Source organism: Bradyrhizobium sp. Pa8 (assembly GCF_052588265.1).
Map to the genome: position 1 here is coordinate 622,347 of NZ_CP176767.1, position 111,546 is coordinate 733,892.

108 protein-coding genes, 1 tRNA gene and 2 pseudogenes (1 of these 111 cut by a window edge) are annotated in these 111,546 nt (G+C 64.3%); 54 read left to right on the forward strand and 57 right to left on the reverse strand.

The window, feature by feature from the left end; genetic code table 11:
- On the reverse strand, positions 1–78 hold the 5' end (the start) of the coding sequence (locus tag ACKWRH_RS02900; protein WP_445219246.1) for a cupin domain-containing protein. The gene continues 345 nt to the left of window position 1, outside the view; 78 of the gene's 423 nt are visible here — the first part of the coding sequence; its start codon is at positions 76–78; the stop codon falls past the left edge of the window.
- Positions 79–115: 37 nt separating this feature from the next.
- Complete coding sequence (gene gloB, locus ACKWRH_RS02905) at positions 116–883, reverse strand: hydroxyacylglutathione hydrolase (protein WP_445219247.1); 768 nt, start codon at positions 881–883, stop codon at positions 116–118.
- Between the two features lie 107 nt (positions 884–990).
- Here gloB and ACKWRH_RS02910 point away from each other — a divergent pair, with 107 nt between their 5' ends.
- Positions 991–1,731, forward strand: coding sequence for a class I SAM-dependent methyltransferase (locus ACKWRH_RS02910; RefSeq protein ID WP_014490441.1), 741 nt, complete (start codon positions 991–993; stop codon positions 1,729–1,731).
- A 56-nt stretch (positions 1,732–1,787) separates the two neighbouring features.
- On the opposite strand, the gene ACKWRH_RS02915 is transcribed toward ACKWRH_RS02910, so the two are convergent.
- Together ACKWRH_RS02915 and prmC are read right to left on the reverse strand one after the other, a co-directional pair.
- Positions 1,788–2,573, reverse strand: coding sequence for a DUF4167 domain-containing protein (locus ACKWRH_RS02915; RefSeq protein ID WP_445219248.1), 786 nt, complete (start codon positions 2,571–2,573; stop codon positions 1,788–1,790).
- 463 nt (positions 2,574–3,036) lie between these two features.
- The gene (gene prmC, locus ACKWRH_RS02920) at positions 3,037–3,933 is read right to left on the reverse strand and encodes a peptide chain release factor N(5)-glutamine methyltransferase (protein ID WP_445219249.1); all 897 of its coding nucleotides are present in this window, start codon (positions 3,931–3,933) and stop codon (positions 3,037–3,039) included.
- Positions 3,934–4,023: 90 nt separating this feature from the next.
- Here prmC and ACKWRH_RS02925 point away from each other — a divergent pair, with 90 nt between their 5' ends.
- Positions 4,024–4,449 (forward strand): HIT family protein, encoded by a 426-nt coding sequence (locus tag ACKWRH_RS02925; protein ID WP_166346284.1) that lies wholly within the window; start codon positions 4,024–4,026, stop codon positions 4,447–4,449.
- A gap of 135 nt (positions 4,450–4,584) precedes the next feature.
- Here ACKWRH_RS02925 and ACKWRH_RS02930 read toward each other — a convergent pair whose 3' ends face one another.
- From ACKWRH_RS02930 to ACKWRH_RS02950, 5 genes are all read right to left on the reverse strand, one after another.
- Positions 4,585–5,526, reverse strand: coding sequence for a DUF5996 family protein (locus ACKWRH_RS02930; RefSeq protein ID WP_445219250.1), 942 nt, complete (start codon positions 5,524–5,526; stop codon positions 4,585–4,587).
- A gap of 156 nt (positions 5,527–5,682) precedes the next feature.
- Positions 5,683–6,381, reverse strand: a complete 699-nt coding sequence (locus ACKWRH_RS02935) for an ABC transporter ATP-binding protein (protein ID WP_445219251.1) — start codon at positions 6,379–6,381, stop codon at positions 5,683–5,685.
- Entirely contained in the window at positions 6,378–8,222 is a 1,845-nt protein-coding gene (locus tag ACKWRH_RS02940; RefSeq protein ID WP_445219252.1) for a branched-chain amino acid ABC transporter ATP-binding protein/permease, read from the reverse strand. Before ACKWRH_RS02940 ends, ACKWRH_RS02935 begins: the two co-directional genes overlap by 4 nt.
- 11 nt (positions 8,223–8,233) lie before the next feature.
- Entirely contained in the window at positions 8,234–9,109 is an 876-nt protein-coding gene (locus tag ACKWRH_RS02945; RefSeq protein ID WP_014490434.1) for a branched-chain amino acid ABC transporter permease, read from the reverse strand.
- A 99-nt stretch (positions 9,110–9,208) separates the two neighbouring features.
- Positions 9,209–10,543, reverse strand: a complete 1,335-nt coding sequence (locus ACKWRH_RS02950; protein ID WP_445219253.1) for a substrate-binding protein — start codon at positions 10,541–10,543, stop codon at positions 9,209–9,211.
- A gap of 251 nt (positions 10,544–10,794) precedes the next feature.
- On the opposite strand from ACKWRH_RS02950, the gene ACKWRH_RS02955 reads away from it, so the two are divergent.
- Complete coding sequence (locus ACKWRH_RS02955; RefSeq protein WP_445219254.1) at positions 10,795–11,424, forward strand: hypothetical protein; 630 nt, start codon at positions 10,795–10,797, stop codon at positions 11,422–11,424.
- A 112-nt stretch (positions 11,425–11,536) separates the two neighbouring features.
- Positions 11,537–12,007 carry a MarR family winged helix-turn-helix transcriptional regulator gene (locus ACKWRH_RS02960; protein WP_445219255.1) on the forward strand — a complete coding sequence of 157 codons (471 nt, stop codon included), beginning with the start codon at positions 11,537–11,539 and terminating at the stop codon, positions 12,005–12,007.
- A 10-nt stretch (positions 12,008–12,017) separates the two neighbouring features.
- On the opposite strand, the gene prfA is transcribed toward ACKWRH_RS02960, so the two are convergent.
- The 3 genes from prfA to ACKWRH_RS02975 all read right to left on the reverse strand — a co-directional run bounded on the left by prfA (position 12,018) and on the right by ACKWRH_RS02975 (position 16,973).
- Entirely contained in the window at positions 12,018–13,103 is a 1,086-nt protein-coding gene (gene prfA / locus ACKWRH_RS02965; protein WP_445219256.1) for a peptide chain release factor 1, read from the reverse strand.
- 57 nt (positions 13,104–13,160) lie between these two features.
- Positions 13,161–15,428: a phosphoenolpyruvate--protein phosphotransferase gene (gene ptsP, locus ACKWRH_RS02970; RefSeq protein ID WP_445219257.1), complete on the reverse strand. Its 2,268-nt coding sequence runs from the start codon at positions 15,426–15,428 to the stop codon at positions 13,161–13,163.
- 288 nt (positions 15,429–15,716) lie between these two features.
- Positions 15,717–16,973, reverse strand: a complete 1,257-nt coding sequence (locus ACKWRH_RS02975; RefSeq protein WP_014490428.1) for an aspartate kinase — start codon at positions 16,971–16,973, stop codon at positions 15,717–15,719.
- 149 nt (positions 16,974–17,122) lie between these two features.
- Here ACKWRH_RS02975 and ACKWRH_RS02980 point away from each other — a divergent pair, with 149 nt between their 5' ends.
- The 3 genes from ACKWRH_RS02980 (at position 17,123) to ACKWRH_RS02990 (ending at position 19,386) form a co-directional block, all read left to right on the forward strand.
- The gene (locus ACKWRH_RS02980; RefSeq protein ID WP_445219258.1) at positions 17,123–17,590 is read left to right on the forward strand and encodes a PH domain-containing protein; all 468 of its coding nucleotides are present in this window, start codon (positions 17,123–17,125) and stop codon (positions 17,588–17,590) included.
- Between the two features lie 14 nt (positions 17,591–17,604).
- On the forward strand, positions 17,605–18,378 hold the full coding sequence (gene ubiG / locus ACKWRH_RS02985) for a bifunctional 2-polyprenyl-6-hydroxyphenol methylase/3-demethylubiquinol 3-O-methyltransferase UbiG (protein WP_038959775.1): 774 nt from the start codon (positions 17,605–17,607) through the stop codon (positions 18,376–18,378).
- A 108-nt stretch (positions 18,379–18,486) separates the two neighbouring features.
- Complete coding sequence (locus tag ACKWRH_RS02990; protein ID WP_445219259.1) at positions 18,487–19,386, forward strand: EamA family transporter; 900 nt, start codon at positions 18,487–18,489, stop codon at positions 19,384–19,386.
- Positions 19,387–19,399: 13 nt separating this feature from the next.
- Here ACKWRH_RS02990 and ACKWRH_RS02995 read toward each other — a convergent pair whose 3' ends face one another.
- Genes ACKWRH_RS02995 through ACKWRH_RS03010 form a run of 4 tightly spaced genes read right to left on the reverse strand, consistent with a single transcriptional unit; the run spans position 19,400 to position 21,874 of the window.
- Complete coding sequence (locus tag ACKWRH_RS02995; RefSeq protein WP_445219260.1) at positions 19,400–19,882, reverse strand: DUF1178 family protein; 483 nt, start codon at positions 19,880–19,882, stop codon at positions 19,400–19,402.
- Entirely contained in the window at positions 19,879–20,757 is an 879-nt protein-coding gene (locus ACKWRH_RS03000) for a carbon-nitrogen hydrolase family protein (RefSeq protein WP_445219261.1), read from the reverse strand. The genes ACKWRH_RS02995 and ACKWRH_RS03000 overlap by 4 nt, the downstream gene beginning before the upstream one ends.
- Positions 20,754–21,029, reverse strand: coding sequence for a glutaredoxin 3 (grxC, locus tag ACKWRH_RS03005; protein ID WP_014490422.1), 276 nt, complete (start codon positions 21,027–21,029; stop codon positions 20,754–20,756). The genes ACKWRH_RS03000 and grxC overlap by 4 nt, the downstream gene beginning before the upstream one ends.
- Positions 21,030–21,064: 35 nt before the next feature.
- A complete protein-coding gene (locus ACKWRH_RS03010) occupies positions 21,065–21,874 on the reverse strand; it encodes a ComF family protein (protein WP_445219262.1) in 810 nt (269 codons plus the stop codon).
- A 251-nt stretch (positions 21,875–22,125) separates the two neighbouring features.
- On the opposite strand from ACKWRH_RS03010, the gene ACKWRH_RS03015 reads away from it, so the two are divergent.
- Positions 22,126–22,962 carry a methyltransferase domain-containing protein gene (locus ACKWRH_RS03015; protein WP_445222613.1) on the forward strand — a complete coding sequence of 279 codons (837 nt, stop codon included), beginning with the start codon at positions 22,126–22,128 and terminating at the stop codon, positions 22,960–22,962.
- 122 nt (positions 22,963–23,084) lie between these two features.
- Here the strand turns inward: ACKWRH_RS03015 and ACKWRH_RS03020 are convergent, their stop codons facing one another.
- The 3 genes from ACKWRH_RS03020 to ACKWRH_RS03030 all read right to left on the reverse strand — a co-directional run bounded on the left by ACKWRH_RS03020 (position 23,085) and on the right by ACKWRH_RS03030 (position 25,769).
- Positions 23,085–23,495, reverse strand: coding sequence for a (deoxy)nucleoside triphosphate pyrophosphohydrolase (locus ACKWRH_RS03020; RefSeq protein WP_038959663.1), 411 nt, complete (start codon positions 23,493–23,495; stop codon positions 23,085–23,087).
- Between the two features lie 11 nt (positions 23,496–23,506).
- Positions 23,507–24,748: a bifunctional glutamate N-acetyltransferase/amino-acid acetyltransferase ArgJ gene (argJ, locus tag ACKWRH_RS03025; protein ID WP_445219263.1), complete on the reverse strand. Its 1,242-nt coding sequence runs from the start codon at positions 24,746–24,748 to the stop codon at positions 23,507–23,509.
- A gap of 100 nt (positions 24,749–24,848) precedes the next feature.
- Positions 24,849–25,769 carry a peptidylprolyl isomerase gene (locus ACKWRH_RS03030; RefSeq protein WP_445219264.1) on the reverse strand — a complete coding sequence of 307 codons (921 nt, stop codon included), beginning with the start codon at positions 25,767–25,769 and terminating at the stop codon, positions 24,849–24,851.
- 354 nt (positions 25,770–26,123) lie between these two features.
- Here ACKWRH_RS03030 and secA point away from each other — a divergent pair, with 354 nt between their 5' ends.
- On the forward strand, positions 26,124–28,964 hold the full coding sequence (gene secA, locus ACKWRH_RS03035; RefSeq protein WP_445219265.1) for a preprotein translocase subunit SecA: 2,841 nt from the start codon (positions 26,124–26,126) through the stop codon (positions 28,962–28,964).
- 200 nt (positions 28,965–29,164) lie between these two features.
- On the opposite strand, the gene ACKWRH_RS03040 is transcribed toward secA, so the two are convergent.
- The gene (locus ACKWRH_RS03040; protein WP_129274011.1) at positions 29,165–29,599 is read right to left on the reverse strand and encodes a MarR family winged helix-turn-helix transcriptional regulator; all 435 of its coding nucleotides are present in this window, start codon (positions 29,597–29,599) and stop codon (positions 29,165–29,167) included.
- A 178-nt stretch (positions 29,600–29,777) separates the two neighbouring features.
- Here ACKWRH_RS03040 and ACKWRH_RS03045 point away from each other — a divergent pair, with 178 nt between their 5' ends.
- The 7 genes from ACKWRH_RS03045 (at position 29,778) to ACKWRH_RS03075 (ending at position 37,348) form a co-directional block, all read left to right on the forward strand.
- Positions 29,778–30,968, forward strand: coding sequence for a substrate-binding domain-containing protein (locus tag ACKWRH_RS03045; protein WP_445219266.1), 1,191 nt, complete (start codon positions 29,778–29,780; stop codon positions 30,966–30,968).
- A 151-nt stretch (positions 30,969–31,119) separates the two neighbouring features.
- Positions 31,120–32,634, forward strand: a complete 1,515-nt coding sequence (locus ACKWRH_RS03050; protein ID WP_445219267.1) for an amidase — start codon at positions 31,120–31,122, stop codon at positions 32,632–32,634.
- Positions 32,635–32,733: 99 nt separating this feature from the next.
- On the forward strand, positions 32,734–33,591 hold the full coding sequence (locus ACKWRH_RS03055) for a branched-chain amino acid ABC transporter permease (protein WP_445219268.1): 858 nt from the start codon (positions 32,734–32,736) through the stop codon (positions 33,589–33,591).
- A 2-nt stretch (positions 33,592–33,593) separates the two neighbouring features.
- The gene (locus ACKWRH_RS03060; protein WP_038959665.1) at positions 33,594–34,811 is read left to right on the forward strand and encodes a substrate-binding protein; all 1,218 of its coding nucleotides are present in this window, start codon (positions 33,594–33,596) and stop codon (positions 34,809–34,811) included.
- 6 nt (positions 34,812–34,817) lie between these two features.
- The gene (locus tag ACKWRH_RS03065) at positions 34,818–35,939 is read left to right on the forward strand and encodes a branched-chain amino acid ABC transporter permease (RefSeq protein ID WP_445219269.1); all 1,122 of its coding nucleotides are present in this window, start codon (positions 34,818–34,820) and stop codon (positions 35,937–35,939) included.
- Positions 35,926–36,660 carry an ABC transporter ATP-binding protein gene (locus ACKWRH_RS03070; protein ID WP_445219270.1) on the forward strand — a complete coding sequence of 245 codons (735 nt, stop codon included), beginning with the start codon at positions 35,926–35,928 and terminating at the stop codon, positions 36,658–36,660. Before ACKWRH_RS03065 ends, ACKWRH_RS03070 begins: the two co-directional genes overlap by 14 nt.
- Positions 36,653–37,348: a branched-chain amino acid ABC transporter ATP-binding protein gene (locus ACKWRH_RS03075; RefSeq protein WP_445219271.1), complete on the forward strand. Its 696-nt coding sequence runs from the start codon at positions 36,653–36,655 to the stop codon at positions 37,346–37,348. Before ACKWRH_RS03070 ends, ACKWRH_RS03075 begins: the two co-directional genes overlap by 8 nt.
- Positions 37,349–37,383: 35 nt before the next feature.
- Here ACKWRH_RS03075 and ACKWRH_RS03080 read toward each other — a convergent pair whose 3' ends face one another.
- The 7 genes from ACKWRH_RS03080 to ACKWRH_RS03110 form a co-directional block, all read right to left on the reverse strand.
- Positions 37,384–37,788 (reverse strand): PIN domain-containing protein, encoded by a 405-nt coding sequence (locus tag ACKWRH_RS03080; RefSeq protein ID WP_445219272.1) that lies wholly within the window; start codon positions 37,786–37,788, stop codon positions 37,384–37,386.
- Entirely contained in the window at positions 37,785–38,021 is a 237-nt protein-coding gene (locus ACKWRH_RS03085; RefSeq protein ID WP_445219273.1) for an AbrB/MazE/SpoVT family DNA-binding domain-containing protein, read from the reverse strand. The genes ACKWRH_RS03080 and ACKWRH_RS03085 overlap by 4 nt, the downstream gene beginning before the upstream one ends.
- A 128-nt stretch (positions 38,022–38,149) precedes the next feature.
- Positions 38,150–38,404, reverse strand: coding sequence for a DUF3883 domain-containing protein (locus ACKWRH_RS03090; protein ID WP_445222614.1), 255 nt, complete (start codon positions 38,402–38,404; stop codon positions 38,150–38,152).
- An 11-nt stretch (positions 38,405–38,415) separates the two neighbouring features.
- Positions 38,416–39,975, reverse strand: coding sequence for a L,D-transpeptidase family protein (locus tag ACKWRH_RS03095; RefSeq protein WP_445219274.1), 1,560 nt, complete (start codon positions 39,973–39,975; stop codon positions 38,416–38,418).
- A 428-nt stretch (positions 39,976–40,403) separates the two neighbouring features.
- Positions 40,404–41,366 carry an acetyl-CoA carboxylase carboxyltransferase subunit alpha gene (locus ACKWRH_RS03100; RefSeq protein WP_445219275.1) on the reverse strand — a complete coding sequence of 321 codons (963 nt, stop codon included), beginning with the start codon at positions 41,364–41,366 and terminating at the stop codon, positions 40,404–40,406.
- A 215-nt stretch (positions 41,367–41,581) separates the two neighbouring features.
- Positions 41,582–42,538: a site-specific tyrosine recombinase XerD gene (gene xerD / locus ACKWRH_RS03105; protein WP_445219276.1), complete on the reverse strand. Its 957-nt coding sequence runs from the start codon at positions 42,536–42,538 to the stop codon at positions 41,582–41,584.
- Between the two features lie 17 nt (positions 42,539–42,555).
- Positions 42,556–42,702 carry a hypothetical protein gene (locus ACKWRH_RS03110; RefSeq protein ID WP_035730492.1) on the reverse strand — a complete coding sequence of 49 codons (147 nt, stop codon included), beginning with the start codon at positions 42,700–42,702 and terminating at the stop codon, positions 42,556–42,558.
- A gap of 158 nt (positions 42,703–42,860) precedes the next feature.
- On the opposite strand from ACKWRH_RS03110, the gene ACKWRH_RS03115 reads away from it, so the two are divergent.
- From ACKWRH_RS03115 to ACKWRH_RS03125, 3 genes are all read left to right on the forward strand, one after another.
- Entirely contained in the window at positions 42,861–43,487 is a 627-nt protein-coding gene (locus ACKWRH_RS03115) for a shikimate kinase (RefSeq protein WP_445219277.1), read from the forward strand.
- On the forward strand, positions 43,484–44,632 hold the full coding sequence (gene aroB, locus ACKWRH_RS03120; protein WP_445219278.1) for a 3-dehydroquinate synthase: 1,149 nt from the start codon (positions 43,484–43,486) through the stop codon (positions 44,630–44,632). The genes ACKWRH_RS03115 and aroB overlap by 4 nt, the downstream gene beginning before the upstream one ends.
- A gap of 92 nt (positions 44,633–44,724) precedes the next feature.
- Positions 44,725–46,029, forward strand: coding sequence for an HlyC/CorC family transporter (locus ACKWRH_RS03125; RefSeq protein WP_264621769.1), 1,305 nt, complete (start codon positions 44,725–44,727; stop codon positions 46,027–46,029).
- A 174-nt stretch (positions 46,030–46,203) separates the two neighbouring features.
- Here ACKWRH_RS03125 and ACKWRH_RS03130 read toward each other — a convergent pair whose 3' ends face one another.
- Positions 46,204–46,473, reverse strand: coding sequence for a BolA family protein (locus ACKWRH_RS03130; RefSeq protein ID WP_445219279.1), 270 nt, complete (start codon positions 46,471–46,473; stop codon positions 46,204–46,206).
- 158 nt (positions 46,474–46,631) lie between these two features.
- Between ACKWRH_RS03130 and ACKWRH_RS03135 the strand changes: the two genes are divergently transcribed.
- Positions 46,632–47,264, forward strand: a complete 633-nt coding sequence (locus ACKWRH_RS03135; RefSeq protein ID WP_014490400.1) for a J domain-containing protein — start codon at positions 46,632–46,634, stop codon at positions 47,262–47,264.
- Here ACKWRH_RS03135 and ACKWRH_RS03140 read toward each other — a convergent pair.
- Together ACKWRH_RS03140 and ACKWRH_RS03145 are read right to left on the reverse strand one after the other, a co-directional pair.
- The gene (locus ACKWRH_RS03140) at positions 47,261–48,307 is read right to left on the reverse strand and encodes a sensor histidine kinase (protein WP_445219280.1); all 1,047 of its coding nucleotides are present in this window, start codon (positions 48,305–48,307) and stop codon (positions 47,261–47,263) included. The genes ACKWRH_RS03135 and ACKWRH_RS03140 overlap by 4 nt on opposite strands.
- Before the next feature lie 184 nt (positions 48,308–48,491).
- Complete coding sequence (locus ACKWRH_RS03145) at positions 48,492–49,595, reverse strand: citrate synthase/methylcitrate synthase (RefSeq protein WP_445219281.1); 1,104 nt, start codon at positions 49,593–49,595, stop codon at positions 48,492–48,494.
- Between the two features lie 79 nt (positions 49,596–49,674).
- Here ACKWRH_RS03145 and ACKWRH_RS03150 point away from each other — a divergent pair, with 79 nt between their 5' ends.
- Positions 49,675–50,904, forward strand: coding sequence for a citrate/2-methylcitrate synthase (locus tag ACKWRH_RS03150; RefSeq protein ID WP_445219282.1), 1,230 nt, complete (start codon positions 49,675–49,677; stop codon positions 50,902–50,904).
- A 55-nt stretch (positions 50,905–50,959) separates the two neighbouring features.
- Here ACKWRH_RS03150 and ACKWRH_RS03155 read toward each other — a convergent pair whose 3' ends face one another.
- Positions 50,960–51,616 carry a DedA family protein gene (locus ACKWRH_RS03155; protein ID WP_445219283.1) on the reverse strand — a complete coding sequence of 219 codons (657 nt, stop codon included), beginning with the start codon at positions 51,614–51,616 and terminating at the stop codon, positions 50,960–50,962.
- 293 nt (positions 51,617–51,909) lie between these two features.
- On the opposite strand from ACKWRH_RS03155, the gene cobS reads away from it, so the two are divergent.
- The 7 genes from cobS to ACKWRH_RS03190 all read left to right on the forward strand — a co-directional run bounded on the left by cobS (position 51,910) and on the right by ACKWRH_RS03190 (position 59,133).
- On the forward strand, positions 51,910–52,908 hold the full coding sequence (gene cobS / locus ACKWRH_RS03160) for a cobaltochelatase subunit CobS (RefSeq protein ID WP_282520251.1): 999 nt from the start codon (positions 51,910–51,912) through the stop codon (positions 52,906–52,908).
- Between the two features lie 3 nt (positions 52,909–52,911).
- Positions 52,912–53,322 (forward strand): GNAT family N-acetyltransferase, encoded by a 411-nt coding sequence (locus ACKWRH_RS03165; protein ID WP_028149462.1) that lies wholly within the window; start codon positions 52,912–52,914, stop codon positions 53,320–53,322.
- Positions 53,319–55,226, forward strand: coding sequence for a cobaltochelatase subunit CobT (cobT, locus tag ACKWRH_RS03170; protein ID WP_014490393.1), 1,908 nt, complete (start codon positions 53,319–53,321; stop codon positions 55,224–55,226). Before ACKWRH_RS03165 ends, cobT begins: the two co-directional genes overlap by 4 nt.
- A complete protein-coding gene (locus ACKWRH_RS03175) occupies positions 55,223–56,293 on the forward strand; it encodes an esterase-like activity of phytase family protein (protein ID WP_445219284.1) in 1,071 nt (356 codons plus the stop codon). Before cobT ends, ACKWRH_RS03175 begins: the two co-directional genes overlap by 4 nt.
- Positions 56,294–56,324: 31 nt before the next feature.
- Positions 56,325–57,020 (forward strand): hypothetical protein, encoded by a 696-nt coding sequence (locus ACKWRH_RS03180; protein WP_445219285.1) that lies wholly within the window; start codon positions 56,325–56,327, stop codon positions 57,018–57,020.
- Between the two features lie 331 nt (positions 57,021–57,351).
- The gene (locus ACKWRH_RS03185; RefSeq protein WP_445219286.1) at positions 57,352–58,464 is read left to right on the forward strand and encodes an NADH:flavin oxidoreductase/NADH oxidase; all 1,113 of its coding nucleotides are present in this window, start codon (positions 57,352–57,354) and stop codon (positions 58,462–58,464) included.
- Between the two features lie 261 nt (positions 58,465–58,725).
- The gene (locus ACKWRH_RS03190) at positions 58,726–59,133 is read left to right on the forward strand and encodes a hypothetical protein (protein ID WP_445219287.1); all 408 of its coding nucleotides are present in this window, start codon (positions 58,726–58,728) and stop codon (positions 59,131–59,133) included.
- A 49-nt stretch (positions 59,134–59,182) separates the two neighbouring features.
- On the opposite strand, the gene ACKWRH_RS03195 is transcribed toward ACKWRH_RS03190, so the two are convergent.
- Entirely contained in the window at positions 59,183–59,428 is a 246-nt protein-coding gene (locus ACKWRH_RS03195) for a PilZ domain-containing protein (RefSeq protein WP_028149457.1), read from the reverse strand.
- A 275-nt stretch (positions 59,429–59,703) separates the two neighbouring features.
- Complete coding sequence (locus tag ACKWRH_RS03200) at positions 59,704–61,080, reverse strand: DUF2235 domain-containing protein (protein WP_445219288.1); 1,377 nt, start codon at positions 61,078–61,080, stop codon at positions 59,704–59,706.
- Between the two features lie 278 nt (positions 61,081–61,358).
- Here ACKWRH_RS03200 and ACKWRH_RS03205 point away from each other — a divergent pair, with 278 nt between their 5' ends.
- Positions 61,359–61,916, forward strand: coding sequence for a hypothetical protein (locus tag ACKWRH_RS03205; RefSeq protein WP_445219289.1), 558 nt, complete (start codon positions 61,359–61,361; stop codon positions 61,914–61,916).
- Between the two features lie 409 nt (positions 61,917–62,325).
- Here the strand turns inward: ACKWRH_RS03205 and ftsZ are convergent, their stop codons facing one another.
- From ftsZ to ACKWRH_RS03220, 3 genes and pseudogenes are all read right to left on the reverse strand, one after another.
- Positions 62,326–63,585: a cell division protein FtsZ gene (gene ftsZ / locus ACKWRH_RS03210; RefSeq protein WP_445219290.1), complete on the reverse strand. Its 1,260-nt coding sequence runs from the start codon at positions 63,583–63,585 to the stop codon at positions 62,326–62,328.
- Positions 63,586–63,635: 50 nt separating this feature from the next.
- Entirely contained in the window at positions 63,636–64,178 is a 543-nt protein-coding gene (locus ACKWRH_RS03215) for a hypothetical protein (RefSeq protein WP_445219291.1), read from the reverse strand.
- Between the two features lie 171 nt (positions 64,179–64,349).
- Positions 64,350–64,489, reverse strand: a pseudogene (locus ACKWRH_RS03220) (DUF2235 domain-containing protein); the annotation flags it as partial.
- Positions 64,490–64,650: 161 nt separating this feature from the next.
- On the opposite strand from ACKWRH_RS03220, the gene ACKWRH_RS03225 reads away from it, so the two are divergent.
- From ACKWRH_RS03225 to ACKWRH_RS03235, 3 genes are read left to right on the forward strand one after another with little or no spacing between them, the layout of a single operon-like run.
- Positions 64,651–65,700, forward strand: coding sequence for a GNAT family N-acetyltransferase (locus ACKWRH_RS03225; protein ID WP_445219292.1), 1,050 nt, complete (start codon positions 64,651–64,653; stop codon positions 65,698–65,700).
- On the forward strand, positions 65,678–66,091 hold the full coding sequence (locus tag ACKWRH_RS03230; RefSeq protein ID WP_445219293.1) for a hypothetical protein: 414 nt from the start codon (positions 65,678–65,680) through the stop codon (positions 66,089–66,091). The genes ACKWRH_RS03225 and ACKWRH_RS03230 overlap by 23 nt, the downstream gene beginning before the upstream one ends.
- A complete protein-coding gene (locus ACKWRH_RS03235) occupies positions 66,069–66,659 on the forward strand; it encodes an AAA family ATPase (protein WP_445219294.1) in 591 nt (196 codons plus the stop codon). The genes ACKWRH_RS03230 and ACKWRH_RS03235 overlap by 23 nt, the downstream gene beginning before the upstream one ends.
- On the opposite strand, the gene ACKWRH_RS03240 is transcribed toward ACKWRH_RS03235, so the two are convergent.
- The 3 genes from ACKWRH_RS03240 to rpmB form a co-directional block, all read right to left on the reverse strand.
- A complete protein-coding gene (locus ACKWRH_RS03240) occupies positions 66,590–67,129 on the reverse strand; it encodes a GNAT family N-acetyltransferase (RefSeq protein WP_445219295.1) in 540 nt (179 codons plus the stop codon). The two genes, ACKWRH_RS03235 and ACKWRH_RS03240, sit on opposite strands and share 70 nt — an antisense overlap.
- Positions 67,126–68,157 carry a hypothetical protein gene (locus tag ACKWRH_RS03245; protein WP_445219296.1) on the reverse strand — a complete coding sequence of 344 codons (1,032 nt, stop codon included), beginning with the start codon at positions 68,155–68,157 and terminating at the stop codon, positions 67,126–67,128. Before ACKWRH_RS03245 ends, ACKWRH_RS03240 begins: the two co-directional genes overlap by 4 nt.
- A 237-nt stretch (positions 68,158–68,394) precedes the next feature.
- Positions 68,395–68,703: a 50S ribosomal protein L28 gene (gene rpmB, locus ACKWRH_RS03250; protein WP_028151385.1), complete on the reverse strand. Its 309-nt coding sequence runs from the start codon at positions 68,701–68,703 to the stop codon at positions 68,395–68,397.
- A 600-nt stretch (positions 68,704–69,303) separates the two neighbouring features.
- Between rpmB and ACKWRH_RS03255 the strand changes: the two genes are divergently transcribed.
- The 6 genes and pseudogenes from ACKWRH_RS03255 to ACKWRH_RS03280 all read left to right on the forward strand — a co-directional run bounded on the left by ACKWRH_RS03255 (position 69,304) and on the right by ACKWRH_RS03280 (position 77,320).
- Positions 69,304–70,119 (forward strand): DUF3108 domain-containing protein, encoded by an 816-nt coding sequence (locus tag ACKWRH_RS03255; RefSeq protein WP_445222615.1) that lies wholly within the window; start codon positions 69,304–69,306, stop codon positions 70,117–70,119.
- Between the two features lie 753 nt (positions 70,120–70,872).
- Positions 70,873–74,253: a helicase-related protein gene (locus ACKWRH_RS03260; protein ID WP_445219297.1), complete on the forward strand. Its 3,381-nt coding sequence runs from the start codon at positions 70,873–70,875 to the stop codon at positions 74,251–74,253.
- Positions 74,254–74,263: 10 nt separating this feature from the next.
- A pseudogene (locus ACKWRH_RS03265) lies at positions 74,264–74,545 on the forward strand (RNA-binding S4 domain-containing protein); the annotation flags it as partial.
- A gap of 132 nt (positions 74,546–74,677) precedes the next feature.
- Positions 74,678–75,016, forward strand: coding sequence for a ferredoxin FdxA (fdxA, locus tag ACKWRH_RS03270; protein ID WP_014490375.1), 339 nt, complete (start codon positions 74,678–74,680; stop codon positions 75,014–75,016).
- A 345-nt stretch (positions 75,017–75,361) separates the two neighbouring features.
- Complete coding sequence (locus ACKWRH_RS03275; protein ID WP_080669646.1) at positions 75,362–76,153, forward strand: CarD family transcriptional regulator; 792 nt, start codon at positions 75,362–75,364, stop codon at positions 76,151–76,153.
- 218 nt (positions 76,154–76,371) lie between these two features.
- Positions 76,372–77,320, forward strand: a protein-coding gene (locus tag ACKWRH_RS03280) for an IS630 family transposase (protein WP_445215585.1) whose coding sequence is annotated in 2 segments (ribosomal slippage) — positions 76,372–76,707 and positions 76,709–77,320 — 948 coding nt in all. Because the reading frame shifts where the segments join, the coding sequence is not laid out codon by codon here.
- A gap of 26 nt (positions 77,321–77,346) precedes the next feature.
- On the opposite strand, the gene ACKWRH_RS03285 is transcribed toward ACKWRH_RS03280, so the two are convergent.
- From ACKWRH_RS03285 to cyoA, 7 genes are read right to left on the reverse strand one after another with little or no spacing between them, the layout of a single operon-like run.
- Positions 77,347–77,880, reverse strand: coding sequence for a response regulator transcription factor (locus ACKWRH_RS03285; protein WP_445219298.1), 534 nt, complete (start codon positions 77,878–77,880; stop codon positions 77,347–77,349).
- Complete coding sequence (locus ACKWRH_RS03290) at positions 77,870–79,249, reverse strand: ATP-binding protein (RefSeq protein WP_445219299.1); 1,380 nt, start codon at positions 79,247–79,249, stop codon at positions 77,870–77,872. The genes ACKWRH_RS03285 and ACKWRH_RS03290 overlap by 11 nt, the downstream gene beginning before the upstream one ends.
- Positions 79,221–80,069 (reverse strand): SURF1 family protein, encoded by an 849-nt coding sequence (locus tag ACKWRH_RS03295; protein ID WP_445219300.1) that lies wholly within the window; start codon positions 80,067–80,069, stop codon positions 79,221–79,223. Before ACKWRH_RS03295 ends, ACKWRH_RS03290 begins: the two co-directional genes overlap by 29 nt.
- Positions 80,066–80,446, reverse strand: a complete 381-nt coding sequence (gene cyoD, locus ACKWRH_RS03300; RefSeq protein WP_445219301.1) for a cytochrome o ubiquinol oxidase subunit IV — start codon at positions 80,444–80,446, stop codon at positions 80,066–80,068. Before cyoD ends, ACKWRH_RS03295 begins: the two co-directional genes overlap by 4 nt.
- Entirely contained in the window at positions 80,443–81,072 is a 630-nt protein-coding gene (cyoC, locus tag ACKWRH_RS03305) for a cytochrome o ubiquinol oxidase subunit III (protein ID WP_028159912.1), read from the reverse strand. Before cyoC ends, cyoD begins: the two co-directional genes overlap by 4 nt.
- The gene (gene cyoB, locus ACKWRH_RS03310; RefSeq protein ID WP_445219302.1) at positions 81,073–83,070 is read right to left on the reverse strand and encodes a cytochrome o ubiquinol oxidase subunit I; all 1,998 of its coding nucleotides are present in this window, start codon (positions 83,068–83,070) and stop codon (positions 81,073–81,075) included.
- An 11-nt stretch (positions 83,071–83,081) separates the two neighbouring features.
- A complete protein-coding gene (cyoA, locus tag ACKWRH_RS03315; protein ID WP_445219303.1) occupies positions 83,082–84,242 on the reverse strand; it encodes a ubiquinol oxidase subunit II in 1,161 nt (386 codons plus the stop codon).
- A 182-nt stretch (positions 84,243–84,424) separates the two neighbouring features.
- Between cyoA and ACKWRH_RS03320 the strand changes: the two genes are divergently transcribed.
- Together ACKWRH_RS03320 and ACKWRH_RS03325 are read left to right on the forward strand one after the other, a co-directional pair.
- Positions 84,425–85,753, forward strand: coding sequence for an MFS transporter (locus ACKWRH_RS03320; RefSeq protein ID WP_445219304.1), 1,329 nt, complete (start codon positions 84,425–84,427; stop codon positions 85,751–85,753).
- Positions 85,754–85,823: 70 nt separating this feature from the next.
- Positions 85,824–86,219 (forward strand): c-type cytochrome, encoded by a 396-nt coding sequence (locus tag ACKWRH_RS03325; protein ID WP_445219305.1) that lies wholly within the window; start codon positions 85,824–85,826, stop codon positions 86,217–86,219.
- 180 nt (positions 86,220–86,399) lie between these two features.
- Here ACKWRH_RS03325 and ACKWRH_RS03330 read toward each other — a convergent pair whose 3' ends face one another.
- Both ACKWRH_RS03330 and ACKWRH_RS03335 read right to left on the reverse strand, forming a co-directional pair.
- The gene (locus ACKWRH_RS03330) at positions 86,400–87,791 is read right to left on the reverse strand and encodes a M48 family metalloprotease (RefSeq protein ID WP_028151370.1); all 1,392 of its coding nucleotides are present in this window, start codon (positions 87,789–87,791) and stop codon (positions 86,400–86,402) included.
- A gap of 134 nt (positions 87,792–87,925) precedes the next feature.
- Complete coding sequence (locus ACKWRH_RS03335; RefSeq protein ID WP_445219306.1) at positions 87,926–88,777, reverse strand: thermonuclease family protein; 852 nt, start codon at positions 88,775–88,777, stop codon at positions 87,926–87,928.
- A 274-nt stretch (positions 88,778–89,051) separates the two neighbouring features.
- On the opposite strand from ACKWRH_RS03335, the gene ACKWRH_RS03340 reads away from it, so the two are divergent.
- The 3 genes from ACKWRH_RS03340 (at position 89,052) to ACKWRH_RS03350 (ending at position 91,988) form a co-directional block, all read left to right on the forward strand.
- Positions 89,052–90,260, forward strand: a complete 1,209-nt coding sequence (locus ACKWRH_RS03340) for an ABC transporter substrate-binding protein (protein WP_028151369.1) — start codon at positions 89,052–89,054, stop codon at positions 90,258–90,260.
- 184 nt (positions 90,261–90,444) lie between these two features.
- Positions 90,445–91,233 carry an enoyl-CoA hydratase gene (locus ACKWRH_RS03345; RefSeq protein ID WP_282520274.1) on the forward strand — a complete coding sequence of 263 codons (789 nt, stop codon included), beginning with the start codon at positions 90,445–90,447 and terminating at the stop codon, positions 91,231–91,233.
- A 2-nt stretch (positions 91,234–91,235) separates the two neighbouring features.
- Positions 91,236–91,988: a hypothetical protein gene (locus ACKWRH_RS03350; protein ID WP_445219307.1), complete on the forward strand. Its 753-nt coding sequence runs from the start codon at positions 91,236–91,238 to the stop codon at positions 91,986–91,988.
- Positions 91,989–92,191: 203 nt separating this feature from the next.
- Here the strand turns inward: ACKWRH_RS03350 and ACKWRH_RS03355 are convergent, their stop codons facing one another.
- Genes ACKWRH_RS03355 through ACKWRH_RS03365 form a run of 3 tightly spaced genes read right to left on the reverse strand, consistent with a single transcriptional unit; the run spans position 92,192 to position 95,262 of the window.
- Positions 92,192–93,004, reverse strand: a complete 813-nt coding sequence (locus tag ACKWRH_RS03355) for an enoyl-CoA hydratase/isomerase family protein (protein ID WP_445219308.1) — start codon at positions 93,002–93,004, stop codon at positions 92,192–92,194.
- Positions 93,005–93,021: 17 nt separating this feature from the next.
- Positions 93,022–94,182 (reverse strand): acyl-CoA dehydrogenase family protein, encoded by a 1,161-nt coding sequence (locus ACKWRH_RS03360; RefSeq protein WP_445219309.1) that lies wholly within the window; start codon positions 94,180–94,182, stop codon positions 93,022–93,024.
- A gap of 18 nt (positions 94,183–94,200) precedes the next feature.
- Positions 94,201–95,262, reverse strand: coding sequence for an acyl-CoA dehydrogenase family protein (locus ACKWRH_RS03365; RefSeq protein ID WP_445219310.1), 1,062 nt, complete (start codon positions 95,260–95,262; stop codon positions 94,201–94,203).
- Positions 95,263–95,522: 260 nt separating this feature from the next.
- Here ACKWRH_RS03365 and ACKWRH_RS03370 point away from each other — a divergent pair, with 260 nt between their 5' ends.
- A complete protein-coding gene (locus ACKWRH_RS03370; protein ID WP_445219311.1) occupies positions 95,523–96,308 on the forward strand; it encodes an SDR family NAD(P)-dependent oxidoreductase in 786 nt (261 codons plus the stop codon).
- A gap of 127 nt (positions 96,309–96,435) precedes the next feature.
- On the opposite strand, the gene ACKWRH_RS03375 is transcribed toward ACKWRH_RS03370, so the two are convergent.
- The gene (locus ACKWRH_RS03375; RefSeq protein ID WP_196236584.1) at positions 96,436–96,708 is read right to left on the reverse strand and encodes a GlsB/YeaQ/YmgE family stress response membrane protein; all 273 of its coding nucleotides are present in this window, start codon (positions 96,706–96,708) and stop codon (positions 96,436–96,438) included.
- A gap of 42 nt (positions 96,709–96,750) precedes the next feature.
- Positions 96,751–97,350, reverse strand: a complete 600-nt coding sequence (locus ACKWRH_RS03380) for a YidB family protein (protein ID WP_445219312.1) — start codon at positions 97,348–97,350, stop codon at positions 96,751–96,753.
- A 167-nt stretch (positions 97,351–97,517) separates the two neighbouring features.
- On the opposite strand from ACKWRH_RS03380, the gene ACKWRH_RS03385 reads away from it, so the two are divergent.
- Together ACKWRH_RS03385 and ACKWRH_RS03390 are read left to right on the forward strand one after the other, a co-directional pair.
- Positions 97,518–98,525, forward strand: coding sequence for a 2-dehydropantoate 2-reductase (locus ACKWRH_RS03385; RefSeq protein WP_445219313.1), 1,008 nt, complete (start codon positions 97,518–97,520; stop codon positions 98,523–98,525).
- A 29-nt stretch (positions 98,526–98,554) separates the two neighbouring features.
- Positions 98,555–98,752, forward strand: coding sequence for a hypothetical protein (locus ACKWRH_RS03390; RefSeq protein ID WP_445219314.1), 198 nt, complete (start codon positions 98,555–98,557; stop codon positions 98,750–98,752).
- A 122-nt stretch (positions 98,753–98,874) separates the two neighbouring features.
- On the opposite strand, the gene ACKWRH_RS03395 is transcribed toward ACKWRH_RS03390, so the two are convergent.
- On the reverse strand, positions 98,875–99,513 hold the full coding sequence (locus ACKWRH_RS03395) for a hypothetical protein (protein ID WP_445219315.1): 639 nt from the start codon (positions 99,511–99,513) through the stop codon (positions 98,875–98,877).
- A 208-nt stretch (positions 99,514–99,721) separates the two neighbouring features.
- Between ACKWRH_RS03395 and ACKWRH_RS03400 the strand changes: the two genes are divergently transcribed.
- The 7 genes from ACKWRH_RS03400 (at position 99,722) to ACKWRH_RS03430 (ending at position 107,495) form a co-directional block, all read left to right on the forward strand.
- A complete protein-coding gene (locus ACKWRH_RS03400; RefSeq protein ID WP_445219316.1) occupies positions 99,722–100,750 on the forward strand; it encodes an alpha/beta hydrolase in 1,029 nt (342 codons plus the stop codon).
- Between the two features lie 125 nt (positions 100,751–100,875).
- Positions 100,876–102,393 carry an AMP-binding protein gene (locus tag ACKWRH_RS03405; RefSeq protein ID WP_445219317.1) on the forward strand — a complete coding sequence of 506 codons (1,518 nt, stop codon included), beginning with the start codon at positions 100,876–100,878 and terminating at the stop codon, positions 102,391–102,393.
- A gap of 23 nt (positions 102,394–102,416) precedes the next feature.
- Positions 102,417–103,055, forward strand: coding sequence for an RraA family protein (locus ACKWRH_RS03410; RefSeq protein WP_445219318.1), 639 nt, complete (start codon positions 102,417–102,419; stop codon positions 103,053–103,055).
- 27 nt (positions 103,056–103,082) lie between these two features.
- Positions 103,083–103,454 (forward strand): dimethylsulfonioproprionate lyase family protein, encoded by a 372-nt coding sequence (locus ACKWRH_RS03415; protein WP_445219319.1) that lies wholly within the window; start codon positions 103,083–103,085, stop codon positions 103,452–103,454.
- Between the two features lie 46 nt (positions 103,455–103,500).
- Positions 103,501–104,457, forward strand: coding sequence for a tripartite tricarboxylate transporter substrate-binding protein (locus ACKWRH_RS03420; protein ID WP_445219320.1), 957 nt, complete (start codon positions 103,501–103,503; stop codon positions 104,455–104,457).
- Between the two features lie 361 nt (positions 104,458–104,818).
- Positions 104,819–106,498, forward strand: a complete 1,680-nt coding sequence (locus tag ACKWRH_RS03425; RefSeq protein WP_445219321.1) for an adenylate/guanylate cyclase domain-containing protein — start codon at positions 104,819–104,821, stop codon at positions 106,496–106,498.
- A gap of 79 nt (positions 106,499–106,577) precedes the next feature.
- Complete coding sequence (locus ACKWRH_RS03430; RefSeq protein WP_445219322.1) at positions 106,578–107,495, forward strand: phosphatase PAP2 family protein; 918 nt, start codon at positions 106,578–106,580, stop codon at positions 107,493–107,495.
- 64 nt (positions 107,496–107,559) lie between these two features.
- Here the strand turns inward: ACKWRH_RS03430 and ACKWRH_RS03435 are convergent, their stop codons facing one another.
- From ACKWRH_RS03435 to ACKWRH_RS03445, 3 genes are all read right to left on the reverse strand, one after another.
- On the reverse strand, positions 107,560–110,019 hold the full coding sequence (locus tag ACKWRH_RS03435; RefSeq protein WP_445219323.1) for a hypothetical protein: 2,460 nt from the start codon (positions 110,017–110,019) through the stop codon (positions 107,560–107,562).
- Positions 110,020–110,375: 356 nt separating this feature from the next.
- Positions 110,376–110,669: a GYD domain-containing protein gene (locus ACKWRH_RS03440; RefSeq protein WP_445219324.1), complete on the reverse strand. Its 294-nt coding sequence runs from the start codon at positions 110,667–110,669 to the stop codon at positions 110,376–110,378.
- A 124-nt stretch (positions 110,670–110,793) separates the two neighbouring features.
- The gene (locus ACKWRH_RS03445; RefSeq protein ID WP_445219325.1) at positions 110,794–111,147 is read right to left on the reverse strand and encodes a VOC family protein; all 354 of its coding nucleotides are present in this window, start codon (positions 111,145–111,147) and stop codon (positions 110,794–110,796) included.
- Between the two features lie 142 nt (positions 111,148–111,289).
- Here ACKWRH_RS03445 and ACKWRH_RS03450 point away from each other — a divergent pair.
- A tRNA-Arg gene (locus tag ACKWRH_RS03450) sits at positions 111,290–111,366 on the forward strand.
- Positions 111,367–111,546: the final 180 nt, after the last annotated feature.

The following is a 111,546-nucleotide window of genomic DNA, read 5'->3' on the forward strand; positions in this document are numbered from 1 at the left end:
AAACGTCTCGCGGTAGTGGCCGCCTTCTGGATGCGGGCGAAGTTCGAGGCGTGCGATGATCTCGGCTGCGGTCGGCATCGATCCCCGTCAGGATTTTTTCTTCAGGATCTGTTCTTCAAGATTTGTTTTTGCGCTCGCGCAGTTCGCCGAACACCGCGGCGGCGTCCGCGCCCTTCATGTGTAGCCTGGTTGCGACCGACAGTTCATCAGCACGCAGGAACACGTTTGCTCGCTTCTCGTCACCAAGCAGTGAAGGAATGGTCGGCTTGTTCTCGGCCCGCAGCTTCGCCACCTCCGCCGCGCGTGCCTGGAGCGCCGCATTGTCGGGGTCGATGGTGAGCGCGAACTTGACGTTGGACGCGGTGTATTCGTGCCCGCAATAGAGCTTGAAGTCATCAGGCAGCGCCCGCAGCTTCAGAAGCGAGTCCCACATCATCGGGTAGTCGCCTTCGAACACGCGGCCGCAGCCGATCGAGAACAACGTGTCGGCCGCGAACAGCGTCTTCTCGTTGTCGAACACGTAGGAGATGTGGTCGAGCGTGTGGCCGGGCGTCTCCAGTACGCGCCCCAGCAAGCTGCCGACCTTGACGATGTCGGCATTGGCGACGCGCAGGTCGACGTTGGCGATCTTCGTCGTCTTGTCATGCGGCGCGACGACGCGGCAATTGCATTTCTGCTTGAGTTCGGCGACCCCGCCGACATGATCGCCATGATGATGGGTGATCAGGATGTCGGTGAGCTGCCAGCCCTCGCGCTCAAGCGCCTTCAGGATGGGGCCGGCCTCCGGCGCGTCGATCGACGCCGTCGCCTTAGTTTCCACATCGTGGATCAGATAACCGAAATTGTCGTTTAAACAGGTGAAAGTACGAATTTCGGCGGCCATGTCATCTCCATCGCGCTCAGCCCCGCAGACAAATATGGCGTTAACGTTGCGCAGGCAATGCAATATTCCGCGCGCGGGAGCCGCCTCGTGCATGTTACATTGCCGTCATGACCATTGATGTCGTCGACCTCCGCGAGTTCTACTCCCGTCGCCTCGGGATTGTGGCGCGGCAAATGATCAATCGCGGCATCAGGGAGCGCTGGCCGACCGCCGCGGGCCAGCGTGTGCTTGGCATCGGCTATCCCACGCCCTATCTCGGCCTGTTCCGCGAGGACGCGGAGCGCTGCATCGCCTTCATGCCGTCGGCGCAGGGCGTCTTGAAATGGCCGACGGGCCGGCCGGCGCTGGCCTCGCTGGTCGATGAATTCTCGCTGCCGCTTCCTGACGCGGCGGTCGACCGGATCCTGCTGATTCATGCGCTGGAGATGTCGGACGATCCGGCCGCGCTCTTGCGCGAGGTGTGGCGGGTGCTGTCACCCTCCGGCCGCGTGATCGCGGTGATCCCGAACCGGCGCGGGGTATGGACCCGCACCGACAGCACGCCGTTCGGTCACGGCCGGCCCTATTCGCGCTCGCAGATCACCGACCTGCTGCGCCAGACCTGGTTCACGCCGACCGCCTGGGGCGAGGCGCTGTTCATGCCGCCCTACGCCGGCGGCTGGGTGCTGAAATCGGCGCAGGTGTGGGAGCGCGCGGGCGCGGCGCTGTCGTTGCCATTTGCCGGCGTGCACATTGTCGAGGCGACCAAGCAGGTCTATCGCGCGATCCCCGCCAAGCGCGAGCGCGCGCGGCTGATTCCCTCGTTGAAGCCGGTGCTGGTGCCGTCCTCGACGGTGACGCGCACTTGAAACAAATCGTCCCGGCGCGAGGCCGGGACGATGCAGATCAGAATATCGGAAGAAGCTTACTCGCCGGAGGCGACTTCGTCGCTGGAGCCCGCCGGAGCAGCCTCGCGCTCGGGGCGCGGGCCATGCGGCCGGCGGCGCCGCCGCGGAAAGCGTTCGCCGCCACCGCCGCCTTCCAGGCTGCCCTGACCGCCATTCGCGCCACTATTCACTTGCGGCTGTGCGCCGGTGATGAAGGAGGGCAGGCGATCGACGCTGCCGGTGTCGGCAACGACCGGCTGCGGCTGGTTCAGCGGTTGCGGCTGCGGCTGATATTGCGGCTGCGCACGATGGTCGCGTTCGCGATGCTCGCGCGGCTGCTGCTGGTCGCGCTGATAGGGCTGCTGGCCGTCGCGCGGCTGATGATCACGCTGGTGATCGCGCTGGCCGTCGCGGTCGCGCATGAAAGGCTGCTGCTGCTGCGGCTGCGGGACGAAGCCCGGCTCCTGACCGAAATTCGAGAAATTCTCGCCGTCGTCCTCGCTGTCGTCGCCGCTGTTGCTGACGGGCTCGTCGCCGCGCGGCTGCTGGTTCTGGCGGAACTGTTCCTGGGCCGCCGCGATCAGGCGGAAATAATGCTCGGCGTGCTGGTAGTAGTTCTCAGCGGCCACCGGGTCGCCGGAAGAGCGCGCATCGCGCGCGAGCTGAAGATATTTTTCGGCGATGTGCGAAGCCGTGCCGCGGATCTTGATGTCGGGTCCGTTCGATTCGTAAACCCGGGTCATCGGGTTCTGGCCGCGCCGGTTGTTGTTGTTGTTATTGTTATTGCGGTTGCGCATCCGCTGCTTGTTCTGACCGTTTCTCATGTCCTGCCTTTAATTCCAGCCCTAAAGGTTGCACGCATTACTGATTGCTCGGAGTGACCTGATGACAGCGGTTCACATCTCTCGCGCGCACCGCGCGCAAGAGCGGATTGAACCCTGCCGATGTTCGTCGACCGTCGCGTTCAACAAAGACGCGTTCCCCACCCGCCAGCATCCATTGCCAGCGAACCCATTCATATCGCCTGCCGAAACAAGCCCAGCTTTGTTGCGTAAGTCTTCAAGCGCAATATCAGGCTTTCGTTCACTTTGCGGTCGGAGAGCAGCGCAGCTCCAATGGCCATCGCGCTCAACAGGACCTGCGGCTTGGAACCTATAATCAGTAAAGCTCTCGCCCGAGAGCCCGGCTTTCACCCGTAGGTCTACGGGGCCGGCACCGATGTGTTGACCGGAACGTAGTCGTTCCCAAGGGATATTCCAAGAGGTTTTTTGCTGCCCAATCCGGCTTTTATGGGGGCATTTTTCGGGCCGAAACCGCCCGCGGGATGCCCGCCAAATCGGCCTTGGGCGGCCTGTCCACAGACAACGCGGCGGCCGTCATCAAGGTTTCAATATCCCGGGCCTGACCTTGCCCGGCCTCGACGATCAACGCCCCGCCGGGGGCGAGCCGCTCGGCCGCCTGCGGGATCAGGGCGCGGTAGGCGTCATAGCCGTCATTGCCGCCGTCGAGCGCCAGATGCGGATCGTGTTCGCGCACATCGAGGCTCAGTTTCGGAATTTCCCCTGAGGGAATATAGGGGGGATTCGACACGATGAGATCGAACGGGCCGCGCAGCGCCGCCGCATAGGAGCAGGCGACGAAGCCGGAGCGGCCGGCGAGGCCCAGAGCTGCGGCATTGCTCCGCGCAGTGTCGAGCGCGGAGAGGCTGAGATCGGTTCCGACACCGAAGGCATCGGGAATTTCGTGCAGCAGCGCGAGCAGGATCGCGCCGGAGCCGGTGCCGATATCCGCGATTCGCGGATGCTGCCCCGATATCGTGGCCCCCCGAAAGATCTCCAGTGCCAGTTCGACCACGGTCTCGGTGTCAGGCCGCGGCACCAGCGTCGCCTCGGACAGTTGGAACGGCAGGCCCCAGAATTCGCGCGCGCCGAGAATGCGGGCGACCGGCTCATGCGCGAGACGGCGCTGCGCATATGCTTCGAGCCGCGCGGCCTCTTCGGGCGTGAGTTGCCGCGCCGCCTGCGTGACCATGCCGGTCAAATCAAGCCTCAGCGCGGCTCCGACAAGCAGGCGCGCGTCGAGTGCGGGCTCCTCGATGCCGGCCGATTGCAGCCGCGCCGCAAGCGAGCGCCGCGCACTCTCGATACTTTGTCCGGAATCGAAACCTGTCGCCAATGGAGCCATCCTGCCTGGTATCGTGGATAGATCGGCGGCATTGCTTGCGTCAACGGAAAGGAGCGCGTCTGATCGCACCTCGCAGCGAGGGTGGGATCCATGACGGCTTACGACGATCAGAACGTCTTCGCAAAGATCCTGCGCGGCGAGATTCCCTGCTTCGAGGTTTTCAGGGACGACCGCAGCCTCGCCTTCCTCGACATCATGCCGCGCTCGCCCGGACACACGCTGGTCATTCCGCGGGCGCCGGCGCGTGGCATCCTCGACATCGCGGATGACGATCTCGCCGCGGTCGCCCGAACCGGCAAGCGGATCGCAATTGCGGCGATGAAGGCGTTCGACGCCGAGGGTATCATCCTGCAGCAGTTCAGCGAACCGGCGAGCGGGCAGGTGGTCTTCCACCTGCACATGCACGTCATGCCGGTCAGGGCCGGAATCGAGCTGCTGCCGGCGCAGACGCGCAAGGAAGACATGGCCGTGCTCGCCGATCACGCCAAGCGGATGATTGCGGCACTTGGCAGTTGATCGCGATAGCGCTGCAGCCAGACCGTAGGACGGGTAGAGCTGTTGTGAAACCCATCATCGAGACAAACTCGAAATTGACCGGCGCAGCTTCGCTCCACCGAATCTGCGAGCCAGCGATCTTTCATCGAACCTTCATCAGTTCCTGTTCAGTGGGCGGGGTCGAAGGGGGGAGCCAATCGGACATTCGAGCGCAGCACGATCCCAGCGTCCGATATCAGCTGCCGCCTGATAGGTGCTTTGCAGAAACGCCATGAGCGTGGCCTCTGGCTCGCTGGATTTTCGCACAAGGTCGTAGGGCAGGAGATACTCGCCGAGCTTCCGATCGAAGTATGCGCCCGCCGGCATGACCTGTCCGTCAGCAAAGCCATTCGGGGTGGGGTAGGCATAGGAGTAGAACGCCGCAAAGTCCGTACCACCTCCGCCCGGCCAAAAGCCGGCGGACGAGACCTCATCGCTATAGGCCTCGCGTGTCACGACGTCCGGCAAACCCGGGACGCCACCTGGATGAAGCGGAGCGGAACGCCCAGAGAAGCGCGTCACCGCGAGATCGAAGCTGCCCCAGAAGAGATGGACCGGACTGACTTTCCCGGTGAACCCCGTCCGAAACCGATAAAACACTCCGCTGATCGCGACGAGGGCACGGAAGAACCGCGTCACGGCGTCTGCGTCATAGGGCCTGATTTGGCGGTCCTCCGTGAACGGGATCGGATCTGGGACCTCACTGGGCCGACCGTCAAATTCTGGTGTTCCGCCGAGATGTCTTACCAAATCACAGAACCGGGCGTGAAATTCGGCGACGGACATTCGCCCGAGCGGCATTTCCGCCCTGCACCCATCAGCTGCCTCTCCGATCAGGACATGACGGGAGAGATCGAAGACGATCTCGATGCCTGATGCGTCTGGAATCAGTGAAGTCGTGAGCCCGCGTGCATTCACGTAGAGGGTCGCGTGCCAGGAATGGTTGACCCATGGCGTTCTCGCGAGCCGATACTTGCCGACAATCTGGCAATACAGATGAAGCGCGGAACAGCTTTCGCGCCATGCCTCGAAGGGGATATCCGGCCAGATCGCGCTCATAGCGTCTCCTCCCTCAGGTTCGGTTCGGCTTGGCAAGACACTCACCTCGGCAAAAAGGCGACCCTGTGTCCGCTTTGGGCACAAGGCGACATTCCGGGGGCGAGACCGCATGCTAACCCCTCGAAAGCAGATATCCCGGATTTAGGAGTGCTCGACCTAGACGCCAAGGTATCGCTGCAGCAGCTCCGGCTGGGCCTTGAGCTCCTGCGCCGGCCCCTCGTGCACGATGTGGCCGTTGTTGATGATGTAGATCCGCGTCGCCAGCGCCAGCGTCGCTGCCAGATTCTGCTCGACCAGCACGATGGTCTGGCCGGCGGCTGCGAGCTCGCGGCAGGCTTTGACGAGGTCGTGGACGATGACGGGCGCGAGCCCCTCGAACGGCTCGTCCAGCAGCACGATCTTGGGATCGCGCACCAGCGCCCGGGCGATCGCGAGCATCTGCTGTTCGCCGCCGGAGAGCTCGGTGCCGCGGTTGTTGCGCCGCTCCTTCAGCCGCGGAAACATCTCGTAGATGCGCTCAAGCGGCCAGCGCTTCGGTGCGGTGATCCCGGCGAGGACGATGTTCTCCTCCACGGACAGGCTGCCGAAGATCCGGCGCTCCTCGTGCACGAGCTGCATGCCGGCCTGCGCGATCCTGTGGCTCTTGTGTCCGGCGATATCGATCCCGTCGAACTTCACGCTGCCGCTGCGGGGCGTCACGACGCCCATCAGGCTCTTGAGCGTCGTGCTCTTGCCGGCGCCGTTCCGGCCGAGCAGCGCCACCACCTCGTGCCGCTCGACGCGCATGGCGACGTCGAACAGGATGTGGGAGTCCCCGTAATAGCTGTTCAGGCCGTTGACCTCGATCAGGCTCATGCGGCGATCTCTCCGTGAACGCCGCCGAGATAGGCTTCCTGCACTGCGGCGTTGGTCCTGATTTCCTCCGGTGTGCCGTCCAGCAGCACCTTGCCCTCCTGGAGCACCGTCACGCGCTCGACCAGCTCGAACAGCGAATCCATGTCGTGGTCGATGATGATCATGGTGCGGCCGCGCGCGATCGATTTGAGCAGCTTGACGGTCTCGACCCGCTCGCGCGGGCTCATGCCCGCCAGCGGCTCGTCGAGCAGCAGCAGGCGCGGCGAGGTGGCGAGTGCAAGCCCGATCTCCAGCCGGCGCTTCTCGCCATAGGCGAGCTCGGATACCGGCGTGTCGGCGCGGCGGGTCAAATTGACCAGGGCAAGCGTGTGCGCCACCTGCTCCGTCAGGCCTTTCACGCCCGAGAGCTTGCGGAACAGGTCGAGCCGGAATTTGCCGCGCAGCTCGGCGAGTGCTGCGATCGTCAGGTTCTGCCGCACCGTCAGGCCAGTGAAGAGCTGGTTGACCTGGTAGCTCTTGGTGAGGCCGAGCTGGCAGACCTCGGTGACCTTCAGTCCCGTGATGTCGCGGCCCTCGAACACGATCTGGCCGGAGGTCGGCGCGATCTCGCAGGTCAGCATCTTGAAGAAGGTCGACTTGCCGGCGCCGTTGGGGCCGATGATGCCGCGCAGCTCGCCCTGATTGACGCTGAAATCGATGTCGCTGTTGGCGACGAGACCGCCATAGCGCTTGGTCAGGCCGGTCGCTTTCAGGATCGGCCCGGAATAGGCGGGATGCGCGACCTCCTTGGCCTGCATCGGTGCAGGAGGAGCTTGCTGCGGTGTCTCGATCTCAGCCTCCTCCTCCGTCTCCGCAGCCCTCCGCGCTCGCTTGCCGGACACGAGGCCGTAGAGATCGACGAGGCCACCCACAATGCCGCCGCGCAGGAAGCAGACCAGCACCACGAACACGACGCCCAGCACGAGCTTCCAGGCCGCTCCGAGGCCCAGTGCGGACTGGAGGAAATCCTGAAGGAAGAGCCAAACTGTTGCGCCGACCAGCGGTCCGAACAGCGTGCCGCGGCCGCCAATGGCGGTCTGCATCACGAGCTGGCCTGAGGTGTCGAAAGTGAAAGCGTCGGGCGGCATGAAGGCCTGCAATACGCCGAGCAGGCCGCCGGCGAAGCCCGCATAGGCCGCAGCGATCACGAAGGCGGTCAGCTTGTAGCCGTGGATGTTGTGGCCGACGGCGGTCGCGCGCAACGGATTGTCCCGGATCGCGCTGAAGATGGCGCCGACAGGCGAGCGCACGATCCTGAGCGCGATGACGACGCCGACGAAGTAGCACAGTGCGATGAATTGATAGAGCGACCAGCCATTGGTGAAGTGGATGGTGGTGAAGCCGAGATTGAAGCTCGGCGTCGGCACGCCGGGCAGGCCGTTCTCGCCGCCGGTGAAATCCGAGAGCGGATTGAACTCGACGAAGAAGAACACCTCCGCGATCGCCACGGTGATCATGGCGAAATAGATGCCGGTGCGGCGCAGCGCGATCAGGCCGATCAGGTAGCCGGTCGCGGCCGCCGCGATCATGCCGATGATCAGTGCGCCCAGCACGTTGCCGAAACCCGCGCGGGTCAGGAGGTAGGCCGCGACAAAGCCGCCGGTACCGTAGAAGGCGGACTGGCCGAACGACAGCAGGCCGGTGAAACCGAACAGGATGTCGAAGCCGAGCCCGAACAGGCCCCAGACCAGGATCCGGTTCACGGTGTTCGGGGCGAAGCCGAGATGTGGCAGCACGAACGGGGCTGCGATCAAACCGATCGCGGTCAGGGTCTCGATCAGGAACGGGCGTTGCTTGAGCATCAGGAAATCGCTTACTCGCGGCCCTGGACGCCGAGCAGGCCATGCGGTCGCACCACGAGCACGAGCGTCATCGCCGCAAACAGCATCACATAGGCATAGCCGGGGTTGAACATGGAGGTGACGCTGATGATCTCGCCGGCGATCAGGCCGCCGAGGATCGCGCCCGGGAACGAGCCGACGCCGCCGATCACCACCACTACGAAGGTCTGGACCAGGATGTCGTCGCCGATGCCCGGTGTCAGCGACACCACCGGCGCGTTGACGATGCCGGCAAATCCGGCGGCCATCGCGCCGATGCCGAACACGACCATGAAGACGCGGTAGACGTTGATGCCGAGCGAATCGACCATCACCGAATCCTCGATGCCGGCGCGCACGATCATGCCGAGCCGGGTCCGGTAGAGGACGATGAAAAGTGCCCCGAGGGCGACCGCGACGATGCCGACGACGGCGAGGCGGTAGGTCGGATAGAACATGAAGCCGAGATTGGTGATGCCCTGGAACAGGGCCGGCGGCGGCACCAGCTGCGACTGGCTCGAGAAGATCAGGCGCACGAGCTCGACGAAACAGATGCCGAGTCCGAAGGTCACGAGCAGCTGATCCTCGTGCGGGCGATGATAGAAATGGCGGATGATGACGCGTTCCATCGCGACGCCGAGCAGCATCACGAACAGCGAACCCGCGATGACGGCGATGATGAAGGACTCCGTGTACTGGTAGGCGACGAAGCCGGCATAGCCGCCGATCATGAACATCGCGCCATGCGCGAGGTTGAGCACGCCGAGCGTGCCGTAGATGATGGTCAGGCCGGAGCTGATCAGCGCGAGCAGGGCGCCGAGCGCGAGCCCGTTGAAAAGCTGCGAAACGAGGTTGGGCCAACTGATCATGCGACAATCGCCGTTGTGACGCGCCATGGTGCGCGTCAGAAAAAGGTGACGCCGCAGGACCAGAGTGCAGCCCGCGGCGTCACAGGGGTTAGTGCGGGCTCAGCTGTAATCGCCGGGATGGCAGCCGAACGCGTCGGGCTTCTGCATCAGGCCTTCACCTGGGACGATCTCGACGACGTCGTACCAGTCTTCCTTGTTCTTCATGTCCTTCTGCTGCTTGCCCTTCACGATGATCACCGGGCGGACGCACTGATGGTCCTCGGGGCGGTAATGCACGTCGCCGACGAGAGAGGGGATCGTCTCGCCCTTCTCATAGGCCTTGATCACGTCGGGCGGATTGAAGCTGCCGGCCTGCTCGCACATGTGCGCCCAGTGCGCGAAGCTGACATAGGCGTTCTCGGCGCCCCATTCGGGCTTGTAGCCGTACCTCTTCTCGAAGGCCTCGTTGAACATCTTGGCGAGCGGGAACTTGTCCTCGATCGTCCACCAATAGTCGGTGGCGGCGTAGACGCCCTGCATCAGGCCGCCGGTCTCGCGCGCGATGAACGGCACCTGGTAGGGAACGACCAGCTTCATCTTGTCGAGCACGCCGAACTGCTTGGCCTGCTGGGTCGACAGCACCGCGTCGTGGCCCCAGTTGACGTTGATGAGCACGTCGGCGCCGGAATTCGCGACGTTCAGCAGATACGAGGAGTAGTCGGGCGCGCCGAGCGGTGCGACCTGGTTGGTCACCGTCGTCCAGCCCGCAGTCGCGAGGAAGTCCTGCATCGACTTGGTGACGGTGTGGCCGTAGGTGTAATCAGGCGTCAGGTACGCGGCCTTCTTGTTCTTGCCGAACTCCCTCACCATCACAGGGCCGATCGCCGCGGCGGCGGTCTGGCCGAAGAAGTTCTGGCGGAAGCCGTAGCGAACGCAGTCCTTGCCGGTGGTGTCGTTCGAGCCGGAAATGCCGCACACAAACAGCACGTGTTCGCGCTGCGCGAGCTTGTTGAGCGCGACCGCAACGGCGCTCGACGTGCCGCCGGTGATCATGATCGCCTTGTTCTCGCTGATGAAGCGCTGCTGCGCCTGCACCGCCTCGTTCGGCTTGGCCGCGGAATCCGCGACGCCGAACTTCAGCTCCTTGCCGAGCACGCCCTTGCTGGTCTTCGGCGAGATCTTCTTGATCAGGTCATGGCCGCTGTTGATGTGCTCGATCGCGAGCTGGTAGCCCTTGAGCTCGTCCTCGCCCTGCACGGCATAGGTGCCGGTGCGCGGGACCGAGATTCCGATGAAGGCGGTGGAACCCGAAACGCCGGCGGGATACGAGCCGATCGCCGGCTTGTCCTCGGCAAAGGCCGGCATCGCCGGCAGCATCGAGCCGCCGATGAGGCTAGCTGTGGTCTGGAGCAGGCCACGGCGCGAGAGGCTGCGGCGGATGAGATCGTCAGTCATGGTCGTTTCCTCCGAACATCGTTCTTGTTTGCAGGCGCAAGCACGACCTGTCCGGCGCCAGCCGACCTCGCTGGCCTGCTGCGCCGGGCACGTCACATCCGCGTGTAGCTCTTGGCCCTAAGCATTGCTTGTGAAGTCCTGCTGTCAATTTCGTCTTTGGTCGAACGACGGAAATTATCACGTGAAAACATATCGGATCACGATATATATTAGTCTTTGTGAGTACGAGGCTGGCGGGTTCGGCGAGAGAAATGGCGCGGCAGACGACAGTGGCGGGTGCCCGGAAGCGACGATCCTGGCCGCAGGAGGCGGAGCGGCCGGACACCGCGTGGCCCGCGGGCGAGGGCAGCGACCAGCGTGCGGCGCCGCAGTCGGGCGATGCCTCCCGCGTGTCCGAGCCGCGCAGCCGGTCAGCCGGCCGGCGCGGACCCGTCGTCGGCTCCGTCCAGGCCAAGGTCCAGGCCAAGCGCGCCCCCGGCCCGATGCAGAAGCTGAGCGTGCGCGCACAGAATGTTCTGAAGGAGCTTGCGGTGGAGCTCACCGGCGAACAGCCGCCGAAGGGGAATTGGCTGCCGTCGCGCGAGTTGCTGCTCGCGCTGACGGCCGAGCGCCTTGCGACCGCGCGCAACTGCGGACCTCACACGATGCGGGAGATCGTGGATTGGGCACAGGGCTGCGGCGTGACCATCAAGCCGGTGATCCTGCCCGGCGGCTCGCTGTCGCAGATGTGGGCGGATTTGATTGCCAATGCGTCGGCAGGCAGCTTGACCAGCGCCGAGATCGCCAGCGCGCTCCAGCGCTCGATCAGGCGGAAGAGCGTTCGCATCCCGATCGCGTTTCAGGTCATCCTGGTGAAGATCCTGCTCTCCAGTTTCGAGTAGGCCCCGATATTTGTGCATCCGCGACGCCGCTCGGTTGGTTCCGCCTGTCCTTCCTTGCTAGTCTCGGCAGCGCCCGCCCGCTTCACCGGCGGGCTCGACGTCGCAGGCAGGAATGGCTCAATCGAAGCGGAAGACGGCACGCCCCGGGTCCGCGTCGCCCTCAAAGGGCGGCGCGATGCGCGAGGCCGACTATGCGGCGCTTGCACAGTTCCGCTATCAGCTCCGGACCTTCCTCGCGTTCAGCGAAGCCGCGGCCCAGAGTGCCGGGTTGACGCCGCAGCAGCATCAGGCGCTGCTGGCGATCAAGGGGCTGGCCGCCCCTGACGGCGCAAGCGTCGGCGACATCGCGCGCTTCCTCCTGATCCGGCACCATACCGCGGTGGAGCTGGTGGATCGCATGGCGAAGCTGAAGCTGATCGGACGGGAAGCCGATCCGCAGGACGCAAGACGCGTCCTGGTCAGGCTGACGGCCAAGGGCGAGCAGAAGCTGCGATCGCTCTCGCGCATTCACCTGGACGAACTGGGTGCCGCGGCACCCGCCCTGGCCAGGATCCTGCGATCGTTCCGGGCCAAAGCGCGTTAATGTGCAGTGTTTAAGCCGCCGCGCCTTGCGCGGCGAGCTGTGCAGCCTGATGCTCGGTGGTCAGTGCGTCGGTCAATTCGCCGAGCGCTTCGCCGGCGATCACCTGCGGGAGCTTGTAGAGCGTCAGGTTGATGCGGTGGTCGGTGACGCGGCCTTGCGGGAAATTATAGGTGCGGATGCGTTCGCTGCGGTCGCCGGAGCCGACCTTCTCCTTGCGCTGGGCCGAGCGGGCGGCATCGACGCGCTGGCGTTCGGCATCGTAGATGCGTGAGCGCAGGATGTTCATGGCGGAGGCGCGGTTCTTATGCTGCGAGCGGCTGTCCTGCATCATCACCACGATACCGGTCGGGATGTGGGTGATGCGGATCGCCGATTCGGTCTTGTTGACGTGCTGGCCGCCGGCGCCTTGCGCGCGCATGGTCTCGATCCGCAGATCGTCGTTCTTGATATCGACGTCGACCTCCTCGACCTCCGGGAGCACGGCGACCGTCGCCGCGGAGGTGTGGATGCGTCCCTGCGTCTCGGTGTCGGGCACGCGCTGCACGCGATGCACGCCGGATTCGAACTTCAGTTTCGAGAACGCGCCGCGGCCCTGGACCTCCGCGATGATTTCCTTGTAGCCGCCGACCGTGCCTTCGCTGGCCGAGATCACCTCGACCTTCCAGCCCTGCAAGCTGGCGAAGCGCTCGTACATCCGGAACAGATCGCCGGCGAACAGCGAGGCCTCGTCGCCGCCGGTGCCGGCGCGGATTTCCAGCACCACGTTGCGGTCGTCCATGGCGTCCTTGGGCAGCAGCGCGACGCGAATCTTCTGGACCAGCTCTTCGATCTTAGGCGTCAGCTCGTCGCGCTCGGCTTCCGCCATGCCGCGCATCTCGGCATCCGTCGCGGGATCGGCGATCAGCGCCTCGGTGTCGGCGAGCTCTCTCACGGCGGAGCGATAAGTCTTCACCGCCTCGATCAGCGGGGTGAGCTCGGCGAGCTCGCGGGTGATCTGCACGTAGCGCTCGGAGGCGAGCTGGCCGAGCGATTCGGCCTCGAGCGAGGCGTGATGCGCGAGCAGGACGTCCAGTTTGGCTTCGGGGAGTGACGACATCGGTTCAGTCTCAAATGGCGGAAGAGGGCGAGGTGGCGGGAGGGGGCGGCAGGCCCGCTACAACGCCAGGCCTTCGGCCTCGGCAAATTCCGTCAGCTTCTGCCGGATCGAAACGCTGCCGGAGGGCGCGTCCAGCAGCGGGCCGAGCATCGCTTCCGCCTTCTTCGCGTCGAGATCGATGACCATCGCCTTGACCGGACCGAGTGCCGTCGCCGAGAGCGACAGCGAGCGATAGCCCATCGCGATCAGCGCCAGCGCGCCGATCGGCTTGGAGGCCATCTCGCCGCAGAGCGAGAGCGACTTCTGCGCCACGTTGGATTTTCGCGCGATCTCGCGCAGCACGCGCAGGATCGGTGCCGACATGGTGTCGAAGCGTTCGGACACCTTGGCGTTGCCGCGGTCGACCGCGAACAGGAACTGGAACAGATCGTTGGAGCCGACCGAGATGAAGTCGACCTTCTTCAGCAGCTCGTCGAGCTGGTAGAGCAGCGCTGGCACCTCGACCATGGTGCCGATGTCGATGCGCTCCGGCAGCGTATGGCCGTGCTGGCGCAGATAGGTCAGCTCGCGCTCGACCAGCGCTTTCGCCGAATCGAACTCCGCGACCTCCGAGATCATCGGGAACATGATGCGCAGCGCGCGGCCGCCGCCGGCGCGCAGCAGCGCGCGGATCTGGCCGCGCAGCAGGCCGGGGCGATCGAGCCCGAGCCGGATCGCGCGCCAGCCGAGTGCGGGATTCTCCTCGATCACCGCTTCCATATAGGGCAGTGCCTTGTCGCCACCGATGTCAAGGGTGCGGAAGGTGACGGGCTTGGTACCCGCGGCATCCAGCACCGTGCGATAGAGCGCGAGCTGGTCGCTGGTGCGCGGCAGGCTCTGTCCCACCATGAACTGCAGCTCGGTGCGGAACAGGCCGATGCCGGCGCTGCCGGTGTCCTCGATATGCGGCAGGTCGATCGCAAGACCTGCGTTGATCATCAGCTCGACCTTCTGGCCGTCCTTGGTGACGCAGGGCAGGTCGCGCAGCGCCAGGTATTGCGCCTGGCGGCGGGCGCGGAAGCGCACGCGTTCGGCGAAAGCGGCCTCGACCTCCTGCGACGGGCGCACGTAGATCGAGCCCGAGGTGCCGTCGACGATGATGGCGTCGCCGGGATCGGCGATGCCGGGCGCGTTCGGCACTTCGCCGACCGCGGGGATTCCGAGCGCGCGGGCCACGATCGAGACGTGGGAGTTGGCGGTGCCTTCCTCCAGCACGATGCCGCGCAGGCGCTTGCGGTCGTAGTCGAGCAGCGCCGCGGGGCCCATCGCGCGCGCGATGACGATGGCATTGTCGGGCAATTGCTCGCGCGAGGGCGCGTGGTCCTGGCCGACCAGCTGCCGCATCAGGCGGTAGCCGAGATCCTCGAGATCGTGCAGCCGGTCGCGCAGATAGGGATCGGTGGAGCGCAGCATCCGCGCGCGGGTGTCGGACTGCACGCGCTCGACGGCGGCTTCCGCCGTGAGGCCGGTGGCGACCGCCTCATGCAGCTTGTGCGACCAGCCCTGGTCGTTGGCGAACATGCGATAGGCTTCCAGCACCTCGCGGTGCTCGCCGCCCTCGGCAACGTCGCCACGCTCCAGCATGCGGTCGAGATCGGCGCGCAGCTTGGCGAGCGCGGTGTCGAGCCGCTTGATCTCCTTCGGCAGATCCTCGGCGATGTAGTCCTTGATGACGACGCGCGGCTCGTGCAGCACGACATGGCCGAGCGCGATGCCTTCCGAGAGGATGGCGCCGACCTTCTGCGCCGAATGGCGCGCGGCCGGCTCCTGGCCCGGCTGGGCCAGCGCAGACAATTCGCCGGAGGCGATCAGCTCCGCCAGCACCATCGCGGTGGTCTGGAGCGCCTCGAGCTCCTCCTCGACATAATTGCGCTTGGCGCGGTTCTGCACCACCAGCACGCCGAGCGTGTTGCCGGCGCGCAGGATCGGCACGCCGAGGAAGGAGTGGTAGATTTCTTCGCCGGTCTCCGGGCGGAACGAGAAGGCCGGGTGGCTTTGCGCGTCGCTGAGGTTGAGCGGGGTCGCCTCGCTGGCGACGAGGCCGACCAGGCCCTCATGGGCGCTCAGCACGGTGTGGTGCACCGCCTCGCGGTTGAGGCCTTCGGTGGCGTAGAGCTCGAGCGTGTTGTCGATGCGCAGCACATAGACCGAGCACACCTCGGCCACCATATTGGCGGCGATCAGCACCACGATCTTGTCCAGCCGCTCCTGGGCCGAGACCTGCTCCGCCATGGTTTCGCGGAGCCGTCTCAACAAGACGCGGGGACCTCCCGACGCGCTCCGCATGAACCGTCAATCTCCTCCGTCTGCCTGGCCCGGCGGTATCGGCCGGCGGCTGGCCCAAAATTCCAGAAAAACAACCAAATTGTTCGTCCGGCGCAGGCACAAACACAAATCTACTCAAGATTTAGTGCTTACACCGAATCAGCGCCGCCTGAACTGGGACACAGTCTGCGGCAGCCCACCCTCTTCGCCCTATAGCGAATTGGGGCTTGTTTTGCCAAGCAAAACGCCTGCCAAACGCGAAGGTGTGTACACCTTCGCGTTTGCTGCGACCGCTAAGAGAAAATTCGCCTAGGCCTGATCGAGACCGTAGAGCGTATGCAGGGTGCGTACCGCAAGCTCGGTATAGGCGGTGTCGATCAAAACCGAGAATTTGATCTCGGAGGTTGTGATGGCCCGGATGTTGATATTCCGTCCGGCGAGGGCCGAGAACGCCTGGGCGGCGACACCGGCATGGCTGCGCATGCCGCTGCCGATTACCGATATCTTGGCGACGTCGGTGGCGGTATCGAGCCGGGCATAGCCGATCTTGCCCTTGGCGGCCGTGATCGTGTCCTTGGCGCGGGTGTAGTCTGCCGCCGGCACCGTGAAGGTGAGATCGGTGGTCTTGCCGTCCTCGGAGACGTTCTGCACGATCATGTCGACGTTGATGTTGGCATCCGCCAGCGGGCCGAAGATCGACGCTGCCACGCCGGGCTTGTCCTCGATCTGGCGTACCGAGATCTGGGCCTCGTCCTTCGAAAAGGCGATGCCGGTTACGACGTGGCTTTCCATGATCTCCTCCTCGCTGCAGATCAGCGTGCCGGGCGGCTGGTTGGCATGCGGGTCGATATCCTCGGGCTTGTCGAAGCTCGAGCGGACGAAGATCGGCATGTTGTGGACCATGCCGAGTTCCACCGAGCGGACCTGGAGCACTTTCGCGCCCTGGGAGGCCAGTTCCAGCATGTCTTCGAACGCGATCTTGTCGAGCCGGCGGGCCTTCGGCACGATTCGCGGGTCGGTCGTGTAGACACCGTCGACGTCGGTGTAGATGTCGCAGCGGTCGGCCTTGACGGCGGCGGCGATCGCCACGGCCGAGGTATCGGAGCCGCCGCGGCCGAGCGTGGTGATGCGATTGGTCTCGGGGTTGATGCCCTGGAAGCCGGCGATGACCGCGACCTCCTTGCGCTCCTGGAAGCGCTTGATGATCTCGCTGCCGTCGATGTCCTCGATCCGGGCCGAGGCATGGGCGTCGCTGGTCTTGATCGGGATCTGCCAGCCCTGCCAGGAGCGGGCCTGGATGCCCATGCCCTGAAGCACGATGGCGAGCAGGCCCGACGTCACCTGTTCGCCGGAGGCGACGACGGCGTCGTATTCGCGCGCGTCGTGCATCGGCGAGGCCTCGGTGCACCAGGCCACCAGCTCGTTGGTCTTGCCGGACATCGCCGAGACGACCACGGCCACTTCATGGCCGGCGTCGACCTCACGCTTCACATGGCGTGCGACGTTGCGGATACGTTCGATGTTGGCGACGGACGTGCCGCCGAATTTCATCACGAGGCGGCTCATGACGACGCGTGCATTCCCTCATAAGGATCAGTATGGTGACCCGCACCGGACGGGTGCCGGCGGACACCGACCGCGCGTATACATAGCGGCGGGGCCGGGGGCAAGCGGGTTCCTGCGGGGCCGTTCCGGGCAATGGGTTAATCGAGGTTATGGCGCGCTATATTGACGAAATCCTGCAACCCGGCGAGCGGGTGCTGTATTCGACCAATGCGCATTGGATCTTCTATTTTCCGGCCATTCTGGTCTGGATCGTGGCCCTGGGCTTGCTGGTCCTGTCAGGGCAGACCTCGGTCGAAGGGCTCGCGATTCTATGTCGCATCGCCGCGGGCGTGGTGGCCTTAGCGGCCCTGTTCTGGAGCGTGAAGGGCTGGTTCCACCGCTTCACCACCGAGACCGATGTCACCAACCTCAGGGTTGTGCACAAGACCGGCTTCATCAAGCGCCGCACCTTTGAAATGGCGCTCGACAAGGTCGAGAGTGTCGACGTCAACCAGACGATTCTTGGACGTATTCTCAACTACGGCGACGTGACCATCAACGGCGTCGGTGAAGGTCGCGAAACCATCCGGACCATCGACACGCCGCTCGCCTTCCGTAGTTCGATCACCACGCGGTAGGACCGCGCCTAACCATGAGCATGCAGCAAAATACTTCCGCAACCGCGAGCCCGCAGCCGGGCTCGACCGTCGACGCCGCCGAGATCGCGAAATTCTCGAAACTTTCGGCCGAGTGGTGGGACCCCAACGGCAAGATGGCCCCGCTGCACCGGATCAACCCGCTGCGGCTCGGCTACATCCGCGACGCCGCCTGCCGCAAGTTCGAGCGCAATGTGCGCAGCCTCAACTGCCTCGGCGGCCTGCGCGTGCTCGACATCGGCTGCGGCGCCGGCCTGTTGTGCGAGCCGCTGTCGCGCCTCGGTGCGCAGGTCATCGGCGTCGATCCCTCGGTGAGCAACATCGCCGCCGCGAAGCTGCATGCCGACAAGAGCCATCTGTCGATCGATTACCGCTGCACCACGGTCGAGGAGATCGACCCGCGCGAGCGCTTCGACATCGTGCTGGCGATGGAAGTGGTCGAGCACGTCGTCGACGTCGGCGTTTTCCTCAAGCGCTGCGCGGCGATGCTGAAGCCGAACGGGCTGATGGTGGTCTCGACGCTGAACCGGAACTGGAAGAGCTTCGCACTCGCCATCGTCGGCGCCGAATACGTCCTGCGCTGGCTGCCGCGCGGCACCCACGAATGGAACAAGTTCGTCACCCCCGACGAGCTGACGAAATATCTCCTCGACAACCGCCTCGTCATCACCGAGCAGACCGGCGTCGTCTACTCACCCTTCGCCGACAAATGGGCCCTCTCGTCGGACATGGACGTGAACTACATGGTCGTGGCGGAAGGGATGGTGTGAGGGGCTACGCGAGGCGTGAGCATCGCTCCTATGATCCGGGCGTGATTGACCTGCCTCGCCGCTAGCGGCAGGTTGGCGACGGCTTCTCCTCCTACCGCTCCCACCCGCATGCTCACCATCGCCAGCCTCTGGATTCCCTTCACTGTCATTGCTGCGCTAGGCCAGGTCGCGCGCAATGCGATGCAGCGGTCGTTGACGAAGCCGCTGGGGACCTGGGGCGCGACCAATATCCGCTTCCTGTTCGGCTTCCCGTTCTCGCTGCTGTTTCTGGGCGTGGTGCTGGTCGCGACCGGTGATCACCTCGGCATGCCGCCGACCGTGTTCTGGCCCTGGCTGCTGCTCGGCGCGCTCAGCCAGATCGTCGCCACCGGCCTGATGCTGCTCGCGATGAACGATCGCTCCTTCGTCGTGACGACGGCCTACCTCAAGACCGAGGCGATCCAGACCGCGATCTTCGGCTTCGTGTTCCTCGGCGATCACCTGACCTGGCTGAAGGTATTGGCGATCGTGATCGCGACCGTCGGCGTCGTCATCACCGCACTCCGGCCCGGCGGCGAGAAGAGCTTTGCGGAATTGAGGCCGACCATCACCGGCCTCGTCGCAGCCGCGGCGTTCGCGCTCTCAGCCGTCGGCTTCCGCGGCGCCATCATCAACGTGCCTGATGTGTCCTTCGTGACGGCAGCGTCGTTCACGCTGGTGCTCGGCCTGTTCGTGCAGACGTTGATCCTGACCGTCTATCTGCTCTGGCAGGCGCCAAAAGTGCTCCAGTCGATCCTGGGGCTCTGGAAGCCGTCGCTGCTCGCCGGCTTCATGGGCGCGTTCGCCTCGCAATTCTGGTTCCTGGCTTTCGCGCTGACGGCCGCCGCCAATGTCCGCACGCTCGCTTTGATCGAGGTGCTGTTCGCGCAGGCCGTCGCCTACTACTCGTTCAAGCAGCCGATCGCGCCGCGCGAGATTTTTGGCATCGTGTTGATCGTGGTTGGAGTCGCGTTGCTGGTGGGAGTCTGACGCGCTTCGCGCGTCAGTTCCTATCTTCCGGGAGCGTCGGCAGCGGGGACACCTCGATGCCTTCGTCGATCAGCGACTTGGCCTCGTCGGGCGAAGCCTCGCCATAGATCGGACGGTGCTCCTTGTCGCCGTAATGCATCGCGCGGGCTTCGTTCGCAAAGCGCTCGCCGACATTGTCAGCGTGCTTGACGATGTGATCGCGCAGTTCCTTGAGCTTGGCGCGCAACTCGCGCTCCTGCGCCATCATCAGCGAGGTCGGTCCCGACGGCGCAGCCTCGGGCGCAGGCGTTGAGGCCGGCTCCGGCGGCGGCGTCGCGCGTCCGAGGCCCTTCTTGCCGACGATCCGCGGGGCCATGATCGCCTTCTCGACCTTGGCCGAGCCGCAGATCGGGCAAGTCACGAGCTTGCGCTTCACCTGCGAATCATAAGCCGACGAGCTCTGGAACCAGCTTTCGAATGCGTGGCTTCGGTCGCAGTGGAGCGCGTAGCGGATCATGCCGATCCCCGCACGAGATGGAGATGGTCCGGCCCGGCCTTGGGATCGGCGACGCCGAAGCGGCGGCCGTGCTGGAGCGAGGGGATCGCGCGGCGTGCGGTCTCGACCTTGGCCGGGTCGATTTTGGCCATGATGATCCCGGGCTCAACGTCGCCCTCGGCGAGGATCTCGCCCCAGGGGTCGATGATCAGCGAGTGACCATAGGTCTCGCGCTTGTTCTCGTGCAGGCCGGCCTGCGCGGCGGCGAAGATGAAGCAGCCGGTCTCGATCGCGCGCGACCGCAGCAGGATGTGCCAATGCGCCTCACCGGTCTTGCGGGTGAAGGCCGAGGGCACGGTGATGAAATACGCGCCGCTCTCGGCCAGCGCGCGGTAGAGCGCGGGGAAGCGCACGTCGTAGCAGATCGTCAGCCCGACCCGGCCCCAGGGCAGGTCGGAGATCACGGCGGTTTCGCCCGGCTGGTAATTGGCGGATTCGCGATAGCTCTCGCCGTCCGGCAACTCGATGTCGAACATGTGGATCTTGTCGTAGCTCGCGAGCACATTGCCCTCGGGGCCAATCAGGAAGGACCGATTGACCGCCTTCTCCGGCGAGAAGCGCAGCGCCAGCGATCCGACATGGATGTGGATCTTCAGCTCGGCCGCGAGCACGCGATAGGCCCTCAGCGAGGTGTCGTCCTCTTCGCTCTGGAGGTGCTCGAACAGCGCCTTGCGGTTGAGCTGCATCATGTTGCTGACTTCGGGCGTCTGCACGTAGTCGGCGCCATTGGCGGCAGCCTGCCGGATCAGCCTGGTGGCCTGCGAGAGGCTCGGCTCCGGCATCAGGCCGGTGCGCATCTGCACCATCGCGGCGGTGAACGTGCGGTTCTCGCTCATGACGTGGCCTTCACGCTGCCCAGCATGCCGTCGAGCTTGCCTTCGCGGTCGAGCGCATAGAGCTCGTCGCATCCGCCGACATGGGTTCCGCCGATCCAGATCTGCGGGAAAGTCGAGCCCCCGCCGGCGCGGTCGTACATCTCTTCGCGCCAGGACGGGTTCTTGGCGATGTCGAACTCCGTGAAGGTCGCCTTCTTGCGGGTCAGCAGCGATTTGGCGGCGGAACAATAGCCGCAGCCCGGCCTGGTGTAGATTTCGACAGCGTCGGTCATGTCGTCTGGCGCTCTCATGTCATGAAGTCATTGAATTATATGGGACGGGGGCCGCTCTCGACAACCCGGGCGAAGACCAGCACGTCCACCTGGGCCGCCTTGGCACGGAGCAGGGCCCGCGCACAGGCGTCCAGCGTCGCCCCTGAGGTGAGGACATCGTCGATCAGGACGATGCGGCGGCCCTGGATTTCCGCCTGGCGGTCGGGGGATACCTGGAATGCGCCCTGCACATTGGTGGCGCGCTGGGTCCGCGACAGGCCGATCTGCTGTTCGGTGGCGCGCACCCGGCGCAGCACTTCGCCGCGCACCCTGACACCGCTCTGCCGTGCGATGATGCGCGCCAGCGCCCCGGACTGGTTGTAGCGGCGCCGCCACGCCCGGCGCCAATGCAGGGGAACGGGCACCAGCATGTCGGCCTCGGTCAGTAGCTCGCCGCCCGCCCGCGCCATCCAGCGGCCCATGGCCGGCGCCAGATCGGTACGGTCCTGGTATTTCAGCGCATGCACCAGCGTGCGCGCGACGTCGTCATAGCGCACCGCCGCGCGTGCACGCTGGTACGCCGGCGGGCTCGCGATCGCCTCCATCGACAGCATCTCGGGGCCGGGATCATAGACGAAGGGAATGCCGAGGCGCGGGCAATAGGGCCGTTCGATGAACGACAGCCGCGCCCAGCAGGCCGCGCAGACGCCCTCGCCATCGACCGGCTCCCGGCAGGACACGCACAGCGTCGGCAGTGCAATGTCGAGCGCGAGCCGTGCGGCGCGTGACAGCACGTGGCGGCCGGCGGTCCATGCGGCACGCAGCGGCGCGGCGATGGAGCGGGTTGGGGCGGCGTCGGCTTCCATGAGGGAGAGGCTAGCGTTATGGGAAGAGCCGCTCAAGCGACTGAATCGGTCTCGTGCCCCGGACGCAGCGCAGCGCTCCCGGCGATGCGAAGCATCGTCCGGTGCGGTGCGCTGCAGAGCCGGGGCCCCTCGCCGCATCGTGCGGTGGTGCCTTCTGGGTCCCGGCTCTGCGCAGCAGCGCTAAGAGCGCTGCAGCGCGTCCGGGACACGAGAGCGTTGCCAGAACCGTGGCGATCGGCGTAACCAGCGGCATGGCCCAGACCCCGCAAACCCCGCCCGCCCTGTTCGATCGCGCATTGTTGCATGCGCGACAGCGGCGCGCACATGCGCAGGGCGAGGTGACATTCCTGCTCGACCGTGTTGCAGAGGACATGATTGACCGGCTGGCCGCCGTGATGCGGGAGTTTCACGCTGCGGCCGATCTCTGGACGCCCGGTGAGGGGCTCACGGGGCTGCCATCGCTTCGGCGGATCGCGCTCGACGAAGCGGGCGCGGAAAAACTGCCCTTTGCCCCGGAAAGTCTCGACCTCGTCGTCTCGGCGCTGGCGCTGCAATTCGTCAACGACCTGCCGGGGGTGCTTGCGCAGGTGCGGCGTGCGCTGAAGCCGGACGGATTGCTGCTCGCGGCGATGATCGGCGGCGACAGCCTGACCGAGCTGCGGCAGGCATTTGCCGCGGCGGAGGCGGAATGCGAGGGCGGCGTGTCGCCGCGCGTGGCCCCGTTTGCGGATTTGCGCGACATCGGCGCGCTGTTGCAGCGGGCGGGCTTTGCGCTTCCGGTCACCGATGTCGACCGTGTCGTGGTGCGCTACGCCAATGCGTTTGCACTGATGCAGGATCTCCGCCGCATGGGCGCTGCCAATGTGCTGATCGAGCGGCGGCGCACGCCGACGCTCCGCGCGACGCTGCTGCGCATGGCCGAAATCTACGCCGAACGCTTTGCGGATGCCGACGGCCGCATCCGTGCGACATTCGACATCATCTGGCTCTCCGGCTGGGCCCCACATGCGAGCCAGCAGCAGCCGCTGAAGCCGGGGTCGGCGAAAGCGAGCCTGGCGGAGGCGGTAAAGAAGGCCGGGAAGACGTAAGCACTCTCCTCCGTCATGGCCGGGCTTGACCCGGCCATCCACGTCTTTCTGCTCGGCACGAAGATCGTGGATGCCCGGGACGAGCCCGGGCATGACGCTGAGAGCGTGGTGCGCGGCTCAGCTCACATCAGCAAATCGATCAGATGCGGGATCAGCGGGATGTCCGCGGGTGGCATCGGGTAGTCGCGCAGCTTGTTGGCGCGGACCCAGGCCAGCGTCTGGCCTTCGCGCGGGGTGACCAGCCCCTCCCAGCGCCGGCAGATGTAGAGCGGCATCAGCAGGTGAAACGTCTCGTAGCCGTAGCTCGCAAAGGTCAGCGGTGCCAGGCACGGCTCGGCGACGGTGATGCCGAGCTCTTCATGCAGCTCGCGGATCAGGCTCTGTTCCGGCCGTTCGCCCGGCTCGAGCTTGCCGCCGGGGAATTCCCAGAGGCCCGCAAGCGTCTTGCCCTCTGGGCGCTGCGCGATCAGGACGCGCTTGTCGGCGTCGACGAGCGCGCAGGCCACCACCAATGTCAGTTTGAGATCGGCCATCGGCGTCCGGTCTAAGACCTGTAATCCCCGTTGATCGCGACATACTCCTTCGTCAGGTCGCAGGTCAGCACGCGGTCGCGGCCCTTGCCGAGGCCGAGCGCGACCTTGATGGCGATTTCCGGGGCCTTCATCGCTTCCGACACCTGCGCTTCGTCGTAGTCGGGATCGCGCGCGCCGCTTTTGGCGACGCGGATGCCGTTGAAGGAGATCGAGAGCTTGTCGCGATCGGCCGGCTCGCCGGCCTTGCCGACCGCCATCACCACGCGGCCCCAATTGGCGTCCTCGCCGGCGATCGCGGTCTTGACCAGAGGCGAGTTCGCAATCGACATCGCGATCTTGCGCGCCGACGCCTTGGTCTTGGCGCCCTCGACGGTGATCTCGACCAGCTTGCGCGCGCCCTCGCCGTCGCGGGCGACCTGCTCGGAGAGATTGGCGAGCACCTGGTTGAAGGCTTTCACGAAGGCCTTCAGGCGGGGGTCGCTGGCGCGGCTGATCTTTGGCGCGCCGTGCTCGGCGGCGGCGCCGGTGGCGAAGGCCAGCAGCGTGTCCGAGGTCGAGGTGTCGCCGTCGATCGTCACCGCGTTGAAGGTGTCCTCGACGCCGCTCTTGAGCAGGGCTTGCAGTGCTGCGGGCGCGATCGGCGCGTCGGTGAAGATGAAGGACAGCATCGTCGCCATGTCGGGGGCGATCATGCCGGCGCCCTTGGCCATGCCGTTGATGGTGACCTTGGCCTTGCCGAGCTTGACGGTCGCGGTCGCGACCTTCGGGAAGGTGTCGGTGGTCATGATCGCCTTGGCCGCGGCGAGATAGTCGCCGGGCTCGGCAGTCTCGGCCAGCCGGCCGAGCACACCGTCGAACTTGGTCGCGTCCAGCGGCTCGCCGATCACGCCGGTCGAGGCCAGGAAGATCTCGCCCTCGCTGCATCCGACCGCCTTGGCCGCGATCTTCGCGGTCAGCGCGGTGGAGCTGCGTCCGGTCTTGCCGGTGAAGGCATTGGCGTTGCCGGAATTCACCACCAGCGCGCGCGCCTTGCCGCCCTTCAGCTTGGCGCGGCACCATTCCACCGGCGCGGAGGGGCATTTCGACCTGGTGAAGACGCCCGCGACCGCGGTGCCCTTGTCCATCACCGCCAGCAGCACGTCGGTGCGGTTCTTGTAGCGGATGCCGGCTTCGGCCGTCGCAAGACGGACGCCCGCGATCACGGGCATGTCGGGGACAGTTTTGGGGGCGAGCGGGGAGACGGAGGAGGACATCGGGGCGCCTTGGTGAGGTCTGGATATGCAGATGGCCGGGCATTTGCCCGGCCATTGCGACGTTAGATACTATTGGCGTCCGCGAAGTGACAGCGAATTCTTACTTCTTCGCGGGAGGCGCCATCTTGCTGTCGGACGGCTTGGCAGGGTCGACCGGCTTGGCATCCGGCTTGGCATCCGCCGCCGGCTGGTCCAGCCGCTCGACCTTGGCTTCAGTGCGGAGCTTGGCGACAAAGTCGGCCTGGGCCTTGCGGGTGACGTAGTTCTCGATCTGGGCCTTGACCTGCTCGAAGTCCGGCGCCTTGCGGCTGCGCTTTTCCTCGACCTTGATGATGTGCCAGCCGAACTGCGACTTCACGGGATCGGAGATCTTGCCCGGCTCCAGCGTGAAGGCCACGGCCGAGAATTCCGGTACCATCTGCTCCTTGGTGAAGAAGCCGAGGTCGCCGCCATCGGCGGAGCCCGGATCCTTGGACTTCTTCTTGGCGAGCTCGGCGAAATCGGCGCCCTTGTCGAGCTCGGCCTTCACCGCCTTGGCCTCGTCCTCGGTCTCGACCAGGATGTGGCGGGCGCGCACCTCCTGCTCGCCGGTGATCTGCTTCGAGGCCTCCTCGTAGACCTTCTTCATGGCATCGGGGGTGGTGGCGGCCTTGCCCTCGTTGGCGAGCAGGCTGTCCATCAGCAGGCGGTTCCTGGCGAACGCCAGGCGCTTCTTGAACTCCTCGCTGTCGGCGACCTTCTTGTCCTCGGCAGCCTTGCTGACGATTTTCATGTCGATCAGGAAGGACAGGACGTTCTCGTCCTTGGTCGCCGGGTCCATCTGGGCGAGGCTCGGCCCGAGTTCCTCCTCGGCCATGGCGACGTCGCTCTTCTTGATTTCCGCGCCATTGACCTTCGCGAGCACCGGGTCGTCGGCAGCCCGGCCGGGACCCGCGATCAGCGCCAGCGCAAGGCAGCCCACGAGGGCGGTGGCGAGGCCGAAGCGCAGGCCGGTTTTGGTTACCGGGAACGAGGTGGTCATGGAAAATCCTTTTGTTGAAGCAGGGGGCTGCTCGAAGCGGGCGGACACTCGCCTAATTCAGGGGGCCTTGGCAACGCGAAAAGTCTGTCAAAATGATGAATTAGCCGCAATGCGCCCGCCGTTGACAAGGCCCTGACCGGGCCATATCTCTGCCCGGTCGCGACCATGGCGATGGCGTTTATTTTGCTGCGTTTTTGGCCGTTGAACCCAGACTTGCCCAATTCCCACCCATATGGCGGATGACCCCCCGCAGTCCGGGCTCTGGCGCCATCAGGCGTCACGGTGAGTTGATAGGCAGGGGGGTGACAACTTCTTGGCTGCAACGCGGTTGAATCGCGAACACAGGAACTAGGCATGATCGGCGCGCTCGCCCGCAAGTTTTTCGGCTCCGCCAACGACCGGCGGGTGAAGGGATACCAGTCCCGCGTCAACGCGATCAACGCGCTGGAGCCGGAGGTTTCGAAACTCTCCGACGAGGCGCTGAAGGCCCGCACCGCCGAGTTCAAGAAGCATCTCGCCGAGGGCAAGACGCTCGACGATCTGCTGGTCCCGGCCTTCGCCACCGTGCGCGAGGCCGCCAAGCGCACGCTCGGCCAGCGGCATTTCGACGTGCAGCTGATCGGCGGCATCGTGCTGCACGAGGGCGACATCGCCGAGATGAAGACCGGCGAAGGCAAGACGCTGGTCGCCACGCTCGCGGTGTACCTCAACGCGCTCGCGGGCAAGGGCGTCCACGTCGTCACCGTCAACGATTACCTCGCCCGCCGCGATTCCGGCTGGATGGGCCAGATCTACGGCTTCCTCGGCATGACCACCGGCGTGATCGTGCACGGCCTGGACGATACCGAGCGCAAGGCTGCCTATGCCTGCGACATCACCTACGGCACGAACAACGAATACGGCTTCGACTATCTGCGCGACAACATGAAGTACCGGCTCGAGGACATGGTCCAGCGGCCGCACTTCTACGCCATCGTCGACGAGGTCGACTCCATCCTGATCGACGAGGCGCGCACGCCGCTGATCATCTCCGGCCCGCTCGACGACCGTTCCGACTTCTACAACACCATCGACGGCTTCCTGCCCAAGCTCGACAAGACCGATTACGAGGTCGACGAGAAGCAGCGTACGGTGACGCTGACCGAAGGCGGCATGGAGAAGATCGAGACGTTGCTGCGCGACGCCGGCCAGCTCAAGGGCGAGTCGCTCTACGACGTCGAGAACGTTTCCGTCGTGCACCACATCAACCAGGCGCTGCGCGCCCACACGCTGTTCACGCGCGACAAGGACTACATCGTCCGCGACGACGAGGTCGTCATCATCGACGAGTTCACCGGACGCATGATGGCCGGCCGGCGCTATTCGGAAGGCCTGCACCAGGCGCTTGAAGCCAAGGAGCATGTCCAGGTCCAGCCGGAAAACCAGACGCTGGCCTCGATCACCTTCCAGAACTATTTCCGGATGTACGAAAAGCTCGCCGGCATGACCGGCACGGCGCTGACCGAAGCCGACGAATTGTTCGACATCTACAAGCTCGAGGTCGTGGAAATCCCGACCAACCTGTCGGTCGCCCGTCTGGACGAGGACGACGAGGTCTACCGCACCCAGAACGAGAAATACGCCGCGATCCTGGCCGAGATCGAGCGCGCCAATGCGCGACAGCAGCCGGTGCTGGTCGGCACCGCCTCGATCGAAAAATCGGAAGTGATCGCCGAATACCTCAAGAAGCACGGCTACAGGCAGATCGATTTCGGCAACGAGAATTCGATGCAGAAGCTGTACACCGCGGCCCGCGCCGGTAAGCCGGCAAAGCTGTTCGCGGTGCTGAACGCACGCTTCCACGAGCAGGAAGCCTATATCGTCGCGGAAGCCGGCGTGCCCGGCGCGATCACGATCGCGACCAACATGGCCGGCCGCGGCACCGACATCAAGCTCGGCGGCTCGCTCGAGATGCGGATCCAGCAGGAGACTGCGGGCATCGAGGACGAGGCCGAGAAGGCTAAGAAGATCGAGCAGATCAAGGCCGACATCGAGCACTTCCGCGACATCGTGCTGAAGGCCGAGGAAGAGGTCGAGATCGAGCCGGCGAAGGGCTCGAAGCCCGCCAAGACCGTGAAGAAGCCCGGCGGCCTCTACATCATGGGTTCCGAGCGTCACGAATCCCGCCGCATCGACAACCAGCTGCGCGGCCGCTCCGGCCGTCAGGGCGACCCTGGCCGCTCGAAATTCTTTCTGTCGTTGGAAGACGATCTGATGCGCATCTTCGGTTCGGATCGCCTCGACAGCATGCTCCAGCGTCTCGGCCTCAAGGAAGGCGAGGCGATCATCCATCCCTGGATCAACAAGGCGCTCGAGAAGGCGCAGCAGAAGGTCGAGGCGCGCAACTTCGACATCCGCAAGAACCTGCTCAAGTTCGACAACGTCCAGAACGACCAGCGCAAGGTGATCTTCGACCAGCGCGTCGACCTGATGAAGGACGAGAGTGTCGCCGAGACGATCTCCGACATGCGGCACGCCTTCATCGACGATCTCGTCGCCAAGCACGTGCCCGAGCATGCCTATGCCGAGCAGTGGGACGTGGCCGGCCTGAAGGAAGAGCTGAAGCGCGTGCTCGATCTCGACCTGCCGGTCGACGACTGGGCCAAGGAAGAGGGCATCGCCGACGAGGAGCTGCTCACCCGCATCGAGACCCGCGCCGACGAGCACATGGCGGCCAAGGTCGCGCAGTGGGGTCCCGACGTGATGCGTTACGTCGAGAAGACCATTTTGCTCCAGACGCTCGACCATCTCTGGCGCGAGCATCTGATCATGCTCGACCATCTGCGCCAGGTCATTGGCCTGCGTGGTTACGGTCAGCGCGATCCGCTGCAGGAGTACAAGACCGAGGCCTTCAATCTCTTCCAGGAGATGAGCGCGCATCTGCGCGAGGCCGTCACGGCGCAGCTGATGCGCGTCGAGATCGTTCCGCCGGAGCAGGAAGCTCCTGTCCTGCCGCAGATGGAAGCGCACAAGTTCGACCCGAACACCGGCGAGGACGAAATGGCGCTCGCCAGCGTCACGCTCGGAGCACAGGCCACCGACGCCGCCCTTCGCGACCCGAAGAACCCCGCAAGCTGGGGCAAGATCGGCCGCAACGAGGATTGCCCCTGCGGCTCAGGCAAGAAGTACAAGCACTGTCACGGGCGGTACGCGTAGTCGCTAGCCCCGCTGTCATGCGTGTGTGAGGCGCGATGTTCATGCCTCACGCTCCACTGTCGTCGCCCGGCTCGACCGGGCGACCCAGTACGCCGCGGCCTCGCGGTTCAATCACAGCTTTCTCTGGAATACTGGATCGCCCGATCAAGTCGGGCGATGACGACTGAGTGTGGCGCGAGAATACGGGTGCAAGCCGCAGCTCAATTCGAGCTGTCGATCAAGCTCTCCAGCAGCCGCTTCAATTCGCTCGTCGACTTGTCGCCGTAGCTCTCCAGGATGTGCTCCTCCTGGTCCACCGCAAGCGAGTTCAGCTTCTTGCACAGCACCTTGCCGCGGTCGGAGATGAACATCAGAACCTTGCGGCGGTCGTTCGGGTCCTGCACGCGATAGACCAGCGTGTCGGAGACCATGCGGTCGATCATCTTGGTCAGCGTCGGATGATTGAGCAGCACCGCGTCCGCGAGTTCGCCCATTGAGTGGCCATCGCCGTCCGACAGCACCTTAAGGATGCGCCACTGCTCGACGGGAACGCCTTCCTTGCTCAGGCGCAGTTCCAGCTGCCGGTTGATCTCCCGGTTGGCTTGCGCGAGCAGGTAGGCGAGGTGTTCGGTGATCGGGGTGTTCGGTTTTGCCACGGCTAAGACTTCGTCTTGACCCAAATGAGTGAATGTCTTGCAATCAATGCTGCATCTATATGCACTTCAATTGTTGAATATTCAATATTTTCAAAATAGGATATTGCCCAACAAAAGGGCGGATGCCGCGGTCGCCCGAAGAATGTGCTTTCAAGTCTGGTGCCAGACAGGAGTAGGCGTGCGCACGACGGTGAACTTCCCGGCTCACGGCGGCCCGGCGTTGCCGCCGTCCATGCTGCTCAGGAATCTGTCGTCATCGGCGGCTGATGCCGATGGAGCGTTGTCGCCGGGCGATCACGCCTTCCTCAGGCGGCGCGGCGCCAACAAGCTGCGCATCGGCGGATTCATCTGCTGCACCGGATCGCCGGGGGTCTGGGGCCCTTGCGCGACGAATAGCGCACAGCTCGCGGTCGCCGAGATCAACAAGCGGGGCGGCATCCTTGGCCGCGAGATCGAGCTTTCGATCTACGACGCCGGCGGGCCGCTCGACGAGGTCCTGAACCGCGCCGAGCAGGCGATCGCTTTCGACGAGATCGATCTCATCGTCGGGCTGCACACCAGCGCGATCCGTGTCGGCTTGCGCGACGTCACCACGCGCCACCGCATTCCCTACATCTATACGCCCGTCTACGAGGGCGGCGAGCGCACGCCCGGCGTGATGGCGATCGGCGAGACGCCGCGCTGGCAGAGCCGGCCGTCGATCCACTGGCTTGCCGACGTCAAGAAGGCGTCGCGCTGGTACCTGATCGGCAGCGACTACGTCTGGCCCTGGCAATCGCACCGCGCCGTGAAGAACTACATCAAGGAAACCGGCGGCCACGTCGTCGGCGAGGAGTTCGTCCCCCTCGGCGAGGACAATCACGAGCCGCATCTGGCGCGCATCCGTGCCGCCAGGCCCGACGTCGTGCTGATCTCGCTGATCGGTACCGACAGCGTCACCTTCAATCGTGCCTTCGGCGAATGCGGCCTCGGCGCCACGACGCTGCGGCTGGCGGGGGCCATGGACGAGACGGTGCTGCTCGGCATCGGCGCCGACAACAGCGAGAACATGTTCTGCGCATCCGGCTATTTCTCCGGTATCGGCTCGCGGGCCAATGACGACTTCCAGATCCGCTATCGTGCGATGTTCGGGCCGAACGCCCCGCCGATCGGCTCGCTTGGCCAGTCCAGCTATGAAGGCCTGCGTTTCCTCGAAGCCGTGGCGAAAAAGGCAGGTTCGCTGTCGATGGCGCCCATGCTCGCGGCGGGCCGCAACATCGTTTATGGCGGCGCGCGCGGCCCGGTCGTCGTTCGCAACGGCCACGCCCGCATGCAGATGTATCTCGCCGAGGCCGACGGCCTCGACTTCAAGCTGATCAAGCCGGTCTGAGCCTGCTGCGGCAATCCGGACAGCCTCATTTTAAAATAATACTTGAAAAGGAAAATATTTCCGCTTTGAATGTTTCAGCCAGGCCGCTGGGCGCGTTGCGCCAATCGCGGCCGCGCGCAGGGACCGTACCAAGAAACTTCAGGAGAGCGCCGTGACAGTTGTCCTTCCCACGCCTGCCCAACTTCTTGACGTCGCCAAGCAGTGCGGCCTTTCGCTGACTGATGCCGATGTCGCCTCGTTCCGCGGCCTGATGCAGGGCTCGATCGAAGCCTATAATCTCGTCGGCGCGATGCCGGACGAACTGCCGGAGGTCAAATATCCCCGCACGCCGGGCTATCGGCCCTCGCCCGAAGAGAACCCGCGCAACGCCTGGTACCGCAAGTCGACCGTGAAGGGTGCGGCGAGCGGCAAGCTCAAAGGCAAGACCGTCGCGCTGAAGGACAACATCATGCTTGCCGGCGTGCCGATGATGAACGGCTCGGCGACGCTCGAAGGCTATGTCCCCGATTTCGACGCCACCATCGTCACACGCATGCTCGATGCCGGCGCCGAGATCGCCGGCAAGGTGCATTGCGAATCCTTCTGCATGTCCGGCGGTAGCCACACCGGCGCGGTCGGTGCCGTGCACAATCCGCACAAGATGGGCTATTCGGCCGGCGGCTCGTCCTCGGGCAGTGGCGTCGTGGTCGCGCTCGGCGAGGTCGACATGGCGATCGGCGGCGACCAGGGCGGCTCGATCCGCATGCCATCCTCGTTCTGCGGCACCTACGGCATGAAGCCGACCTGGGGCCTCGTCCCCTACACCGGCATCATGCCGATCGAGATCTTCGTCGACCACACCGGTCCGATGACGGCGACCGTCGCCGACAATGCGCTGCTGCTCGAGGTGCTGGCCGGCGACGACGGCTACGATCCTCGCATCAAGGCGCCGAAGGTCGAGGACTACACCAAGGCGCTCGGCCAGGGCGTCAAGGGCATGAAGATCGGCATCCTCAAGGAAGGTTTTGAGCAGGCGAACGCGGAGGCCGCGGTGAACGAAAGCGTGCGCGAGGCCGCCAAACGCTTCAAGGACCTCGGCGCCACCGTCGAGACCGTCTCGATCCCGATGCATCTCGTCGGCCCCGCGATCTGGACGCCGATCGGCACCGAGGGCATGACCCAGACCATGATGTATGGCGACGGCTATGGCCTGAGCCGCTCCGACCTCTACTCGACCTCGCTGATGGACTTCCATCGTGGCTGGCGCCGCCAGGCGGATTCGCTGTCGGAGACGACAAAACTGTTCCTGATGCTCGGGACCTACATCAACAACAGCTTCGGTCCCCGCTATTATGGCAAGGCCCTCAACATCTCGCGTCGCCTGACCGCGGCCTATGACAAGGCGTTCGGCGAATACGACCTGCTGCTGCTGCCGACCACGCCGATGAAGGCGACGAAGCTGCCGGAGCCCACCGCGAGCCGCGAAGACTACGTCGCCCGCGCGCTTGAGATGATCTCCAACACCGCGCCGTTCGACATCACCCATCATCCCGCGATGTCGCTGCCCTGCGGCATGGTCGACGGCCTGCCCGTCGGCCTGATGCTGGTCGGCCGCATGTTCGAGGAATCCACCATCTACCGCGCCGCGCACGCTTTCGAGCAGATCGGCGACTGGAAGAAGATGTGAGCGGGGAATTCATGCAGGCGGACGGAAGACCGGAGCGTTTTCGAGCGAAGTGGATACCGGTTCGCGTCAAGAAAACGCGTCAAAACAAGAATCTATCGCATGGCTAACGCGTTCGTCGCGGCGTTCGAGATCCTGAGCTTTGGCGCGATCATCGTCCTGATCGTGCTGGGGCTCGGAATCATCGCCAGCATGATGGGCATCTTCAACTTCGCGCAGGGAGAGTTCGTCCTGCTCGGGGCCTACATCACCTATCTCGCCTACGCCAAAGGCCTGCCGATCTGGGCCGGCATGGTCGCGGCGCCCTTTGTGGTCGGTGCGCTCGGCTTCGTGCTGGAGGCGCTGATCATCCGCCGCTTCTACGCCGCGCCGATCGTGGCGATGCTCGGCACCTATGCGCTCGGCCTGATCATCCGCGAAGTCGTGCGCGGCCTGATCGGCGGCTTCTATCTCACCGTGCCCGAGCCGATCGGCGGCTCGATCGATATCGGCGCCATGCATATCTCGGCCTGGCGCTTCACCATCATCGTCATCACGCTTTTGGTGATGGCGGGCTGTTACCTCCTGCTGTCGCGCACGAGCTTTGGCCTGCGCATGCGCGCCACCCTGGAAAATCCCTCGCTGGCGCGGGCCTCAGGCATTTCCACGCCCCTGATGTACGGCGCCACGTTTGCGTTCGGCTCCGCGCTCGCCGGCCTTGCCGGTGCGCTGATCGTGCCGGTGTTCAGCCTGTACGCCGATCTCGGCCTGCGCTTCCTGATCCAGGGTTTTGTCGCGGTGATGGTCGGCGGCGTCGGCTCCTTCATCGGACCGGTGGCGGGCGCCGGCGTCATCGGCACCCTCAGCGCCGCGCTGCCATGGGTGATGGCGCCCGTCGTCGCCGACGTCCTCGTCTTCGTGCTCGCCATTGTCTTCATCAAATTTCGGCCACAGGGCCTCATCGCTGGAAAAGGGGTTTAGTCATGTTCGATCGTACTCAGCTTTCGCGTCGGCGCTTCCTCTCCAATCTTGCCTTTACCACCGGCGCGGTCGCGACCGGCGTCGGCAGCTGGGTGGTTCCGGCGCCGTGGGCCAATGCGGCGGAAGGCCCGATCAAGGTCGGCATCGCGACAGACCTTACCGGCCCGATCGCCTATGCCGGCAATGCCGACGCCAATGTCGCCAAGATGGTGATCAAGGAAATCAACACGGCCGGTGGCCTGCTCGGCCGCCCGCTCGAGCTCTATATCGAGGACACCGCCTCGAACGAATCCGTCGCGGTCGGCAACGTCCGAAAGCTGATCCAGCGCGACAAGGTGGACATGGTGCTGGGCGGCATCACCTCGTCGATGCGCAACGCGATCAAGGACCCGATCGTGGCGCGCGGCAAGACGCTCTACATCTATCCGCAGCTCTACGAAGGCAAGGAGTGCACGCCTTATCTGTTCTGCACCGGGCCGACGCCGGCGCAGCAGTGTGACGAGTTCATCCCCTGGCTGATCAAGAACGGCGGCAAGAAGTTCGCGCTGCCGAGCGCCAACTATGTCTGGCCGCACACGCTCAACGTCTACGCCCGCAAGGTGATCGAGCAGAACGGCGGCGAGGTCGTGTTCGAGGAATATTACCCGCTCGACCAGGTCGATTTCTCCGCGACCGTCAACCGCATCATCTCCAACAAGGTCGACGTCGTCTTCAACACCGTCATTCCGCCGGGTGTCGGCCCGTTCTTCAAGCAGCTCTATGAAGCGGGCTTCCTCAAGAACGGCGGGCGCCTGGCCTGCGTCTACTATGACGAGAACACGCTCAACATCAACCAGGCCGCCGAGATCGAGGGGCTCGCAAGCTGTCTCGACTATTTCAAGGTGCTGACCAAGGAGAACCCGTTCGACGCAAAAATCCAGGCGGCGTATGAGAAGGACTTTCCCGGCAACTTCCTGTTCGCGGCCGGCAGTGCCGCGACCGGCACCTATCGCGGCCTCAAGCTGTGGGAAGCGGCCGTGAAGGAGGCCGGCAAGGTCGATCGCGACTCGGTTGCCGCCGCGCTCGATCACGCCAAGATCGCCGAAGGCCCGGGCGGGCCGGCCGAGATGGTGCCGGGCAAGCGGCACTGCAAGATGAAGATGTACACCGCGGTCGCCAAGGGTGGGAACTACGAGATCGTCGGACGCAGCGACGGGCTCGTCGATCCCAAGGAATGCTGAGGCGGAATGCCTAAGTCGATGAGTGTGGTAAGAGAAGCCATCGCCGGCGACGAAGCGGACGATGCGATGGCTGAACGCGTGGCCGCGGGACAGGCCAAGGAACAGGTCAAGGCAGGACCAAAGGTCCTGCCGATCGTGGAGGGCGTCGTGCTCGTCGCGGCGCTGCTCGCGCCGCTGGTGCTGCAGGACTACCTCACGGTGTTCGCGACCCGCGTGATCATCCTCGCGCTGTTCGCGTTGTCGTTCGATCTGGTCTGGGGTTATGCCGGCATCATGAGCTTCGGCCAGGCCCTGTTCTTCGGCTCGGCCGGCTATGGCGTCGCGCTGCTCGCGCGCGACCTCGACATCACCAACATCTTCCTCGTGCTGCCGGCGGGAACGCTTATCGGTCTCACCTTCGCGCTGCTGCTTGGCGGCTTCCTGCTGCTCGGACGGCATCCCTCCAGCGTCATCTTCGTGTCGCTGGGCACGCTGACCGGCTCCTACGCCGCCGATCGCCTCGCGCGCGGCTGGTACTATCTCGGCGGCCAGAACGGCATCCCCTCGATCGCGCCGATGTCGCTCGGCGGCTACGAGTTTACTGAAGGCCCGGCCTTCTACTATCTTGTGCTCGGCATCCTCGTCGTCGTCTATCTGCTCTGCCGATTCCTGGTGCGCTCGCAATTCGGGCTGGCGCTCGCAGGCCTGCGCGAGAACGAGCAGCGCATCGCCTTCTTCGGCTACAAGGCGCAGCATCTCAAGGCGATCATCTTCGCGATCGGCGGCGCCATCGCAGGTCTTGCCGGCAGCCTTTATGCCTTCCACGAAGGTTTCGTCTGGCCCAACATGGTGGGCGTCGTCGTCTCGACGCAGGTGGTGCTCTATGTGCTGTTCGGCGGCTCCGGCACGTTGATCGGCGCCGTCATCGGCACCGTGATCGTCGAGGGCGTCAGCTTCTGGCTCTCCGACAACTACCGCGACATCTGGCCGATCATCCTCGGTCTGCTGCTGCTGCTCGTGATCCTGTTCCGGCCGCTTGGCCTGATCAGTTTTGTGCTCGGCGAGCGCGAGCGGGTCGGCAGCTTCGGTGCCAAGCCCAAGGAGACCGAGAAGGAGACTGAGAAGGAGAAGCGCAATGCCGCTCCTTGAGGCCGCCGGCATCACGAAGATTTTTGGCAAGCTCACTGCGCTCGACGGCGCCGCGCTCACCGTCGGCGAGAACGAATTTCACGGCCTGATCGGACCGAACGGCTCCGGCAAGAGCACGCTGATGAAGTGCATTGCGGGGGCCGAGGTGCCGACGCAAGGCAAAGTCTCCTTCGTCAACACCGACATCACCGCGTTCACGCCGACCGAACGAGCCCGGGCCGGCATGAGCCTGAAATTCCAAATCACCAGCGTGCTGCCGACGCTGACGCTCTACGACAACATCCTGCTCGCGCTGCAGGCGCAATCCTCGCTGTTCGATCTCGTATTCTCGCGCACGCGGGGCGCGCTGCACAACCAAGTCATGACCATGCTGACGCAGTTCCGCCTCGCCGATCGCGCCTTCGACGCGGCGGCCGCATTGTCGCACGGCCAGCAGCAATGGCTGGAAATCGCGATGGCGCTCGCGGGCAAGCCGAAGCTCCTGTTGCTGGATGAACCGACCGGCGGCATGAGTCTGGAGGAACGCCGCGTCACCGGTGAACTGCTTCAGCCGATCAAGAAACATTGCTCGCTCGTCATCGTCGAGCACGACCTCGATTTCATCCGCGACATCTGTGACCGCCTCACCGTGCTCGACCAGGGCAAGGTGCTGGCATCAGGCACCGTGTCGGAGATCCAGGCCAATAAATCCGTTCAGGAGATCTATCTGCGCCGTGCCTGAATTTTTGGACATCAAGCATCTCGACGCGGGCTATGGCCGCAGCCAGGTCCTGTTCGACGTCACCCTCGGCATTCCCTGGCGCGGCGGCGTCGCCGTGCTCGGCCGCAACGGTGCCGGCAAGACCACGCTGATGAAGACCATCGTCGGCGAGCTGCCGGCATGGAAGGGCGAGGTTGCATTCGATGGACGCGACATCAGCCGCCGCGCGACCCAGGAGCGCGTGCGCGCCGGTATCGGCTACGTCCCGCAGGAGCATTCGGTGTTCGCGCGCCTGTCGGTGCGCGACAATCTCGCGGTCGGCTCGCTCGCCAGCAAGAAGGCCGACGCGGTCGACCATGTGCTAACCATCTTCCCGAAACTCGGCCAGCGCCTCGACCAGCCCGCCGGCACCCTCTCCGGGGGCGAGCGCAAAATGCTCGCCATCGGCCGCGCCATGCTGGGCGATCCAAAGCTGTTGTTGCTGGACGAGCCGACCGAAGGCGTCTGGATCGGCGTGATCGAAGAGATCACCGAGCGCCTGATCGAGCTCGCGAAGAGCATCGCCGTCATCATCGTCGAGCAGCACCTCGACCTCGCGCTCCGCGTCGCCGATTACGCGTATGTGCTCGACCGCGGCAGGGTCGCGTTGCAGGGAGAGGCGGGCGAGGTGAGGGGCAATCCGGAGCTGATGCGGTACCTGGCGCCGTAGGGTGAGCCAGGGTCAGATCGCTCGGCTTTGTGTACTCAGGGCTTGCTCCCAAGAAACGGATTAACGATGGTGAGCCCGCCAACACTCCGACCGTGCTGCATGTCTTCACTGTAGAGGATGTCGCAGCCGGCTTCGATCGCGGCGGCAACGATCAGCGCATCGTAGAACGCGAAGCCATCATCCTGCGCGAGCGCGAGGGCCGCACGGCTGGTCGTCGCCGTCAGCGGGAGCGCCGGATCGAGCGTATTGTCAATATCATCGAACAGAAGCTCGATATCGTGCCAGCTTCGCCCCTGCTTCCCGTGCAAGACGTTTGCAAGTTCGTTCAGGACTTGCACGCTGATGGCGCCGCCCTGTTCGATCAGGTCTTGCGAGATTTTGGCCTTGGTGCCGGTCTGCTGCGCGTAAACGAGAATGTTGGTGTCCAGAAATGCGCTCACCGCTCGTTCGCCTCGTCGCGATCGAATTTGTAGTCAGCAGGCAAGGGCGGCCAGTTGCGTGCGCGCATGTTCTCGATTGCCCGTCGACGCCGCTCTTCCTTGGTCTCGACCTCGATCGTCCCTTTGCGGGCCGCGACCACGTCGAGCTCGTCGCCTTCTTTGAGGCCCAGTTCTTCCACGAGTGCTTTGGGCAGGCGTACAGCGAGGCTGTTGCCCCATTTGGAAACCTGCATGGCAGCCTCCATGATATCCAGTAGATAAATGTATATCATAATGAGGATATCATTACAGTCAAGTTTGGGACTTACGGTGTTTCGCCCCGACAGCCCTGCTCCATGACCCGCCAACGCTGGGGACTGCGTTAGCGCGGCTCGGCAGAGTAAGTGGTTGGCGTCATGAGGAGCGCATGCACAAGCGGTGGGGCTATCTCGAACATCTGCGCACGGTTACGGAAGTGAAAGACGCGCCGGATTCGATATCGGTCACTTCTCTCTGCAGCGACGTCGACTTCTCGCCGGGTTAGCCAAAACGCGGTGCGCTCGTGCCCGCACGTTGTCTTGATCTCCAGGAGCCGCTCTTGGCCGTAAGTTTCAAAGGAGCGGACGTTGTTAGCGATTAGACTCGCCCTTACTTCACCGCCCCAAAGCGGCTGTCGAACGAGTTCGACGACACCACCGGCGCGGCGCCCATGATCTGCGTCGCTTCACTCGCGCCATCCGATACCGACGGCTTCAGCGCCGGACGCGTCGCGGCGAGGCGCGTATCCGGCTTCACCGGTTCGGCCGGCTTGGCGGCGGCGACGGCCGGCTTCGGTGCGTCCTTGGACGTGTCGCGGCCGGGCACGAACCTCGTCACTGCGGCCTTCAGCCTCGAGGTCGCGGTGGGCGGCGTTGCGGGCGCAGCGGCCGGAGCCACGGAGGCGGTCGCCTGCGGGGGAGGCGTGGTCGCCGTCGTGTCGGCGGTGCCCATGCCCATCTTGCGGCCGAGGTTGGTGAAGAAGCCGCCTGACGATTTCTCTTGGGATTTCTCGCTGGTCGGCGCGGCCGCGGCGACGCGGGTGGTGGCGGCGGGTGCGTTGACGGCGACGACCGGCTCCTGGTTCGCGGGAGCGGTGGCGACCGCATCGAGATTGGGCTTGGGCGGATTGACGTGTCCGGGGATCGTGCCCGGCGCCTTCGCCATCGCCAGCATCTCCAGGGTCGAGCCTTCGGCATTCTCCGACAGTCCGGTCGATCCCTCCGGAATCTTCGAGGCAAAAATCTTGTTCATGCCGCCGTCGATGCCGGTGTTCATGCGCGCCATCGGCGTGCCCTTGGCGACGAGCTTGTTGTACTCGGCCTGGTCGCGCGTATCCTTGTCGCGCACGGCATTCGCGATATCCTCGGGGATCACATAGGCCGGGCACTTTGCGGACGCGTCGAACACCGGGTCGCGCTTGGCGTCGGGCGCCTTGGCTGCGTCGAAGACGTACTTCTTCTCGCAGAAATCGACCTTCGGCTCCTGCCGCGTCACCTCGAAATGATCATAGCCTTCCTTGATCATCTTCCAGAACGGCATGTTCGGGTTGTTCCGGTGCTTGGCCATGTTCACCGGCGTCATCTTGAACGGATAGGCCTGCAGCTGGAACGCCTTCTGGCCGCCGAAGAACGACTCGCGGCCAAGCGAATAGATCTCGGCGATCTGCTCGTCCGTCATCGCGTAGCAGCCGCGCGACGAACAATCGCCGTGGACCATCAGCTGCGAGCCGGTGCGGCCCAAGGCCTTGTCGAACGCGTTCGGATAGCCCGTGTTGAACGAGAGATAGTAGGCCGACTGCGGATTCATCTGGCCCGGATTGATCGAGTAGAATCCCTCCGGCGCCTGACGGTCGCCTTCGCGTACCTTGGGGCCGAGGTCGCCCGACCAGCGACAGATCGGATAGGTCTTGAGCAGCGCGAACTGGCCGTTGCGGGCCTGCTTCCAGACCTCGAGCTCGGCCTCCTGCTTGAACAGGCGGACCAGGATCGGCGATTGCAGGTCCATGTTCTTCTCGACCATCGCGGCGAGAAGCTTTGGCGGCACCGGTTGGTTGGCCTTGGCGTTGGTCGCGAGCGAGACCTGGTCGGTGTCGCAGCCGGCCAGCAGAACACTGGCCGTCAGCAGCGCAACCGAAGCCAAAAGCGCGCGAGCAAGCGAACGAGAAATCAAGATGGACCCCACACCGTGCCGGGCAAGCAGCGCGAACCCCAATCTCGAAGCATGATCCGACCGGAGATCCGGACCCGTCGTGACGGGCGTTTTCGAACCACGCTCCAGCGCTTGTGCCCTGAAGCCATTGATTAAAATTCTAACCTCTGGGTCATGTGGTCGCAACCCGAGCTGGGATCACGAGCCCGTTGGCCCAGTGGCATGGTCAACGAAGACTAAATGGACGCGACTTTGGGCCTTACTTGGGCCTTCCGGCCCAATCCAGACAGAGATCGCTGATTTGGGCAAAAAAAGGGTTAACGGGGAGTTACCGGAGGTCTCGTAGGGTGGGCAAAGCGAAGCGTGCCCACCATTCTCTGCCGTCCGACCGGCCGGTGGGCACGGCGCTTCGCGCCTTTGCCCACCCCACGGTACCGAAAACGCCCGAATCAGCCCAGTTTCCGGCCGATATCGAGGAATTTCTGCCGCCGCTGTCTGCGGATGGTGTCGCCATCCAGGCCGCGGAGCTCGTCAAAGGCCTTGGCGATGGCATCGCCCGTGGTTGCGATCATGGCCGTGGGGTCGCGGTGGGCGCCGCCGACCGGCTCCTTCAAGATGCTGTCGATCACCCCGAAGCGCAGCATGTCCTGCGCGGTGATCTTCATGTTGTTGGCGGCTTCCTGCGCCTTGGAGCCGTCGCGCCACAGGATCGAGGAGGCAGCCTCGGGCGAGATCACGCTGTAGATCGCGTGCTCCAGCATCAAGACCTTGTTGGCGGTGGTGATGGCGATGGCGCCGCCCGACATGCCCTCGCCGGTGATGATGGCGACGTTGGGCACGGTCAGCGCCATGCAGGCATCGGTCGAGCGCGCGATCGCCTCGGCCTGGCCGCGCTCCTCGGCGCCGATGCCGGGATAGGCGCCGGCGGAATCGGCGAGCGACAGCACGGGCAGGCCGAACCGCTCGGCCATCTCCATCAGCCGCACGCATTTGCGATAGCCCTCGGGCCGCGCCATGCCGAAATTGTGCCGGATGCGACTCTCGGTGGAATCGCCCTTTTCCTGGCCCATCACGCAGATGGCCTCACCGCGGAAGCGACCGAAGCCGGCAACCAGCGCCTCGTCCTCGCCGAACTTGCGGTCGCCGGCGAGCGGGGTGAATTCGGTGATCAGGCCCTTGATGAAGTCGTTGAAATGCGGCCGCTGCGGATGCCGCGCGACCAGCGTCTTCTGCCACGGCGTCAGGTTCAGATAGAGGTCGGCCAGCGCCTGCGCCGCCTTGTCCTCGATCTTCCCGATTTCCTCGGAGATATCGGTGCCCGAGGCCGCAAGCGTCCGCAGCTCGTCGACCTTGGAGTCGAGCTCGGCGACCGGCTTTTCGAAGTCGAGATAGCTGCGCATGTGATCTGGCATCAACTCAATATAGCGAGGACGGGGCAGGGCGTCGAAGCGGGTTTGGGTCGGCGGAAAGAAATGTAGCTTCTTCAATGAGTTGGCTTGTGGGCTCGGAAGCAGCCCGCCAAATCATGCGTGAGGCCACGGCTCTTTCTGCGGAGATGTGGCCGAAGTCAAGGCGGTTTCATGGGTTGCCCCGGCTGGGCTCTCGTGTCCCGGACGGGGCACGAGACCTATTTCTCCGCCAGCGGGTGCAGGTCGCGCACCAGGCTCTTCAGGCGCTCCTCGACCACATGGGTGTAGATCTGGGTCGTGGAGATGTCGGTGTGGCCGAGCAGGGTCTGCACGATGCGCAGATCCGCGCCGTTGTGCAGGAGGTGGCTGGCAAAGGCGTGGCGCAGCACGTGCGGGGACACCAGCCGGGCCTGGAGGCCGGAGGCGACGGCGAGCTCTTTCAGGTCGCGGGCAAAATGCTGCCGCGTCAGATGCCCGCTCTCGCCGAACGAAGGGAATAGCCATTTCGAGGCGGCCACGCTGTTCTTCTTGTCGGCTTTTGCCGCTTCCGTCGCCGCGAGATAATCGGCCATCGCCTGCCGTGAGGCCTCGTTGAGCGGCACCAGGCGTTCCTTGTTGCCCTTGCCGCGCACCACGATCATGCGGGCGTCACGTTTTGCCGCGGAGCGTGGCAGCGCCACCAACTCGGAGACGCGCAGGCCCGTGGCGTAGAGCACTTCGAGCAGGCAATAGAGCCGCAAGGCGCGCAGTCGTTTCGAGGGCGAAGCGTCCTCCGCCTCGCTCAATTCCTTGGCGCGGCGGAGCATGCGGTCGACATCCGCGATCGACAGCACCTTCGGCAGGCCGCGGCCGCGCTTGGGGCCGGACAGGATCGCCGCGGGATCCTCGGTGCGGATGCGTTCGTTGAGGAGAAAGCGGTAGAGATGTCGCATCGCCGACAGCCGCCGCGCGACGCTGGTGGACTTGAAGCCTCGGCTGTCGAGATCGGCGAGGTAGTCGCGCAGCGTCTGGGTTTCGGCGTCCGCAAATGTATGGCTGACGCGTCCCAAAAACTCGGAGAAATCGGTGAGGTCGCGGCGGTAGGCATCGAGCGTATTGGGGCCGGCGCCCTGTTCCGCCGCGAGCATGTCGAGGAACAGGCCGGTGAGCTTGCTGTCTGAGGGCTGTACGCGCATGCCCGGGAAGCTAGCTCCTATTTCTTGAGAAATTTATCCGGCGGGATCGTCACCGTCATTTCCCGCGACTTCGGGCTCACGAAGTTCGCCAGCGCGAAGACCACGCCATAGACGATGCCGGCGAGCACGGCGACGACCGTCAGGAAGCGGAACAGGCTGGGCATCGGAAAGGTCTCAGGCGTCCAAATTAACCAATGAAATCATCCAACATGTTCGCCGTTTCGTGGCAAGAGTCCTCTGGCGAGGGCCCCGAGGGGGTCGTATAGGTGGCCAAAGCATGCCGCCTCCGGCGGCAGATCGAGCGAGACCCAGAGCGAGATTTATGCCCGACGCCGCGTTGCCGATACCAGCTGCCCCTGAGGCCGACATCCTGTCGGCGCTCGGGACGCGCTCGATCGTGCTCGTCGGCATGATGGGGGTAGGCAAATCCACCATCGGCCGCCGCATGGCGGCCCGGCTCAAGCTGCCCTTCGTTGACGCCGACACCGAGATCGAGGTCGCTCATGCCGGCATGACCATACCGGAGATTTTCGAGCGCCATGGCGAGCCGTATTTCCGGGATGGCGAGGCGCGGGTGATCGCGCGCCTGCTCGACGGCGAGCCGATCGTGCTGGCGACCGGCGGCGGTGCCTTCATGCGCGAGGAGACGCGCAACCGCATTGCGGCCAAGGCGGTCTCGATCTGGCTCAAGGCCGACCCTGACGTCATCATGCGCCGGGTGCGCCGCCGCGCCGACCGGCCGCTGCTCCAGACCGCCGATCCCGAAGGAACCGTGACGCGCCTGCTCACCGAGCGCGAGCCGATCTATGGCCATGCCGACCTCACCATCGCCTCGCGCGACGTGCCGCACGACAAGATCGTCGAGGAATGCATCGAGACACTGCGCGCCCATCTCCGCGGCGAACAGGCCGCCCAATCACCTGCCGACGTTGCGAGTGCCGTACGATGACTGCGCCGTTGAAACATTCAGATCCTGTCAACGTCGATGTCGCGCTCGGCGATCGCGCCTATGACATCGTCATCGGCCGCGGCGTGCTGGCCTCGCTCGGCGAGCGGGTCGCGCGCTTGCGGCCGGGCGTGCGTACGGCGATCGTCACCGATCGTACCGTCGCAAAACACTGGCTCGAGCCGACCGAAGCGTCGCTCGCTTCTGCCGGCATTCCGACCTCGCGCATCGTGGTCGAGGAAGGCGAGATCTCGAAAACCTATGCCGGCCTCGAAAAGGTCAGCGAGGCCCTGATCGCCGCGAAGATCGAGCGCAACGATCTCGTCATCGCGCTCGGCGGCGGTGTGGTCGGCGATCTCGCCGGCTTTGCGGCCGCGATCCTGCGCCGCGGCGTCGATTTCGTGCAGGTGCCGACCTCGCTGCTGGCGCAGGTCGATTCCTCCGTCGGCGGCAAGACCGGCATCAATTCGCCGCAGGGCAAGAATCTGCTCGGCGCCTTCCACCAGCCCGTGCTGGTCGTTGCCGACACCGCCGTGCTCGACACGCTGTCGCCGCGGCAGTTCCGCGCCGGCTATGCCGAGGTCGCCAAATACGGCGTGCTCGGCGACGAAGCCTTCTTCACCTGGCTGGAGAAGAACCATTCCGATATCTTCAAAGGCGGCTCCGCGCGCGAGCACGCGATCGCGACCTCCTGCCGCGCCAAGGCCGGCGTCGTCTCGCGCGATGAGCGCGAGACCGGCGAGCGCGCGCTGCTCAATCTCGGCCATACCTTTGGTCACGCACTGGAAGCCGCGACCGGCTTCTCCGATCGCCTCTTCCATGGCGAGGGTGTTTCGATCGGCATGACGCTGGCGGCGCAGTTCTCGGCGAAGCTTGGCATGATCGGCGAGGCCGATGCCGCGCGCGTCGAGCGTCACCTCATCGACGCCGGCCTGCCGACGCGCCTGCAGGACATCGCCGGTTTCGGGCAGGAAGGACTTGCCGACGCCGACGCGCTGATGGCGCTGATGGCGCAGGACAAGAAGGTCAAGCGCGGCAAGCTCACCTTCATCCTGCTGGAGGCGGTCGGGCGTGCCGTGATCGCGAAGGACGTCGAGCCGGCGCCGGTGCGCGATTTCCTCAAAGAGAAGCTCGCGCAGAAGGCTTGATGCGCGGCTGAACGGCGCTAAAGCGTTTTCGAGCGAAGTGGGTACCGGTTCGCGTCAAGAAAACGCGCCAAAGCAAAAAACCAGAGTGGTGCATGGACTGGCTCGGATTCACCATCGTCATTCTCTGCCTGCTCGTCTCGGGCTTCTTCGCCGCGAGCGAGACCGCGCTGACCGGCGCCTCGCGCGCCAGCATGCTGCGGCTCTCCAAGCAGGGTAACCACGACGCCGATGTCGTCTCGCAGCTGCTCGACATGCGCGAGCGCCTGATCGGCGCGCTGCTGCTCGGCAACAACATCGCCAATATCAGCGCGTCCGCGCTTGCCACCAGCATCTTCACGGCCTGGTTCGGCGATGTCGGCGTGCTCTATGCCACCGGCGTGATGACGGCGCTGGTTGTGATCTTCGCGGAGGTGCTGCCGAAGACCATCGCGATCAACGCGCCCGACCGCATGGCGCTTGCGGTCGCCCGCCCGATGCGGCTGACGATGTATGTGCTGGGACCGTTGCTGCGGATCGTCGAGGTCATCGTCCGTCTGCTGATGCGCTTGTTTGGTTTGGCCGGCGAGCACCAGGCGATCCTGTCGCCGACCGAGCGCCTGCGCGGCGCGGTCGACCTGCTGCACCACGAGGGCAAGGTCGAGAAGCAGGACCGCGACATGCTCGGCGGCCTGCTCGATCTGCGCGAGCTGCAGGTCTCCGACGTCATGATCCACCGCACCGAAATGATGATGATCAACGCCGACCTGCCGCCGGAGGAACTGGTGCGGGAGGTGCTGGCGACCGAGTACACCCGCATTCCGCTGTGGCGGGAGAAGCCGGAAAACATCATCGGCGTGCTTCACGCCAAGGATTTGTTGCGTGCGATCCGCGCATCCGATGGTGACACCTCGCGCATCGACGTCTCCACCATCGCATTGCCGCCCTGGTTCGTGCCGGAAATGCGCCCCGTCTCCGAGCAGCTCAAGGCATTCCGCCGCCGAAAAACCCATTTCGCGCTCGTCGTCGACGAGTACGGCGAGGTTGAAGGTCTCGTGACGCTGGAAGACATTCTGGAAGAGATCGTCGGCGACATCTCCGACGAGCACGACGTCGTGGTCGCCGGCGTGCGCGCCCAGCCTGACGGCTCGGTCGTGGTCGACGGCTCGGTGCCGATCCGCGATCTCAACCGCGCCATGGACTGGCACCTGCCCGACGAAGAGGCAACGACGGTCGCCGGCCTCGTCATTCACGAGGCCCGCTCGATCCCCGACCGCGGCCAGAGTTTTACGTTCCACGGTTTCCGTTTCCGCGTCCTCCGCCGCGAACGCAACCGCATCACCGCGCTCCGTATTTCACCGGTGCCGCGCGAGGCGGAGATGGAGGAAGCCAAGCCAAGGCGGGCGGGAACGTCGTTTTGATTTCCTACCCTCCCCTGGAGGGGGAGGGTCGATCGCGCGCAGCGCGAGCGGGGTGGGGTGAAGGTCTCTCCACATCGCACGCTGCCCGTGGTGAGAGATCACCCCACCCCGTCTCATATTTCGCTGCGCTCAATATGAGCCTACCCTCCCCCTCCAGGGGAGGGTAGGCGAAGGTCAACCTTCCCCCGGCGCCTGCGCATGGATCGCGAGCGCGTGCACGCTGCCGGCAAGTTCGGCGGCCAGCGCCGAATTTATCATGCGGTGGCGATCGACCCGGCTCTTCCCTTTGAAGGCCTGAGACACAATATAAACGCGAAAGTGCGTCTCGCCGCTCGGTCGATGGCCGGCGTGGCCCTCATGCAAATGTGACTCGTCGACGACCTGCAGGCTTTCCGGCGTGAAAGCTTCCCGCAACTTGTTGCTGATAGTGTCTTTCATAACCATGAGTGCCATTAAAGCGCGCAGCCGCACTCCGTCAATTGCATAGGCCGCCTGCGGCGGCCGTACCTCGAAGACGTCGGAGTGAAACTTCGGCCGCGGGTTCCCAGCTAATTGCAATGTCAAGACTTGAAGGTTTTTGCATTGCGTAGTCAAAGTCAGTCATGCCGATCGATTCATCAAAGTTCTTCGACTCCATCCGGGTCAAGCCGAAAGGCAAGCAGCCGGAAGTGAAGCCGCGCGACGCCGTGGTCAACTGCGAATGGGCGGGGTGTCAGAACAAGGGCGCGCACCGTGCGCCGAAGGGCCGCGAGAACCAGCGCGAGTACTGGCACTTCTGCTTGAACCACGTGCGCGAGTACAACCAGAACTACAATTTCTTCTCCGGCATGAATGCCGATGCCGTCGCGCGCTACCAGAAGGATGCGCTGACCGGCCACCGCCCGACCTGGAAGATGGGCGCCAATGGCGGCAAGAAGGGCGCGGAAGCCGAGATCGACATGGCGTCCGATCCGTTCAGCATGTTCAGTGAGATCAACGGCCGCGCGGGCTGGCGGAAGGGTCCGCAGGCCGAGCCCAAGGCCGAGACGCGCAAGGTGATGAACGCCGAGCGCAAGGCGCTCCAGGTCATGGGCCTCGGCCCCGATTCCACGCTCGCCGACGTCAAGAGCAAGTACAAGGCGCTGGTCAAGCAGCACCATCCCGACGCCAACGGCGGCGACCGGTCGACCGAAGACCGCCTGATCGAGATCATCAAGGCCTACAATTATCTGAAGACGGTGGTCCGCGAGGCCTAGGCTACGCCTTCCGGGAAGGACAGTTCGCAAACCAGTCCTTCCGGCCTCCACTGCCGGGTAATGGTTCCGCGCAAGGTCCGGATGATGCCGTCGACCGCGCCGATTCCAAAACCTTTGCGCGTCGGCGCCTCGTTGACCCGAGGACCGCCGCTCTCCGACCAGTGCAGCACGAGAGGCTCTGCACCATTGGTCTCCCAACTGATCTCCAGCCTGCCCGAAGGCCTCGACAGCGCGCCATACTTGGCGGCGTTGGTGGCCAACTCGTGCAGCGCGACTGCGATCGACTGGGCCAGCGTGGGCGGCAGGCGGACGTCGTCTCCCGCGATCCTGATCCGCTCGCCGTCCCGGCTTGCATACGGCCGGAGTTCCTCTTCGACGATGGTCTTCAGATTTGCGCCGGTCCAGCGCGAAGCCGAGAACAGCCTCTGCACGTTGGCAAGCGCGCTGAGCCGGCCTGCAAACACGGTCTGGAACTCTTCTGCGGTATCCGCCTTCGTCAGCCGCAGCATCGCCTGAGCCACTGCGAGCAGGTTGTTGGAACGATGATCGACCTCGGAGGTCAGGAGCATCATCCTCTGCTCGGCCTGCTTGCGAGCCGTGATGTCGACCAGCATGTTCACCGCACCGACCAACCGGCCGCGTTCGTCGCGCAGCGGCGTCGGATAGGGCATGAAGCAGATCCGGGAGCCGTCCGGCCGCTCGGCCACGGCCTCGACGTCGCGCACTGGCCGGTTCTGCTTGAGCGCGATAGCCATCGGGCATTCATCGTGGGGAAGCGCCGTACCGTCGGGCAGATAGAGCTTCCAGGTCACGCACCACATCTCGCCGATCTTCGGCATGCGCCCGGCAAAATCGATGCAGGCGCGATTGAAGAAGGTGATGCAGCCTTCCGCGTCGGTTGTGTAGATCGCGGCCGGCAGAGCCTGCAGCAAGTCGCGGAATCGTCTTTCAGAATCCGTGCCGGCCTCGGCCCGGTTGGCGGCGTAGCCGGCGGCGATCTCGCCAATCCTGGCCTCGTCCGATTGTCCAAACAGGTCCAGCATTGGAATCTTGATCCGAGGGGGCTCACGGTTAAGTCCCCAGACCCGGAGATGTTCCAAGGTCGTCGCCCGGACCGTGCGCGCGCTCCCGCAATCACGATCTCGCGCGACGGCTCCGCCGTGTCATCGTGCGTCCGGGCGAGGCACGACAGCGCGGCGAACGGCCCGGCTGTCGTGCCCTTCTGCTCTATTCGCCGGAAGCCTTCGGCATTTCACCCACATATGACGAACTCGGCCGGATCAGCCGCCCCGTCCGCTGTTGCTCGCGCGCATGGGCGGTCCATCCCGCTACACGCGCCACTGCGAAGATCGGCGTGAAGGCCTGGCGTGGAATGGCGAGCGCATCGAGCAGAATCGCCGTGAAGAACTCCACATTCGTCTCCAGCGGCCGCTCCGGATTCTTCTTGCGCAACGCGCTGCGGATATAGGCCTCGACCTCGCCGGCAAAGGGCAGGTCGGTGCCATTGGACGCCAGCGCCTCGACCGCGGTCTTGAGCACGTCTGCGCGCGGATCGCGCACGCGATAGACGCGGTGGCCAAAGCCCATCATCCGCTCGCCGCGCGCCAGCGCCGCATCCACCCACGGCTGGATGCGCTCGCGCGAACCGATCGCATCGAGCATTTCCAGCACCGGCTCCGGCGCGCCGCCATGCAGCGGGCCCGTGAGCGCGCAATAGCCGGCGGTCACTGCGGCAAACAGATCGGCCTGCGTCGAGGCCACCACGCGCGCGGTGAAGGTCGAGGCGTTCATGCCGTGGTCGCTGGCGGTGACGAGATAGGCGTCCAGCGCGGTGACCTCGCGCGTTGCAGGCGCGCGCCCATGCAGCATGCGAAGCGTATCGGCGGCGTGGCTCGCGTTCGGATCGGGCGCGATCGGATCGAGCCCCTTGGCGCGCCGGACCAGCGCGCCTGCGATCACCGGAAAGGCGCCGACGATGGTCGCTTCATGCTCGAGCCCGTGCTCGGCGCGAAGTCCTGCGACCGCCGCGCGAAACCCGTCGACGATGCCCATGCCGTGCGTCGCCGGCAGCAGCTCGTCCAACCGCGCGAACGCACGCTCGCGCGCCGCGCCCAGGCTCGCCCGCACATTGGCTTCGCTCAGCGTGGTCTTGGTCGCGCCATTCCAGAGCCGGGCGGTGACGCCCTCGAAGCTCGACTGGCTTGCGAGGGTGCCGACATGCTCGCCGGCGATGATCAACTCGCCGCGCTCGCCATCGACATGGCTCAGCACGGTCTCGGCCGCGGGAACGCCGTCCAGCCCGATCTGGCTTTTGGTGAGGTGGATGTTCATGGCCCAATCTCCTTTGCACTGCACCAGGAGAAAATCAGGCCTCTCGACAGATTGATCAATCTTGATTACATAAATCAATATGAAAAATTCCGAGGAGCTCTATCTGTCGGCCCGGGAAGCTGCCGCCGAGCTCGCGATCTCGCCGGCGACCCTTTACGCCTATGTCAGCCGCGGCCTGATCCGCTCCGAGCCGACGCCGGATTCGCGCAAGAACCGCTATCGGGCCGAGGATGTCCGCGCGCTCAAGGAGCGCCGGGTGCCGTCGCCGGAGCCGCGCGGCCTGCGCAGCTTCGATGCCGATCTGCCTGTCATGGACACGGAGATCTCGACCATCACCGAGGACGGCGCGATCTACCGTGGCGTCAACTGCGTCGATCTCGCCGAGAACGACACGCTGGAGCACACGGCGACGCTGCTGTGGGACGTCTCCGACGTCGATCCCTTCACGCCGGACAATCAGCCCCAGATCTCCGACGAGATGCGCGCGATCGCAGAGGCCGCGCGGCGCGCCGCGCCGATCGACCGTGCCATCGCAGTGCTGGCGCTTGCGACCAGCGCGGACGCGCGTGCCTACACCCGCGCGCCCGACGGCCGCGCGATGGTCGGCGGGCGCATTGTCCGCCTCCTGGTTGCGACCATGCTCAACGCCGAGCCGTCATCCGAGCCGCTGCACCAGCAGATCGCGAAGGCCTGGGCGCCCGACAACAAGCATGCGCCCGACCTCATCCGCCGCGCTCTGGTGCTGCTCGCCGATCACGAATTGAACGCCTCGACCTTCACCGCGCGCTGCGCGGCATCGACCGGCCTCAACCTCTATGACTCCGTCATCGCCGGCCTCGCCGCGTTGAAAGGGCCGAAGCATGGTGGCGCCGGCGTGCTGGCCTCGCAGCTTGTCAAGGCGCTGGTCGATCGCGATGTCGCCCCGATGGTTCGCGAGCGTGTCGCCCTGGGTGAGCGCTTTGCCGGCTTCGGCCACGGCGTCTACAAGCGCGGCGATCCCCGCGCGCAGTCGCTGCTGAACGCGCTGGCGCGTGCCGGTGCGCCGCGCAAATTCACGCGCGAAGTGCCGGAGCGGATCATCGAGGCGACCGGCGAGCTCGTCAACATCGACTACGCGCTCGCCGTCCTCGTGCACGCGCTGCGCCTGCCCTTAGGCAGCGAGCTCGCGCTGTTCTCGATGGCCCGCAGCGTCGGCTGGATCGCGCACGCCAGCGAGCAATTACAGTTCGGCAAGCTGATCCGCCCGCGGGCAAGGTATGTGGGGCCGGCACCGGGGCGAAGGGTGGTGAGCGTCGAATCGAAGGCTTGAACGGCGGGAAATGGCGAGGTGAGCTGTCACCTCCCCTGGAGGGGGAGGGTAAGATCTAAGCCCGCGGCTTGGACGTCGCGACGAGGCCGTGTCGGCGGCGGTAGTACCAGAGGCCAAGGCCGCCGATGATCGCCACGGCCACCACCATCAAGATCCAGATGTGCTTGAACGGATGCCCATGGTGCGGCACGCCGAAATATTGGTGGAAGGCCGATACCGCCAGCACGCCCGGCAACACATGCGCGGGAGCCCAGACCAGGATCGCCGGGATATTCACGGCATAAAACTTCGCGGGGGTCATCCCTAGCGCGCCGGCGGTGACCGGCACGAAGGCGCGGATCGGCGGTACGAAACGGGCAAAGAACACGGCCCAGGTGCCGAAGCGGCGGAAGAAGCTTTCGCTCTCGGCAATCACGCGCGGATAGTTGGTCAGCGGCCAGGTATTGAGGATCTCGCGCTGCCGCCGGTGCCCGATCCAGTAGGCCGAGCCGTCGCCCAGCACGGCGCCGATTGCCGCCGCCAGCAGCACCCATTGCAGCTTCAATTCCCCGCCTGGAACCAGCGCGCTCAGCGCCAGAATGATGGTCGAGCCGGGGATCACCGATCCCACCACCGGAACGGCTTCGAGCAGCGCCGCCAGGAACAGGGTCAGATAGGCCAGCCATACATGGGCCGAAACGAAGGATATGAGGGGATCGAGAAAGGACGTCACGTTTTCTTGGGGGGCTGGAGCACCGGGGTTCGGACCCTACATAAGTAGGTGCACGCGGCAAAAGTGCCATTCGCATGGGCAGGCCACGCCTCCCGCCCGAAATTGGAGCGTGATTCGCAAGGCAGCCCTCCAAAAATCGCGTTCCTTGCCTATCTAAATGAAAAGACAATGGAACTTTGATTGGGGCGCGGGCTTCTGCCGGCACGTTGTCTCTGATAGGTTCGCAACCGCACCCAGCCGCAGCCAACGTGCAAATAACTGGTCTCGGGACCGCCCGGGGCCTCGGAGGATTGATGACGACCGCCGCCCTGTCCAAAGTTGAGGAAGTTTCCGGTTTGCCCGACATGAAGGTGTCGGTGCGCCAGGTGTTCGGGATCGACAGCGATCTCGAAGTGCCGGCCTATTCCGAAGTCGATCCTCATGTGCCCGAAGTCGATTCCGACTACCGCTTCGATCGCGCCACCACACTCGCCATTCTCGCCGGCTTTGCCCGCAATCGCCGCGTGATGGTCACCGGCTATCACGGCACCGGTAAATCCACCCATATCGAGCAGGTCGCCGCCCGCCTGAACTGGCCCTGCGTGCGCGTCAACCTCGACAGCCACATCAGCCGTATCGACCTCGTCGGCAAGGACTCGATCGTGGTCCGCGACGGCAAGCAGGTTACCGAATTCCGCGACGGCATCCTGCCCTGGGCGCTCCAGAACAACGTCGCGCTGGTGTTCGACGAATACGACGCCGGCCGCCCCGACGTGATGTTCGTGATCCAGCGCGTGCTGGAGGTCTCCGGCCGCCTGACGCTGCTCGACCAGAACAAGGTGATCAAGCCGCACCCGGCGTTCCGCCTGTTCTCGACCGCCAACACGGTCGGCCTCGGCGACACCTCGGGCCTCTATCACGGCACCCAGCAGATCAACCAGGGCCAGATGGACCGCTGGTCGATCGTCACCACGCTGAACTATCTCAGCCATGACGAGGAAGTGGAGATCGTGCTGGCCAAGGCCAAGCACTATCGCACCCAGGAGGGCCGCGACATCGTCAACAAGATGGTTCGCCTCGCCGATCTCACCCGAAACGCCTTTGCCAATGGCGATCTGTCGACAGTGATGAGCCCGCGCACGGTGATCACCTGGGCCGAGAACGCCGATATCTTCGGCGATATCGGCTTTGCGTTCCGGGTCACCTTCCTCAACAAGTGCGACGAGCTCGAGCGTCCCCTGGTCGCCGAGTTCTATCAGCGCTGCTTCAACGCGGAGCTGCCGGAATCGGCGGTCAACGTGGCGCTCAGCTAGACCATGCCGAACATCACCGTCGAGCGCACCATTGGGACCACCAAGAAGGCAGTGCTCGCCGGGCTCGGCGCCTATAACGACGAGCAGTTCGGGAAGCAGAAGGTCAGGAGCATCGCGGTCTCGCTGAAAGACCGCGGCAAGATCGTCGGCGGCATCGTCGGACACCTCTGGGCCACGGTTCTGTTCATCCAGTACTTCTGGATCGACCAGAAGCAGCGCGGCAAGGGTCTTGGCACGAAGCTGATCGCGGCGATCGAGGACGAGGCAAGACGGCAGGGCGCGATCCAGGCCCATGTCGACACGATGAGTTTCCAGGCGCCGGGCTTCTATCGTTCCTGCGGGTACGAGGAGTTCGGCACCCTCAAGGGCTATCCCGGCGGCGTGACGCGCCATTCGTTTACGAAGTCGCTATGAGCACATCATCATCCAATTCCAAATTCCGTAACACCAAGGAAGCCCCGACCGAGCCGTTTAAGCGCTCGGTGGCCTCCTGCCTGAAGGCGATCGCGAAGTCGCCCGAGCTCGAGGTCAGTTTTGCGGCCGAGCGCCCCGGTTTGGCGCCGGGCAAAGCGCGGCTGCCGGAGCCGGCGCGAAAAATGACAAAACGTGACGCCGCGATCGTGCGCGGCCACGCCGACTCCATCGCGCTCAAAATCGCCTGTCACGATGCAAAGCTGCATCGCAAGCTGATGCCCGGCAATCCGCAGGCGCGCGGCGTGTTCGAGGCGGTCGAGCAGGCCCGCGTCGAGGCGATCGGCGCGCGCCGCATGGCGGGCGTTGCGAAAAACCTCAGCGCGATGCTCGACGACCACTTCCATCGCGGCAAGTTCGACGAAATCACCGACCGTGCCGATGCGCCGCTGGCGGATGCGCTGGCGATGCTGGTGCGCGAGCGCCTGACCGGCATGGCGCCGCCCACGGCGGCGAAGAAGATGGTCGATCTCTGGCGGCCCATTCTCGAGGACAAGATCGGCAAGCGGCTCGACCGGCTCGATGGCCTGGTCGAGGACCAGACAAGGTTCGGCGACGCCGTGCATGACCTGCTGACCGCGCTCGAGCTCGGCGACGAGCGCAGCGCCGACAGCGAAGACAACGACGACGACGAGGAGAACCGCGACGGCGACAACGACCAGTCCGGCGCCGAAGGCTCGCCCGATTCCGACGCCGCACAGGAGATGAGCGCCGACCAGGCGCAGGCCTCCAGCGAGGAGATGAGCGAGAGCGCGATGGAAAGCGCGCAGGCCTCGACCTCCGACACGTTCGACGACGGTGAGCTCGGCGACGACGAGACGCCGGGCGAGGCGACGCGTCCGAACGCGCACGGCAAGAACGAGCCGCGCGGGCCGGAATATCACGCCTTCGCGCCGAAATTCGACGAGGTCATCGCCGCCGAAGACCTCTGCGACCATGACGAGCTGGAGCGCCTTCGCGCCTATCTCGACAAGCAGCTCGCGCATCTGCAGGGCATCGTCGCCCGCCTCGCCAACCGCCTTCAGAGGCGCTTGATGGCGCAGCAGAACCGCGCCTGGGACTTCGATCTCGAAGAGGGCATTCTGGATCCGGCGCGGCTGTCGCGCGTGGTGACCGATCCCTATCACCCGCTGTCCTTCATGCACGAGAAGGAGGCGACGTTCCGCGACACCGTGGTGACGCTGCTGCTCGACAATTCCGGCTCGATGCGCGGACGCCCGATCACGGTCGCCGCGACCTGCGCCGACATCCTGGCGCGCACGCTGGAGCGTTGCGGCGTCAAGGTCGAAATCCTCGGCTTCACCACGCGCGCCTGGAAGGGCGGACAATCGCGCGAGGCGTGGCTGGCCGCCGGCAAGCCGGCCAATCCCGGCCGCCTCAACGATCTCCGCCACATCATCTACAAGTCCGCCGACGCCCCCTGGCGCCGAGCGCGGAAGAATCTCGGCCTGATGATGCGCGAGGGTCTGCTGAAGGAGAACATCGACGGCGAGGCGCTGGACTGGGCGCACAAGCGCCTGCTCGGCCGGCCCGAGCAGCGCAAGATCCTGATGATGATCTCCGATGGTGCGCCGGTCGACGATTCCACGCTGTCGGTCAATCCCGGCAACTATCTCGAGCGGCATCTGCGCCACATCATCGAGGAGATCGAGACCCGCTCGCCGGTCGAGCTGATCGCGATCGGCATCGGCCATGACGTGACGCGCTACTATCGCCGCGCGGTGACGATCGTGGATGCCGAAGAGCTCGGCGGTGCCATCACCGAGAAGCTCGCCGAGCTGTTCAGCGAGACCAACACCGCGCCCACGCATCAGGCCGGTCGCCCGCGGCGCAAATTGCATTCGTGAGCACGCAATCGTCCCGCCGCAGCTTTCTTGGCCACGCGGCGGCGGGATTTTCCACTCTCGCACTCTCCCGACTGGCGCAGGCGCAGCCCACGACCGAGCCGCCGCCGCGCGCCGCGCAGATCGAGCACGCGGTCACCGAGCCTGTCAGCGTCGAGGTGAACGCGCGGCCGATTCCCAATTTCGAGCCGCGCGACCGCTCGCGCGTGCGCTTCGGTCAGCTGCAATATCGCAGCGGCCTGGTGCTGACCTCGCCCTATCGCGGCTTCGGCGGCCTGTCCGGCATCCGGCTCGATGCGAAGGGCGAGCGCTTCCTCGCGATCTCCGACCAGGGCGGCTGGTTCACCGGCAGCATCCGCTATTCCGGCGGCAAGATGGTCGGGCTCGACGATGTCGAGGCGTCCCCGATGCTCAATTCCGAGTGCCGGCCGATCACGGAGAAGCGGTTCTGGTACGACACCGAGTCGCTCGCGCGCGACGGCAATGTCGTTTATGTCGGGCTCGAACGCGTCAACCAGATCCTGCGGTTCGATTTTGCGAAAGGCGGCACGCGCGCCCGCGGCGAGGTGGTGCCGACGCCGGCGGCCGTGCGGAAGCTGCCCTCCAACAAGGGGCTCGAAGCGATGGTCGTCGTGCCGAAAGGCCAGCCCCTGGCAGGCACCCTAATCGCCTTCTCCGAGCGCGGGCTCGACGCCGACGGCAATCTGGTCGCGTTCCTGATCGGCGGTCCGTCGCCCGGCCAGTTCAGCGTCCGCCGCACCGAAAAATTCGACATCAGCGATGCCGTGCTGCTGTCGTCCGGCGAGCTTCTCATCCTAGAACGCAAATTCTCCTGGTTCACTGGCATCAACATCCGCATCCGGTCGATCCCCCTGAAATCCATCGCTCCAGGTGCGCTGGTCGACGGGCCTGCGCTGTTCGCCGCCGATCTCGGCCACGAGGTCGACAACATGGAAGGCATCGACGCCCACGTCACGCCCGAGGGCGAGACCGTGCTGACGCTGGTGTCGGACGACAATTTCTCGATGCTCCAGCGCACGCTGCTGCTGCAATTCACGCTGGTGGAGTGAACGTCCGCCCGCCCTTCTCCGACAAACCGTCATGTCCCGCCGCGCCATCCTCGCCCTCATCCTGACGCTCACCGCGCTGTCGCCGGCCTTCGCCACGGCCGAGCATCGGTATGGAAAGAACGAATACGCCATCATCCAGGGCGGCCGTGCGCCGAACGGGAAGCTGTCCGTCGCAGCCCATGGCGGCGGCGAGTCCGGGAGCGAAGGCTTTCGCATCTACCTGATGGCCGAGCCCGGCCATCGTCGGCTGGTGACGCTCGACAATGTCGACGACGACAACATTCTGGACTCGGCGCCGGATGCCTTTCACGCCGCCTGGTCGCAGGACTCGCGCACCGTCGCGGTCTCGTTCCGCAGCGAGCGCCATATCGTCACGCTGAATCTCTACGCCATCGACGGCGGCCGCGCGCGCCTGGTCGCCGGGCCCGATCTGTTCCGCGACGTCATCGGCCGCAGCATCGACATCAAGACCGACGGCGACATGCGCACATCCGTGCCGGCGCTGACATGGCAGGCGCCGCGCCGTTTTCATCTCACCGAATACCGCGTGTTCGTGCTCGACGACACCGCGCTCGCCGACAAGCTCGGCCCGCTCGGCAAGGTCAGCAAGCGCGACGGCGGCGGCAACACGATCCAGTTCTCGGCCGAAGCCGACGGCGAGCTGTTGCCCGACGGCCGCATCCGCATGGGCAAGCCCGTGCCGGGCAGGTTCGAGGAGCTGGAGTAGGGGCCCCAAATTCGATCGTCGTCCCGGGGCGCGCAACGCGCGAGCCCGGGACCCATAGCCACAGGGAGACGTTTGGCGAAGACTCGCTGTTGCCGATCTTCGCAAAACCCAATCCCGTGGTTATGGATCCCGGGCTCACGCTCCGCGTGCCCCGGGATGACAGCGGAGTTCATGGCAAGCGGCCGAGGGTTATCTCCGCCTTGTGATCATATGACGCGCGCAATGCATGGCGCCGCGGGCGGGCATGTCCGGCGCGCAGCTGGCAATTCGCCGTAGGGCTACTAAACTTCATGCAATCGCTTCCATTCCTCCATCCCCCGGAACTCCCCGCATGAGCGCCCTGTTTTCCCCGATCAAGCTGCGCGGCCTGACGCTGAAGAACCGCGTCGTCGTGTCGCCGATGTGCCAGTATTCGGCCGACGACGGCGTCGCCACCGACTGGCACTTCACCCACATCAACAACCTCGCGCTGTCGGGCGCGTCGATGTTCTGCATCGAGGCGACCCATGTGGAGGCGATCGGCCGCATCACGCCGGGCTGTCTCGGGCTCTACAGCGACGCCTGCGAGGCCGCGCTGAAGCAGATCCTTTCCTCCGTGCGCAAGCATTCCTCGACCGCCGTCGCGATGCAGCTCGCCCATGCCGGCCGCAAGGCGTCGAGCGCCCGGCCCTGGGACGGCGGCCAGCTCATTCCGGAGAGCGCGGGCGGCTGGCAGACGGTGGCGCCGTCGGCGCTGCCGCACAAGGAAGGCGAGGCCGCGCCGCTGGCGCTCGATGCCGCAGGCCTGAAGCGCATCCGCGACGCCTTCGTCGACAGCGCCAAGCGCGCTGCCCGGCTCGGCATCGACGCGATCGAGCTGCACGGCGCGCACGGCTATCTCATGCATCAGTTCCTGTCGCCGATCTCGAACAGGCGCACCGACGAATATGGCGGCTCGCTCGAGAACCGCATGCGCTTCCCGCTCGAGATCTACGACGCGGTGCGCAGCGTCTTCCCGCACGACAAGCCGGTCGGCATCCGGGTGTCGTCGACCGACTGGGTCGAGGGCGGCTGGGATCTGGCGCAGACCATCACATTCGCGAACGCGCTGAAGGCGCGCGGCGTCGACTGGATCGATGCCTCCTCCGGCGGCGTCTCGCCGCTGCAGAAGATCCCGCTCGGCCCCGGCTATCAGGTGCAGTTTGCCGAGGCCATCAAGCGCGAGACCGGATTGCCCACCATCGCCGTCGGCCTGATCACCGAAGCCAAACACGCCGAGGAGATCGTGGCATCCGGCAAGGCCGACATGGTCGCGCTCGGCCGCAGCCTGCTCTACGACCCCCGCTGGGGCTGGCACGCCGCGGCCGAACTCGGCGGCGAAGTCGAGGCCCCGCCGCAATACTGGCGCTCGCAGCCGTCGACGCAAAAGGCGCTGTTCGGCAAGACCGCGTTCGGGGCAAGGTAGGGCGCGAAGGGGGCGGGCCACTCTCCCGTCATTGCGAGCGAAGCAATCCAGACTCCCTCCGTAGAAACACTCTGGATTGCTTCGCGGAGCCTGTCATCGGGCCGCGCTTCGCGCGGACCCGTTGGCTCGCAATGATGATGGGAGGCAGGCGTGCGCCACACGCCTAAGTCGCCCCCATCACGCATCCGTAAAACGCCACACCTTCCACCTCCCGCGAAACTGGCTTAACCTCCGAAGCCCGGGGCTTCACGGAGGCCGGCCATGCGGTTTCGTGTTCGCAAGACTGCCCACGTGTTCGAGCGCGTGGGCCTCGCGATGGCAGGCGCGGCGTGCGGGCTGTTCGTCGGGGCCTATGTGGGATCTGCAATCGCCCCGCTCACCACGCAGGGCTTCCTGCTGCTGATGATGCTGCTCGGCTTCGTCGGCTTCTATCTCGGTATCGACACGCCGCAGCTGCCCTTCGACGACGCGCACAGCACGATCGACGCCGCGGAATTCCTGAGCGCCGCCGGCACGCTCTGCGCGACGCTCACCGCGCTCGCCTCCGTCGCCGTCATCGTGCTCCGCCTCGAGCCGCACCTGGCGTGGACCTGGCTCGCTTTGATCGGCTGGATCGCCGGCGTCGCCATGCAGATCGTCGCGGGCACGAAAGCCAGGATGCGGGCGTAGCTTTCTTTCTTACCCTCCCCTGGAGGGGGAGGGTCAGCAAGCCGTCTCGCTAAAACACCACGCCGATCCGCGAGCCGCGCTTCCAGGCGATCCGGCAGCGCTTCTTGGTGTTGACGTGGAGCAGCTCGAACCTGTCGGGGATATTCACCTGCCCGCCGAGATCGACGCAGGCGCCGCCGGGCGAATAGTCGATCAGGGTGCAGGGGATCACCGGCGCGCGCGGGTCGGTGATGATCTTGGCCTGGCGGGACACCAGCCCGGAAGGTTTCACGCGGGCATGTCGGCGCGGATGCATTGGCACTCTCCTCCAATTCCGCGGACGGCGCGGGTGGTCTTGAGCGGCATGATGGAAAAGAGTTGATGCGATCCGACTAAGGGCGGCCCGAGAATTTTAATGAAAAGTAGCAGCGAACGGAGAAAGCGGCGGTAGCGGGGTGCCCACCCTCCCCTGGAGGGGTCCGAGACGAGCGAAGCTCGCTCGTGGGTCGATCGCGCGAAGCGCGAGCGGGGTGGGGTGATCTCTCAACACGGGCAGTGTTGGAGGTGGAGAGACCTTCACCCCACCCCGTCTCATATTTCGCTGTGCTCAATACGAGCCGACCCTCCCCCTCCAGGGGAGGGTGGCAGCGAGTCCGGAGCGGCTTCCGCATGCGGCCTCACCGGCATCGGCACGGTCACATAATCCTTCGGCAGGTTCACCGGCCGGTAGCCCGGCTCCACCGCCATCCGCTTCAGCACGCTCTCGTGCACATGCGCGCCTTCGGGGATCACGCGCGGCTCGCAATCGGGGATGTAGAAGCCCAGAAAAACCTTCCGCTCCGGCCATTCCTTGTACTTCGCGCTCTTCGGCAGATATTCCAGTACGCGCCAGAGCGCCGTCATCGAATTGTGCAGCTCGCCCACCTTGCCGGTGTAGGCAGGCTCGACATATTTAAACGGCGAGTTCTTGCGCTGGATGCCCCAGGCGAGCTGGTTCACTGTGCGCGGGTTGAAGTTCAGCCCGGCCTTCGCGGCTTCCTCGATCATCCAGATCAGCGGATATTTGGACTCGCCGCTCTCGATTTCCGGATAGCCGCCGCCGACGTCGCAATGCACGCCGGCGAACCACACCTGCAAAATGTCCTGCGGCTCCCTCTTCTCGTCGGGCACGTAGCGGTTGCGCCAATATTCCTGCGGCTCTTCGTACTCCTTCAGGCGGAACATGCAGCGCCGCTCGTCGATCGCGATCGCCTGGCGGAAGATTTTGACGCTCGGATTGCGCAGCGTGAAGGCGAGCTCCTCCAGGCTGAACACGAAGAAGAAATTGTCGCGCCGCGGCACGATCACGCTCGCCACCGTGTCCCAGACGCCGATGAAGTGGATGGTCGGCCAGCGCGTCGAGGTGATGCGCGCGAATTGCGCCGCGAGGTCGAACGCGTCCTTCGGCAGCGGTCCCTGGTCGTCGAAGTCGACGTCCTTGAGGTCCTCGATGTCGTTGCCGCGCCCGGTGCCGGAATATTGCTTGTAGGCGACGAGGCCGGACCCTGCGAGGTTCGCCTGCTCCGGCGAGATCAGCCCGATCTTGTGGACCAGCCCCGCCAGCACCCGCACGGTATAGGCGCCCCGCGAGAAGCCGAACAGGTAGATGCGGTCGCCCGGCGCATAATGCTCGACCAGGAAGCAATAGGCCGAGAGCACGTTGTCATCGAGCCCGTAGCCGGTGGCGAGCCCCAGCACCAGATTGACGTTGGCCTTGAGCCGGTGCCACGTCGAAGGCTCCGTCACCGTGCCGACGCCGGGATCGTAAAACACCATCTGCCGCGGCTGCGTCTTGTCGGTCTTGCGCAGGCAGCGATACAGCTTCAGGACGTTGGAGAGGTTCTCCGAGATCTCGTTGCCGGTGCCGTCACAGCAGATGACGAGGTTTTTCGGCTCGGTTTTGGGTTTGTGCTGGTCGTCGTGCTCCACAGGTCAGCCCCTCCCGGTAATGCTACCGGGGCGAGTATAGCGAAAATGGATGGCAGCGAGGAGACGAAGTCGGCGTCGGCGGCATGGTGCCTCATTGCTCCATCATCTGTTGACATTAACCACTTGTTAACCATGCCGTTGCCTAATGTGGACGGTGGGGGTCACCATGTCGGCCCATGTGACGCGACCGAAATTGATGCCTGTTTTGGCCGGATCCAGCCTTTCGTTCGCTGATCGGGCCGGCGGTTCGCGTTACGGCTGTCCTACGGAGCAAAGCCATGTTCGGGAAGGACGATCTAGTGGATAATCTCAGCCGCGATCTCGATCGTGCGCGCCTGCGACGCGATGCACTCGCATCCGAAGCCACGACTCTCACGGCTCAGATCGCCGAAATCGAAGCCCGCCTTTCGGAAGAGAAGACCAGGCGGGAGCGTGATCGCGTCCTGAGCGAAATCGAAGCGATAAGAACGCGAATCAAGCAAGCCGCCGGCGCGTTCGCGCCTGTCGTCGATGGTCTCTCCAGGGCGATCGAGTCGGCTTCGGCCGTCGTGCCCGAGGCTCGCGAGCTCAATAGTTTCATCGTGTCGGTGGCGACCGAAATCGACAGCGTGCTCGATCCGCTGTTGCGCGAACTCGATCAGCGCGCCGATTCGGTGCGGGCGGGACAGGCCGTGCTGGACCTCCCGCGTTCGGCCAGTGAAGCACCCATCGTGCCGCCCATCGAGCCGTCAAAAGACAGCATCGATCGCCTGCTTCGCTTCCCGGCTTGGCTGTCTCGCGACAAGGAGCCGGAAAAAAAGGAAACGGCGGAGAGCCCGCGCAGCACGGCAGCGTGAAGGATCGGCGCAGGCGCACCTCGGAAGGTCGCCTGCGGACATGCATCGAGACGCCCGCCTGCGGCGTGCCCTCGGGATGAGGTCGCGTTTCGCGGCGAGACATCAAAGCCTCATGGCGAAGCGGGCGTCTCGAACCATGCAGGCCGAGCACATGCGGCCGCCTCTCAACCGTCATATCCGAAAGCCTCCCCCGCACGCGGGAGAGAGGGCGCACTGCGTTCGTGGCCAGGGCGTTGTCGAGCGAAGTGGATACCGGTTCGCGTCAGGAAAACGCGTCAAAAATCTGGAGCCCCGTTCCGATTCCATCGGAACGGAAATGGCTCCAGAACAAGGCTAATCCCGTCGCGCTTTGGACCCGCGTAGCCGCGGTCCATTCATTGCGGACGAGTTACTCCCTTCTTGCGACCGCTCAGTTGGCCGAGCGGCGCAGGAAGGCCGGGATGTCGAGAAGGTCTTCGTCGGCCATATTGCGCGGAGAGGTGCGGCCGTAAGGATCGAGCGGCTGTTGAGCCGCGCGGCGCGCATATTCCGGATCGGGCCTTGCCGGTTGTCCCACGGGGCGGCCGGCCACCGGGCGGAGCGGTGGGCTTTCCACTTGCGGAAGCGGCGCACTGCGCTCGATGCGATCGGCGATGCGGCGGCTGTCGTCGCGCAGCCTGCCGGCGAGCTGCGTGAGGGCGGTTTCCACCGGTTGCGCCTGGAGCGCCGGGTCGACATTGTCGATGCCGGTCGCCACCACCGAGACGCGGACGATGCCTTCGAGGCTTTCATCGAACGACGCGCCGACGATGATGTTGGCGTCCGGATCAGCCTCGTCGCGAATCCGGGTCGCGGCTTCGTCGACTTCGTACAGCATGAGATCCTTGCCGCCGGTGATGGAGATGATGAGGCCACTGGCGCGCTTGATCGAGGGGTTCTCGATCAATGGATTGGAGATCGCGGCGACGGCGGCGGCAAGCACGCGCTTCTCGCCACGCGCCTCGCCCCGTCCCATCATGGCCTTGCCCTTCTCCTTCATGACGGAGAGGACGTCGGCAAAATCGAGATTGATCAGGCCTTCCTTGACGATGAGGTCGCTGATGCAGGCCACGCCCGAATAGAGCACCTGGTCGGCGAGGGCAAAGGCGTCGGCGAAGGTGGTCTTCTCGCTGGCCACCCGGAACAGGTTCTGGTTCGGGATGATCAAGAGGGTGTCGACCGTCTTCAGCAGCTCCTCGATGCCGGCTTCGGCAAAGCGCATGCGGCGCTGGCCCTCGAAGTAGAACGGCTTGGTGACCACGCCGATGGTGAGAATGCCGAGCTCGCGCGCGGTCCTGGCGACGATGGGTGCAGCCCCGGTGCCGGTACCGCCGCCCATGCCGGCGGTCACGAATACCATGTGCGCGCCGGTCAGTTGATCGCGGATCGTATCGATGACCTCTTCGGCTGCGGCGCGTCCGAGTTCAGGCTGCGAGCCGGCGCCAAGGCCCGCGGTGACCTGGGTGCCCAGCTGGATCAGGCGCGGGGCCTTCGACATGGCCAGTGCCTGCGCATCGGTATTGGCGACGACGAAGTCGACCCCCTGCAGCCCGGCCGTGATCATGTTGTTGACGGCATTGCCGCCGGCGCCGCCCACTCCGAACACGACAATGCGGGCCTTCATCTCGTGAATATCGGTCATGCCAGTCATTCTGTCCTCGCGATTGCTCCGGCAGGCCGGGATGGAGAAGGGTTCGAGTGCTATCTGCGAGCCGCGCGGTCTGCGCCCACGATGGCCGCGGCCAGATGTCCCAATCGACTTGCGGCTTGTCCCGCGGTCGCGCCGCCAGCCCGGCGACCGGTCCGTAAGTCCGCCACTTCGTCTTCCAGTCGTGCCGCCCACGCATTGGCTGCCGTCGTCTCGGCAGTCGCCTGCAGCAGCTCGACGGCCAGGCGATCGGCGCGCTCGCGCTCGCGCTCGAACACGGCCCTGTAGGCGGCGGCGACGTCTTCGAGCCGCGCGATCTCCGCCTTGAATGCCTCGGTCTTCAATGTCTCGATCTTTAATGTCTCGATCTCGACTGCCTCGATCTTTGCCATGGAGGCATCGATGCGGTCTGCCCGGCGGGCCCGCCGTGGGCGGGGCGTGTACCGGAGTTCGGCGAAATCAACGCTCACCAGCGCTTTGCCGTCATCCGAACGCAAGCGCGGCAAACCGCGTCGTCTGGCAAGCGCACGAGCGGCCTCGCGCGAGATATTGAGGCGGGCACTGAGATCGGCATACGTCAACAACGCAACTGACATCGACGCTTCTCCTGGAGCGAACCGGGAAGGCATTTCGGGCTAATGATGGCTGGACGATTACCGCAGGCTAGGCTGCGTTGGTTAACGGACGGTTAACGCGCGCGGGGTGTTCTTTACCGATGCCGACACCGGGCCGACCCCGGGATCGCAGGGCACATCTGCCGGAGCTTACGTCCTGTCCGTCCTACGCAGGCAGGGATGGAGCTTCAGGACGTTGGAGACGTTCTCCGAAATCTCGTTGCCGGTGCCGTTCCGGCGATGACAAGGTTTTTCGGTGAGGATTTGGGGGCGGTCGTGCGCTTGTGCTCCACAGGTCAGCCCCTCCCGGTGATGCTACCGGGGCGAGTATAGCTGAAAAGGGGCAGAGATGGTGCTCTCAACGCTAGAGTATTTATTTCAACTATTTCATAGGTTGTGCCTCGGTCCCAAATCACGCTAGGGATCGAGAAATTCGACTTGGGGGGCAAGGCGGGTGTCCAGGCAACTTCGACTAACCAAATTTCGCGAACTCAATATTGGCGATCCATTTTTCGACAGCCTGAAATCTGGTTACAATGATTTCGCTGGCTGGTTCTCGCGAAAGGCCGACGAAGAGGTTTACGTCGTCGAGGATGATTCGACGCTCAGCGGCATGATCTATCTCAAGCCTGAAATTGGCGCGGTGCTCGACGTTGATCCGCCGCTGCCTGAGCTAAGATGGTTGAAAGTTGGGACGCTAAAGATCGAGGGCAGAGGAACAAAGCTAGGCGAGCGCGTTGTAAAGAAGATTTTTGATACTGCTATCTCCGAGAATGTGGACGGCGTCTACGTGACGGTCTTTGACGTTCACGAAGATCTAATTCGCTTGTTCGAGCGATACGGATTTGATCGCGTTGGCACGAAAACTACAGAAAGTGGCGAAGAATTAGTCTACGTCCGACGTTTAGATCAATTTACGGACGACATGATTAGCGACTACCCGTTTGTACACACGGCGGGTCGCCGTGCTTGGCTGCTCGCGGTGTATCCTGAGTATCATACTCAACTGCTCCCTGACTCGATTTTGAAGAATGAGCCTCGCGAGGTCGTCCGCGACGTATCTCACACCAACACAATTCATAAAGTGTACATTGGAAAAATACCGCTCACTCGTATGTCTCGGGGCGATGCGGTTGTTATTTACAGAACGACTGACAAAAAAGGCCCCGCTCGCTATCGATCCGTCGCATCGTCGGTTTGTGTAGTTGAAGAAGTTCGTCGCAAACGCGACTTCGTAGACGTTGATGCCTTCTTAGCGTATACGGCACCGCATAGCGTCTTCCCTGAAGAGGAACTTCGCGAAAAGTTCCTAGAAGGTGATCGTCTGTATGTGGCGCGTATGACGTACAACGTCGCACTCCATCGTCGTATCACTCGGGGCCGGTTGCTTGATGAGATCGGAGTGAGCGAGCAGCCTAGGTGGGACCTTCGAGAGCTGAGTTCTGACCAATTCCGCGCGATAACAACAATGGGAGAAGTAAGTGCGCGTATTATTATCGATTAAACCTGTGCACGTGGAAAACATTCTTTCCGGAGTAAAGACTTTTGAGTTTCGTCGGAAACTGTTCACGCGGCGCGATGTCAAGACTGTACTTATTTACTGCACAAGGCCCGTCGGGCGTCTGGTTGGTGAGTTCGACATTGCCGAGATATTGAAGGACCATCCTGATCGTTTGTGGCTGCGGACCCGCGGCGGCTCTGGAATTTCGAAAGAATATTTTGATGGCTACTTTTGCGGTCGAACGGAAGCCTATGCGCTGAAGATAGGAGAGGTCAGGCCGTTCGCAAGTCATGTAGATCCATCAGACCTGCTAGAGAACTTCAGTCCCCCACAATCGTTCATGTATGTCGAAAAGCAGAGGACTTCTGCCTTTGAGCAGCCGCGACTTCTCTAAAATTGGCACTGTTGTTGTGTTCGGCGTATCGGGCGTCGGGAAGACAGTGGCTTGTTCGGATTTTATCGGTCGTCATCCCGAAGTCATGCATACGAGCGCTGGCGCGTTGTTGCAGTCTGTTACTGCGACTGCCGGCGAAGTCTTGAGGACTGAAAGTCCCGAAGCGTTGCTAAAGACCCAGATGATTCTGGGCGAGGCCTTCGCGAATTGGCAGGCCAAGCACGGTGCTAACGCGGTACTGGTTGATGCGCATAGTGTGATCGATAACGACAGAGCGCTGATTGAAATACCGGTCGAAGTAATCCGCTCCTTAAAGCCGTCGGTCTTGGTGCTTTTAGAGGAAGCGCCCGAGGTGATAGTCGAGCGTCGAAGGCTTGATTCTCGAAGTCGTCCGCTCCGCTCAATTGAAGATCTGCATCGACAAATTGAGACAGCTAGAAGAGTCTGCCGCGGTTATGCCGAAGATCTAGACCTGCCGTTTGAAGTTGGAGCTCTTTCTCAGTATGGGAATTTAGACGAATTGATCGTTAGAGCTCTGTCCAAGTCAGGCCGGCTGCATTCGTTGTAAGAAAATTCGGACGCGTTGGGCTTATATAGGCCGCTTTGTATCGAGGTAAGATCGAACCCGTAGAAATCAAAAATGCGCTGAAAAGCCGGGAGCTTGCCCTCGCTTACGGTCAAGTGCGGTCGATCGTCGTCCAGCCATCGTAGTGCTTTGTCGAATAGCCTTACTCCGATGCCGCGCCCGAAATATTGCGGCGCTACCCGCACTGTGCAGATCTTTCTCTCCTCAGGGTATCGTTTCGCGATCGCTATACCAACCAATTGGCCGTGGCGTTCGACGCGGAATAGTACTCGGCTCTCATCTCTCAGGCCCGGAACAACCTTCGTTCGAAACCAAGATTCGATTCCGGGATAATCCGGGGACAACGGAAGCAAAAACGTGAGAGCTTCGATCTCGCTATCCCGTAAAGTTAGCTGGCACGCAGTCTGTGCCCTCGATCTCAGAGTCATATTTGCGCTTCTCGCTGAGTTCATCTGTTCGTCAAGGCGTGCCACAAGGACGAAATCAAAGCCTCTAAAGCGGAGGCAGAAAGATTGCCCATGACACCGAATGCAAAGGCAATGAGAAGATACATCCAGAGAATTTGACGCCCTGTCCGCCTGGTTTGCAGTTTGACGAATGCCGAGAAGTCTTCGACTCCGGCCGTATTGTCCGTTCGCCAATGATAGACCATCATGCCATCAGGAATTCCACTGGGGACGTAGTCGTTCCAAAATCCATGTTCCAGCAGTCTGTTCTTATGCGGTTGCCTGCTGCTGAGAGTTAGATCTGCAAGAACCGGTATAGCCGTAAGGAAGGCAACTCGCGTGAAGGGGACCTTCGAGGCGTTTGCATGATCCAACCGCATTAGACTTTCTATGCGATCTGGCAGGGTGCGAGCCTCGTTGAATCTGAAGTCTACATACTCCACTTCTTCAAAGCCGCTTTGAAGGAAGCGATCCCGAGGCATGATTGCCCGAACGAATGGCTCCTTCTTCTCGACGTACACCCGAATACGAAAATAGCCGGGGCACTTGCTAGCTAAGTTCGTACAAATCTCGTCGATGGCTTCACGGGTCACTGTGAGCAAAGTACCCTCTGCCATCTTAGTGATTGCTAACTGACTTGCTGCGGGTCGACTCCCGTCCATCGGGAATACATGCACACGGCAGTAGGGACTACTGTCCTTTATCAGTTCAACGCTGTTAGGCCCGCGCCTCGAATTGCAGGTCAGTGGCTCGTTGAAGATTCCTTCGGCTATGTCCAATCGCGCAAAATGCGGTCCGCAGTCTTCCAACGCATCATTCGCCAGGGTTTGCGGAAGAAACAAGTTCACCTTTTCGATTAGGTTTGGATCGGATAGCCAGATGCCAAATTCCACGAAATCACGGACCTTGCCGTTCTTCCCCTTGAAGTCGGGATCACCGGCAACCCGCCAGTAGTTGCAGTGAAACTCCGCTTGGCAACCGTCTCGTCCCGCTCGGTGGACGCACCAAGCCGCAACACTACCATCCCCGCTCATCACGTTCCTCGGGTCGCAACAAATGAAATGGTTGAATCAACTAGTTCGGCAGTCTTGCAGGCTTGTACGATTCACCTTGGTATGTCCACGTCTCAATTGCAACTTCGAGGCGCAATGGCCGCCGCTTCCCCAAACAAAAACGGCCGGATCTTCCGATCCGGCCGCAAACGCAAAACGCTACTGGCTAAGCCTACGCCACGCGACGCAACCTAGCCCCCGCCCAATTCCAAAATTCGCTTAGCTGGCCTTCTTCGCCGGCGCGGTGTCGCCGACCTTCTTCTGGATGGCGCGCTTCAGCTCGAGGGCGCGCGGCGACAGGACGTCGGCCTTGGCCTTGAGCAGGAAGGGGTCGAGGCCGCCATTGTGGTCGACGCTCTTGACCGCGTTGGTGGAGACGCGCAGGCGCACGTTGCGGCCGAGCGCTTCGCTGATGAACGTCACGTTGACGAGGTTCGGCAGGAAGCGGCGCTTGGTCTTGATGTTGGAGTGGCTGACCTTGTGGCCGACGAGGGGGCCCTTGGCCGTCAGTTCGCAGCGGCGAGACATGGTAGAAATCCTCTTCTGTCCCCCAACGATTTGCGGCCGCCATTCTGGGCGCCACGGGGGCTAATTCTGTGTCCTTGCAGGGAGCGGGCGGACGTATAGGGGGGAAGGGACGGGACGTCAAGGTTTTGGGCGGTCTTTTCGCCTCTCCCCGCGTGCGGGGAGAGGCCGGAATGCGCGCGAATAGCGCGGATTCCGGGTGAGGGGGAGTCTCCGCGAGGGAGGGGCGGGTTGGGCGCAACCACTCGGACCTCCCTCGCGGAGAGCCCCCTTCAGCCCAACCCTCTCCCCGCAAGCGGGGCGAGGGGGAAAGACAGCGGGGCGAAGTGCGCGTCCCTGACACACCCTCCGATCACCAAAACGGCAATGATTGAAGTGCCTTACCATCACATAAAGGGCGTATTCACCCCCGAAGTATCAAGTGGAGTTCCGCAAGCCTTGACGCCCGGACGCATTGTTTGCCGCGGTTTTTGGCTTAAGTAACAACCGTTCGCGCCCCGATTGGATTGTTTCGTGCTCGCATCACCACGACTTTGGCCCCAAGGCTTGGTCAGTCCGCGCTCAGTCAGTCCGCGCTCAGTCGGTCCGCGCTCCGCCGGCCGGCTGGCCTTCGCGGCCCTTTGCGGGCTCGTCGTGGCGTGGGGCGCGGAGCCCGTGGCGGCGCAGGGCAAGCTCGAGGCGCAGTACGAGGCCTCGCTGGCGGGCATTCCCGTAGGCCGAGGCGCCTGGAACATCGATATTGGCGACGACGTGTTCGCGGCCGCGGCCTCCGGCGGCACCACGGGGCTGCTGAAATCGTTTGCGGGCGGGTCCGGCACCGGCGCCTCGCAAGGTCGGGTGGTCAACGGCGCCCTGGTCGCGACCGGCTACCAGGCCTCCACCACCACCTCTAAGAAGACCGAACAGATCCACATCACGCTCGACAAGGGCAATGTGAAGGAGTTCGGCATCGTGCCGGAGCCGCCTGTCGATGCCGACCGCATCGTCGTCACCGACGCGCATCGCCGCGGCGTCTGGGACCCGATGACGGCCTCGCTGTTGCGCGTGCCCGGCACCGGCGACCCCGTGACGCCGGACGCCTGCCACAACGCCGCGCCGGTGTTCGACGGCCGCATGCGCTATGATCTCAAGCTCGATTTCAAGCGCATGGAGACGGTGAAGGCGGAGAAGGGCTATCGTGGCCCGGTCGTGGTCTGCGCGCTCTATTTCGTGCCCGTGGCGGGCTACATCCCCGACCGCCCCGTGATCAAATACCTCGCCGCCCAGCGCAACATCGAGATCGCCTTCGCCCCCGTCGCCGGCACGCGCATCCTGGTCCCGTTCTGGCTGAAAGTGCCGACGCCGCTCGGCCCGGCCATGCTGGAAGCGACCAGCTTCATCACCTCAGCCCAGCCGCCAAAGGTCGCCAAGACGCAGTAGGGCGCGCTGCGCCCGTCCTCCCACCTCTGTCATTCCGGGGCGCGCCCCTTGGCGCGAGCCCGGAATCCATCAGGCCGCAGAGACTGTCTCACGATGGATTTCGGGCTCGCGACTGCGTCGCGCCCCGGAATGACGAGCGAGGGGAATTCGGACAGCGAGTCCAACACCTTACCTGCCGCCACCCCGCCATTCCCGCGCCAGCCGTCTCTACTGTGCATGGGGTTGTTTTCGCGAAAATGAATTTGGGGGTCGGCTGTCGGGAATCTATTTGACTCCTCGCCGATTCTGATTCGACTCCGCGCCGTCCCCAATTTTAAGGAACCGGTCATCGAAACGCCGCTTGTGCGGCAGGGCAAAACTCCATCTAGTGCACAACCAATAAGGGTCCCGCGACATGTGGCGTGAACGGAACAGGACTTCAGCGGGAGTCAGCGATTCGGCCGCGATTCGTTCTAGAGTCGTTCCGAAGCTTAAAGCCAACGGGAAAAGCGTCGCAAAGTGAGACAGTTGCGCGAGGTTTGGGGAGCGCGCTCCCACACACTCGGTGTCATCGCCCGGCTTGACCGGGTGATCCAGTACGCCGAGGCCGTTGTGGTTGAGCGGACAGGCCGCGGCGTACTGGATGCCCCGGTCAAGCCGGGGCATGACAGCGGAATGCTTGGTTGCAGCGTAGCTTTCGGAGACATGGCCGACACCGACCCGCCCCAGACAGCACTGACATTCGCCCAAATCGCCACTACCTAATCCCCAGACATGGCTTTCTCTTCCTCCCCCTTCGCCTCCGAGCGCGCACCTGGCGCGGGCGTCACTGCGGTGCTCGGGCCGACCAACACCGGCAAGACCCATCTCGCCATCGAGCGGATGCTCGCGCATCCCTCGGGGCTGATCGGGCTGCCGCTGCGGCTGCTCGCGCGCGAGGTCTATAACAAGATCGCAGCCAGGGTCGGCAGCGAGGCCGTCGCGCTTGTTACCGGCGAGGAGAAGATCAAGCCGAAGAACCCGCGCTATTGGGTCTCCACCGTCGAGGCGATGCCCAGGGATATCGACGTCTCCTTCCTCGCCGTCGACGAGGTCCAGATCGCCTCCGATCTCGAACGCGGCCACGTCTTCACCGACCGCATCCTCAACCGCCGCGGCCGCGACGAGACGCTGCTCCTGGGCGCCGCCACGATGCGCCCGATCATCGAGCGGCTGCTGCCCGGCGTGTCCATGATCACGCGGCCGCGCCTGTCGCAGCTCGAATTCGCCGGCGACCGCAAGATCACGCGCCAGCCGCGCCGCACCGCCATCGTCGCCTTCTCGGCAGATGAGGTCTATGCCATCGCCGAGCTGATCCGCCGCCAGCATGGCGGCGCCGCCGTGGTGCTGGGATCGCTGTCGCCGCGCACGCGCAATGCGCAGGTGGAGATGTTCCAGAATGGCGACGTCGACTACCTCGTCGCCACCGACGCCGTCGGCATGGGCCTCAATCTCGACGTCGACCACGTCGCCTTCGCCTCCGACCGCAAGTTCGACGGCTACCAGTTCCGCCGCCTGACGCCGGCCGAATTCGCGCAGATCGCCGGGCGTGCCGGACGCGCCACCCGCAACGGCACTTTCGGGACGACGGGCCGCTGCGCCCCGTTCGAGCCCGAGCTCGTCAACGCGCTGCAGAACCACACCTTCGACAACGTGAAGATGCTGCAATGGCGCAATTCGAAGCTGGATTTCTCCTCCCTCGGCGCGCTCCAGGTGTCCCTGAACCAGTCGCCCGGCCATGAGGCGCTGACGCGCGCCCCGATCGCCGAGGACATGCGCGTGCTCGACCATGCCGCCCGCGACGTCGAGGTGCGCGATATCGCGCATGGCAAGGCCGCGGTGGAACGGCTGTGGGAGGCCTGCCAGGTCCCCGATTACCGAAAACTGTCGCCGGCCGCCCATGCCGAGCTCGTGACCACGCTGTACGGCTTCCTGATGCAGAAGGGCTGCATCCCCGATTCCTGGTTCGCGGCCCAGGTCGACCAGGCCGACCGCATCGACGGCGACATCGACACGCTGTCGGCCCGGATCGCCCAGATCCGCACCTGGACCTTCGTCGCCAACCGCCCGGACTGGCTGAAAGACCCCGAACGCTGGCAGGGGATCGCACGGGAGGTCGAAAATAAATTATCGGATGCGCTCCATGAACGCTTGACTGAGCGTTTCGTTGATCGCCGGACCAGTGTATTGATGCGCCGCCTGCGGGAGAACACGAGCTTGAATACTGAAATCGGCAAGACCGGCGAAGTCATCGTCGAAGGCCATGTCATCGGCCGCCTCGATGGCTTCACCTTTGCACCGGACGCTGCGGAAGCGGGCTCCGATGCGAAAGCCTTGCAGGCTGCAGCGCAAGCGGTGCTCGCCGGCGAGATCAACGCACGCGCCGAAAAACTGGGCAATGCGCCGGACGATCAGTTCGTGCTGACCTCGGAAGGCACCATCCGCTGGACCGGCGATGCCGTGGCGCGCCTGTCTGCCGCGGAGGAGGCGCTGCAGCCGCGCATCCGCATCATCTCCGACGAACGCCTCACCGGTGCGCCCCGTGAGAAGGTGCAGGCCCGGCTCGAGCTCTGGCTCAAGACCCATATCGAAAAGCTGCTCGGGCCGATGTTCGAGCTGTCGAAGGCCGAGGACGTCACCGGCATTGCCCGCGGCATCGCCTATCAGCTGGTCGAGGCGCTGGGCGTGCTCGAGCGTCCCAAGATCGCCAACGAGCTGAAGGATCTCGACCAGCCCTCGCGCGCCGTGTTGCGCAAATACGGCGTCCGTTTCGGCGCCTATCACATCTATTTCCCCGGCCTGCTGAAGCCCGCCGGCCGCGCGCTGGCAGCACTGCTGTGGGCGCTGAAGCAGGACAATGTCGATCTGTCGTCGTTGTCGGGCGCGCAGCATCTGGCATCTTCGGGCCGCACCTCGTTTCCGGTCGACAAGCAGCTGCCGCGCGATGCCTATCGCGTGCTCGGCTACAAGCAGGCCGGCGAGCGCGCCGTGCGCGTCGACATCCTGGAGCGGCTCGCCGATCTGATCCGCCCGGCGCTGGCCTGGCGCGAGAACTCGCCCGGCGAAAAGCCCGCCGGCGCGTTCGACGGCCGCAGCTTTGTGGTGACGCAGGCGATGACCTCGCTCACCGGCTCGGCCGGCGAGGATTTCGCCTCGGTGCTGCGCGCGCTCGGCTATCGCATGGAGAAGCGTGCGCCGCTGCCGCCGAAGCCAGCGGCTGCTGCCGTGGAGACGCCGGCGGCCGAAGCAAGTGCCGAGGCTCCGACTGAACCGACGGCGACCGATGATGCCGCCGCGACCGCGGACACCGCGATCGAAGCCGCGGCCGAGCCCGTCACCGTCGAAGACGCGCCCGGCATGGAGCAGCACGACGAGCCCGCGCATGAAGAGCCGGCGCTCGAAGCATCGCCCGATGCCCCCGTCACGCCCGAGGATGCCCCCGGCATCGCGCCGCCGGCGGAAGAGGCTGCTGCGCCCATCGAGGCGGTGGAAGCCGCGCCCGCCGAGGCCGCTGCGACGGAAGCAGCCGCATCGCCCGATGCTGCCGCGCCTGAGGCTGCCGCTGCGCCTGCCGAGCCCGAGCTCGTTGAGGTCTGGCGTCCCGGCGGCCGTCACGAGGATCGCAAGCCGCGCCACGAGCGCCATCGCCACCAGCGTCACCACAATCAGCGCCCGCAGGCGGGTGCAGAGGCGGGTGCTGCACCAGCGGAAGGCGAAGCAGCGCAAGCTGCTGACGGCGAGAAGCGCGGCGAGCGTCATCGTCACGGCGGTCATCGCCGCGATGGCGGCAGGGATTTCCGCAAGCCGCGCGAAGGTGGCGGTGAAGGTGCGCCGCGTCCAGAGGGGCGCGACGACAGGAACCGCCGCTTCGAGGGCAAGGATCGCGACAACAAGGATCGCGATCGCAACAAGGGCAAGTTCGGCGGAGATCGCGACAAGGGTCGCGACAATCGCGGTCGTGACCGCGACAAGGGCCGCGACCGTCAGGGCGGTCCCTCGCTGCGCCCCTACGCCTCGAGCGCGAACCCGCGCGAGCGCGATCGTCCGGCCGATCCGAACTCGCCCTTCGCAAAGCTCGCGGCGCTGAAAGAGCAGCTGTCCGGTCGCAAGGAGTGATCCCACGACCGAGCGGCAGCGCCTCGACAAATGGCTGTGGCACGCGCGAGTGGTGAAGGCGCGCACCTCTGCGGCCGAGCTCGTCGAGTCCGGCCACGTTCGCATCAACGGCACGCGCGAGAAGTCGCCGGGCCATGCGATCAAGATCGGCGATGTGATCACCATCGCGCTCGATCGCACCGTGCGCGTGCTGAAAGTAACCGCTTTCAACGAGCGCCGCGGCGATGCCGCCTCGGCCCGCGTGCTCTACGAGGAGCTGAGCGAAGGCAATCAAAGTTCTCGGCGCAATTAATTGCGCTTTGAATTCATTTCTTGGTCGATCAAACGCGTAAAGCCGTCATGATCGGCCGTTCCCGACCTTGCGGCGCCGGGCCATCCGCGCTACGCAAGCCGCGACTTTTAAAAGAGCTTTTCGGAGCGTTGGATGACTTACGTCGTCACTGAAAACTGCATCAAGTGCAAGTACACCGACTGCGTCGAGGTCTGCCCGGTCGATTGTTTCTACGAAGGCGACAACATGCTCGTCATCCATCCTGACGAATGCATCGACTGCGGCGTGTGCGAGCCGGAATGCCCCGCCGACGCCATCAAGCCGGACACGGAACCGGGCCTGGAAAAGTGGCTCCAGGTCAACGCCGACTACGCCAAAAGCTGGCCGAACATCACCCAGAAGAAAGAATCACCCCCCGACGCGAAGGAATTCGACGGTCAGGAAGGCAAGTTCGAGAAATATTTTTCTCCGAACCCGGGCTCGGGAGACTAATTCTCGCCCAAACTTAACCCTAATACCTTCGTCAGCGCCGAAAACCAGCCCTCAAGACCCCTAAATCATTGATTTTTGCGGGAAATGTGCTATATTGAGCACATTAAGCCGAACCCCCGTCAGCCCGGTTGGCCCCGTTGGGTTCCCGTGAAACCAAATGTCGAACAGGGGCGTGGCAGTTTCCGCGCGCAGGCTGTGTCACAGAAAACGCGTAAAAAGAGTACTTCAGCGAGGGCTTCCCATAAGGAGGCCAAAAAAGTCGCCGCGGCCAGCCGTAGCGCATCCAAGGGTCGGACCGCGACGAAGGCACCGGCTGCAAAGTCCTCGAAGAACAAAAGAAGCGCAATGCCTAACAAGACTGCCAAACCGGCCGCGAAAGCGACCGTTGCCAAGCCTGCTGCTGCCAAGGCTCCCGCTGCCAAGCCGGCCGCGCCGAAGGCTCCCGTTGCTGCTGCTCCTGCCAAGGCTCCTGTCGCTGCCAAGCCGGCCGTGAAGCCCGCCGCGGCTGCGCCGAAGGTCGAGGAAAAGAAGGTCGTGACCCAGCGTCAGGGCTTCAAGGCCAACGAATTCGTCGTCTATCCCGCTCACGGCGTCGGCCAGATCCTGGCCATCGAGGAGCAGGAGATCGCCGGTGCGAAGCTCGAGCTGTTCGTCATCAATTTCATCAAGGACAAGATGACGCTGCGCGTGCCGACCGCCAAGGTCGCGAACGTCGGCATGCGCAAGCTGTCCGACCCCGCGCTGGTGAAGAAGGCGCTGGAGACGCTGAAGGGCCGCGCCCGCGTCAAGCGCACCATGTGGTCGCGCCGCGCCCAGGAATACGAAGCAAAGATCAATTCGGGCGACATCGTCGCGATCGCGGAAGTCGTGCGCGACCTCTACCGTTCCGAGTCGCAGCCCGAGCAGTCGTACTCTGAACGCCAGCTCTATGAAGCGGCGCTCGATCGTCTCTCCCGCGAGATCGCGGTTGTGCAGCACTCGACCGAGACCGAAGCGGTCAAGGAGATCGAGGCCCAGCTCGCCAAGAGCCCGCGCCGCACCAACGCCAAGGCGGAAGCCGCCGACGGCGAGGGCGAGACGGATGCCGACGGCGATACCGATGGCGACGACACCGCCGTCGCCGACGAGGCTGCGTAAGCGTCTCGTCGCGTCGATCGCATGCAATCAAAAGCCCGGCCGGTTGGCCGGGCTTTTTGTTTTGAGTTTCGTACTTCGTAGGGTGGGTTACGCCGAACGACTGCGCTTCGCGCAGCCGCCACGGCTAGAGCCTTTCATTGCTTAATTGAATCGGAGGGGATTCCGGTTTTTGGCGGATTGTGATTCAAGATGCTGACTGGATTGGAGGCCAGCATCGCATGACCCGACCTCTTTCCCTGGATCTTCGCGAGCGTGTGGTGGCGTCGGTTTTGGCGGGCGAGAGCTGCCGGTCTGTGGCGGAACGGTTTGGTGTTGCGGTCTCGTCGGTTGTGAAGTGGTCACAGCGGCAGCGGGCGACCGGCTCGGTTGTGCCTGGCAAGATGGGCGGTCACCGCAAGCCTGTGCTTGATCCGCACCGCGCCTTCATCGTCGAGCGGATCACTCAGACGCCGCACCTGACGCTGCATGGTCTGAAGGCGGAACTGGCAACCCGTGGGGTCAAGGTCTCACACAACGCGGTCTGGCTGTTCCTGCGTCGGGAAGGGCTGCGGTTCAAAAAAAACACTGTTCGCCCTCGAACAGGCTCGCGCCGACGTCTCTCGTAGGCGCCAGCGTTGGCGATCCTGGCAGGCCGGACTTGATCCGGGCCGGCTCGTCTTCATCGATGAGACCTGGATCAAGACCAACATGGCCCCTTTGCGGGGCTGGGGCCCCAAAGGGGCACGCCTGCGCGGCTTCGCCCCACACGGTCACTGGCGTACCCTCACATTCCTCGGCGCGCTCCGTCATGACCAACTCACGGCACCCTGCGTCTTCGACGGCCCGATCAACGGCGAATGCTTCCGCGCTTATGTGAAGCACCTTCTCCTGCCAACCCTGCGCGAAGGCGACATCGTCATTCTCGACAATCTCGGAAGCCACAAGTCGAAAGCTGTCAGGCAGATGATCCAGGCTGCTGGCGCCAGGCTCTGGTACCTGCCGCCATACTCGCCCGACCTCAACCCGATCGAACAGGCCTTCTCCAAGATCAAACACTGGATGCGGCAAGCTCAGAAGCGCACCATCGAGGACACTTGGCGCCACATCGGTCACCTCGTCCACGACATCCAGCCTCGCGAATGCGCCAACTACTTCGCCAACGCCGGTTATGCTTCAGTCAAAATGTGAAACGCTCTAACCCACCCTACGTTTTCTCACTTCACCGGCCGCTTCTCGAGCTTCCTGGCCAGCGTGCGCCGGTGCATGCCCAGCCTTCGTGCTGCTTCCGAGATGTTGAAATCGGTCTCGATCAGCGTCTGGTGGATGCGCTCCCATTCCAGCGTCTTGATCGAGGTCGGCCGTGTATCGAGCGCGACTTCGGCGTTGCCTTCAGCCCTGTTGAAGGCGGCTTCGATATCGTCGGTGTTCGATGGCTTTGCCAGGTAATGGCAGGCGCCGAGCTTGATCGCCTCGACGGCGGTGGAGATGCTGGCAAAGCCGGTCAGCACCACGATCAGCATCTCCGGGTCGTGCGTGTGCAGCAGCTCGACGCAGGCGAGGCCCGAGGCGCCGCCGAGCTTGAGATCGACCACCGCGTGTCCAAAGGATCGCTCCTCCAGCACCTTCCGCACCTCTTCGATCGAAGCTGCGAGGACGACGTCGTAGCCGCGGCGCTCGAACGAGCGTTTCAGCGTGCGCGCGAAGCCGGCATCGTCCTCGACGACGATGAGCGAACGGTCAGGCGTCAAAATTTCCTCCGATCGCGAGCGTTGCGAGCGGCAGCGTCAGGCGGACGGTGGCGCCGCGCTTCCTGTGGTTCTCGGCGGTCACGCTGCCGCCGAGCTTGCGCACGACGTTCATCACCAGGAACAGGCCGAGCCCGCCGCCGGCGCGGCCCTTGCTCGAGTGATAGGGTTTTCCCAGTTGCGCCAGCATCTCCGGCGCAAAGCCCGGGCCACGATCGCTGATCGACAGCACGAGATTGTCGCCCTCGCGCTCGGCCAGCAGCTCCACCCATTCGCGCGAGACCTCATAGGCATTGTCGAGCACGTTGAAGATCACCTGCTTCAGCGCGACGTCAGAGACGATCGCGACGTCCTCGCCGAACGTGTTGACGAAATAGAGCGTGCGGGCCGAGCGCGCGTCGCGCCACTCGTTCACCAGCGCGGTGACGAAGGCCGTCACCGTCGTCGGCGAGGAGCCTTCGCCGCGCGCTTCGCCCGCCGACACCAGGATGCCCGTCACGATGGTCTTGCAGCGTTGCAGAGAGGTTTCCATCTCCGCAAGATCCTCGGCAAGTTCCTGATCGCCGGCGAGATCGGGCATGCGGCGCCAGTCGCTAAGGATGACCGACAGCGAGGCGAGCGGCGTGCCGAGTTCATGCGCCGCGCCGGAGGCGAGCAGGCCCATGCGGACGATGTGGTCCTGCTCGGCCGCATGCTGGCGCAATGCCGCCAGATGCGCATCGCGCTCGCGCAAATTCCTGTTGATCCGGGTGACGAACACGACCAGCAGTACGGCGTTGAGGACGAAGCCCAGCAGCATGCCGGTCACGGTGAGACTGTAGGCCTCGCTGATCGGGTTCGGCGGCAGGTCGAGCGGCCGGTAGGCCATGGTCAGCCAGATGAAACTCGCGCAGGTCAGTGCGACCAGCGACCAAGTCGAACGGGCATTAAGCAGCACCGCGCCCAGCGTCACCTGGAGCAGGAACAGCGAGGTGAAGGGATTGGTGGCGCCGCCGCTGAGGTAGAGCTGCGCCGTCAGCGCGGCGACATCGAGCATCAAGGCGACCAGCAGCTCGTTGTTGGTGATCGCGGCGCGATGGCGCACCCAGACGAGGCTGGAGACGTTGAGCAGCAGCAGCGCGCCGATTACCGCGCCCATCCGTTCCAATGGCAGGGGAATACCGAGGCCGAAATGCACGCCGCCGATGGTCACGATCTGGCCGACCACCGCGGTCCAGCGCAGCTGGATCAGCAGCGCCATGTTCTTGCGGTTGGTCTCGTCGTCGGTCGGCGCAACGCCGATCAGCTCGCTGCGCGCGTCCGCCTGCGATTGCAGCGTAACGGCGTCGTGCGTCATTCCGTCGTCAGGTAGATTCGACGATCGTTCCAGCATCTGATCCCGTCCTGCGGGCGGTGGCATCCGAGCCGCCGGCCGGTTCGTGGACGAAGCGCTTGCGGCGGAACAGCCCGCCGCCGAATGTGACGAAAAGTTTACCCGCGAGCATGAAAGCCAGGGCAAACCACGTCAGCGCATAGATCAGGTGGTTATTGGGAAAGCTGATCACGGTCAATCCGCCGATCGGGCCGCTGCCGGAATGTGATCCGGCGTCGGCATCGACGAAGAAGGGCGCGACATCGTGGAGGCCGCGCGCTGCCGCAATCGCGGCGACATCCCGCGAGTACCAGCGGTTGTGCTGGGGCACGTTGTTCCTGAGGAAACCGCCTTTCGGCTCGGTCATGCGGAGCAGGCCCGTGATCTCGACCTGGCCGTCCGGATTGCCGTTCTGGCGCGTCGATGCGTCGCGCCGCTCGGTCGGCACGAAGCCGCGATTGACCAGGACCAGCGCGCCGTCGCCGCGCTGAAGCGGCGTCAGCACCCAATAACCGGGGCCCTCCTCGGTGACGGCCTGAACCAGAGTCTCGCGGTCATGCAGGAAGCGGCCGGTGAGGCTGACGTGCCTGTATTCGTCGTTCGCGGTGGAGACGGCCGGCCAGGCCGCGGGCGACGGGATCGGCTGGGCCGGGGCATGGACGCGCTGCTCGACGCGGTCGATCAGCGCCAGCTTCCAGGCGCGGCGCTCGATCTGCCAGACGCCGAGTGCGATCAGAAGTGCAAAGGCCGCGAGCGAGAGAACCGTGAGCCACAGGCGCGGACGCGCAGCCTTGCGACGCGCGTCCTTTGCCTCGCTCGTCACGGTCCGGATATCGCTCACTTCATTCCCGTCATCTGGTGCATCGGCATCATGTTGCTGTTGAGGTGGTTCATCACCCACAGCGAACCGGACAGCGCGATCACCACCATGACGATGGTGAAGATCAGCGCCATCATGCTCCAGCCGTTCTCGGACTTGGTGTTCATGTGCAGGAAGTAGATCATGTGCACGACGATCTGCACGACCGCGAAGGCCATGATGACGAGCGCGGTGATCTGCTTGCTCGGCAGCGCGCCGCTCATCACCAGCCAGAACGGGATCGCGGTCAGCACGACCGAGAGCACGAAGCCGAGCATGTAGGTCGAGAACGTGCCGTGGGCGTGGCCGTCGCCGTGGTGATGGCCGTCCGCGTGGGCGGCGTGGGTATCGGTGTTCATCGCAGAACTCCCAGGAGATAGACGAAGGTGAAGACGCCGATCCAGACCACGTCCAGGAAGTGCCAGAACATCGACAGGCACATCAGGCGGCGGCGGTTGGCTTCGATCAGGCCGAACTTCCAGACCTGCACCATCAGGGTCACCAGCCAGATCAGGCCGCAGGAGACGTGCAGGCCGTGGGTGCCGACCAAGGTAAAGAACGCGGACAGGAAGGCGCTGCGCTGCGGGGTCGCGCCTTCATGGATCATGTGGGCGAACTCGGAGAGCTCGATGCCGATGAAGGCGAGGCCGAACAGGCCGGTGATCGCCAGCCACATCTGGGTCTGGGCGATCTTGTTCTGCTGCATCGTCAGCATGGCAAAGCCATAGGTGATCGACGACAGCAGCAGCATCGAGGTGTTCACCGCGACCAGCGGCAGCTCGAACAGATCCTTCGGGGCGGGACCGGCGGCGTAGTTGCCGCCGAGCACGCCGAAGGCGGCGAACAGCATCGCGAAGATGAGACAGTCGCTCATCAGGTAGATCCAGAAGCCGAGCGAGGTGCTGTAGCCTTCGGGATGCGGATGCTCGTCGGCGAGGTAGAACATCGGCTCGCCGGTCTGGGCGGGATTGACAGCGACAGTCATTTACTTGGCTCCGGCGAGCAGTTTGGTGCGCGCGTCCTCAGCCCGGATGACGTCGTCAGCCGGAATGTCGAAGTCGCGGTGATAGTTGAAGGTGTGACCGATGCCGACGACGAGCATCGCGATGAAGCTCACGGCGGCCAGCCACCAGATGTACCAGATCAGGCCGAAACCCATCGCGGTGGCGAGGCCGGCGAGGATCACGCCGGTGCCGGTGCTGCTGGGCATGTGGATCGGCTTGAACCCGGTGAGCGGACGCTGGTAGCCGCGCTTCTTCATGTCCCACCACGCGTCATTGTCGTGAACGACGGGGGTGAAGGCGAAGTTGTAGTCCGGCGGGGGCGAGGAGGTCGCCCATTCCAGCGTGCGCGCGTCCCAGGGATCGCCGGTGACGTCCTTGAGCTGCTCGCGCTTGAGGAAGGAAACCGCGAACTGCATCAACATGCTGAGGATGCCGAGGAAGACGAGGCCGGCGCCGATCGCGGCGATGACGAACCAGATCTGAAGCGAAGGATCGTCGAACACGCGCAGGCGGCGGGTCACGCCCATCAGGCCGAGCACATAGAGCGGCATGAAGGCCATGTAGAAGCCGGTGACCCAGAACCAGAACGACAGCTTGCCCCAGAACGGATCGAGCTTGAATCCGAACGCCTTCGGGAACCAGTAGTTGATGCCGGCGAACGCGCCGAACACCACGCCGCCGATGATCACGTTGTGGAAATGCGCAATCAGGAACAGGCTGTTGTGCAGGACGAAGTCGGCCGGCGGCACTGCGAGCAGCACGCCGGTCATGCCGCCGAGCACGAAGGTCAGCATGAAGGCGATCGTCCACAGCATCGGCAGCTCGTAGCGGATTCGGCCGCGATACATCGTGAACAGCCAGTTGAACATCTTCGCGCCCGTCGGGATCGAGATGATCATCGTGGTGATGCCGAAGAACGAGTTGACGCTGGCGCCCGAGCCCATCGTGAAGAAGTGGTGGAGCCAGACCAGGTACGACAGGATGGTGATGACCACGGTGGCGTAGACCATCGAGGTGTAGCCGAACAGGCGCTTGCCGGAGAAGGTCGAGGTGACTTCCGAGAAGATGCCGAAAGCGGGGAGAACCAGGATGTAGACCTCGGGATGGCCCCAGATCCAGATCAGGTTCACGTACATCATCGGGCTGCCGCCGAAATCGTTCGTGAAGAAGTTGGTGCCGACATAGCGATCGAGCGTGAGCAGCGCGAGCACGACGGTCAGGACCGGGAAGGACGCCACGATCAGGATGTTGGTGCAGAGCGCGGTCCAGGTGAACACCGGCATCTTCATCATGGTCATGCCGGGGCAGCGCAGCTTGACGATGGTGCAGATCAAATTGATGCCGGACAAAGTCGTTCCGACGCCCGCGACCTGGAGGCCCCATATGTAATAGTCGACGCCGACGTCAGGACTGTAGCCGATGTTCGACAGCGGCGGATAAGCCAGCCAGCCGGTGCGGGCGAACTCGCCGATGAACAGCGAGGCCATCACCAGCACCGCGCCGCCGACGGTCATCCAGAAGCTGAAATTGTTCAGGAACGGAAACGACACGTCGCGTGCGCCGATCTGGAGCGGTACGACGAAGTTCATCAGGCCGGTGACCAGCGGCATCGCCACGAAGAAGATCATGATCACGCCGTGGGCGGTGAAGACCTGGTCGTAGTGATGGGCGGGGAGGAAGCCTTCGGAGCCGCCGAACGCGAGCGCCTGTTGCGCGCGCATCATGAGCGCGTCGGCGAAGCCGCGCAGCAGCATCACGATGCCAAGGATCATGTACATGATGCCGATGCGCTTGTGGTCGACGCTGGTGAACCACTCGCGCCACAGATAGCCCCAGAGCCGGAAATAGGTCACGCCGCCGAGCAACGCGGCGCCGCCGAGCGCGACCATGATGAAGGTGCCGACAAGGATCGGCTCGTGCAGCGGCAGCGAATCGATGCTGAGCCGGCCGAAGATGAGCTTGAGAAGATCAGGAGACATGCGGGATCTCTTTAGGAGTCTGACTTCGGACGTAGTCCGAGGAAGAAGGACGAGGACTTCAGCGGCGCGAAAGTCGGCCGCTTCAGCCCGGCGCCGGTAAGCGGCGCGGTGTCGAGTGGTGCCGTGATGGAGGCGGTGGTCTTGCCCTGCGGCGCATCGGGCGTGCAGGTGCCGGCGACGAAGGTCGGCTCCGGCCCGAGCACGGTGCCGCGTCGGGCGTACTTGTCGTAGGCCAGCGGCAGGGTGTTGTTCAGGCCCTCATGGCCGTTGCCGCCCTTGGCGTCGATCGCCATCATCTCGCTCTGGCACATCTTGCCGGTCTCGACGCACATGTTGAGGATCAGGCGGTAGAGATCGGAATCGATGGTGCCGTAGCGGCGCACCGGCTCGTTCTGGCTGGGCTTCTCCAACTGGAGATATTCGGCGCGGCCGAGCGAGCCGCCGGCGGATTTGGCGCTGGCGATCCAGGCGTCAAAGCCCTTGTCGTCGAGGCCCTGGAAGTTGAAGTGCATGCCGGAGAAGCCGGCGCCGCTGTAGTTCGCCGAAAAGCCCTTGTAGGTGCCGGCGTGGTTCACCACGGCGTGGAGCTTCGTCTCCATGCCCGGCATCGCGTAGATCTGGCCGGCGAGCGCGGGGATGTAGAACGAGTTCATCACCGAAGACGCGGTGATGCGGAAGTTGATCGGACGATCGACCGGAGCGGCCAGGTCGTTGACGGTGGCGATGCCGTAGTCCGGATAGATAAAGAGCCACTTCCAGTCGAGCGCGACGACGTCGACCTCGAGCGGGGCCTTGGACTGGTCGATGGCGCGGTCGGCATGGATGCGGCCGAGCGTGCGGTAGGGGTCGAGCAGATGCGTGCCCATCCAGGTCAGCGCGCCCAGGCAGATGATGATCAGCAGCGGCGCCGACCAGATCACCAGCTCGAGCTTGGTCGAGTGGTCCCAATCCGGCTCGTAGCGGGCCGAGGTGTTGGACTGGCGGTAGCGCCAGGCAAACAGCACCGTGAGCGCCATCACGGGGACGACGATCAGGAGCATCAGGACGGTGGAGATAATGACGAGGTCGCGCTGTTGCGCTGCGATATCGCCGGCAGGCGCCAGCACGACATAGTTGCAGCCGCTGAGCGCAGCTGCCAGAGGTAGCAGCGCCAGGATCTTGAGACGGGACACGGGCCGAGCCTTATGAGAATGAGTTTCCTTTGCGGGCCCAAGGGGTAGCTGCGGCGCAGCAATCCGGACATTGGACAATTTGTCCAATGTTGCAGTGCGGAATGTTGGGTCAGACAGGGGCAGATTGCCTGGCGCCCCGCCGGGCGGTCGGCTTTGGTTTTCAGGACGTTAAGGGCGCACGAATGGCGACGGCACAGACCCCCGCAATGGCAGACCTCCACTCGGGCGAGCACGGCCACGACCAGGCCAGTCCCGGCGAGATCGCCATCGGCGTCATCATCGGCCGCACCTCGGAATTCTTCGACTTCTTCGTCTACGCGATCGCCTCAGTGATCGTATTCCCGCGCCTGGTGTTCCCGTTCACCAGCGAGCTGACCGGCACCCTCTATTCCTTCATGATCTTCGCGCTGGCCTTCGTGGCCCGGCCGATCGGAACCGTCATTTTCATGACGGTCGATCGCGAGTACGGCAAAACCGCCAAGCTGGTCTCGGCGCTGTTTCTGCTCGGCACCGCCACCGTCGCGCTCGCATTCCTGCCCGGCTATCACGACATCGGCGTTGCCGCGATCTGGCTGCTGGCGCTGGCGCGTATCGCGCAGGGTCTGGCCTGGGGCGGCGCCTGGGACGGCATGGCTTCGCTCCTGGCCCTGAACGCGCCACCCTCCAAGCGCGGCTGGTATGCGATGGTGCCGCAATTAGGCGCCCCGCTCGGCCTGATCGTGGCGAGCGCGCTGTTCGCTTATTTCGCCGGCAACCTCTCGGCCGACGACTTCTTCGACTGGGGCTGGCGCTATCCGTTCTTCGTCGCCTTCGCCATCAACGTCGTGGCGCTGTTCGCGCGCCTGCGCATGGTGACGACCGAAGAATATGCCTCGTTGTTCGAGACCCGCGAATTGCAGCCCGCGCGCATCTCCGAGACCGTCGCGCGCGAAGGCCAGAACATCATGCTCGGTGCATTCGCGCCGCTCGCGAGCTTCGCGCTGTTCCACATGGTCACGGTGTTTCCGCTGTCCTGGGTGTTCCTGTTCACCCGCGAAAGCCCGGTGCGCTTCCTGATCATCGAGATCGTCGCCGCCGTGTTCGGCGTCGCGGCGATCGTGGCCTCCGGCATCATCGCCGACCGCGTCGGCCGCAAATCGCTGCTGATGGGATCGGCCATTGCGATCGCGATCTACAGCGGTTTTGCTCCGCAGCTGCTCGATGCCGGCGCGTTCGGTGAGACCATCTACATGGTGATCGGTTTCATCCTGCTGGGTCTCTCCTTCGGCCAGTCCTCGGGCGCGATCGCCTCGAACTTCCGGCAGGCGTACCGCTACACGGCTTCCGCGCTGACCTCGGATATGGCCTGGCTGTTCGGCGCGGGCTTCGCGCCGCTGGTCGCGCTTCTGCTCGCCACCAATCTCGGCGTCATCGCATCGGGTGCGTATCTGCTGTCAGGCGCGTTCTGGACGCTGCTCGCACTCTGGCTCAGCGGCCAGCGCGAGGCGGGCGACATGGACGCGGGCGGTTAAAGCGTCCCTCGGACGGGAATAAAATTCAGGCCGGGCGATCCTGTTTGCGGCGACGCAAGCAGGAGATCCCATGAACGTCCGGTCCAATCCCGTCCACCAGCAGAGTTTTGCAAGCCTGGTCCTCACCATCGTCGCGATTGTTTTCTCGACCGGGCTCGCCCACGCCACCGGCAACGTCGCGCGCGGCCAAACGCTCTACAAGGGCTGCGCAGATTGTCACTCCATCAATGAGAACGCTGTCGGCCCGATGCACAAGGGCGTGGTCGGTCGCAAGGCGGGCAGCGTGCCCGGCTATGACTATTCGGCCGATCTGAAGAACTCAGGGATCGTCTGGACCGAGCAAAATCTCGACAAATGGCTGGCCGGACCGCAGGCCATGGTGCCGGAAACCAAGATGTTTTTCGACGTCCCGGACGCGCAGGATCGTGCTGATATCATCGCGTTTCTGAAGGAAAAGGCGCGGTAGGTCGGCAGAGCAGGTCTCGTAGGGTGGGCAAAGCGAAGCGTGCCCACCATCTGTCGCTATCATTGGCGGATCGTGGGCACGGCGCTACGCGCCTTTGCCCACCCTACGGCACTGTCTTTGTGGCTCGAGATCCCGGGCTCGCGCTAAGCGCGCCCCGGATTGACGCGCGCTTGGCGCGCGTCAATCCGCCACGACCTTCACGCGATCCCGTACCTTCACCTGAGCGTTGCGATCGAGCCCGTTGAGCACGCGGAAGCGCTCGGCGGGATGATCGACGCCGGCCATGCGGTGGGAGAGCGATTCCACGGTATCGCCGGGCTGCACGGTGATGACCTTGATGCGCAGGGGGCGCGCGGCCTGGATCTCGTCGAGCGTCAGGCGGCGGAACGAATTGACGGTCTCGCGCGCGTTGCGCTCGCTCTCGGTCGATTTCTGCCTTGCCGCGAAGATGAAGCGATAGACGTCGCTGCCGAAGCGCAACGCATAGACCTTGAACTGCCACTGATCGCCCTTGGCGGTGGCGGAGGCGGCCGGAAAACCGTTGATGGTGATGTCTTCGGTGGAGGCCTTCTCGACGCCCTCCATCCAGCCGGAATTCAGGTAGTCGCCGAGCGACTGCTCGGCCGGCACCCTCACGACGTCGAAGCGCATCGCCTGCGAGCCGCCGTCACGCACGCCGATCACCGCCTGCGCGGTGTTGTCGAGCGTGAAATTGTCCGGCGCCTGGAAGGTGAAGCCGAGTTTCGGGTGCAGGAAACGCCGGCCGCGCACAAAACCTTCGCTGGGATCTTCGCCATAGACGAGGTTGTCGATCGCGGCGAGGTAGGTCTCGCGGTCACGCTCGGCGCCCTCGGGCGCCGCATATTGCCGCGCGATGGTCTGCGCATTCTGCACGCGCTCGGGGGTGGCCGGATGCGACGAGGTGAAATCCTGCGCGCGCGGATCGAGCGAGGTCTTGCCGACCTTGAGCTCGGCATTGCGCTCCATCGCCGAGAGGAAGCGGGCGGCGCCATAGGGATCGAAATGCGCCTTGGCGGAAAGGCCGACGCCGATGCCGTCGGCCTCGAACTCCTGGTTGCGCGAAAAGCTCGCCATGGTGAGCTTGGTCTTGGCCAGCGCAAGCGCGGTGAGATCGGGATCGTTGCTCATGTCGGTGACGACGCGGGTGACGATCGCGGCCTGGCGCGCCTGGTCCTCGCGCATCGCGGCGTGCTTGGACAGCACATGCGCCATCTCGTGGCTGAGCACGGAGGACAATTCGGAGGTGTCGCTGGCGAGCGCGAGCAGGCCGCGGGTGACATAGAGCTGGCCGTTCGGCAGCGCGAACGCGTTCACAGCGCCGGAATTGAGAATGGTGACCTTATAGCCCTGGTCGGGGCGGTCGGACGCCGCGACGAGCCGGTCGACGGTCTTGCTGACCAGCGATTCGAGCCTGGGGTCGTCGTAGGTGCCGCCGTAGCTCGCCAGGATGCGCTCGTGCTCTTTTTCGGTGGCGGGGGTCTGCGCGACGGCCGGTTTCGGCTTGGGCATCGCCACGGTCGGCGGGGCTGCCGCAGTCTGGAACCGGTTCATGTCGCCGCAACCGGCAAGGGCTGAGCCCAGCACGAGGCACAGCGCGGCCGGCGCAGCCCGCAGGCGGCGGCGTTCACTCCATACGTGCCGTTCTAGCACCCCATTCACGTCGCTTAACCCGTGCCTGGCCCGTTTTAGGGCCTTACCCCTGTCGGCTCGTTTGCGCCCAGCAACTCGACCTGCCCCGCAAGGCGCACATCGATGCGCGGCCCTGTATTCCCCTCGACCCAGCCCCGGACGCGAATGCGTCGATTTTCCAGGGACTTAAGAGTGATCCCGGCGTTTTCGAACGCGGGTTGCGTGCGCTTTGAAATAGTCACAGCAAAGCCGCGTGTCCAGTTCCGTCCGAAGTTGAGGTAGGTCATTGCCCCAGCTTGCCGGACCGACAGGACTTTGCCCTCGACCACCATAAAGCGCCCGATCCCCGCCAAAATATCGTCCGGACTTTCCGCGTTTTTTATGGCCGACGGGTCAGCCCAGTTGCCCTTTTTTTGGCGCCGTGCCTCGGTCTCCGCCGCCATCAAGGCCGCCGCGCAGTCCTTGTCCGCGATCTCGGCGGAGACGAGGGCGTCGCCCTGGGCGAGCAGCGCGGCCTGCACGGAGATGTCGCTGTCGCCGGCAAATATGAACGCAGCTTGGCGGCCGTAGCGGTCGGGCGTGTCGTCCGCGCTCCGCAGACTCACGTCGCGCCCGACGAGCAGCGAGGTCAGTGCCTGCTTCGTCGTCGCGGTCGGTTCGATTCCGGTGAGGCGGACCTCGCGGCCGTCATCGAGACGCACGCTGCGGGCATCGACCATCGCCGCGACGCGGCCTTCGCCCTGAGTCTCGAATTGGCACGGCGCGGCGAACGCCGTGTGACCTACGACGAGAAGAAATGCGACGATGAGGTGAAGCCGTTGCGTCACATGACCCGGAGAGGTTGCGTTACGCCTTAGCTTTAACCCAAACGTGGCGAATGACGAAAGGGGGCAGTCGTCGTGTGACACTTCGCTTCTGCCTCACACTCCGTCATTGCGAGCGCAGCGAAGCAATCCAGCGTCTTTACACGGCGACAGTCTGGATTGCTTCGCTGCGCTCGCAATGACGCGTGGAAGCAGGTGCGGCTCAATTTCCATTCCGCTTTGCGGAAAACATGCGCGGCAATCGTGCTGCCGCAACGTCCCTCGCGCTTGCTGCCGTATCGCGCATGCGGCATGATCGCGGCAACAACGATAACCAAGCCGCCATCAGAGTACGGCGCGATAAGGGAGGTCTTTTTCGATGAAGCATATTTTGTCGGGCATTTTTGCCGCAGCGTTTGCCCTGAGTGCGAGCGCCGCCGCGCAGGCCCAGGACAAGCCGCCGCTGAAGATCGGCGGCATCCTCGACATGTCGAGCCTCTATGCCGACATCACCGGCCCCGGCAGCGAGACCGCGGCCAAGATGGCCGTCGAAGATTTCGGCGGCGAGGTGCTGGGACGCAAGATCCAGGTGCTGGCGGCCGACCATCTCAACAAGGCTGACCTGTCCGCCAACATCGCCCGCGACATGCTCGACAACCAGGGCGTCGAAATGATCTACGACGTCGCGGCCTCGGCCACTGCGCTCGCAGCCGGCGAGATCGCGAAAGCGCGCAACAAGATCATCATGTTCAACGGCCCGGGCTCGATCCGTCTCACCAACGAGGCCTGCGGTCCCTACACCATTCACTACGTGTTCGACACTTACGGCCAGGCCAACGTGACCGGTCTTGCCGCCGTGAAGTCCGGCCTCGACAGCTGGTTCTTCCTCACCGCCGACTACGCCTTCGGCCAGGATCTGGAGAAGGACACCAGCGCTGTCGTCACCAAGACCGGCGGCAAGGTCCTCGGAGCCGTGCGCCATCCGCTCAACACGTCGGATTTCTCGTCGTTCCTGCTCCAGGCTCAAGCGTCCAAAGCCAAGGTGATTGGCCTTGCCAACGCCGGCGGCGATACCGTCAACGCCATCAAGCAGGCGGCCGAGTTCGGCATCACCAAGGGGGGCCAGAAGGTCTCGCCGCTGCTCGCCTTCGTCTCCGACATCGATTCGATCGGGCTGGAGACCGCGCAGGGCCTGCTGCTCGCCGAAGCCTTCTACTGGGACCTCAACGACGACACGCGCGCCTTCTCGAAGCGATTCATGGAGCGCACCAAGCGGGTGCCGACTTCGGCGCAGGCCGGCGTCTATTCGTCCGTCACGCATTACCTGAAGGCCGTGAAGGCGGCGGGCACGACGGACTCGGCCGCGGTCATCAAGGTGATGAAGGAGACTCCGATCAACGACTTCTTCGCCAAGAACGGCAAGATCCGCGAGGACGGCCGCATGATCCACGACATGTACCTGTTCGAGGTCAAGAAGCCGTCGGAGTCCAAGGGCCGCTGGGACGACTACAAGCTGCTCGCCACCGTGCCCGGCAACGAGGCGTTCCAGTCGCTGGAGCAGTCGCGCTGCCCGCTGGTGAAGAAATGACGACGTGAGTCGTCGTGACGGCCAACGCGCCCAACAACAGGTCGTCATCCCGGGGCTCGCGTAGCGAGAACCCGGGATCCATCGGGCCGCAGTGACTGTCGAGAAATGGATTCCAGGCTCGCGCTTCGCGCGCCCCGGAATGACGAAGTGAGAGAGTAGCACCACAGAAAAGAGGCGAACACCCATGAACGACATGGTCCTGCAAAAGCTCGAAGGCGGGCTGCTCACCATCACGATGAATCGCCCCGAGCGGAAGAACGCGCTCAACCCCGACATGGTCGCAGGATTAGTCGAGGCCGCGCGGCGCGCGGCCGACGATCCCGAGGTGCGCGCGGTGCTGTTCAAAGGCGCAGGCGGCTCGTTCTGCGTCGGCGGCGACGTCAAGTCGATGGCGGCAGGCCGTGCGCCGCTGCCGTTCGAAGTGAAAATGGCGAACCTGCGCCGCGGCATGGAGGTCTCGCGCATCCTGCACCAGATGCCGAAGCCCGTGGTGGCGCAGCTCGACGGCGCGGCAGCCGGCGCCGGCCTTTCCATGGCGCTGTCCTGCGACCTGCGCATCGCGAGCGAATCCTGCAAGATCACGACCGCCTTCGCCAAGGTCGGCTTCTCCGGCGACTATGGCGGCACCTATTTCCTGACGCAGCTGCTCGGCAGCGCGCGGGCGCGCGAGCTCTATCTGATGTCGCCGGTGCTCACGGCGAAGGAGGCGCATGCGATCGGGATGGTGACGAAGGTGGTGCCCGACGCCGAGATCGACACGGCCGCGCACGAGCTCGCGCTGTCGCTGGCGCAGGGCCCATCAATCGCGCTCGGCTTCATCAAGCGCAACATCAACAACGCCGAGCATCTGGCGCTGGAAGATTGCTTCGACGGCGAGGCAATCCATCACACCCGTTGCAGCGACACCGAGGATCACAAGGAAGCCGCGAAGGCCTTTGTCGAGAAGCGCAAGCCGACCTTTAGGGGCGCGTGACGATGGCGCCCTATATGCGGCTCCGGCAGATCTGTCTCGTCGCGCCGCAGCTCGCGCCTGTGGTCTCCGACATCGCCGGGATCATGGGCCTCGACGTCTGCTACCGCGATGGCAATGTCGCCAAATACGGCCTGGAGAACGCGCTGCTCCCGGTCGACACGATCCTGCTGGAGGTGGTCGCGCCGTTCAAGGGCGGCACCACCGCCGGCCGCTTCATCGAGAAGACCGGCGGCCGCGGCGGCTATATGGCGATCTTCTGCTGCAACGATCCGGACGAACGCGGCCGCAACGCCAACGCGATGGGCGTGCGCACCGCCAACGTGATCGACCACGCGCCCTATCACGGCGTGCAGCTCCACCCCCGCGACTGCCGCGCCGCCTTCATCGAGTTCAACCATACCAAAGGCAGCGACGATATTTTTGGGCCGTATCCGCCCGCGGGGCCGGACTGGCAAAAGTTCATCCGCAAGGACGTGACGCAGGCGCTGACGGGCGTGGAGATGCAGAGCCCGGATCCTCAGGGGCTCGCGGAACATTGGGGCAAGATCATCGGGGTCGTACCGACTGGCGATGTCGAATTGAAACTGCCAAATGCCACTTTCCGCTTCGTGAAGGGCGCCAGCGAGATCATGAGCGCGCTGGAGTTTCGGGTGGCGGATGTCGCGAGCGTGCTGCATGCCGCGAAGGCAAAAGGGCTCGCGGTTGCCGGCAATGAGTTCCTGCTCGGCGGGGTGACGTTTCGGCTTGTAGCTTGAGCGATTGCCACACACACCGGCTGTCGTCCCGGACAAGCGAAGCGCAGATCCGGGACCCATAACCACAGGGAGTAATTTGGCGAAGACTCGGAGTTGTCAGCTCGCGCTACGACCACTCCCTGTGGTTATGGGTCCCCGCTTTCGCGGGGACGACAAGGGAGTTTGTGAAAGCGCTAGAGTGATACGGCGAGACCCTGCGGCAATCACCGTCCCCTAAAATTCGCCGCGCGGCGCTCTTCGGTGGCCTTGACGCCTTCCTTGAAGTCTTCCGTCGCGCGCAAGCGCGTCTGCTCGCCGAGCTCGTGATTGGTCGCGGCCATCACGCGGTCGGCGAGGTTGGCGCGCATCGTGGCGCGGGTGGACAGAAGGCCGAGCGGGGAGCATTCGGCGATCTCGGCGGCGAGCTTCATCGCGCCCGCCTTCACGTGGTCCTGCGGCACCAGCTCGTTGGCGAGGCCCCACTTCACCGCCTCTTCGCCGGTGACGCGGCGGCTGGTGTAGAACATCAGCTCGGCGTTGTTCTTGCCGATCAGCTCGGGCAGCGTCACCGTCAGGCCGAAGCCGGGATGGAAGCCGAGTTTCGTGAAGTTGGCGGAGAAGCGCGCTTCCGGGCAGGTGACGCGGAAGTCGGCCGATACTGCGAGACCGAGCCCACCGCCAATGGCTGCGCCCTGCACGGCGGCGACGATCGGCTTCTTGGCGCGGAAGATACGCACGGCCTGGATGTAGAGATGGTTGATCGGGCCGAGGTTGTCGGCCGGGTCGCCCTTCTTCTCGGCCTCGCGCGCCTCCTGCGCCTGCCGCGCCGGATCGCCAAAATTGGCGCCGGCGCAGAATGCCTTGCCTTGTGCCGACAGCACGGATGCGCGGATCTCGATGTCGCGATCGAACTCGTCGAGTGCATCCGCGATCTGGTTGATCAGCGAGATGTCGAAGAAGTTCAGCGGCGGGCGGCGGATCTCGATGGTGCCGACGTGGCCAACTTTTTCGACGCCGATATCTTTATAGGTGCTCATGACGATCCTCGATTGAATTAGCGCAAACCAAGTCCGCGCGCGATGATGCCGCGCAGCACCTCGGTGGTGCCGCCCTGGATGGTGAGTTTCGGTGCGGTCTTGATGGCGAAGTCGAGTTGCCGCTCCAGCGTCTCGCGGTTGGTCGCGGTCTCCTCGACGAAGGCGGCGAGATCGCGCACGCGGTGCGGAAGCTGCTGCTCCCAGACCGTGCCGATGTCCTTGACGATGGACGCCTCCACCACCGGCTCCTTGCCGGCCTGCAGCATGCCCGCAACCGAGACCGACATGCGCCGCATGGTGTGCAGCTGCGCCACGAGACGGCCGATGCCTTCGGCGCTGCGCGTGTCCGGGTTGGGGCCGACCGCGCGCACCAGCTCGGTCAGCACGTAATAGGTCTCGAGGAAACGCTCGGGGCCGGAACGCTCATAGGCGAGCTCGCTCGTCGCCTGCTTCCAGGCGCCGTCGACTTCGCCGAGCACGTGATCATCGGGCACGAAGAAGTCGGTGAAGACGACCTCGTTGAACTCGTACTGGCCGGTGATCTGGCCGATCGGGTTCACCTGGATGCCCGGCTGCTTCATCTTGACCAGAAACTGGGTCAGGCCGTGACGGCGGTTTTCCTTGGTCGGCTGCGAGGTCCGGAAGATCGCGATCATGTAGTCGGCGATGTGTGCCGACGAGGTCCAGATCTTGGTGCCGTTGATGAGATAGCCGCCGTCGGTCTTGGTCGCGCGCGTCTTCGCCGCGAACAGGTCGGAGCCGGAGTTCGGCTCGCTCATGCCGATCGCAAAGCAGATCTCGCCGCGGCAGATCCGCGGCAGGATATCCATCTTGATATGCTCGGGCGCGTATTTGATCAGCACCGGCCCGCTCTGGCGGTCGGCGACGAAGAAGCGCCGCGTCGGCGCGTTGGCGACGCGCATCTCCTCGGTGACGACATAACGCTCGAGGAAGGAGCGCTCCTGGCCGCCATACTTCTTCGGCCAGGTCATCCCCAGCCAGCCCTTGGCGCCGACCCGGCGGGAAAATTCCGGCGCGTCGGTGTCCTCGCGGTTGGGCTTGTGCGGATCGAAGGTGCCGGCGGCGATTTCCTCGGCGAGGAAGGCGCGCACTTCGTTGCGCAGTTGCTCGCACTTCTCGGGCAGACGGATCGGATCGAAACGAAGGGCAGCGGTCATTGTTGTCTCGTCCCCTGATCAGCGCGAAGCCACGAGCGGCCACAATTCGTCGGCGCCGCGGTTGGCCACCAGCTTGCCGAGCTCGACGGCCCAGTGGCTCTCCGAACCGAAATCGTCGCGCCAGGCCAGCGCCCGCAGCGAAAAGCGGTGCAGGATGTGCTCGCTGGTGAAGCCGATGGCGCCGTGCACCTGATGCGCGATGGCGCCGCCTTTCTCCGCGGCTTCCGCGCAGCGGATCTTTGCCGAGGCGGCTTCGAGGTAGACCTCGTCGTCGAATGACTTTGCGTTTGCGATCGCGTCGGCCGCCGATGTCGCGGCCGCAAGCGCGGCGGCGGATTCGCCGGCGAGCCGGGCGAGATTGTGCTGCACGGCCTGAAACTTCGAGATCTTCTTCTCGAACGCGACGCGCTCGTTGGAATAGCGCACGGAGATGTCGAGCATCGCTTCCAGCGCGCCGGCGATCTGAAGGCTCCGCGCAACGCCGCCCATCAGCATGAGGGTGTTCTGGTCAAAGTCCTTCGCGGGCTTTACGGTGACGGGCTGGACCTTGTCGAACGTCACGGTGTCGCTGTGGTCGTAGCCGACGTTGAGTCCGGATTCGATCCGGCCCTTGCTCGCATCGACCAGCGCGATGGAAACGCCGTCCTTGCCATGCGCCAGCACCGCAAAGTGCTTCGCCGCCTTGGCAAAGGGCACGCCGCGGGCGCGGCCGGAGAGCGCGCCGTCGGCATCGAGCGTGATGCGGTCCTTCGGGCTCGCCGGCAGCACCGTCATCTCACCTTCCGGTGAGGCGATCTTCGCCTGCGCCAGCAGCCAGCCCGCCAGCATGGTTTCGGCCAGGGGAACCGCGACCGCGAAGCGGCCGGCGGCGTTCAGCAGCGCAAAACCGTCGGCAAGGCTGGCGCCGGAGCCGCCGAGATCGTCAGGCACCCAGGACAAAGGCAAGCCGGCTTCGCTCAGCGCCTGCCACAGCGGCGCCTGCCACGAACCCTTCTTGTTGTTGTTGATGGTCTGAGGATCGGCGAGATCGGCGAAGATTTTCTCCGCGGTCTCGACGACGATATTGTCACTCTCCGCCACAGCGTTCCCCGTGTTTTGCCATTGGCGCGGTCCGTCCGGTCGGCGCGGCGCGCGGTCTCTTCTTGCGCCCGATGATCCGAAAAAGCCATGGCCCTGACAAGCGTTGACCGCAGGCCCATCTGCGGCTCCGGCATGGGCGCAAGAGCTGCTATGGACTAATTCCGCTTAGCGGAGTTTGCTCGATTTGCAGGGCGCGGCAAACTCGCTAAACAGGGCCAGCTGCTCAAGGCTCGCATTCAATCAAGGGGAAGGAAATCCGGATGGCAAAAGACGGCTTGTGCGCAATCGTGACGGGGTCCGCATCCGGACTTGGTGCCGCGACCGCGGAAATTCTCGCGCGGACCGGGGCGCGGCTCGTCATCAACTATTCCTCGAGCCAGAAGGAAGCCGAGGCCACGGCCGAACTCTGCCGCAAGGCGGGGGCGGCGGAAGTTCTGGTCGCGCAGGGCGACGTCTCGCGCGACGAGGATTGCCGCAAGATCGTTGCGGCAGCCAGCGGCTGGGGCCGGCTCGACGTGCTCGTCAACAATGCCGGAATCACCAAGCATGTTGCGCATGCCGATCTCGATGGATTGTCGGCTGAAGATTTCCAGCGCTTGTACGGTGTCAACACCATCGGCCCGTTCCAGATGGTGCGCGCAGCACGCAGCCTGCTCGAGGCCGGCGCGAAGGCTTCGGAGCGGCCGTCCGCCGTGGTCAACGTGTCCTCGGTTGCCGGCATCAGCGGCGTCGGCTCATCGATCGCTTATGCCGCGAGCAAGGGCGCGCTCAACACGATGACGTTGTCGCTGTCGCGCGCGCTGGCGCCGCTGATCCGCGTCAACACGGTGTGTCCCGGCTATATCGACACGCCCTGGTTCACCAAGGGCCGCGGCGAGGCCGGCGCCAAGCAGGTGCGCGACAGCGTGGTGGCGAAGGTGCCGCTCAAGGTCGCATCATCCGCCAATGACATCGCGCAGCTCGTCTGCTTCCTGGCGATGCCGGCGTCCAGCAACATGACCGGCGAGGTCGTGCGCATGGATGCGGGGATGCATTTGATTACTTAATTCGTCATTGCGAGCGAAGCGAAGCAATCCAGAGAGCGTCCGCGCGGACAGTCTGGATTGCTTCGTCGCAAGGGCTCCTCGCAATGACGGAGTGCGGGGGCGGCGTCGTGCCCGACGTCCCGCACCGCTATCCTTTTATTACGCCGCTCGCGACCAGCCGGTGCCAGATGAACAGCACCACCACCGCGCCGATCGTGGCCATGATGAAGCCGGCGCCCTGGTCGGGGCTATAGTGCCCGATCGCCTGTCCGATGAAGGTCGCGAGAAACGCACCCGCAATTCCCAGGATGGTGGTGAGGATGAAGCCGCTCGGGTTGTTCGGTCCCGGCGCCAGCCAGCGCGCGATGAGGCCGGCGACGAAGCCGACGACGATGATCCACAACAGGCCACCCATGCTCATGTCAGTGCTCCCCTTCCCGAGAACGCGTAGATCAAGGTTCGATTAAAGTCTGCCCGAGAGCTCGTTCTCGGTCGGCAGCCGTCCATCCGGCGTCAGGTGATCAATCACCTGTGGCAGATACTGGCTGAGGCCGGAGAGCAGCTCGTCGCGCGACAGGCCGCTCTGGGCGGACAGGCTTTGGATCTGGTCGGCGCCGAGGGCGCTGGCGAGATCGCCGGGCGCGATCGCCTTGTTCTCGCCCTTGCCGACCCAGGAATTCGCGGCCTCGCCGTGGCCGCCCTGCTGAAGCTGGTTGAGGAGATCGCCGAGACCGCCGCTCAGCACGGTGCCGGCGGCGCCGCCCGCGAGCAGGCCGCCGAGGCCGCCCTTGAGCAGGTCGCTGAGGCCGCCGCTACCACCGGGGCCGCCGGGAACAGCGCTGCTGCCCGTATTGACAGGCGTCGGAGGCGGCAGCGGCGAGCGCTGCGGCGCCGGCGCCGCGTCGGGCTGTCCTGCCGTCAGATGCTTGAAGGCCTTCCAGGCGATCAGGCCGAGCAGCGCCATGGTCATTGGCGACATGCCGCCGGAGGATTGCTCAGAGCTGGGCGTGCTCGGGCCGCGGGGGCCGTTCTGCATGCCGTTGAGGACGTCGAGTAGACCCATGGTGCTCTCCTTTGGCGTTCTCGTCGGCGAGTTCTCGCCGGTGACAGCCCCCGGGGCAAAAACATATGAGGCTCTCATGACGGTTACAAGGCGAATGCACCGCAACCAATGGGCAGCAGGCGTTGCCTCTGCTATCGAGGGCGGGTCTTTCAAGGGAGCAAGGTCAGGTGGTTGCGGATCGACCGATCGTGGTGGCCGGCGCGGGCGCCATCGGCTGTTTCGTCGGAGGTCTGCTGGCGGCCGGAGGGCGCCGCGTCGCGCTGCTGGTGCGGCCGCGGGTCAAAACCGAGATCGAGCGGTTCGGCCTGCGGCTGACCGATTTCGACGGTTCCGAGAACAAGCTCGGCGCGGGCCAGCTCGCGCTGTCGGAGGATCCCGCGATCTTCCACAACGCCGGCATCGTGCTGGTCACAGTGAAGAGCGCCGACACCGCCGATGTCGCGGACCAGATTGCCCGGCACGCGCCGCAGGACGCCGTCATCGTCTCCCTGCAAAACGGCGTCGGCAATGTCGCGGTTCTGCGCGAGCGGCTCGGCGGCCGGCGCGTGCTCGCCGGCATGGTGCCGTTCAACGTGATCGCGATGGGCGAGGGACGCTTCCACCGCTCGACGTCCGGCGACATCCATGTCGGCGAGGATGAGGCGAATACGGCCGCCGCGCTGTCGGTGCCCGGCCTCGCCATGCGCGCAAGCCGTGACATCACCGGCGTGCAATGGGGCAAGCTGATCATCAATTTGAACAATGCGCTCAGCGCGCTGTCCGACATGCCGCTCGCCGCGCAACTGGCGAACCGCGACTGGCGAAAACTGTTCGCCGACCAGATGGCCGAAGGCGTGACTGCGATGAACGCCGCCGGCATCGCGCCGGTCTCGGCGACGCCGATCCCGCTGAGGTGGACGCCGACCTTGCTGAGGTTGCCCGATGTGATCTTCAATGCGATCCTGGGGCGCACGATGAAGATCGATCCCGAGGCGCGCTCCTCGATGTGGCAGGACCTGAAGCAGGGCCGCAAGACCGAGATCGACTATCTTCAGGGCGCAGTCATCGCACTCGCCGAGCAGAACAACGTCGACGTGCCGCTGATGCGCCGCATTGTTGCGCTGATCAAGCAGGCCGAGGCGGCAGGCAATGGTCCGCCGCGACTGACGCCGCAGCAGATCCGCGGAGCGGCCTGAGTGCGAGCCGGGCGGCGGGAGGAGCAACGATGAGGCGTTGTCTGGTGATTGGGCTCGCGCTGGCCGTGCTCTGCGCCGCGTCGACGCTGGCCTACGCAAGACCGCCAACGGTCGTGAACTCGCCCGGCTATGACAGGCGGTTGCAGGAGAGCCGCAAGGCGTTAACGGCGCCGGTGAGTCAATCGGTGCCCGCACCCAAGCGCGTCAAGAAGAAGCATCCGAACTGAGGATGGGGGTACGAATATCCATCCAACTCGTCATTGCGAGCGCAGCGAAGCAATCCAGAATCCCTCCGCGGAAAGACTCTGGATTGCTTCGCTACGCTCGCAATGACGGCTGAAGCCGTGGCTCACCCCTTCTTCGCCGGCTTGCTTGGCGCCGGGGTGAACAGCTTCTTCAGATCGCTCAAGCTTTCCGATAGCCGCGGCCATTCGCAGGAGAACGAGCCCTTGGTGCAGGGTGCGCCCTTCGGTCGTGGGCTGACGGATTGCTGCACCTTCGGCCGCTCGACCGGGACGGGCACCCGCTCAGCGGGGACGGACACGCGCTCGACCTCGGTTCGCAGTGCGACCTGCTGCTGCCGCGCTTGCTGTTCCTGCTGCTCGCGTTGCTGGCGCGCGGCGGCTTGGGCCGCTTCATTGCTGCGGCGCTGATTGGCGAGGTAGGCGGTGTAGGATTCGTCGATCCTCTTCTGCTCCTCCGGCGTCGGATTGGGACCTGCGATGTCGAAGGTGCGGTCCTGGAGGAAATCGTAATAGGAATAGCCGCCGCCTGCCTTGCGGCGGCCGGCGAACTTGGCGTTGCAATCGGCAAGCGCAGCCGTCTTCTCGGTCTTGTTCGCGGCCTTCTCGGCGGCGTCGGCGCATTCCTCGAAATCGACGGGCGCGCGCTTCCACCATTGGGCGTGGGCATACAACGGCGTCAGCAGAAAAAATCCTGCTGCGGCAACGACAAGCGCCGCACGACGCGATGCAACTACGTCCGACATTCTACGAGAGCATTCCTTGCAAAACTCAACCCGAACTGAGTCGGGTCCGATTTTTGCCCCTTTATCGCCGGCTTGTCACCCATGGAACTCGGGAATTTCATGGCTGGAATGCTGACATTTTTTGCTTGACGTGGCGCGGGAGTCACAGCCGCGCGGCACATGATCGGCTTAGACTTTATTAGTTTGAATTCGAAGGGGAATATCCGTCATGAGAGCGTTGGCCCGTCTCGCCGCAATCACATTGGCGTTCATTTCCAGCCATGCGTTCGCAGCGGACGAAGAGGCGCCCAACCGCAAGCCGGTGAGGGCGATTGCCGACGCGCGGCTCTCGGTCGGCGGCCAGGGAATGCTGCCGCTCTATCTCTCCAGCGACTGGTCGCTGCCGCTGCCGGCGATCTCGCGCGCCATCATCGTGCTGCACGGACGCCTGCGCAATGCCGACGAATATTACATGTCGGCCCATACTGCGCAGGTTGCAGCGGGTGACGACGGCAAGAGCGCGCTGATGATCGTCCCGCAGTTTCTGGCGGAGATCGATATCGACGCGCACAAGCTGCCCGCGGATACGCTGCGCTGGTCGCTGGAGGGATGGGAGGGCGGCGACGCCGCGCTGGCGCCGAATCCGGTGTCGTCCTTCGATGCGCTCGATGCGATCCTCGTAAAACTCTCGGACCGGCGCATCTTCCCGAACCTGAAGCAGGTCGTCGTCGCGGGCCATTCCGGCGGTGGCCAGGTCGCGCAACGCTATGCCATCGCCGGCAAAGGCGAGGCGGCGCTGTCGCGCCAGCATATCGATGTCCGCTACGTCGTCGCCAATCCGTCCTCGTACGCTTATTTCAGCAACACGCGGCCCGTGCCGGCGATCGCCGCATCCTGCCCGGGCTACAACAATTGGAAATACGGCATGGACGGGCGTCCGCCCTATCTTGCCAACGCAACGCCGGTAGCGCTGGAGCAGCGCTATGTCGAGCGCGAGGTGATCTATCTGCTCGGCATGCTCGACACCAATCCGAAGCACTCCGCGCTGGACAAGAGCTGCATGGCCGAGGCGCAAGGTCCCACGCGCTACGCCCGCGGCCACGCCTATGCGGATGCGATGGCCAAGCGCGACCGCGGCACGCCCAATCACCGGGTCTGGGACGTCGCCGGCGTCGGCCATGACGGCGACAAGATGCTGACCTCGAAATGCGGCCTCACGGCGCTGTTCGATATTCCGGGCTGCGGGGCGGAGCGCTGATGCGGACGTCTTGAAGGCGGGCACCTTGAAGGCAGATGCCTTGAAGCGTTGGCTCCGGCTGTTACACTTCGTCTCGCGACGCCTCATCCTGAGACGACGCCAAGAAGACGAAGTGGAAACACCTGATGCTGCTGCCCCTGTCCGACGTGCCTCGCTGGTACGCTCAACGCAAACCGCAAGGCACGATCGCCGTCCGCCACGGGCAGGATACGCTGACATGGGACGAGCTCGAACGCGGCGCCAATCGGCGCGCACGGGCGTTCATGGCCAAGGGCGTCAAGCCCGGCGACTTTGTCGCAATCGGTTTGCCTAACGGCAACGCATTCTTCGAGACCTCGTTTGCGGTATGGAAGTGCGGAGCGACGCCGACGTCGCTGTCGTGGCGGCTGCCGCGCGGCGAAGCCGCAGCGGTGCTCGACATCCTGAAGCCCGCGCTGGTGGTCGGCGGCGAGGCTGACTGGAACGCGCCGAACCGCCTGCCGGCGGATTTCGTGCCGGAAGGTTTTTCGGACGAGCCGCTCGATCCGCCGGTGGCCCGCTACTGGAAAGCCATGACCAGCGGCGGTTCGACCGGCCGGCCAAAAGTGATCCTCGATCATCAGCCCGCGGTGACCGACACGGTCGCCGCGCCGCCGCTCAACATCCCGTTCGGCGTCTCGTTGCTCAATCCCGGTCCGCTCTACCACAATGCGCCGTTCATCGTGTCGCACTACGCGCTGTTCACCGGCGGCCAGCTTACCGGCCTCGTCAAGTTCGACGCCGAGGAGACGCTGCGGCAGATCGCGCGCGAGCGCGTGCAATGGGCCAATTTCGTGCCGACCATGATGCACCGGATCTGGGCGCTGCCGGAGAGCGTGCGCAACTCTTACGACATGTCGAGCCTCCAGACCGTGTTTCACATGGCAGCTCCGATGCCGGCCTGGCTGAAGGAGAACTGGATCGCCTGGCTCGGGCCTGAGCGGGTCTGGGAGCTCTATGGCGGCACCGAGCGGCAGGGCTCCTGCATCATCTCGGGCACGGAATGGCTGACCCACAAGGGTTCGGTCGGCAAGATCGGCGAGATGGCGCGCTTGCGCATCGTCGGCGAGGACGGCAACGACGTCGCGCCCGGCGAGACCGGCGAGATCTATTTCCTCAACAATGACGGCAAGGACGCTACCTATCACTATCTCGGCGCCGAGCCGAAGCGCCGCGCGGACGGCTGGGAATCGCTCGGCGACATCGGCCGGCTGGACGCGGATGGCTATCTCTATCTCGGCGACCGCCTCGCCGACATGGTGCTGCGCGGTGGCGCCAACATCTATCCGGCCGAGGTCGAGGCCGCGGTGTCCGAATGCCCCGGGGTGCGCTCCTGCGTGGTGGTGGGATTGCCCGATCCGGAATTGGGCCAGCGCGTGCACGCCATCATCGAGCCTGAGCCGGACGCGGGCGGCCAGGCCATCGCCGACGGCATGGCGGACTTCTTGAAAGACCGGCTCAGCCGCTACAAGCACCCCGAGAGCTTCGAGATCGTCTGCGCCCCGCCGCGCGATGATTCCGGAAAAGTTCGCCGCACCCTGTTGCGCGACGAGCGCGCGGCGTGGATGAAGGAAGGGCGCGCCTTCCGGATTCGGCCGGCGAAGGCGCGGGCGCACGCCGAATAAGAAAAATACAGAAGGATTGAGACATGACGATCACCATCGCAGCGAACAGCGTGCCGAAGCCGCCGGCCGAGATCATCGAGGGGTTTCGCGGCGCGCCGACTTCGGTCATTTCAGACAATCTCGCCCGGCTGCCGGGCGCGGTCGGGCTGAAACCCTATCATCGCGGCGGCAAGCTGGTGGGGACGGCCTTCACCGTGCGCACCCGTCCCGGCGACAATCTCGCCATCCACCGCGCACTTGAACTGGTCGGCCCGGGCGACGTCATCGTGGTCGATGGCGGTGGCGACGAGACGCGCGCGCTGGTCGGCGAGATCATGAAGAACATCGCGCAGTGGCGCAAAGCCGAGGGCTATGTCATCGACGGCGCGATCCGCGATGTCGCGGCCTTCGCCGCTGACGACTTTCCCTGCTATGCCCGCGCGGTGATCCACCGCGGCCCCTACAAGAACGGCCCCGGCGAAATCAACGTGCCCGTGACGATCGGCGGCAGCGTGATCTCGCCCGGCGACGTCGTCGTGGGTGACGAAGACGGCGTGGTGTCGTTCCCTGTCGCCGGCGCCGCGGCGCTGCTGGAAGCCGTCCGCGCCCAGGTCGCGCGCGAGGAGGAGACCATGAAGGCGATCCGCGAGGGCCGCTACCAGGGCTCCTATGGCAAATCCTGATCAGAGAAAAACGAAGGGGAGAATGGCGTGAGCCAGAAGGACGAATTTCACAACATCGACGACACCAGCGATGGCCTCTTCCGCGAGCTCGCGGCGGGGGTCACCACGCGCATCTTCTCCGGCGAGCAGGCGATGCTGTCGGTGGTGACGCTGGCCCCGCATGCGCAAGGCACGCTGCATCATCATCCGGAGGAGCAATGGGGCGTGCTGCTCGACGGCTCCGCCATCCGCGTCCAGGGTGACGAGGAAATTCCGGTGAAGAAGGGCGATTTCTGGCGCACGCCCGGCAATGTGCCGCACACGATGCGCGCCGGCCCCGATGGGGCCCGCGTGCTGGACATTTTCAGTCCACCACGGCCAGAATACAGAAAAGCGGGCTCGGGCTTCGGCACGACCTAAGCGCCAAGAGCAAAAGCCAGGCGCAAGAACAAACAGGGAGGGGACCATGACGATCACACGACGCACGCTGCTGGCAGCGCCCGCTATTCTCGCAATCGCGCCAGCGGTGGCGCAGGCTGGCAAGATTACTCTGGTCGTGCCGTTTCCGCCGGGCGGATCGACCGACGCGATGGCGCGGCTGTTGCAGGCCAATCTGCAGACAAAGCTCAACCGCATCGTCGTGGTCGAGAACAAGTCGGGCGCCGCCGGCGCGCTCGGCGCGGCGCAGGTTGCCAAGAGCCCGCCGGACGGCTCGACGTTCCTGGTCACCTTCGATTCCCACGCGGTGATCCCGTCCATCCTCGACAAGCCGCCGGTCGATGTCGAGCGCGAGCTGATGCCGGTGCTGCTGGTGGGCACCGCGCCCTACGTGATCGCCGCCGGCGCCGGCCGTCCCTACAAGAGCTTTGCCGACGTGGTCGCCGCCTGCAAGGCGACGCCCGGCGCGGTGAAATATGCCTCCGTCGGCATCGGCACGCTCGGCCATCTCGCCATGACGGTGCTCGGCACCAGGGCCGGCGTCGAGATCATGCACGTGCCCTATCGCGGCGGCGGCCCGGCGATGAACGATGTGCTCGGCGGCCATGTCGATCTGATCGCGGGATCGGCGGCGCTGGTCTCGGCCCAACTCGGCACCAACATGCTGCGGCCGATCCTGCAACTCGGCCGCGAGCGCCTGCCGGCGTTGCCGGATACGCCGACCGCGATCGAGGCCGGCTTTCCGGACTTCGAGACGCTTGCCTGGTGGGGCATCTTCGCGCCCGCAGGTACGCCGCCGGATGTCGTCGCGGCCATGGCGACGGCGTCCAGGGAGATCCTGAGCGAGCCCGCGACCGCCGCCCAGCTCAAGGAGACCCAGCAGATGACGCTGCTGCTCCAGGACGGCGCCGCCTTCAAGACCTTCTTCGACAAGCAGGTCGCCTATTGGGGCAAGGTGGTGAAGGACAACAATATCAAGGCGTGAGGCTGCAGGCTGATGTCTGCATTGATCGAGGCGAGGGCTTCCGATCCCGCCCTGGCCGTGGGGCAAACGGGTGTTGTCATTCGTCTTGTTGAGAGTGGCTTTTCGGTCCGCTCTCCGTGACGCGGCAGGCGATTGGGGTGGCTCAACCGAGGGACTCTGCCTGGCAGGCCTTGCATTTGCCTGACTGTCCTTGTCTGCTACAATCTTTCGGCGTCACAATGGTTGTGGTTGCCCCAGAGTTGTTGCGCCTGTGATGATAATCAGAGTCGACAACACGTCCGCGGACAACGGCTCGGATCAAGGGCCGAGAAGGCGTATCGCAGCTACGATTTTCATCGATGTCGTCGGATATTCCCGCCTGATGGGAAGCGACGAGGAAGGCACGCATCAACGATGGATGTCGTTGCGATCGGACGTTATCGAGCCGCGCGTCGCTTCAAGTGCCGGCAAGGTAATCAAGAGTACTGGTGACGGCTTACTGCTGGAGTTCAGGAATCCGGTTGACGCAATCGAGTTCGCACTCGGCACGCAGATCCATCTGGTCAAATCGTCACCTGCCGGTAGTAACCCGCTGCAGTTGAGGATGTCGGCAAATGTCGGCGACATCATCGCCGAGCGTGACGACATCTACGGGGACGGAGTCAATATTGCAGCCCGGCTTCAGGAATTCGCCGGCCCGGGCGGGGTCGTGATTTCCGGTGCCATTCACGATCAGGTGAAGGATCATCTGCGCTACCAAGCCGCCGACCTAGGATTCCTCACGCTCAAGAATATCGAGCGGCGCATCCGGGCATTCAAGATAGCGCATCAAGACCTGCGGGCTCCGACAATCTCGGTGGCTCATTCGCTCAAGCCGTCCGTGGCAGTATTGCCGCTGCAGATGCTCGGCCTTCAGGCGGCGGATGCCTATCTCGCGCAGGGAATCGTCCACGATATCGTCGCCTCGCTGGCGGGTATTCGCGAATTGTTCGTCGTATCCAGCACGTCCACACTTGGGTTCACCGATCCCACCGTCGACCCTGCGGCCGTTTGCCATCGCCTTGGCGTGCGATATCTCGTCACGGGAACGCTCAAGCGTCACGGCGAGGTACTGCGGTTGCGGGTGGAATTGATCGATGTCGATACGAGGTCCATGCTGTGGACCAACCAATACGAGGCGTCGATCAGCCAGTTGTTTGACGTGCAGGAGAAGATCGCAACGAGCATCGCATACGCGCTCCTGCCGCATATCCATATCTCCGAGCTGCAGCACGCCGAGCGCAAGGCGCCACAAAGCATGAACGCTTACGACCTGGTCCTGCAGGGCATGTATCGCCTGTATCGCCTCGGTCATGACGACATGCTTGCGGCGCGAAGCTTGTTCGAACTCGCCCTCGACCATGATCCGCAATATGCCGCAGCCTATGCGCTGATGGCAAAATGGTACATCCTGCACATCGGCGAGGGTCATTCCACCGACTTCAAGGCAGATTCCCGCGAGGCATTGCGACTTGCGTCGCGCGCGCTCGAGTTCGAACCGTCGGACCCGATGGCGCTCGCGATATTCGGGCATATCAATTCGTTTCTTTTCGGCGCGTATGACCGTGCCATCGATGCTTTCGACCGTGCCATTGGGGGAACGCCCAATTCCGCTATTGCGTGGTCCCTGAGCGCATCGACTTTCTGCTATCTCGGCGACGGACCACGTGCCGTGGCGCGCGCGTCTTACGGCATATCGCTGTCGCCGCTCGATCCGTACGCCTATTTCTATCAGTCGGCGCTCACCAACGCGCACTACACCAACGAGACCTTCGACGATGCCGTGCACTGGGGCACGAAGGTCATGGCGGCGGCTCCGCAGTTTGCCGCGAATTTGCGGCTTCTTGCCGCGAGCCTCGTCGCCGCCGGCTCTCTCGAGCGGGCGCGCGAAGTTGGCGCCGCGCATATGAGGGTCGATCCTTCGTTCTCGGTTGAAAAATATTGCAGTTGGTACCCGATTAAGCAGCCTGATCGACGCGCTCTACTTGCTGAACGATTGATTGAAGCCGGGCTGCCTCGCTGACGGCGCGACAAAGTGCGCCGCAGTGTTTGGTGGCCTCCTACAAGATACAGGTTCCCGCAGAACAGCTCTGGAGGATGACATGGGCATGGGAATGGGAATGGGAATGGGAATGGGCATGGGGATGGGTATGGGTATGGGTATGGGTATGGGGATGGCCTTCGGCGCCACGCCACCCGAGCTCGGCTTCCGACCCTTGACCCTGCAATACGAACTTGGCCCGAACACCGATCCGAGTTTCCCGGACCAATTGCTGCCCAAGGAATGCTGGAAGGACAGGGTCGGGCCGTGGGATCCCGACGTCCTTTGTCTGCTCTATCTCACGGAGTTCATAAGAGGCACCGATTGGGACACGATCGACGCGGACATCGCCAGGGAGCGGCCCAAGCTGCTCGATTGGCAGCCGGGCAAGGCGGACTATCAGGATTTTGTGGCCTGCGAGATCATCCAGCTACAGCTGCTCATGCAGCACGATCGCGAGCGCTACATGGGCGAAATCGTTGCACAGCATGACAATGCACCCGGATACTGGGTGAGCCTGATGGCCGTCAACAATCGTGAGCACCACCATACGCTGGTGGTCATGAATCTTGCGGTCCGAATCGGCCAGATCGTTGCGGCCTTTTACAAGGACAAGTACCAGCGAACGCGACCATCCTACGCCTGCCCAGGCCTGCTGCCGGCCTTCGGTCCACCAGCGCATGCTTCATTTCCAAGCGGTCATTCCTTGCAGAGCTGGCTCATGTCCCTGTTTCTGGAGGAGGTAGCGCGTTCCTACAAGTATGAGCTGGAATGGCTTGCCGAAAGAGTCGCATTAAACCGCGAGCGAGCGGGGGTGCACTATCGAAGCGATACCGAGGCTGGAAAGTTCATTGCCGAAAAGTGCAAGGCAAAGATCATGGCTCTGCCTGCCGACTCCAAGATCAAAGACCTGTTCGGAAAGGCCAAGCATGAGTGGAGCCAGCCAGCAGCAATAGCCCCTGCCGTCGCGCCGGTTTAGGCGGCATTTCGGGAGGTGATGACGGTCTATCTTGAGGCAACGCCGGACCAGATCGGCGCAAGCTCTACGAGAGGGTCCACTCCCGATAACCGAGATTGTTGTCGGCGCGGACAAGGTCCGCGACGACCACGGGACCGGTAGCACACGGCAGGGTGGACCCCGTATCTATGTTGCTGCGGTCGCCTGCGACCGTCGCGCGGACGAGCAAAGCGTTTCTCTTCCCCGCCTGTGGTGTCCATCTGAAGGGTCCGAATTTCACCGAGGCCCCATTGGGTACGTAGCGCTGCGTCGTGTCGCCATCCAGCAGCTCCCAGCCGGTCGATGCGGTATTCCAGACATCGGCCGCATCGTCAGTGGCCGCGAACACGCTGACCGTCGCGCCATCCGCCGGTTGGGTGCCGCGGTTGCGGAGGATGACGTAGACATAGTTGACATAGCCCGGGCGCGGGGTCTCATGTGGCGCGCTGTCGCCCTCGCTGTGCTGGACCCACAGAACCGCGGGAAGTGCCGACCAAGTGTCGCTGTATTGGTATTGTCCCTTGCGTCCATCATCGACGTAGATATCGATCGGCGGTGCGCTGCCCGGCCTGTTCTGGCCGGGCGAAGACGTCTGATACAGACCTTGTTGCTCGAAAGTCCAGCGGACAACCTTGTGCAGCATTCCGCCGCGCTGTGTCGATCCCTCATAGTCAAGATCGGGCGTGCCGACGTCTGCGTCCATGAGTGCGGTCGCGAATTGACTCGCTTCGCCTGTCGGCTCAGTCTCAACGGCGCCGAGCGAAGCGATGGCGCGGACGATGAGGTAAGCAGTGTGGTATGCGGCCGCGCGGCGGCGCTCGAGGTCCGGCTCACGTGCCTGATTGCTGCGAACCGCATCACCGCCCGCCGCGCAATAAAGACGGAACAGCGTGCTCGACAGGATCTGTTCGGAATTGTACCCAGCGGGATCACGGACGCCGTAAGTGGGTGCGGGCTTCTCATAGAGCGTACCGCTCCAGCCCCAACCTTGCTCGACCTTACGGTCGTGCCGCCGCAGCGGTAGCTGGACAAAGGGAAACGTCACCCCGCGCCAGGGGGCCGAAAGCTTCGATGCGGGATCGCACATGATCGCCCCGAGCGCGTCGCCGGCGCTGTGGGCGAAATCGAATTCGGTCGAGCCGGTCGCGGCAAGGATCAGGACATGGCAGAATTCGTGCCATACGAAACGTACGTCGGCGACGAGCCCCAGGGGGTGCTTCCAGGTGTCCGAAAGATCTGCAAGGGCAAACAGCATCGCGACGTTCCAGGGCCGCTGTGCCGTGTCGCCCAGAAACGGCGTCACATAGGCGTTCATGCCGCGGCCGTCACGTGCGCCGGACCCCGCCAGGAGCTTGGCCCGATGGTCGACGGTCAGAGGCTGTTTAACATCATGGAAGTGATTGTGCAGATCGAAGCCGAATCCCTCGACCAGTCGCATCATGGAATCGCAATGACAGTAGGCGCTGACCGCAGCAAATTCGTTGGTTCGAGCCGAGAAGGCGAATGGCGGCACCTGCTCAGGCGGATCGTATTGCGGGCCGAGCGCAGCCGGCTTGCGCACCTTCACCCGCGGCCCGGACAGCCTGCGCCGTCCGCCACCGGCGTGATCGAGATCAGCCAGTGCAACGGGGTCGTGCTGTTGGTCGAGAATGGTGCCGCCGCTGTCAGGCCGTATGTCGAACGCGCCTGTCTTGCTGTCGGGATCGCTGAGAAAGGCGTACCCAGCGCACGCCGACGCGATCGGGGCCTTGCGGATAAGCCTGGCTTCGAGAGGATCAAAGAGGATCCGGTGCGCAATCGAGTCGCCGCTCGCCATCGACATGAAAACCGTGGCGCTAGCCGCCAAGCCAAGCCCGCCATCCTCGTACACGGTGCTGGACGCGCTTCGATGATACGCAACGAGCTGTCCATCTGCGATTACGTCCGGCGACACTAAGCCCAGAACAGGGCCGAGCCAGGCCGAAATCAGTTCCGCGGGAAGGCTGTCGGCCCACTCCGGATCGAAACTGCGAAACGTCCTTTCCACGAAGCCCGGTTTGATCGACAGATTGGCATGCATGAGTAACGTTGATCGGGCGCTGGTGATTTGCCACCGGCCGGTCTGCCGCCCGTAGTGTGCGACGAGACGTATGCTGCCACCCCGAACATCGGGGATGAAGTCATTACTGCTGACCTTGATCGGAATTGTTTGCTGACACCAGACGACCGTCGTCTCGATCCCGCCATTGCGCTTCAGTTCGCGCGGCTGTGACCATCGAAATCTTGATTTGTTGGATCGCCCCGGTCCGTCGGAGTCGGTCGTTTGGTCGAGGTGGTCCAAATCGGCGGCGCTCAGCGGTAGCAAAGGCGGGTCGGTGCGGGACGCTAGCCTCAGATACTCGAACGCTGCTCGCTTCGCTGACACGTCGGGGTCGGCCACCGCCGGCGTTTGCAGATGGCGCAACTCACGAATAATCCCGTCCGCATCCTTCTCAATCAGAAGATCTGGTTCTTGCGGAAGATTCATAGCTCACCTCAAGGGGTCTCGATCTCCGGCACGACGGAGCCCCAGCATGCCCTTGACCATTGCGCGAGGCAAGCGTCGTTCTCCCGCCGGAGCTGCGGACAAGGCGCGGCGGATACCGCTGTCGCCACCGTTGATTTCGTTTGCGATCTTCCTCGGACCGCGTGCCGGACGGCTCGTCTCGCCGACTGACGATCCGCATCACGCTCCGTTACGAGGGGGATCGAACCTGTCTCGCGGCTTCCGCGGTCCCTCAGCTCAGCCGGATAGAGCGACAGTTTCCCCGCGCGGCCAGGGCCTAAGAAATCTCTCCCCGGGATTGCGATCCCAGGTCCGGTGCGCTCGCGCGGGCTTGAGCGTCAGAGCATCTTGCCGACGATATTTGTCATATCTGCCGCCGAAAACGCGCGCAGCGTTTCGGTGCGGACATTGCCGAGTGCGCTGAGACTGAGGCTGAGCGACATCGCGGCAGCCTCATCTGGAGCCTCGAGAACGGTCACAACGTCATATCGTCCCTGCGTCCAGACGATCTCTTTCACGGTCACGCCGAACGTTTTGGCCATCTCCTTGAAGGCGTCGGCCCGCTTCGGCGAGTCCTTGACGTTGCGGACTCCCTGATCAGTGAAGTTCGCTAGCACGACATAGGTTACCATGGTCGTCCTCCCTGGTTAGAACCCAGATACAATTCTCGCTTGAGGCAACCGCGCCGAGATTGCCACAGCCGCTGAGACGGCGCCACTTGCGCGTTGGGAATGTCAGCGGCTGTGACTTACTCGGTCAGGACAACGGCCGCGCGAAACTGAGCTCATGGCCGTCTGGGTCGGTGAGATGGAAGTAGCGCTCACCCCATTCCGCATCGCGCGGCGTGGTCGACGGCTGCCACCCGCCAGCACGCGCTTGCTCGTAGGTCTCGTCGACATCGGCGACATAGAAGATGACGCGGCCCCACCAGGACCAGCGCTTGTCGTCCGGCTGCGCCGTCAGGTTGAGATAGCCGGTGCCGGCGCGAAAGCTTGTGAATGCCGCGGCCTCGCCGCCATACAGGAGCTCGAACCCCAGCGAACGGTAGAAGTACACGGCGCGCCCCATGTCATGCGTGCCGAGCGTGATGGCGCTGATGCTTTCGATCATGTGAGCTGCTCCGCCGAGAGGGACCTGGACGCGATTGTATAGCCGCCTTGTTCAGGTTGACGATGATCCGGCCCGCCTTGCGGCTGGCGAACCGTATCCTGCTCTGCTATGAGGGGGCCGAACCCGCACCCGCAGGTTCCGCGGTCCCGTAGCTCAGCCGGATAGAGCGACGGTTTCCTAAACCGTAGGTCGGAAGTTCGAGTCTTCCCGGGATCGCCAATTCTTTCAGTTACATAGCTAGAGCGCGCTCTGACGTGTGGCACTTCGTTGGCACGCCAAATACTTCGTCCGACGGCTTATCCAACGGCACACAGATGCAGGCGACATGTGCCGGTTATGTCGCGGCTCGTGTCGTGTAAACCCAAGCTGAGAGGGCCGGCGCACGTGGGCCACGTTGCG

Excerpts from the sequence above, each read along its gene's own strand:
- ACKWRH_RS03030 (WP_445219264.1), bottom strand. The coding sequence starts at position 25,769 with ATGACCACCTCGTTCCCGGTAACCAAAACCGGCCTGCGCTTCGGCCTC.
- ACKWRH_RS03345 (WP_282520274.1), top strand. The coding sequence starts at position 90,445 with ATGAACGACATGGTCCTGCAAAAGCTCGAAGGCGGGCTGCTCACCATC.
- ACKWRH_RS03390 (WP_445219314.1), top strand. The coding sequence starts at position 98,555 with ATGAGGCGTTGTCTGGTGATTGGGCTCGCGCTGGCCGTGCTCTGCGCC.
- ACKWRH_RS03015 (WP_445222613.1), top strand. The coding sequence starts at position 22,126 with ATGGCCCAGACCCCGCAAACCCCGCCCGCCCTGTTCGATCGCGCATTG.
- cyoD (WP_445219301.1), bottom strand. The coding sequence starts at position 80,446 with ATGAACACCGATACCCACGCCGCCCACGCGGACGGCCATCACCACGGC.
- ACKWRH_RS03125 (WP_264621769.1), top strand. The coding sequence starts at position 44,725 with ATGGACTGGCTCGGATTCACCATCGTCATTCTCTGCCTGCTCGTCTCG.
- ACKWRH_RS02910 (WP_014490441.1), top strand. The coding sequence starts at position 991 with ATGACCATTGATGTCGTCGACCTCCGCGAGTTCTACTCCCGTCGCCTC.
- ACKWRH_RS03290 (WP_445219299.1), bottom strand. The coding sequence starts at position 79,249 with ATGCTGGAACGATCGTCGAATCTACCTGACGACGGAATGACGCACGAC.
- cyoC (WP_028159912.1), bottom strand. The coding sequence starts at position 81,072 with ATGACTGTCGCTGTCAATCCCGCCCAGACCGGCGAGCCGATGTTCTAC.
- ACKWRH_RS03145 (WP_445219281.1), bottom strand. The coding sequence starts at position 49,595 with ATGAACATCCACCTCACCAAAAGCCAGATCGGGCTGGACGGCGTTCCC.
- prfA (WP_445219256.1), bottom strand. The coding sequence starts at position 13,103 with ATGTCGTCACTCCCCGAAGCCAAACTGGACGTCCTGCTCGCGCATCAC.
- xerD (WP_445219276.1), bottom strand. The coding sequence starts at position 42,538 with ATGCGCGTACAGCCCTCAGACAGCAAGCTCACCGGCCTGTTCCTCGAC.
- ACKWRH_RS03205 (WP_445219289.1), top strand. The coding sequence starts at position 61,359 with ATGTTCGGGAAGGACGATCTAGTGGATAATCTCAGCCGCGATCTCGAT.
- ACKWRH_RS03140 (WP_445219280.1), bottom strand. The coding sequence starts at position 48,307 with ATGCTGGACCTGTTTGGACAATCGGACGAGGCCAGGATTGGCGAGATC.
- ACKWRH_RS03325 (WP_445219305.1), top strand. The coding sequence starts at position 85,824 with ATGAACGTCCGGTCCAATCCCGTCCACCAGCAGAGTTTTGCAAGCCTG.
- ACKWRH_RS03375 (WP_196236584.1), bottom strand. The coding sequence starts at position 96,708 with ATGAGCATGGGTGGCCTGTTGTGGATCATCGTCGTCGGCTTCGTCGCC.
- ACKWRH_RS03320 (WP_445219304.1), top strand. The coding sequence starts at position 84,425 with ATGGCGACGGCACAGACCCCCGCAATGGCAGACCTCCACTCGGGCGAG.
- ACKWRH_RS03195 (WP_028149457.1), bottom strand. The coding sequence starts at position 59,428 with ATGCATCCGCGCCGACATGCCCGCGTGAAACCTTCCGGGCTGGTGTCC.
- ACKWRH_RS03000 (WP_445219261.1), bottom strand. The coding sequence starts at position 20,757 with ATGAGCGAGAACCGCACGTTCACCGCCGCGATGGTGCAGATGCGCACC.
- ACKWRH_RS03020 (WP_038959663.1), bottom strand. The coding sequence starts at position 23,495 with ATGGCCGATCTCAAACTGACATTGGTGGTGGCCTGCGCGCTCGTCGAC.
- ACKWRH_RS02945 (WP_014490434.1), bottom strand. The coding sequence starts at position 9,109 with ATGATCAGTTGGCCCAACCTCGTTTCGCAGCTTTTCAACGGGCTCGCG.
- ptsP (WP_445219257.1), bottom strand. The coding sequence starts at position 15,428 with ATGCGGAGCGCGTCGGGAGGTCCCCGCGTCTTGTTGAGACGGCTCCGC.
- argJ (WP_445219263.1), bottom strand. The coding sequence starts at position 24,748 with ATGTCCTCCTCCGTCTCCCCGCTCGCCCCCAAAACTGTCCCCGACATG.
- ACKWRH_RS03330 (WP_028151370.1), bottom strand. The coding sequence starts at position 87,791 with ATGAACCGGTTCCAGACTGCGGCAGCCCCGCCGACCGTGGCGATGCCC.
- ACKWRH_RS03070 (WP_445219270.1), top strand. The coding sequence starts at position 35,926 with ATGCCGCTCCTTGAGGCCGCCGGCATCACGAAGATTTTTGGCAAGCTC.
- ubiG (WP_038959775.1), top strand. The coding sequence starts at position 17,605 with ATGAGCATGCAGCAAAATACTTCCGCAACCGCGAGCCCGCAGCCGGGC.
- ACKWRH_RS03240 (WP_445219295.1), bottom strand. The coding sequence starts at position 67,129 with ATGAACTCAGCGAGAAGCGCAAATATGACTCTGAGATCGAGGGCACAG.
- ACKWRH_RS02930 (WP_445219250.1), bottom strand. The coding sequence starts at position 5,526 with ATGAGCGCGATCTGGCCGGATATCCCCTTCGAGGCATGGCGCGAAAGC.
- cobS (WP_282520251.1), top strand. The coding sequence starts at position 51,910 with ATGACGACCGCCGCCCTGTCCAAAGTTGAGGAAGTTTCCGGTTTGCCC.
- ACKWRH_RS03135 (WP_014490400.1), top strand. The coding sequence starts at position 46,632 with ATGCCGATCGATTCATCAAAGTTCTTCGACTCCATCCGGGTCAAGCCG.
- rpmB (WP_028151385.1), bottom strand. The coding sequence starts at position 68,703 with ATGTCTCGCCGCTGCGAACTGACGGCCAAGGGCCCCCTCGTCGGCCAC.
- cobT (WP_014490393.1), top strand. The coding sequence starts at position 53,319 with ATGAGCACATCATCATCCAATTCCAAATTCCGTAACACCAAGGAAGCC.
- ACKWRH_RS02915 (WP_445219248.1), bottom strand. The coding sequence starts at position 2,573 with ATGAGAAACGGTCAGAACAAGCAGCGGATGCGCAACCGCAATAACAAT.
- ACKWRH_RS03395 (WP_445219315.1), bottom strand. The coding sequence starts at position 99,513 with ATGTCGGACGTAGTTGCATCGCGTCGTGCGGCGCTTGTCGTTGCCGCA.
- ACKWRH_RS03190 (WP_445219287.1), top strand. The coding sequence starts at position 58,726 with ATGCGGTTTCGTGTTCGCAAGACTGCCCACGTGTTCGAGCGCGTGGGC.
- ACKWRH_RS03180 (WP_445219285.1), top strand. The coding sequence starts at position 56,325 with ATGTCCCGCCGCGCCATCCTCGCCCTCATCCTGACGCTCACCGCGCTG.
- ACKWRH_RS02980 (WP_445219258.1), top strand. The coding sequence starts at position 17,123 with ATGGCGCGCTATATTGACGAAATCCTGCAACCCGGCGAGCGGGTGCTG.
- ACKWRH_RS03165 (WP_028149462.1), top strand. The coding sequence starts at position 52,912 with ATGCCGAACATCACCGTCGAGCGCACCATTGGGACCACCAAGAAGGCA.
- ACKWRH_RS03215 (WP_445219291.1), bottom strand. The coding sequence starts at position 64,178 with ATGTCAGTTGCGTTGTTGACGTATGCCGATCTCAGTGCCCGCCTCAAT.
- ACKWRH_RS03010 (WP_445219262.1), bottom strand. The coding sequence starts at position 21,874 with ATGGAAGCCGACGCCGCCCCAACCCGCTCCATCGCCGCGCCGCTGCGT.
- fdxA (WP_014490375.1), top strand. The coding sequence starts at position 74,678 with ATGACTTACGTCGTCACTGAAAACTGCATCAAGTGCAAGTACACCGAC.
- ACKWRH_RS02940 (WP_445219252.1), bottom strand. The coding sequence starts at position 8,222 with ATGCTCAAGCAACGCCCGTTCCTGATCGAGACCCTGACCGCGATCGGT.
- ftsZ (WP_445219290.1), bottom strand. The coding sequence starts at position 63,585 with ATGACTGGCATGACCGATATTCACGAGATGAAGGCCCGCATTGTCGTG.
- ACKWRH_RS03360 (WP_445219309.1), bottom strand. The coding sequence starts at position 94,182 with ATGACCGCTGCCCTTCGTTTCGATCCGATCCGTCTGCCCGAGAAGTGC.
- ACKWRH_RS03065 (WP_445219269.1), top strand. The coding sequence starts at position 34,818 with ATGCCTAAGTCGATGAGTGTGGTAAGAGAAGCCATCGCCGGCGACGAA.
- ACKWRH_RS03130 (WP_445219279.1), bottom strand. The coding sequence starts at position 46,473 with ATGGTTATGAAAGACACTATCAGCAACAAGTTGCGGGAAGCTTTCACG.
- ACKWRH_RS03420 (WP_445219320.1), top strand. The coding sequence starts at position 103,501 with ATGACGATCACACGACGCACGCTGCTGGCAGCGCCCGCTATTCTCGCA.
- ACKWRH_RS03435 (WP_445219323.1), bottom strand. The coding sequence starts at position 110,019 with ATGAATCTTCCGCAAGAACCAGATCTTCTGATTGAGAAGGATGCGGAC.
- ACKWRH_RS03060 (WP_038959665.1), top strand. The coding sequence starts at position 33,594 with ATGTTCGATCGTACTCAGCTTTCGCGTCGGCGCTTCCTCTCCAATCTT.
- aroB (WP_445219278.1), top strand. The coding sequence starts at position 43,484 with ATGACTGCGCCGTTGAAACATTCAGATCCTGTCAACGTCGATGTCGCG.
- ACKWRH_RS03110 (WP_035730492.1), bottom strand. The coding sequence starts at position 42,702 with ATGCCCAGCCTGTTCCGCTTCCTGACGGTCGTCGCCGTGCTCGCCGGC.
- ACKWRH_RS03400 (WP_445219316.1), top strand. The coding sequence starts at position 99,722 with ATGAGAGCGTTGGCCCGTCTCGCCGCAATCACATTGGCGTTCATTTCC.
- ACKWRH_RS02935 (WP_445219251.1), bottom strand. The coding sequence starts at position 6,381 with ATGAGCCTGATCGAGGTCAACGGCCTGAACAGCTATTACGGGGACTCC.
- gloB (WP_445219247.1), bottom strand. The coding sequence starts at position 883 with ATGGCCGCCGAAATTCGTACTTTCACCTGTTTAAACGACAATTTCGGT.
- ACKWRH_RS03055 (WP_445219268.1), top strand. The coding sequence starts at position 32,734 with ATGGCTAACGCGTTCGTCGCGGCGTTCGAGATCCTGAGCTTTGGCGCG.
- ACKWRH_RS03380 (WP_445219312.1), bottom strand. The coding sequence starts at position 97,350 with ATGGGTCTACTCGACGTCCTCAACGGCATGCAGAACGGCCCCCGCGGC.
- grxC (WP_014490422.1), bottom strand. The coding sequence starts at position 21,029 with ATGACCGACGCTGTCGAAATCTACACCAGGCCGGGCTGCGGCTATTGT.
- ACKWRH_RS02955 (WP_445219254.1), top strand. The coding sequence starts at position 10,795 with ATGGCGCGGCAGACGACAGTGGCGGGTGCCCGGAAGCGACGATCCTGG.
- ACKWRH_RS03245 (WP_445219296.1), bottom strand. The coding sequence starts at position 68,157 with ATGAGCGGGGATGGTAGTGTTGCGGCTTGGTGCGTCCACCGAGCGGGA.
- ACKWRH_RS03100 (WP_445219275.1), bottom strand. The coding sequence starts at position 41,366 with ATGCCAGATCACATGCGCAGCTATCTCGACTTCGAAAAGCCGGTCGCC.
- ACKWRH_RS03370 (WP_445219311.1), top strand. The coding sequence starts at position 95,523 with ATGGCAAAAGACGGCTTGTGCGCAATCGTGACGGGGTCCGCATCCGGA.
- ACKWRH_RS03440 (WP_445219324.1), bottom strand. The coding sequence starts at position 110,669 with ATGGTAACCTATGTCGTGCTAGCGAACTTCACTGATCAGGGAGTCCGC.
- ACKWRH_RS03355 (WP_445219308.1), bottom strand. The coding sequence starts at position 93,004 with ATGAGCACCTATAAAGATATCGGCGTCGAAAAAGTTGGCCACGTCGGC.
- ACKWRH_RS02950 (WP_445219253.1), bottom strand. The coding sequence starts at position 10,543 with ATGACTGACGATCTCATCCGCCGCAGCCTCTCGCGCCGTGGCCTGCTC.
- ACKWRH_RS03085 (WP_445219273.1), bottom strand. The coding sequence starts at position 38,021 with ATGCAGGTTTCCAAATGGGGCAACAGCCTCGCTGTACGCCTGCCCAAA.
- ACKWRH_RS02975 (WP_014490428.1), bottom strand. The coding sequence starts at position 16,973 with ATGAGCCGCCTCGTGATGAAATTCGGCGGCACGTCCGTCGCCAACATC.
- cyoB (WP_445219302.1), bottom strand. The coding sequence starts at position 83,070 with ATGTCTCCTGATCTTCTCAAGCTCATCTTCGGCCGGCTCAGCATCGAT.
- ACKWRH_RS03275 (WP_080669646.1), top strand. The coding sequence starts at position 75,362 with ATGCCTAACAAGACTGCCAAACCGGCCGCGAAAGCGACCGTTGCCAAG.
- ACKWRH_RS03350 (WP_445219307.1), top strand. The coding sequence starts at position 91,236 with ATGGCGCCCTATATGCGGCTCCGGCAGATCTGTCTCGTCGCGCCGCAG.
- ACKWRH_RS03150 (WP_445219282.1), top strand. The coding sequence starts at position 49,675 with ATGAAAAATTCCGAGGAGCTCTATCTGTCGGCCCGGGAAGCTGCCGCC.
- ACKWRH_RS03185 (WP_445219286.1), top strand. The coding sequence starts at position 57,352 with ATGAGCGCCCTGTTTTCCCCGATCAAGCTGCGCGGCCTGACGCTGAAG.
- ACKWRH_RS03260 (WP_445219297.1), top strand. The coding sequence starts at position 70,873 with ATGGCTTTCTCTTCCTCCCCCTTCGCCTCCGAGCGCGCACCTGGCGCG.
- ACKWRH_RS03405 (WP_445219317.1), top strand. The coding sequence starts at position 100,876 with ATGCTGCTGCCCCTGTCCGACGTGCCTCGCTGGTACGCTCAACGCAAA.
- ACKWRH_RS03115 (WP_445219277.1), top strand. The coding sequence starts at position 42,861 with ATGCCCGACGCCGCGTTGCCGATACCAGCTGCCCCTGAGGCCGACATC.
- ACKWRH_RS02990 (WP_445219259.1), top strand. The coding sequence starts at position 18,487 with ATGCTCACCATCGCCAGCCTCTGGATTCCCTTCACTGTCATTGCTGCG.
- ACKWRH_RS02960 (WP_445219255.1), top strand. The coding sequence starts at position 11,537 with ATGGCTCAATCGAAGCGGAAGACGGCACGCCCCGGGTCCGCGTCGCCC.
- ACKWRH_RS03445 (WP_445219325.1), bottom strand. The coding sequence starts at position 111,147 with ATGATCGAAAGCATCAGCGCCATCACGCTCGGCACGCATGACATGGGG.
- ACKWRH_RS03410 (WP_445219318.1), top strand. The coding sequence starts at position 102,417 with ATGACGATCACCATCGCAGCGAACAGCGTGCCGAAGCCGCCGGCCGAG.
- ACKWRH_RS02995 (WP_445219260.1), bottom strand. The coding sequence starts at position 19,882 with ATGATCCGCTACGCGCTCCACTGCGACCGAAGCCACGCATTCGAAAGC.
- ACKWRH_RS03425 (WP_445219321.1), top strand. The coding sequence starts at position 104,819 with ATGGGAAGCGACGAGGAAGGCACGCATCAACGATGGATGTCGTTGCGA.
- ACKWRH_RS03340 (WP_028151369.1), top strand. The coding sequence starts at position 89,052 with ATGAAGCATATTTTGTCGGGCATTTTTGCCGCAGCGTTTGCCCTGAGT.
- ACKWRH_RS03430 (WP_445219322.1), top strand. The coding sequence starts at position 106,578 with ATGGGCATGGGAATGGGAATGGGAATGGGAATGGGCATGGGGATGGGT.
- ACKWRH_RS02925 (WP_166346284.1), top strand. The coding sequence starts at position 4,024 with ATGACGGCTTACGACGATCAGAACGTCTTCGCAAAGATCCTGCGCGGC.
- prmC (WP_445219249.1), bottom strand. The coding sequence starts at position 3,933 with ATGGCTCCATTGGCGACAGGTTTCGATTCCGGACAAAGTATCGAGAGT.
- secA (WP_445219265.1), top strand. The coding sequence starts at position 26,124 with ATGATCGGCGCGCTCGCCCGCAAGTTTTTCGGCTCCGCCAACGACCGG.